Genomic DNA, 111,902 nt, shown 5'->3' with positions numbered 1-111,902 from the left:
CCCGCGCCGCATCGGCGAGCCCTTCATGGGCAACACCGCCCCCGCGCTGCGCGGCGAGACCTTCAGCGAGACCTACACCGGCACCCTCGGCCCCTCCATCCGCGTGGTCACCCCCCTGGAGGACGGCGAGCGGATCGTCGGCCTGGTCAGCGCGGGGATCACCGTCCGCGCCATCAGCGACCGGCTCGGCGCACAGCTCTCCGCCCTCGCATGGGTCGCGGGAGGCGCGCTCGCCCTCGGCGGGGCCGGCACGTACGTCGTCAACGCACGGCTGCGCCGCCACACTCATGGCATGAACGCGGCCGAGCTCAGCCGGATGTACGACTACCACCAGGCGGCCCTGCACGGGGTCCGCGAGGGGCTGCTCATGCTCGACGGGCAGCGCAGGATCACCCTGATCAACGACGCCGGGCGCGAGCTGCTCGGCCTGCCGGGCGAGATCACCGGCACCGGCGTCGCCGACCTCGGTCTGCCGGCCCCCCTCACCGGAGCACTGCTCGCCGACCGCCCCCGCGTGGACGAGGTACACCTGACCGCGGACCGGGTGCTGGTGGTCAACAGCTCACCGGTCGCGGGCGGCGGCCGCCGGGGCACCGTGGTCACCTTGCGCGACCACACCGAACTGCAGGCGCTGACCGGCGAGCTGGACCACGAGCGGGGCTTCACGCAGGCCCTGCGCTCCCAGGCCCACGAGGCGGCCAACCGGCTGCACACCGTGGTCTCGCTCATCGAACTCGGCCGGGCGGACGAGGCGGTGGACTTCGCCACCGCCGAGCTGGAACTCGCCCAGGCCCTCACCGACGAGGTGGTCACCGCCGTGGGAGAGCCGGTGCTGGTGGCGCTGCTGCTCGGCAAGGCCGCCCAGGCCCACGAGCGTGGCGTCGAACTGGTCGTCACCTCGGACAGCCGCAGTCTCGCCGACAGTCGCAGCCTCGCCGACGGGAGCGGGCTGCCGTCGGCCCGTGACCTGGTCACCGTGCTCGGCAACCTCATAGACAACGCGGTCGACGCGGTCACCGCCGTACCGGGGGCCCGGATCGCGGTGACGCTGCGGCCCGAGCGGGAGCAGCTGCTGCTGCGTGTCGCGGACAACGGGCCGGGACTGCCCGAGGGGGTGGACGTCTTCCGCCGCGGCTGGTCCGGCAAGGGGGAGGGCCGCGGCCTCGGCCTCGCACTGGTCCGGCAGGTGGTGCAGCGCTACGGTGGCGCGGTGGTCGCCGCGCAAGGTCCGGGCGGCGGAGCCGAGTTCACGGTCCGCCTGCCGATCGCACCCCTGCAGGACGCGGGCGCGGACCGGACGCCGGGGAGCCGGCGGTGAGCGGGGCGGACGTGCGCGTCCTGGTGGTCGAGGACGACCCGGTCGCCGCCGACGCACACGCGCTCTACGTCGGCCGGGTACCCGGCTTCACCGCCGTCGGCACTGTCCACTCGCTCGCCGAGGCCACCCGGGTGCTGGAGCGGACCCGCGTCGACCTGCTGCTGCTCGACCTCGGCCTGCCGGACGGGCACGGCCTGCGCTTCGCGCGCGGGCTGCGCGCCGCCGGACACCCCGTGGACGTGATCGTGGTGACCTCCGCACGGGACCTCGCCGTGGTCCGCGAGAGCGTCTCCCTCGGCGTGGTCCAGTACGTCCTGAAGCCCTTCGCCTTCCCGACCCTGCGCGAACGGCTCCTGCGCTACGCCGAGTTCCGCGCGACGGCGGGCGAGGCTGCGGGCCAGGACGACGTCGACCGGGCGATGGCGGCCCTGCGCGCGCCTCGCCCGGCCGAGCTGCCCAAGGGGCTGAGCGCGCCGACCCTGGACCGGGTCGCCGTGCTGCTGCGGGCGGCGACCGAGGGGCTGACCGCCGCGGGGGCGGCCGAGGCGGCCGGGATCTCCAGGATCACCGCGCGGCGCTACCTGGAGCACCTGGTGGACACCGGCCGCGCGGACCGCACCCCCCGGTACGGCCAGGTCGGCCGCCCCGAACTGCACTACCGCTGGCTGGCGGCGGCGGCCGGCTCGGTGTCGAAGGTGTAGAACTTGCGGTGGTCCAGCATGTCCGCCGGAGTCACGTCGTTCCACGGCCGCATCGTGTCGTTCAGGTCCGCGACGTTCGCCGTGCCCGCGCCCGGCAGGTACGTGGACTGCGGGTGCCGGGCCTGCCAGTCGGCCCACAGCTTGTCGATGAAGGCGTGGTGCATCCAGAACACCGGGTCGTTGGGGGAGACCCCGGTGGACATCTGCCCGCCCACCCACACGTGCACCCGGTTGTGCAGGTTGGCGCCTCGCCAGCCCTCCAGGTGGTTGCGGAAGCCGCTGGAGGAGCTGTTCCAGGGGGCCGCGTCGTAGACCGGCATGGCGAGTACGGACTCCACCTCGGCCTTGGTCGGCAGCTGGGCGACGGCCGAGCCGAGCGCGCGCCGCAGGTACGAGCGCCCGTCGACCCGTACGTCTATGTTCCACCTGCCCGTCGCGTACGCGAACGGACCGTCCATGACCTGCCCGTCGCGGGCCCGTCCGGTGCCGCCGAGGAAGTCGGGGGCCCAGAGGGAGGAGCGGGCGGTGCGGTCCGCGGTCCAGTCCCAGTAGGGCAGCGCGACGTTCGCGTCCACTTTCTGCAGCGCCTCCTCGAACTCCAGCAGGAAGCGCCGGTGCCAGGGGAGGAAGGAAGGGGAGCGGTGGCCGACCCGGTCGCCCGAGTCGGTGTCGCTCATGATGAACCCGTTGTGGGTGGTGACGAAGCGGTCGTAGCTGCCGGTGCGCTTGAGCTCCAGCAGGGCTGAGGTGAAGGCGCGCTTTTCCTCGGCGGTCAGCGTGGCCTGGTTCTTGCGGACGGTCATGCCGCACCTCCGAAGGGAACGAGGGCGGCACCCTGGAGATCGCGGACCGCGGCGCGGGCGAGCGACGTGGGGTCGGCGAACGTCTCGTAGTGGTTGATCACGCTGATCCAGCTGCCGTCCGCGTTGCGCATGACGTGCAGTTCTCTGCCGTCTATTCGGACGGTGGGCTGGCCGGGGGAGTGGTGGCCTCCGTGATGGCCGCCTCCGCCCGGGGTGATCTGGATACGACGGCCCTTGTAGACCTCGTCGACCGCGCCCGGGGTGGTGGACGCGGAGGGAGTCGCGGCGGCGCTTGTGGCGGCAGCGGCGAGGCCGAGGACGGTGAGTGCGCCGGCAGTCGTCCCCAAGGCCTGACGGCGGGTGATCTTGTTCATGGCCCGAAGAGGTATCAGGGCGGGGGAGGGGGTTGGCCATTATCCGGACATCATCGGATAAGTTTCCGGTAGAACAAGTTGGATGATCTTCCCGTCCGGACCGGCTCCTGGGGCCTGGACGGGAAGATCTGCGGCATTGAGTCTACTGGACGGTAATTTCTGCGGAATGCCGTGGGGCGTATGGGCGGCGTCACACTGCAGAGTCGGCTGGAAGCAGAGCGTGAATCGGGTCGCGTGGAGTCGGCAGCGCGTTCCGGGGCGACCGGGGTGTCGCTGCTGGCGGCTGCGGGGCCGGCGGTCGGCGCGGTGGTGGCGCTGCCGCTCGGCCCGTGGGTGGAGTTCCGCCGCAAGCGAGCCGGTGATGATCACGCCCGTGTCGCCCGCACCCTGTCGGCGTGGTCGGTCACCGGCAAAGCCACCATCGCCGCGCTGACCGCACTGTGGGGTCTGCTGGCCGGCATCACCGGCCTCCGGACCGCGATCGCGATCGCCGGTCTCCTCATGATGGCAACCCCCCTCCTGCTCCCGCGCCACGACCGCACGTCACAGCACGAGCCGGAGCCGGCCCCCGAGCACACCTGAGCCCCGGCTGATCCCCCCTTTGACCACTGGGTCCACCGGGAGCGCACGGGCTGGGGCGTCCCGGAGCGGACCCGGGCGATCGAACATACGATGGGCGGGAACCGGCGCAGGCCGCACTCGCCGGGGCGCTCGTCCACGTTGCTCGTGGGAGACGTATGGCACAGGTCGCCGACCCAGCGCGGACCGTCATCCTGACCGTGGACGACGATCCCGGAGTCTCCCGTGCTGTCGCACGCGACCTGCGGCGACGCTACGGCGCCGCGTACCGGATCGTGCGCGCCGAGTCCGGCGAGTCCGCGCTGGAGGCGCTGCGCGAGCTGAAGCTGCGGGGCGACCTGGTGGCCGTGATCCTGGCCGATTACCGCATGCCGCAGATGAACGGCATCGAGTTCCTGGAACAGGCCCTGCACGTGTACCCGGGCGCGCGGCGCGTCCTGCTCACCGCCTACGCCGACACCGGCGCGGCGATCGACGCGATCAACGTCGTCGACCTCGACCACTATCTGCTCAAGCCGTGGGACCCCCCGGAGGAGAAGCTCTACCCGGTCGTGGACGACCTGCTCGCGGCCTGGCGCGCCAGCGACTACCGGCCGGTACCCGCCACCAAGGTGGTGGGGCACCGCTGGTCGGCGCGCTCCTCGCAGGTGCGCGAGTTCCTGGCCCGCAACCAGGTGCCGTACCGCTGGTACTCCTCCGACGAGCCCGAGGGACGGAGGCTGCTGGAGGCGGCCGGGACCGACGGACAGCGGCTGCCCCTGGTGATCACTCCGCAGTGCACCGTGCTGATCGAGCCGGAGGCGGCCGACCTGGCCGCACACGTGGGGCTCGCGACGACGCCGGCCGCCGACTTCTACGACCTCGTCGTGATCGGCGGCGGCCCGGCCGGGCTCGGCGCGGCCGTGTACGGGGCCTCCGAGGGGCTGCGGACGGTACTGGTCGAGCGGTCGGCGACCGGCGGGCAGGCCGGACAGAGCTCACGCATCGAGAACTACCTCGGCTTCCCCGACGGCGTGTCCGGCGCCCAGCTCACGGAACGCGCCCGCCGCCAGGCCACCCGGTTCGGCGCCGAGATCCTCACCGCGCGTGAGGTCACGGGGCTGGAGGCGAACGGCCCGGCGCGCGTCGTCCGCTTCTCCGACGGCTCGTCGGTGGCCGCGCACAGCGTCATCCTGGCGACCGGTGTGTCGTACCGGCAGCTGCGGGCACCGGGCTGCGACGACCTCACCGGCCGCGGGGTGTACTACGGCTCCTCTCTCACGGAGGCGGCGTCCTGCCAGGGACAGGACGTGTACATCGTGGGCGGCGCCAACTCCGCCGGGCAGGCGGCGATGTACCTCGCGCGGGGCGCGAAGTCGGTGACGCTGCTGGTGCGCGGGGAGTCCCTGAGGGCGTCGATGTCGTACTACCTGGTCCAGCAGATCGAGGAGGCTTCGAACATCTCGGTGCGGGCCCGAACCGTCGTCGAGGCCGCCCACGGCCAGGAGCACCTGGAGCAGCTGGCCCTGCGGAACGTGGAGAGCGGCGCGACCGAACTCGTCGACGCGCAGTGGATGTTCGTCTTCATCGGCGCGGCGCCGCTGACCGACTGGCTGGACGGCACGGTGCTGCGCGACGAACTCGGCTTCATCCTGGCAGGGCCGGACCTCACGCCGGACGGGCGGCCGCCGGCCGAGTGGGCGCTGGACCGGCCTCCCTACCACCTGGAGACCAACATCCCCGGCGTGTTCGTGGCGGGCGACGCCCGAGCCCAGTCCGCGAAGCGCGTCGCGTCCGCCGTCGGAGAGGGAGCCATGGCCGTGATGCTCGTCCACCGCTACCTGGAGCAGTCATGAGCGGCCAGGTCATGCCCTGCAGCCCGCAGGAGATCGCCTCGCTGTTCCTTTTCGAGAAGCTCTCCCCGGAGCAGCTCGGGCGGTTGTGCGCCGAGGGGCGGGTGGAGCGGTTCGCAGCCGGTCCGGTGTACACCGAGGGTGACCCGGCGACCTGCTTCTACGTGATGATCGAGGGCACCGTCGTACTGTCCCGCCGGGTCGGCGGCGACGACGTGGAGGTGAGCCGGACCTCGCAGCGCGGGGTGTACGCGGGAGCCATGCAGGCCTACCTGGGCGACCGGGTGCCGCAGACGTACAACAACTCGATGCGGGTGACCGAACCGACGCGTTTCTTCGTGCTGCCCGCGCAGTCGTTCTCGGACTTCATGCAGGAATGGTTCCCGATGGCCGCGCACCTGCTGGAGGGGCTCTTCTTCGGGGCGAAGAACACCCAGCGGGCCATCGGCCAGCGTGAACGTCTGCTGGCCCTCGGCTCGTTGTCCGCCGGGCTGACCCACGAGCTGAACAATCCGGCCGCGGCGGCCGTCCGGGCGACCGCGACGCTGCGCGAACGCGTCGGCAGGATGCGGCACAAGCTGGCCGTCATCGCCCGGGGCGACTACTCCCGTGAGGCGATCGCCGGCCTCATCGAGATCCAGGAGCGCACCGTCGAACGCGTCGCGAAGGCGACGGCGTTGAGCCCCCTGGAGGCGTCCGACCGCGAGGACGAGCTCGCCGACTGGCTCGACGACCACGGCATCCCGGAGGGCTGGCGGGTCGCGCCGGCCTTCGTCCAGGCAGGCCTGGACGCGGACTGGCTGGAGCAGGTCGCGGCGACCGTGCCCGCGGACATCCTCCCGGCGGCCATCGGCTGGCTCAACTACACGGTCGAGACCGAGCTGCTGATGGACGAGATCGACGATGCCACCACCCGTATCTCCCACCTCGTGGACGCGGCCAAGCAGTACTCGCAGCTCGACCGCGCCCCCCACCGCGTCGTCGACGTCCACGATCTCCTCGACAGCACCCTGCTGATGCTGTCCGGCAAGATCGGTCCCCGGATCCAGGTGGTCAAGGACTACGACCGCTCCCTGCCGGAGGTGCCCGCCTACCCCGCGGAACTCAACCAGGTGTGGACCAACCTCATCGACAACGCCGTCTTCGCCATCGGGAGCACCGGCCGCGACGGCACGCTGACCGTCCGCACGGCGCGGGAGGGGGACCGGCTGCTGGTGGAGTTCCGCGACACCGGGCCCGGCATCCCGGCGGACATCCACAGCCGCATCTTCGACCCCTTCTTCACCACCAAGCCGGTCGGCGAGGGCACGGGGCTGGGCCTGGACATCTCCTGGCGGATCGTCGTCAACAAGCACCACGGCAGCCTCCACGTCGAGTCCGCCCCCGGTGACACCCGCTTCCAGGTGCTGCTGCCGCTGACCACCCCGGAACCCGGAAGCATGCCCGACACCACGCCCGGAAGCCTGCCCGACACCGCGCCCGACACCACGCCCGGAACCGAGACCGCCGAGGAGCCCGTATGACCGACATCGACATCAACGGCATCGACCCGAGCGTCCCGCCCACCGGCACCGGCTGCGCCGAGTGCGACGCGGCGGGCGGCTGGTGGTTCCACCTGCGGCGCTGCGCCCAGTGCGGCCACATCGGCTGCTGCGACTCGTCGCCCGCCCAGCACGCCACCGCACACTGGAAGTCCACCGGGCACCGCCTGGTACAGAGCTTCGAACCGGGAGAGGAGTGGTTCTGGGACTACGACAGCAACGAGTTGTACGAGTCCGGGCCCGCACTGACGCCGCCGGGCGACCACCCCGCGGATCAGCCGGCGCCGGGACCGGCCGACAGGGTCCCCCAGGACTGGACGCGCCGGCTGCACCGCTGAACGGGCCGTGTACATGGCCGGCCCCGCAGCTCCTCCGCGCTCGCCGGAAGGGCTCGCCCGTCGCAGGGGAGCCGGCGACCTCCGATCGGGCTGCAGCGCGACGGCCTCGGCTCTGGGCGGATGCGGAGGGCGCGGGTAGTCTCGCCGGGGTGATGGTGGGCAGCGAAGAGAGCCGGCTGGTCGTCCTGCGAGGGAACTCGGCCTCGGGGAAGTCGTCCGTCGCGGACGGCCTGCGCGCCCGGTTCGGGCGTGGCCTGGCCCTCGTCGGCCAGGACAACCTCCGCCGGGTCGTCCTGCGCGAACGCGACCGGCCGGGAGCGGCGAACATCGGCCTGATCGACGCCGTCGCCCGCTACGCCCTGGACGCGGGCTACCACGTGGTGGTGGAGGGCATCCTCTACGCCGACCACTACGGCGAGATGCTCGGCCGGTTGCGCGCGGACCACCGCGGCGCGACCCACACCTACTACCTGCACGTGCCGTTCGAGGAGACCGTCGCCCGCCACGCCACGAAGCCGCAGTCCGCCGCGTACGGGGAAGCCGAGATGCGCGCCTGGTACCGGGAACTGGACCTCCTGCCCGACGGCGACGAGACCGTCATCGGCGCCGACAGCACCCTCACGCACACCGTCGACCGCATCCTGCGCGAGACCGGCCTCGCCCCACTGTGCGTGCCGGAGAGCTGACGGCACGAGGCCCGGACCGAGCACCCCGGGTGCCCGGCGATGCACTGTGCCCCAGCGTCCGGTTCCGTGACCGGCCGGGCGCAGCGTGACGCCCGGGAGGTTCCAACTCCTGCAGACCGTGGCCGTCGACGAATCAGCGGGTCTCCGATGGGTCGGCCCGGCCGAGCAGCACCGCGAGCGGGATGCCGGTCCGGGCGGCGGCGATGCGGCGGGCGCGCAGCTGGGCGCGGGTGCGGGGGCGGAACTTCGGCTCCCGCCCGCAGCCGCACGGCGCGAAGCCCTCGTAGCGGAGCCCGGCGTCGAGGACGGCCGAGACCACCGACCACGCCTTGCGATTGCTGCGCCGGGGCGCCGCGAAGTCATGGCCGGCGCACAGCATCGGCCCGGCGCAGCGCGGGCACGCGTGTCCGGCGTCGCGCGGATGCCGTTTGAAGCTGATCCGGCATGACACGCACGCATAGTGCAGCTTGTAGTGGACGAAGGCGTAGGTGCACACGCGGCCGACCCTACTCGCGGCGAGCGGTCGCCGACCGGGGGGTGTCCGCGTCGGCGGCCCGCGCCCGCCGAGTGGAGCCGAAGCGAGCCCTGTTAACGGGGGATGTCCTTGACGAACACGATTCCGTCCGCTCCGTCCAAGTGGGACGGGTCGAACGGGGCGTAGCCGAAGTAGGGGGACACGCGGGTGGCGGGCCGGGTGGCGCCGAGGGCGGCGCTCAGTCGGGAGGCGTCGACGACGCAGCGGTCCTCCGGCAGCGCGTACAGCAGTCCTTCGAGAGTGTCCGCCGGGGGAGTGTCCACACCGTGGTGCCGGATCGTGCCGACGGCCGTCGCCAGGAAGGCGTACTCCTCACCCAGGCGGGCGCTCACGATCGCGCCGGCGCTCCACCACTCCAGCGGCGTCCCGCCCATCCGCATGCTGCTCTTCTCCCGCTGGAGATGGGAGTTGTGGGCGTGGACGAGTGAGGGGCCCCGGTCGGCGAGGGCGAGGAGGTTGTCGGCCATCATCCGGTCCCGCAGACCGACCAGCCGCGTCATGCGGCTCGGTGAGGTGTCGGCCATCCAGTAGTGATAACGCAGCAGGCCGGTGGCGGTGCGTCCGTACAGGCGCGCCCGGTCCCAGTCGTCCCGGGAGGTCACCGCGATCAGGTGCGGCGTCTGCTCGTCGAGCAGTGCCACCAGATCGTCGGCGAGCAGCCGCAGTTCCCCGGCCTCGGCCGACTGCCCCGTCGACCGGGACGGGTCCATCATCGCGGCGGGCTCGCTCCACCGGGCGTCGGGGCCGAGCAGGTGGTCGAGCGTCTCCGCGGTGCAGGGGAGCAGGCCCCCGTCCACGTGGGGCGCGAGGTAGCCGTGGAGCGCGGTGAGGGCCTGCCGGGGGCTCGCGGCGCCGGTGATCTCCAGCGGCCCGTCGACGCCGGCGAAGCGGAGCCGCTCGGGTGCGGGCCTGCCGTCGTTGTACTCCCGCATCCAGCGCACCAGTTCGCGGTTGGCCGCGGACGCGCCGAACCCGTGGCTGAACCCGCGCTCCATGGCCTCGTCGAGGGTGCCCGTGCCCGAAGCGACGTAGTCGTCCACGGCCAGACCCATCAGGCAGTCGCTCTCGATCGCGATCGTCCGGTAGCCCTCCTGCGCGACGAGCTGCCGGAAGAGCACATCGCGTACGTCGAGCAGGGTGTCCTCGCCGTGGGTGGGCTCGCCCAGGGCGAGCAGTCGCGGCCTCGCAGGAAGCAGCTTCATGACGGCGGAGGCCCCGAGGGCATGCGTGGTGTCCTTGATGTCCGTAGGCATGCCTTCAACGGTATCGTTGAACCCTCGGTTGAAACTTGGTCACGAAGACGCCGTGCGAGCTCCGCGATATCGTCGGAAGCGTGGGACGAAACCTTCAAAGCGGTGAGCGGCTGAGGCCGGTCGACCTGGCGCGCGGACACGGTCTGTCCACCCAGGCCGTCAGGAACTACGAGGAGGCCGGCATTCTTCCGGCCGCAGGTCGCACGGACCACGGCTACCGCACCTACACCCCGCTGCACGCGCGGGCCCTGGGCACGTTCCTGGCGCTCGTACCGGGCCACGGCCACCCGACGGCGACGTCGATCATGCGGGCCGTGAACCGGGGCGCGGTCGACGAGGCGTTCGGCCTCATCGACGAGAGCCATGGCCAGCTGCTCGACGACCGGCGGACGCTTCAGGCCGTGGAGCGCGCCCTCCGTGACCTGGCGCCCTCCGCGGCGGCCGCATCCGACGCGGCGGTGTCCGGCTCCGTGTCCGGCCCCGGCTCCGGGCCCGGCTCCAGCTCCGGCTCCGGATTTCGCTCCGGCTCTGGCTCCGGAACCGGCCGCTCCGGACCCCGCTCCGGCGCCGACACCGTCACCGGGCCCGGCTCCGGCGGCACGTTCATCGGGCCGCTGGCAGTGGCGCTCGGGATCCGGCCCGCGACGCTGCGCAAGTGGGAGCGTGCCGAGCTGGTGCGCCCGCGCCGCGACCCGTTGACCGGGTATCGCGTTTACGACGAGGCCGGCGTACGGGACGCCCGGCTGACCCACCAGCTCAGGCGGGGCGGCTACCTGCTGGAGCAGATCGCGCCGCTGCTCGAGCAGGTGCGGGCGGCCGGCGGGCCGGAGCCGCTGGAGGCCGCGCTGGGCGACTGGCGCGGCCGGCTCTCCGCCCGGGGGCGGGCCATGCTGGCCGGTGCCGCCGAGCTGGAGGCGTACCTCCGCGCGCGCGGATGAGACTTCGGGCCCACGCCGCGGAGGTGCCCGCCCGTCTCGACCCCCTCCGCGTCGACCACGCCCGCAGCGAGGATTGAAAGGTTTCGTCACCTATAGTCCCGATATGGCTCTGCATGAGACGAAGGATCCACGCGCCCAAGACGCCGATACGGACGTGTTCGCGTCCGCGCTGAGCAGTCAGGTCCTCCCCAAGTACCGGATGCCCGAGGACCACTCGCCCACCGAGGTCGTCTACGAACTGCTCCACAACGAGCTCCTTCTGGACGGCAACGCCGCCCAGAACCTGGCCACCTTCTGCACCACGTGGTCGGACGAGGGGGTGCACCGTCTGATGGAGGGCTGCCTCGACAAGAACATGATCGACAAGGACGAGTACCCGCAGACCGCAGAGATCGAGTCCCGCTGCGTCAACATCCTGGCCGACCTGTGGCACGGCCCCGCCGGCGCGACCGGGACCGGCTGTTCCACCACCGGCTCCAGCGAGGCCGCGATGCTCGGCGGCCTCGCGCTCAAATGGCGCTGGCGCGATCGCCGCCGGGCCGAAGGCCTCCCCACGGACCGCCCGAACCTGGTGTGCGGCCCGGTCCAGATCTGCTGGGACAAGTTCGCCCGCTACTTCGACGTCGAGCTGCGCCAGGTCCCCCTCGAACCCGGCGCCACCGGCCTGCAGCCCCATCAGCTCGCCGAGTACGTCGACGAGAACACCATCGGCGTCGTCGCGATCCTCGGTGTCACCTACACCTGCGACTACGAGCCGGTCGCCGAGATCGCCGCCGAGCTCGACCGGATCCAGGCCGAGCACGGCTGGGACGTCCCCATCCACGTGGACGGCGCGAGCGGCGGGTTCGTCGCGCCCTTCCTCCACCCCGACGTGGTGTGGGACTTCCGGCTGCCGCGCGTCGCCTCCATCAACACCTCCGGCCACAAATACGGGCTCGCGCCCCTCGGGGTCGGCTGGATCGTCTGGCGCACCGCCGAGCTGCTGCCCGCGGACCTCGTCTTCAACGTGGACTACCTGGGCGGCGACATGCCGACCTTCGCCCTCAACTTCTCCCGCCCCGGCGGCGAGATCATCGCCCAGTACTACCTCTTCCTGCGCCTGGGCCGGGGCGGCTACCGCCGCGTTCACCAGGCCTGTGCCGACACCGCCCAGTACCTGGCCGGGCAGATCGAGCAGATGGGCCCGTTCACCCTGCTCTACGACGGCCAGGGCGCCCTCCCCGCCGTGTCCTACAAGCTCACCGATCCGGCCTCGGCCGGATTCAGCCTCTACGACCTCTCCGACCGGCTGCGCATGCGCGGCTGGCAGGTGCCCTCGTACCCATTGCCCGCCAACCGCGACGACACGGTCATCCAGCGCGTCCTGATCCGCCACGGCGTGACCCGGGATCAGATCGCCCTGCTCGTCGGCGACCTGCGCCGTGCCGTGGAACACCTGACGGCGACGCCCCCGCCCGTACCGGCCACCGCGCCCCGGTCCGGCTTCCACCACTAGATCGTGGTCGCCCCCGCCGTGCGTGACCGCCTGCGCGGCGGACTCACAGGGCCTCTCCCCACCCGCCGGGACGGCTCGATCCCCCTCCTCGCCCGCGCGGTGTGACCGTCGACGTCATCACCTTCGAGGCCGCCGACGGCCGGATCACCGGGCCGCTGCCCGGCTGACTACCGCGCTCCGAAGTTCTGCGTCCACCAAGGGCCGCCCGATCCCTGGTGGATGCCCACGCCGATGTCCTTGAAGGAGCAGTTGAGGATGTTCGCGCGATGGCCCGGGCTCTTCATCCAGGAGTCCATGACCGATTGCGCGGTCTGCTGACCCCTTGCGATGTTCTCCCCGTACGTCGACCAGCGGTACCCGGCCGCGGTCGTGCGCTGCCCCGGGTCCGTTCCGTCGGGGCTGGTGTGCGAGAAGAAGTCCCGTGCGGCCATGTCGTCGGAGTGGCCCTGAGCGGCCGTGCGCAGCTGCGGGTCCTCCTTGAGGGGGCCGCAGCCGGCCGCCGCCCGCTCGGTGTTGACCAAGGCCACGACCTGGCCGGCGACGCCCGCAGGGGCGGGGGCCGGCTTGGGCGCCGAGGCGCGCGGGCTCGGAGGCGTGCTGCGGGTCTGCGTCGGACTCGGGCTCGGGCTCGCGGACGGGCTCGGCGAGGCGGAGGCCGAGGGGGAGGGCGAGGGGGACGCGGAAGGCGGGGGAGAGGCCGGCTCCGAGGGGACGCCGGGCGACTCGGTCGCCGACAGCGCGGCGAGGGGCGCGGCGGATGCGGCGCCTGCGTCCTTCGGTTCACCCGAACCGGGCAGTCCGCCGAGGTACACGAGCCCGCCGCCCGCGACGCAGGCGGCGACGACCGCGCCGCCGACCACCCGGCGGCGGCTCTGCCGGCGCCTGCGCAGCGCGCTGCGGCCACCGCTCGCACTGCCGACCGGGGTGAGCTGGGTCGCCGTGTCGGCGAAGCCCCCCTCCGCGCCTGCGGCGAAGGCGGCGCCCGCGGGGGCGACACCGGCCGTCCGTATCCCGGCCAGCAGGGCCGCCGACACGGGCACGAGCGCCAGACCGGCCAGCAGACCCTCCGCCGGAACCAGTCCGCTCCACAGGCCGGAGCAGCGTACGCATTCACGGGCGTGACGGGCTATTCGCTTGCGCCACAGCGCCGAGGGCTGACCGTCCCAGCCCCCCAATACGCTCCGCAGCTCCTCGCACGCCGGATGCGTGTCCAGCGCGCGCTCCACCACCCGCGCCGACTCCAGCTGAGCCTTCATACGCTGCACCCGGACCGCCGTGTGCTGCGGGGACAGCTCCAGCGCGGCGGCCACCTCCACCCGGGTCAGCTCCCCGGCGCACTCCAGCCACCACAGGGACAGCAGCGCCCGGTCCTCGGGCTCCAGCCAACGGGTGGCCCGCGCCGTCTCGCGCCGCTGGCCCGCGAGGTTGAGCCGTACGACGGTCAGGTCGACGAAGTCGGCACCCGGGTCGGCGACGTCCTCGGCCGCCTCCAGCGTGCTCTCGCCGAAGCCGCTCTGCCGGGACTGCCAGTGCGCCCGCACGCGGTTCATCGCGATCGCCACCAGCCAGGACCGGAAGCTCTCGTCCGTGCGCAGGCCGCCCAGCCCGTCGAGCGCACGCAGCATCGTGTCCTGCACCACGTCGTCCACGTCGCAGGACCCGTTGAGGGCCCGCCCGACGATGTTGTAGACGAGCGGGAGATGGGTGCCGACGAGCTCGTCCTGCGCGCGGGGATCGCCCGCGCGGGCCGCTGCCACGAGCGCTGCCGTGTGCTGAGTAGTCATGTGATGTTCCCTGTCCGTACCGGCGGTCGATGATGCCCGATACCTGGGAGACCGTCGACGGGGGCCTCGATAACAGTTATCCGGAAAACTTTCCGGAAGACGATTTCTCGCCCGGGGGCGGACGGCGGCGCAGTCCGCGCTCCGACCCTGCCGGCCCCACCCTCCCATGCGCACAGCGAGGCGCAACGTGCGGGGCCGGGGCCCGGAGTCTCCGGCTTCCCTGTGGTCACAGCAGCGGCGCCAGGGCCTCCGTGGCCGCGCGCAGGGCGGGCGCGTACGCCTCGATCTCCTCGCGGGAGACCAGAAGGGTGACGGTGGTGACGCTGATCCCGCCGACCGGTCGGCCCGCCGGGTCGAGGATCGCGGCGCCGATGCAGCGGATGGTGGGCTCGCTCTCCTCGTCGTCCAGTGCGAAGCCCTGGGCACGGACCTCCGCCAATTGGGTGTGCAGGGCCTCGGCGGTGGTGAGCGTGCGCGGTGTCCGGCGAGGCAGCCCGGTCGCGGCGATCAGGTCCCGCACCTCCTCGGCGGGCAGATGGGCCAGGATGCTCTTGCCGATGGCGGTCGTGTGCAGCGGCATGCGCATGCCGACGCGGGAGGCCGTCCGGAAGGGCTGGTCGCCCTCCAGTTTGCGGATGTAGGTGATGGACTCCCCGCTGTGCAGGGCGAGATGGACCGTCTGGCCGGTCTTCTGCCGGAGTTCGCCGAGGATGCGCCCGATGCCCGGCGGCTCCCCGCCGCCGACCAGGGCGGACAGCCGGTGCAGCCGCGGCCCCACCCCGTAGCGGCTCTCGGGCTCCTGGCGTACGAAGCCCTGGTCGACCAGCGAGGCCAGGATGCGGAAGGTACTCGACTTGGGTACCGCGGCCGCCGCCGTCACATCGGCCAGCCGGTGCGGGCCGCCGGGCTCCGCCACCGCCTCCAGGATGCGCAGGGACTTCTCCAGCGCGGAACCGGCCGTGGAGGTTCGGCCCGTGCGCACGGCCGCCGGGTCCTCGCCCGCAGGTGTTGACACGAGAACTCCCCGGGTGGGTAGGGTCCAGACCACATCGTTCCACTACACGATACGACGTTCCACTACGTGGAACGCACGGGAGGGTCCTGTGTCCAGCCGCCCGTCCGGCCGCCCGTGCAGCCAGTCGTCCAGCCCTCCGCCGGGCTCTTCGCCGAGGCGGCCGCGCTGTCACCCGTACGCCGTGCTGGCCGCCCAGCGCCTGCTGCCGGTGCTGCGCAACGCCGACGCCGACGAGGCCGTCCGCCAGACCACCGTCCTGCTCGCCGCCGGCTGCCGCGCGATCGAGATGACGACCTCCACCCCCGGCTGGGCCGAGGCCGTCACCCACACCGCCCCGCTGACCGACGTGCGCGGCCGCCCCGCCCTCATCGGCGTCGGCACGGTCACCACCACCGCGCAGGCGGAGACCGCCCTGGACGCGGGCGCCGCCTTCCTCGTCTCCCCGTACCCGGCGCCCGAGGTCCGCGCAGTGGCCGTGCGCCGCGAAGCAGTCTTCGTCGAGGGCGGATTCACACCCGGTGAGATCGCCTCCGCCGTCCGGGCGGCCGGAGCCGCCAAGGTCTTCCCGGCGCACGTGGGCGGCCCGGGGTTCGTCCGCTCGCTGCGGGCCGTGCTGCCCGAGGCGGTGCTCGTCCCGACCGGCGGCATCCTGCCCGCCGAGGTCCCCGACTGGCTCGCCGCAGGCGCGACGGCCGTCGGCATCGGCGGCGGGCTGCCGGGCGATCCCCGCGAACTGGCCGCCGTGTTCGCCGAGCTCGCCCGGCCGTGCTGCGCGCGCTGCGCCGCGGACGCGGAAGGCTGACCGTGCCCGGCCGACGGCCCGCCCTGGCCTACGACGTCCTCGTGCTCGGCGAGGTCCTGGTCGAGATCCACGCGGGCAGCGCCCTGAGCGAGGCCGCCGAGGGCACCCCGGCCCGCATCTCCTACTCCGGGGACGCCCTCAACGCCGCGGCAGCCGCGGCCGCGGCCGGGGCCCGGACCGCCCTGCTCGCCGTGGTCGGCGACGACGAACTCAGCGTTCCGCTGCTGCGGCGAGCCGCCGAACTCGGCGTGGACGTCTCCCACGTGCGCCGCGCCCCGCATCCCAACGGCGCCTACCTGCTCTGCGCCGACACCGACGGTGACCGCGCATTCGTCTACTGGCGCACCCGCAGCGCCGGTTCCACCCTCGCGCCCCGGCACGTCGAATCCTGGCGCGAGCAGCTGACCCGCTGCCGCGCGCTCATCACCAGCGGCATCACCGGCGCCCTGTCGCCGAGCAGCCGGGGCGCGGTACTGGCCGCCGCGCACCTCGTCCACGGGGCGGGCGGGCACCTGTCGTACGACCCCAACTTCCGCCCTCGGCTGACCGGCCGGGCCGAGGCCCGCGAACTGCTGGCCCGGATCGCCCCGCTGACCGGGCTGCTCAAGACCTCCTGCCCGGCCGACGCCCAGGCCCTCGTGGACACCCCCGACCCGCGCACCGCCGCCGCCCGGTTCCGCGAGCTCGGGGCCCGTACGGTCGCGGTCACTTCAGGCGCGGGCCGGATGCTGCTGGACGACGGCGCGAGGGCGGCGTACCACCCCGTGCCCGTCAACCCCGCGCCGGTGGACGCGACCGGTGCCGGAGACTGCTTCACCGGCACCACCACAGCTCGGCTCGCCCTCGGCGACCGCCTCGCAGACGCGGTGGCGTACGGAGCGGCGGCTGCCTCCCTCTCGGTCTCCGGCCGTGGCGGCACCGGCCGGGTGCCCGCCTTCACGGAGACGGCGGCGCTGGCCGCCGCCCACCGGGTGGCTACAGGGAGTTGAGGAGCGCCATCTCCTGGGAGGTGAGGCGCAGGGCTCCCGCGGCGACGTTCTCGACGAGGTGGTCCGGGTTCCCGGTGCCGGGGATCGCAAGGACGTGCGGACCGCGGTTCAGCGTCCACGCCAGACGCAGCTGGGCCGACGACACCCCGTGGGCCGCGGCGAGGGCGCGTACCTGCTCGGCGTCGTCCCCGGCTGCGCCCGACTCCTTGCCCGCGCCGGCGATGGCGAAGAAGGGGACGAAGGCGACACCCTGCTCTCCGCATGCGTCGACGAAGGCGTGGTCCTCGGCCGGGGAGCCGACCCCGTACGGGTTCTGCACGCACACCACCGGCGCGATGGCCCGGGCCTCGGCGAGGTGGCCGGGCCGGGCGTTGGAGATGCCCAGATGCCGGACGAGCCCGGCCGTGCGGAGCTCGGCGAGTGCGCCGAAGTGCTCGCCGATCGACTGGTCGGCCGCCGAGGCGGGAAGGCGGAGGTTGACCACGTCGAGGTGGTCCCGGCCCAGCTGGCGCAGATTCTCCTCCACCTGTCCACGGAGCCGGCCGGGCTCGGCCCACCAGAAGTTCCCGGAAGGGTCGCGCCCGGGCCCGACCTTGGTGGTGATGACGAGATCGTCGGCGTACGGGGCGAGCGCGCTGTTGATCAGCTCGTTGGCGGAGCGGAGCGGCGAGAAGTAGAAGGAGGCGGTGTCGATGTGGTTCACGCCGAGCTCGACGGCCCGGCGCAGCACGCTGATCGCGCGCCCGCGATCGCCGGCGACCGCGTCGGGCACGAGCGCCCGCCCCGTCTGCGTCAGCCGCATCGCGCCGAAGCCGATGCGGTTGACAGTGAGGTCGCCGAGCCGCCAGGTGCCTGCGGCGCTCGCAGTGATCGTTTCTGAGGTCATGAGCCGAACGTACCGGGCTCGGCGACCGGGGCCGCGGCCGGAATCAGCCAGGGCTTGCCCCGCTCGAGCCGAGGCCCTGCAACGCCTCGGTCAGGACTACGGCTGCGGTGACCCCGGTCGCCGGGCCAGATACGTCAGGAGAGTGCGTCGGAGTCATCGATGGTTGTCTTCGTGACCCTCGACTCCCGGCACTCGTACCAGACACCGCGCTTGATCTTGCACACATTGATCCACGCCTGCTCCGGGAAGCCCGCGGTGTCGGCGAATGTCACCCGGTTCATTCCGGTGCCCTTGCCCTCCATGGCCGTGTGCATGGTCCAGGAGCGCCTGCCGCCGTCCGTGTCGACGGTCACGAGCTGGATGCCCACGCCGTAGCCGTCCGCCTTGATGTCCTGCACCGACAGACCCACCGGGTCGAGCCGGTCGTCGCGCCAGCCCCAGTAGGCCACCGCCTTGGCGTACGACGTCGTCAGCTGCACTTCACTGGTGGCGGCGTGGGCGGGAGCCGCGAGGGCGGGGATGGTGAGGGTGGCAACGGCGGTGGCCAGTGCGAGGGAAACACGGCGAAAGTGGCGCATATCTCTCCATGTAGATGATCAAGGAATCAGGTCGCGTCATCCTAGATCACATTCCGTCAGCTCCCGCCTCCCCGCGGCAGTCCCCCGTCCACGGCCGGCCTGGGCCGGCCGCGATGAGGTGCTCGCCAAGCGGTTGTGCCGCACGCGTGCACGGCCGGACCGTCCGACCGACGGGGAAGCGGCCACGGCGGGAGCAGAGCGGGGCGAACGGGTCCGGGGGTGCCCCGCCAGGCACTGACGGACGTACCTCCTGGGGCGACAGGGAGTGACTCCCGTCACTTCCAGTGACGGATGGGACATGTCTTCCGTGGACCGGGGCACGCGGGCACGAGCAAGACCACTGCGGGTATGCCGCGGTGCCGACATCGGAGGTACAGCGCGTCGTGTCCGAGCAGACGACCATCCACATCGCAGGGACCTGGCGGTCCGCGGTATCAGGAGTCACCCGAGAGGTCCTCGACCCGGCTGACGCCTCGGTCCTCGCCGTCGTCGCCGAGGGCGGCATCGCGGACGCCGACGCGGCCGTCAGTGCCGCCCGCGCGGCCTTCGACGGAGGGGAATGGCCCGAGACCCCTGTCCTGGAGCGGGCCGCACTGCTGCGCCGCACCGCCGACCTGCTCCACCGCGACCGCGAACGCCTCGGGCTGCTGGAGAGCCGCGACGCGGGCAAGACCCTCGAAGAGGGCCGCATGGACGTGGACTGCGTCGCAGACGCCTTCCGCTACTTCGCCGGCCTCGTCGCCGGTGAGAGCGCGGGCCGCGTGGTCGACGCCGGGACCCCCGACGTCCACAGCGTCGTCGTCCACGAGCCCGTCGGGGTCTGCGCCCTGATCACCCCGTGGAACTACCCCCTCCTCCAGGCCTCCTGGAAGATCGCCCCTGCCCTCGCCGCGGGCAACACCTTCGTGCTCAAGCCCAGTGAGCTCACGCCCATGTCCACGGTGGCCCTGATCGGCCTGCTGGCGGAGGCCGGACTGCCGGCCGGCGTCGCGAACCTGGTCACGGGACCCGGCGACCCCGTCGGCGCGCGCCTCGCCGCCCACCCCGACGTCGACCTCGTCTCCTTCACCGGCGGTCTCGCCAGCGGCACGAAGGTGATGCGCGCGGCCGCCGACTCCGTCAAGAAGGTCGCCCTCGAACTCGGCGGCAAGAACCCCAACGTCGTCTTCGCCGACGCCTGCGCCACCGAGGAAGGCTTCGACACCGCCGTCGACCAGGCCCTCAACGCCGCCTTCATGCACAGCGGCCAGGTCTGCTCCGCCGGCTCCCGGCTCATCGTCGAGGAGAGCGTCTCCGAGCGCTTCGTCGCCGAACTCGCCCGCCGGGCCGACCGGATCCGCCTCGGCCGCGGCACCGACCCGGCCGTGGAGTGCGGACCGCTGGTGTCCGCCGCCCAGCGCGCACGCACCGAGGAGTACGTGGCCTCCGCCCTCGCCGAGGGAGCCGTGCTCCGCTCCGGCGGCGAACGCCCCGACGGGCCCGGCTACTTCTACCGGCCGACCGTGCTGGACCGCTGCCACCGCGGGATGCGCGTCGTACGCGAGGAGGTCTTCGGGCCGGTCCTGACCGTCGAGACCTTCCGCACCGAGGCGGAGGCCGTCGCGCTCGCCAACGACACCGAGTACGGCCTCGCCGGCGCGGTGTGGACCTCCGACCCGGGCCGCGGCCGCCGCGTGGCGGGCCGGCTGCGCCACGGCACCGTCTGGATCAACGACTTCCACCCCTACCTCCCGCAGGCCGAGTGGGGCGGTTTCGGCAAGTCCGGCACCGGGCGCGAACTGGGCCCGTCGGGCCTGGCCGAGTACCGCGAGACCAAGCACGTGTACCAGAACCTCGCTCCGCGCCCCGTGCGCTGGTTCGCGGGCTGAAGGAGGAGCAGGGCCATGACCACCCCCACGCACACCCCCGGGCAAAGCCCCACGCGCACCCCCGGGCAAAGCCCCACGCGCACTTCCACGAACATCCCCGGGCAAGGCCCCGGGCAAAGCCCCGCCCACACCCCCGCACCCGCGGAGCAGGAGTACGACTACGTCGTCGTCGGCGGCGGCACCGCCGGCTCGGTGATCGCCTCCCGCCTGACCGAGAACCCGGACGTCACCGTCGCGGTCATCGAGGGCGGCCCCAGCGACGTGGACCGCCCCGACGTGCTCACCCTGCGCCGCTGGATGGGCCTGCTCGGTGGCGAGCTCGACTACGACTACCCCACCACCGAGCAGCCCCGCGGCAACTCGCACATCCGCCACAGCCGCGCCCGCGTCCTCGGCGGCTGCTCCTCGCACAACACCCTGATCGCCTTCAAGCCGCTCCCCTCCGACTGGGACGAGTGGGAGCAGTCGGGAGCCGAGGGCTGGCATGCGGCCGCCATGGACCCGTACTTCGACAGGCTCCTCAACAACATCGTCCCGGTGGCCGAGAAGGACCGCAACGCCATCGCACGCGACTTCGTCGACGCCGCGCAGAGCGCCCTGGGAGTCCCGCACGTCGAGGGCTTCAACCGAAAGCCCTTCCACGAGGGCGCCGGCTTCTTCGACCTCGCCTACCACCCCGAGGACAACAAGCGCTCCTCCGCGTCGGTGGCCTACCTCCACCCCGTCATGGCCGACCGCCCCAATCTCCGGATCCTTCTGGAGACCTGGGCCCACCGCCTGGAACTCGACGGCACCCGCGCGCGCGGAGTCCACGTACGGGCCTCGGACGGCACGGCATCCCTGATCACCGCACGCCGCGAAGTGGTGGTGTGCGCCGGCGCCGTGGACACCCCGCGGCTGCTGCTGCACTCGGGCATCGGCCGGCGCGAGGACCTGGAAACCCTCGGCATCCCCACGGTGCACGACCTGCCCGGGGTCGGGGAGAATCTGCTCGACCACCCCGAATCGGTGATCGTCTGGGAGACCGACGGCCCGATACCGGACAACTCCGCGATGGACAGCGACGCGGGGCTGTTCGTCCGGCGCGACCCCGACTCAGCGGGGCCCGACCTGATGTTCCACTTCTACCAGATCCCCTTCACCGACAACCCCGAGCGCATCGGCTACGAGCGCCCCGCGCACGGAGTGTCGATGACCCCCAACATCCCCAAGCCGCGCAGCCGCGGCCGCCTCTACCTGACCAGCGCGGACCCCGAGGTGAAACCGGCCCTGGACTTCCGCTACTTCACGGACGAGGACGACTACGACGGCCGGACCCTGGTGGACGGCATCAAGCTGGCCCGCAAGATCGCCGCGACCCAGCCGCTCGCCGGCTGGCTGAGGCGCGAGGTGTGCCCCGGCCCCGAGATCGCCGACGACGAGGAGCTGAGCGCCTACGCCCGCTCCGTCGCGCACACCGTCTACCACCCGGCCGGCACCTGCCGGATGGGGGCCGCCGACGACCCCGGGGCCGTCGTGGGCCCGGACCTGAAGATCCGCGGGCTCGAGGGCATCCGCATCGCGGACGCCTCCGTCTTCCCGACGATGCCCGCGGTCAACCCGATGATCGGAGTGCTCATGGTCGGCGAAAAGGCAGCCGAACTGCTGTCCCGGGAAGGCGGCACCCGGTGAACGCCAGCTCCCCCGCCACACCTCTCGGCCCCGCCACACCTCTCGGCCTCGCCACGCCCGCCACGCCCCCCGGCCCCGCCGCGCCCCCCGTCTTCGCCGTGGACGGCCTGTGGAAGGTCTTCGGGCCATCGAAGGCCGCCGCAAAGGTGCCCGGCTCCGCCGACGCCCTCCTGACCGCCGCCGAACTGCGCGAGCGCACCGGTTGCACCGCGGCCGTCCGCGACGTCACCTTCGACGTCCGCAAGGGCGAGGTCTTCGTCGTGATGGGCCTGTCCGGCTCCGGCAAGTCCACCCTCGTACGCTGTCTCACCCGGCTCATCGAGCCCACCGCCGGAAGCGTGACCATCGACGGGGAGGACGTCCTGGCCATGGACGCCACCCGGCTGCGTGACCTGCGCCGCCACCGCGCCGCCATGGTCTTCCAGCACTTCGGCCTGCTCCCGCACCGCACCGTCCTCGACAACGTGGCCTACGGACTGGAGATCCAGGGCGTCGGACGCGGTGAGCGCCGGGACAAGGCCGTCGAGCTCGTCTCCAAGGTCGGACTCGGCGGACTGGAGGACCGGCGCCCCGACCAGCTCTCGGGCGGCCAGCAGCAGCGCGTCGGCCTGGCCCGCGCCCTCGCCGCCGACCCCGAAGTGCTTCTGTTCGACGAGCCGTTCAGCGCACTCGACCCGCTCATCCGGCGCGAGATGCAGGAGGAGGTCGCCCGGCTCCACCACGAAGAGGGCCGCACCATGGTCTTCATCACCCACGACCTCGCCGAGGCCCTGCGCCTGGGCGACCGGATCGCGCTGATGCGCGACGGCCGCATCGTGCAGCTCGGCACGCCCGAGGAGATCGTCGGCTCGCCCGCCGACGACTACGTACGGGACTTCGTTCGCGACGTCCCCCGCGAACAGGTGCTCACCGTCCGCACCGCGATGCGCCCCGCCGCTGTCGGCGAGGCCGGACACGGACCCGCACTCCACCCCGCCACCACCGTGGTCGAGGCCATCCAGGCCGTCGCCCGCACAGGCGGTCCGGCTCGCGTGGTCGACCGCGGCCGCTGCCTGGGCGTCGTGGACGACGCGGCGCTGCTCGCCGTGGTGGCCGGTCTCCCGGCCGTGACCGGACGGGGGGTGGCGCAATGACCTGCCCCGCTCTTCGCGGCCCTGACCGTACGCGGCGCGGCGCAACGACCCGCCCCGCGCATCCCGCGCCGCCCGTCTCCGACGCCCGGAGGTGGTGCGCGTGACCGCGATCCCGACCCACACCCCGCCCGACACCCGCACCGCAGCCCCTTCGAAAGTCCCGCAATCCTCCGAGCGGCCCACGGGCCCTCGTGCCTCCCGCACGGCGCCCACTCCGCAAGGCCGCTCCCTCAGAGCCCTGCCCGGCCTCGCCGCCCGCCGCGGACTCCTCCTCCCGATGGGCGTGGCCCTCGTCCTGCTGCTCCCGCTCGCCGTGGCCTTCCCCGGCGCCGGCAGCTGGCCCACGGCCCTGGCCGTCGACCTGTCCGGCCCGCTCGACCGCTCCGGCGACTGGATCATCGACCACCGCGACAGTCACCCGCTGTTCCTCTACTTCTTCGGCCACGTCAGCAATGCCGTCGTGGTGTCCGTCCGCGCCGTGTACGTGCTCCTCCTCGCCGCCGGCTGGACCGGCGTCACCGCCCTGGCCGCGTTGGTCGCCTGGCGCCTCGCCGGCATCCGGCTCGCCCTGACCTGCGCCGCCGCTTTCGCCGCCTGCGGACTGCTCGGCATGTGGGTGCCGACCATGCAGACCCTCGCGCTGATGGCCGTCGCCGTCGCCGCCGCCGTCGCACTCGGGGCCCTGCTGGGCCTCGCGGCGGGACTCTCCCCGCGCGCCGGCCGCGTCCTGCGCCCCGTACTCGACACCATGCAGATCCTGCCGGCCTTCGCGTACCTGCTGCCGATGGTGCTGGTCTTCGGCATCGGAGTGCCCGCCGCCGTCCTCGCCACCGTGGTCTACGCCGCCCCGCCCATGGCCCGCCTGACCGCCCTCGGCCTGCGCCAGGCCGACGCGGGCGTCATGGAAGCCGCCGCCTCGCTCGGTGCCACCGGCCGCCAGCGGCTGCTCACCGCCCGCCTTCCGCTCGCGCGCCGACAGCTGCTGCTGGGCGTCAACCAGGCCATCATGATGAGCCTGTCCATGGCCGTCATCGCCTCCGTGATCGGCGCGGGCGGTCTCGGCGACCGCGTCTACCAGGCTCTCGCCTCCGTGGACGTCGGCGCCGCCCTGGCCGCCGGCATCCCGATCGTGCTGCTCGCCGTGGTGCTGGACCGCACCGCCGACGCCGCGGGCCGCCGACTCGGCGCCGCCCCCGGGTCCGACGGCGAACAGCACCTGCTGCGCCGGGTGTTCTCGGGCTGGTACGGCCGCCTGCTCACCCTCCTCGCGGCGGTGGCCGTCGCCGTCGCCGGCCGCATCGCCGGCAGCTCCCTGTGGCCCGAGTCCTGGACCGTCTCCCTGGCCGGCCCGGTGAACTCGGCCGTCGCCTGGATGACCGACCACCTGTACACCGGCGTACCCGTCGTCGGCGGCACCGCCGACTGGGCCGCCCACTTCACCGGCTGGATCCTCGACCCGCTGCGCAGCGGGCTCCAGGCCGCTCCCTGGTGGCTGCTCCTGCTCGTGGCCTGCGCGCTCGCCCTGCTCGCGGGCACCTGGCGCACCGCACTCACGGCAGTCCTCGCCCTGGCCGCCATCGGAGTGCTCGGCGTATGGGAAGCCTCCCTGGACACGCTCTCCCAGGTCCTGGCAGCCGTGGCGGTCACGCTCGTACTGGGCTTCACGATCGCCGTGGGAGCCGCCCGCAGCGCCCGAGCCGAGCGGCTGCTGCGGCCCGTCCTCGACGTCTGCCAGACACTGCCGCAGTTCGTCTACCTCATCCCCGTCGTCGCGCTGTTCGGCGTCGGCCGCGCACCGGCCGCCGCGGCCGCGGTCGTGTACGCGCTCCCAGCCGTCGTCCGGATCACCGTCCAAGGCCTGCGCGAGGTGGACCCGACCGTCGTGGAGTCCGCCCGCTCGCTCGGCGCGACGCGCTCACAGCTGCTGCGACAAATCCAACTACCGCTGGCCCGGCCCGCGTTGCTGCTGGCTGTCAACCAGGCCGTGGTACTGGTTCTCGCCGTCGTCATCATCGGCGGCCTGGTCGGCGGCGGCGCGCTCGGCTACGACGTCGTCCTCGGCCTCGCCCAGGGCGACCTGGGCACCGGCCTGGTGGCCGGCGCCGCGATCGTCTGCCTCGGCCTGCTCCTCGACCGCCTCACCCAGCCCGCGAAGGAGGCCTGACATGCGCGACGCACACCACGGGCGCCCCGGCCTCGACCGCCGGCGCGGCGCGGCCGTCCTGGCCGCCGCCACCGGACTCGCCGTCCTCACCGGATGCGGGGCCGCCGACATGACCCGCCAGTCCTCCCCGTACGCCGCCGCACAGGGCGCGAAGACCGTCACCCTCTCCGTCCAGTCGTGGGTCGGCGCCCAGGCGAACACCGCCGTCGCCTCCTACCTCCTCGAACACGAGCTGGGCTACCGGGTGGACACCGTCCAGGTCGACGAGGTCCCGGCCTGGGACGCCCTCAGCCAGGGGCGCATCGACGCGATCCTGGAGGACTGGGGCCACCCGGAACAGGAGAAACGGTACGTCGAGGCCAAGAAGACCATCACCCCCGGCGGCGATCTGGGAGTGACCGGCCACATCGGCTGGTTCGTCCCCACGTACTTCGCCGAGTCCCATCCGGACGTCACCGACTGGAAGAACCTCGACAAGTACGCCGACCAGCTGCGCACACCCGAAAGCCGCGGCAAAGGCCAGCTGATGGACGGCTCACCGTCCTACGTCACGAACGACAAGGCACTGGTGAAGAACCTGGGCCTGGACTTCGAAGTGGTCTTCGCAGGCTCGGAGGCCGCCCAGATCACCCAGATCAAGCAGTTCGCGAAGGAGCACAAGCCCTTCCTGACGTACTGGTACGAGCCGCAGTGGCTCTTCGAGCGCGTCCCGATGACCGAGGTGAAGCTGCCCGAGTACACGGCGGGCTGCGCCGACGATCCACAGAAGGTGGCTTGCGCCTACCCGCACACGCCGCTCCAGAAGTACCTGAACACACGCTTCGCCGAGTCGGGCGGAAAGGCGGCCGACTTCCTGAAGAAGTTCCGGTGGACCAAGGAGCAGCAGAACGAGGTGTCCCTGATGATCGCCGAGGAGAAGCTTTCGCCACAGCAGGCGGCGAAGAAGTGGGTGGAGCGCAACGAGAACGTGTGGAAGCCCTGGGTGAATTGACCAGCTTCCCGCCCCCGGCCTCCGCGCCCATGCCTACGGCGAGCGTGCGGAGGCGGGGGAGGTCGTCCTCATGCGGCCCGGCGCAACAGTGGATGCTGGCGTGGCCCGCTTCGGCGAGCGGGCGGGCACGGGAGCGGTTCTGAGGGACCCGGCCGAAGCGGTGTGATGCAGATCGCACAGCTCTCTTCGCCTCCCCGGCAACCCCGTCGGGTGCGGCGGCAACTGAAGGCTGACAGAGCAGCACTCAGCTCCCTTTCCGCACAAGGAACTTCACCCGATGCCCCTTTCCTCTGACCGCCGCTTGCCCGCCCGCCGCCGTCTCGTCCTGGTCACCACGGGACTCGTCACTGCGGCGGCGCTCGGCGTCCTCCCGTTCGCCACGCGCGCCGACGCAGGTGCCGTCGATCTCGCACACGCCGTTCTGCCCTCCCAGGACGGCTGGGCGTCGAGCGGCTCCGGCACCACCGGCGGACAGGCCGCCGACGCCGCGCACGACGTCACCGTCACCACACGAGCCGAACTGGTCAAGGCGCTCCGCGCGGGCCCGTCAGGCGCCCCGAGGATCATCCGCGTAAAGGGTCGCATCGACGCCAACACGGACGACCAGGGTCGCCCTTTGACCTGTGCCGACTACGCCAAGGGCACCGGCTACACGCTCGCCGCCTACCTCAAGGCCTACGACCCGGCGGTGTGGGGACGGTCCAAGCTGCCGTCCGGCGCGCAGGAGTCCGCTCGGGCGGCGGCGCAGGCGAAGCAGGCGGAGCGGGTCGGCATCACCGTGCCGTCGAACACCACGGTCATCGGCGTGCCCGGCACCGACGCGGGCATCAACGGCGGCAGTCTGAAGGTGCAGAAGGCGGACAACGTCATCATCCGCAATCTGACCTTCGCCGACACCCGTGACTGCTTCCCCCAGTGGGACCCCACGGACGGCTCCGAGGGCAACTGGAACTCCGCGTACGACGCCGTGACCCTGCGGGGGGCGACCCATGTGTGGGCCGACCACAACACGTTCACCGACAGCCCGCACTTCGACGCCTCGAACCCGCGCCACTTCGGCCGCGAGTACCAGGTCCACGACGGAGCCCTCGACATCACCAACGCCTCGGATCTGGTCACCGTCTCGTACAACCGCTTCACCGACCACGACAAGACCATGCTGATCGGCAGCAGCGACAAGGACACCAAACTCCGTGTCACGTTGCACCACAACGTCTTCCAGGGCATCGTGCAGCGCGCGCCGCTGGCCCGGGTCGGACAGGTCCACCTCTACAACAACCACTTCGACACCACCCCGCGCAACGGCTACACCCACGGCTACAGCGTGAACGCGCGCGCCGGCGTCCAGATCGTGGCGCAGAACAACCACTGGACGCTCTCCTCCGACCGAAAGGCCTCCCAGCTCCTGTCGGGTGACGGCACGGGCGCCTTCGCCGGCAGCGGGAACATGGTCAACGGCTCGGTCACCGACCTCGTCGCCGCCCACAACGCCGCGAACAAGAAGAAGGTCAAGCCCGCGACGACGTGGAAGCCCACCCTCGTCAGGGGACTGGAGTCCTCTGCGGCGGGCCTGCCCGCCTCCCTCGCCCGCAGTGCGGGCGCAGGCGTCCTGAAGTGACCCAACGCCCCGGTGCCCGGGCGGGCGCGCCGGCCGCGCCCGGGCACCAGGGGCAGCCGTGCCGCCCGGCCGCCCGCTCCAGGATCCTCCCGGCCGGCCCGCGGGCCTGGGCGCTGCCGGGCGCGAGGCGCATCAAGCGGGGGAGGGCGGCGAACCCGGCCGGAAACACCAGGTCATGCTCAAGGACGAGCCGCCATCCCAGCTCCTTCCACGCCTCTGCGTCATCCTGGCATTCCACCCGCTCCAAGAGCTCCGGTACACGATCGACGTCGAACCAGCAGTCACGCATCTGCGCCCAGTCCACCACTCCCTCATTGAACCTTCCATCCAACGGTTGCGACTCGGCCGGGGTCCGGTGTATCGCGGACGTATCGAAAATCGCATACGCCCCCGCAACCGCCCTCCGTCTCCCATCAGTGCATGAACCCCAACGCATCCCCGTCAGCGCCGCCCCGCCGCACGCGCGCAATCGTGCTCCTCGGCCTGGCCGTCCTCGGCATGGCGAGCGCCGCGTTCGTTGTACGGCGGCCGCTCATGATGGCCGCGCCGGCGTGCATGGCCGGGCGGTGGCACGGCTGCTTCGATACGTTCAACGGTGTGGTGCTCGTCACGCTGGTCCTGCTGCCGCCGGCCGCGCTGATGGTGTGGGCGCTGGCGCGCCGTCGGCGTGCCCCCGGCGTCCCATCGGCGTGGCGGACGTCGCTGGCCGAGGTGGGCATGGTCCACGGGACGGTGCCGTTCCTGTGGCTGACCATGATGCCGGGCGCCTTGGCCGGCACCGTCCCCGGCCGGGTGAGCCTGGTACCGCTGCAGGACCTGCTCACGATGGGCCCGCTCGGGATCGTCGGCAACCTGCTGGTCTTCGCGGCGCTGGGGTTCTTCGCCCCGATGCGGTTCGCGGCGCTGGCGTCCGTGCCGCGGATCCTGGCCCTCGGGGTGGGCTGCTCGGTCCTGGTTGAAACCGCACAGTACGTCCTGCGGCTGGACCGGGTGTCCTCCGTGGACGACGTACTGGTCAACGCCATGGGCGCCGTGCTGGCCGCGCTGGCGTCGCGCCGCTGGTGGCGCACTGCGGCAAAAGCACCGTCGGACCAGCCCCGCCCCGCCCTGGCAGCGGCAGGCTGACTCGCGTGCCCGGTGACCACACGTCGTTGCATACGGCGGCGATATGGTGTGCTGCTTAGGCTTCGGACATGCGCGTACTGATCGTGGAGGACGAGCCCTACCTGGCCGAAGCCGTCCGTGACGGTCTGCGGCTGGAGGCGATCGCCGCCGACATCGCCGGCGACGGCGACTCCGCCCTGGAACTGCTCAGCGTCAACTCCTACGACCTCGCGGTCCTCGACCGCGACATTCCCGGCCCCTCCGGCGACGAGGTCGCCCGGCGCATCGTCGCCTCCGGCAGCGGCATCCCGATCCTCATGCTCACGGCTGCCGACCGGATCGACGACAAGGCCTCCGGGTTCGCGCTCGGCGCCGACGACTACCTCACCAAACCGTTCGAGCTGCGGGAGCTCGTCCTGCGGCTGAGGGCGCTCGACCGCAGACGCGCGTACGCCCGGCCGCCGGTCCGCGAGATCGCGGGCCTGCGGCTCGACCCCTTTCGGCGGGAGGTCTTCCGCGACGGACGCTACGTCGCGCTCACCCGCAAACAGTTCGCCGTGCTGGAAGTCCTCGTCGCCGCCGAGGGTGGCGTCGTCAGCGCCGAAGAGCTGCTGGAACGCGCCTGGGACGAGAACGCCGACCCCCTCACCAACGCCGTGCGCATCACCGTCTCCGCGCTGCGCAAACGGCTCGGTGAACCATGGGTCATCGCCACGGTGCCCGGCGTCGGCTACCGCATCGACACACCGACACAGACCGGACACGGGGGAGGAGAGCGTGGATAGAGCGCCTGGGATGAGCGTGCGCGCCAAGCTCGCCCTCAGCTACGCCGGTTTCCTCATGCTCGCCGGCGTCCTGCTGCTCGCGGCGGTGTGGGTGTTCCTCCTGCGCTACGTCCCCGAACGTGCGCTCCTCGTCTCCTCCGACACCCCCACGCATGGTGTCTTTCCCATCCGGTCCAACCTCCTGCGCGTTTTCGCACCGAGGGCAGCCGCAGTACTCGCGTTCCTGCTGGTGCTCGGCCTCATGGGAGGGTGGGTCCTCGCCGGCCGGATGCTCGCACCCCTCACACAGATCGCCGATGCGGCACGGACGGCCGGGAACCGGTCCCTGTCCCACCGGATCCGCATGAAGGGCAGGAAGGACGAATTCCGCGAACTCTCCGACGCTTTCGACTCGATGCTCGAACAACTCGAGTCCCACGTCGCCGAGCAGCAGCGGTTCGCCGCGAACGCCTCCCACGAACTGCGCACTCCGCTGGCCATCTCGCGGACGCTCCTCGACGTCGCCCGCAAGGACCCCTCACGGGACCGGGGCGAACTCATCGAACGCCTGCACGCGGTCAACAAGCGGGCGATCGACCTCACCGAGGCCCTCCTGCTGCTCAGCCGCGGCGACCGCGGAAACTTCACCCGTGAGCGTGTCGACCTCTCCCTCATCGCGGAAGAAGCCGCCGAAACGCTGCTTTCCCTCGCCGAACAGCGCCGGATCACGCTCGACGTCACCGGTGGGGTCGCCCAGACCAGCGGATCCGCCGAACTCCTGCTGCGGATGGTGACGAATCTCGTCCAGAACGCCATCGTCCACAACCTCCCCACCGACGGCACCGTGAAGATCCATACCGAGGCGCACGGCGACACGAGCGTGCTGCAGGTCGAGAACACGGGCCGCCGGCTCCCACCGGAACTGGTACCGACCCTCGCCGAACCCTTCCAGCGCGGAACGGAACGCGTCCGCACCGACGAGTACGCCGGCGCCGGCCTGGGCCTGGCCATCGTGCACAGCATCGTCCGCGCCCACGACGGGACCCTCGACCTCGTCCCGCGCCCCGCCGGCGGCCTCCTCGTCACGGTCCGGCTGCCCGGCACGCCGTAGGCACGTCATCCGGGCGGGGTCCACCAGATCGTCCGCCGGCCGGGCCTCCACACGCCGGTGCCCCGCAGGGGCGGCTCGCGGGCGGTCACCCTCAACCTGCCTGAGAGAAGCCCGACATCGTGACGCACGACGGGCGGGCGCCGACGACGACGAGGGGCCCGTCCGATCGCGCGATCGGACGGGCCCCCTGTCGTTTCGGCAGGTCCTCAAGACGTGAAGTAGCCGTTGGACTGAGGCGAAGCGGTGACTGCGGGCTCCTGCGCCGCGACACGGTCGGAGCCGAGGACGCCGGGTCAGCGTCAGGAATGTTCGTCGGCTCGGTCGGACTCACTGCGCAGAACGCAGAATTCGTTGCCTTCGGGATCAGCGAGGATGGCCCAGCCTGAACCATCAGGATTCCGGTGATCGGCGACAAAGGCGGCACCGAGGCCCAGCAGCCGGTCCACCTCCTGATCGCGCGAGGTCTCGGGGCGCAGACAGAGATGGATCCGATTCTTGATCGTCTTGGCCTCGGGCACCTCGTTGAAATACAGCACGGGGCCCTCCGCCAGCAGTACCAAAGTCTCCCGGTCACCCGGTTTGACATCCGCATGCATCGGACGGCCCGTCACGCTGCTCCAGAAACGGGCCAGCTCGTAGGCATCCGCACAGTCGATCGCCACGTTCTGCACTATTGAAACCATGCGCCCCAGCCTGCCCGACTTCCACTCCGGACACCACCGAGCTGCGCTCATCGTCAGCGCATACAGCTCAGGCTCCCGCCGGCACTCGGCGAGGGTCGCGGTGGCGATCCGCAACCTGCTCCCACGCGCCGAACCGGACGCTTCATCGGCGGAGTTGAGCCAGACCTGGCAGCTGGGACCGGTGTGCCTGGTGGGGGTGACGGCCACTATGTAATGTCACATCGCATGATGCTCTTACGTCGTGCGGCATCGGCCGCTGCCCTCCTCGTCACCGTCCTCCCCCTGGCAGTCGCTTCGCCCGCGCACGCGGCCGACGGCGCGACCGCCTGCCACCACCCGGCGGCGTCCGTACCGCTCGACGCCGAACAGGCACGGCTCGCGGACGCCCGCACCACCGCCCTGGTCGAGCGAGCCGGATTCGGGGACTTCGTACGGAGATTCCCCGCCGCCCTGTGCGCGACCCGCAACCCAGCCGAGGCCGAACGGCTCCTCCACTCCTGGGGCCAGGCCCTGTGGCAGACCTCCGTACGGCGGGCCCAGGGACAGCGGCAGGGCGGCGACCTCGCACCCGGGGACGACCGGCCGCTGTACTGGGCGCGGCTCGGCATGACCGCCGCACTCGCCCGCTGGCAGCCGGAGTTCACCGTCGATCGGGCGGCGCTCCGCACCCGCTTCGAAGACGCCTCCCGCGGCCTCACCGACAACGCCTTCCGCACGGCGCCCGGCGTACGCAAGGTCTTCATCAGCGGGTTCGACCCCTTCGGGCTCGACGCGGAGATCCGCCGCGCCAACCCGTCCGGCTCGGCTGCCCTGCAGCTCAACGGGCGGCGCGTGACCCTCGCCGACGGCAGCCCAGCCGAGATCCGCGCCGTCGTTCTGCCCGTGCGGTACGCCGACTTCGACGCCGGCATGGTGGAGCGGGCGTTCGCCCCGCGCCTGGCCGCCGGATCCGCCTCGGCCGACATCATCACCACCGTCAGCCAGGGCTACCCCGGCATCTTCACTCTGGAGGACTGGGCGGGGCGGGCACGGTCCGCCGACCCGTACCCCGACAACGCGCGCGCCCTCTCCGGTGGCACCCGCGAGCGTCCGGTGACGGCACCCGGCCTCGGCCCGGGCCCGGAATTCATTCGCACCACGCTGCCCGCCGACGCGGTGACCGCCGCCGTGCACACCCCGTACCCAGTCCTCCTCAACACCGAGGTGACCGAGATTCCGGCGGGCGGCACGGCTCCCGTCGACCGGACCGACGGCCCGACTCCGGGCTCGCGGGCCGTCGCGGGCGGCGGGGGCGGCTACCTGTCCAACGAGGTCGCCTACCGCTCCAACCGGCTGCGTACCGAACTCGCCCCGCACCTGCCCGGCGGCCACCTCCACACCCCGGTGCTCACCGGTCTGCCCGCCGACCCCCAGCTGCTGACCGGCCCCGAGTTCGAACACAACGAGAGCGCGATCACCGCTGAGGTCCGCGCGATCCTCGAACACGCCGCCGTGCGGCGGTAGCCGCAGGCCCGCTGGGGTGCGCCGCCCCGCCACGGGGCAGCGGTACGGGCGCTCAGTGAGTGGCGGATGCCCCCGGGAACAAGCCATCCCTGGAGGCCCTCAGGACCGGCGAAGGAGACGGTCACTCCGAGCCGGCCGGGGCCGGCTTCGCCACCGACAGCGGCTCGGCGATGTCCTCGAGCGAGCGGCGCTCGGCCTTGACCGCCAGGAAAGCCGCCACGAGGCCCGCCGCGCACATCAGTGCGGCGCCGATCCGGAAGGCGAATGCCGTGTCGCCGACCACGCCCGACTCGGTGAGGTCGGCGAAGATCAGCGGGCCGCTGATGCCGCCGGCCGCGGTGCCGAGGGCGTAGAAGAAGGCGATGGCCATGGCGCGGGTCTCCATGGGGAATACCTCCGAGACGGTCAGGTACGCACTGGAGGCACCCGCCGACGCGAAGAACAGCACCACGCACCAGCAGGCCGTCATGGTCGTCGCCGTGAGTGAACCCCGGTCGAACAGCCAGGCCGTGCCGAACAGCAGCACGCCCGAGAGCAGGTAGGTGGAGGAGATCATGATCCGGCGTCCGACTGTGTCGAACAGCTTGCCCAGCAGCAGGGGTCCGAGGAAGTTGCCCGCGGCGATGACGGCGAAGTAGTAACCGGTGTTGCCCGTCGGCACGTCGAAGAACGTCGTGAGGATGGTGCCGAAGCCGAAGGTGACGGCGTTGTAGAGGAACGCCTGGCCGATGAAGAGCGAAAGGCCGAGGAACGCGCGGCGCGGGTAGTGGCCGAAGACGGTCTTGGCGATCAGGCCGAAGCCGATGCTCTTGCGCTGGTGAATGGTGATCCCACCGGTCGGCGGGGGGAGGCGTTCGTCCTTCTCCTGCTCGATCCGGCGCTCCACGGACGACACCAGCGTCTCGGCGTCCTCGGCCTTGCCGTGGATGAACTGCCAGCGCGGACTCTCCGGAACGTGTTTGCGTACGAGGAGGATGGCCAGGCCGAGGACGACACCGAGGGCGAAACTGAGCCGCCAGCCGAGGTTCTCGGGGAAGATGTCGGTGTCCAGCATCACCACGGACAGCAGGGCGCCCCCGATCGCCCCGAGCCAGTAGCTGCCGTTGATGATGAGGTCGACCCGGCCCCGGTAGAGGGACGGAATCAGCTCGTCGATGGCCGAGTTGATGGCCGCGTACTCGCCGCCGATACCGAAACCGGTGAGGAAGCGGAAGAGGAAGAACCACCAGGACTCGAACGAAAGTGCGGTCATCGCGGTCGCGCCCAGGTAGACGGCCAGGGTCACCATGAAGAGCTTCTTGCGGCCGTAGCGGTCCGTCAGCCATCCGAAGAAGAGCGCCCCGGAGCAGGCACCTGCCACATAAAGGGCGGCGGCGACACCGGTGACCTGGGCGGCGGTGATGTCGAGGCCGCTGCCTTCCTCGGCGAGGCGGCCGGCGACGTTGCCGACGATGGTGACCTCGAGTCCGTCGAGGATCCAGACGGTGCCGAGGCCGATCACGATCATCCAGTGCCACCGGGACCACGGCAGGCGATCGAGGCGGGCCGGCACGGCTGTGGTGACGGTGCCCGTGGTGGCCGGCACGGACACCGGCGGCGAGTCGGATGCCATTGTTCCCTGTTCCCTCCTTCTCGATCCCCCTGCCCTGCCGAGTTCCCGAGAACCGGTCGGACATGCGGCCGCGGTCGCGTTCCACTGTCCGCGCGGTCCGGCGCGATCCGGCGCGATCCGGCGCGTCACGGCACATTGCCGTCGCGTGCCCGCGGCCTGCCCGATGGCGGACAGGTCCCAGCTTGCGCGCGGTCTTCGGACACACCCGCCGCGACACCCCTGCCGCAGCCCGTACGGTCTCGGCCGCCCCACGTCGGTGGCCGGGCCGCTTCTGCACGCAGTCGTGACGGTCGGTCATCAGCCCGGGTCAGAAGCGCCGTTGTCAGTGGTGGGGGTTACGTTCGGGGTGTTGCAAGGGCCGTTTCCGACAGGAGTGGACGATGACCGAGAGCACTGTGCCGCCCACGCTGAGGGTGGTGCTGACAGATGTGAACGAGCGCGTGGTGGAGGCGTGGCGGGCGGCGTTCGCGGACACCCCCGGCATCGAGATACGTCGAGGATCGATCCTCGACGAGGACGTCGATGCCTGGGTCACCCCGACCAACTCCCGGGGCCGGATGGACGGCGGGGTCGACGCCGCCATCAAACGTCACCTCGGGTCCGGTATCCAGCTCCGTGTACAGCGGGCGATCCGCGATCGGTTCGCCGGCGCCCTCCCGGTGGGCAGCGCGGTCTGCGTGCCGTCGGGGGCCACCACCCCCCGGTACCTGATATCCACGCCGACCATGGTGCAGTCCTCGCAGAATGTGAGTGCCACCCTGAACGTGGCGCTGGCATGCGCAGCGGCGTTCCAGGCCGTTCACCGGCAGAACCGGCAGACGCCCGGCAGCATCCGCTCCGTGGCGCTGGTCGGCATGGGTGCGCAGACCGGTCGGGTCCCGGCCAGGGTGTGCGCCAACCTGATGTGGACCGGCTACACGCTCTTCCACGACCACTGGTTCGAGGATGACGACCAGTTGCGCGCCACGATCATCACGCAGCTGAACGGCGTCGAGAACGCCCCCGTCGAGGAGCGGATACGCATCGTGCCACCGCAGGCCGTTGCGCCTGCCCCCGCCGGCCCCCCTGCCGGCCACATCGATCCCTCGCCCACGACGACCGGAAGTTCCTCCCTCATGACTGACGCGATCAACGGCGCGGCGGACCAGCCCGACGCGACGGACCCCCTGGCTCTCACCGAACTCTTCAACGGCGGTGGTGAGCCCTGGCTTCCGCTCCTGAAGCCGGTCATCGAGGAGCTGCCGGACGCCGCCCGGTTCATCGGGAAGGGCCGCAGCCCCGAGGTCGTCCCGGTTCGCGAGCTGACCTTCCAGGCTCTCAAGCCGCACCCGCCGCACAAATGGAAGGTCGTCGCCTTCGGCCAGAATCCCTACCCGCGGCCGGAGAGCGCCACCGGCATAGCCATGTTCGACAACACCTTCAGCGACTGGAAGGACAGCCAGTTCGGCAGGGTCGTCAGCATCCGCTGCATCATCAAGGCGGCGGCGATGTGGAAGTACGGCATAGCCAAGAAGACGCCCATCTCCGACGTGCGCGCGTTGTTGAAGGAGCGGGACACCGTCCAGCCGCCGGAGTGGTTCCAGGCGATGCTCACGCAGGGCGTGCTGTTGCTGAACGCCTCCCTCACCGCCAGCGGCGACGGGGCGATGGATGCCGCCCAGCACACGGGGTTCTGGCGGCCCGTCGCCGAACGGATCGTCGAGGAGATCCTCAAGGCCAAGCAGGACGCCGCCGAGGAGGACCGCGGGATCGTGTTCGCCTGGTGGGGGGCGCACGCCCGCAGCCTGAAGCGGGTCGTCCTGCGACTCCAGGAGAAGTACCCGGACGTCGAGGTCCGGCACATCGACCACGCGAACCCGGCGGCGCAGGGCGACATCTTCTGCGAGGGCGACCACTTCGCCATGGTGAACGAGGCTCTCACGTCGCTGGGTGCCGATGGGATCGACTGGCTGCCGAGCAAGGGGTGGAACGAGGGGGCGGCCGGTACGGACGGAGGTGTCGCGGCTCGCATGGGCGCCTTCATCGAGTCGACCATGAACCTGCACCAGCTGTACCTGGAGCGGCTCACCAGCGTCAAGGACGAGGGCCTGGCCCTCCCTGCGATCACCGGCGTGTTCGATACCCCGCTGATGGACTTCCTGGACGCCGTCGCACCGGTCGCCGAGACGCTGTCCGGGCTCGCCGGACACATCGACCGGTCACACACCTTCGGCAAGCGGCGGGCAGACGAGATGTCCGGCAGCCTGTCCGCCGACGCGATCGCCGCGCTCTACCTCTACACCTGCGAGTCCGCCTTCTACCGCGAGATCAACGCCGTCCTCCGCTCTCCGGACCGCACCAGGGTCACGCCGTACCTGCCGTACCTGCGGCTGCTCTTCTCCGCGGTCTCAGGGCTGCCCGCCCATACGCAGCCGCTGTGGCGCGGTGTGTCGCTGGACCTGCGGGCGCAGTACCCGGTGGGTCGGACGGTCACCTGGTGGGGCGTCTCCTCGTGCACCTCCGAGCTGAACGTGGCCCGGTCCTTCCTGGGCAGCCGCGGCAAGCGGACGCTCTTCGAGGTGACGCCCGCCCGCGCGGTCGGGATCAGGAGCTTCTCCGCTTTCACCGGGGAGGAGGAGTACATCCTCACACCGGGCACGCAGCTCAAGGTGACGGACGTGAAGAGCGAGCGCAGCGGGCTGTACACGGTCAAGCTGACCGAAGTGGACGCCGAGCCCGTCGTGTCCTGACCCACCTTCTCGGGGCGGCCACGGGCGCGGGCGTCTCAGTTCGCCGGTTCTGCCTGTGGACGTGGACGGGCCCCGACCCAGGGGGAGTAGGTCGGGGCCCGGCAGGGCGACGCGGCTGCCGCCGCGCGTGGTCAGTGGCGGAAGGTGTCCTTGACGTCTTCCTTGGCCTCCCGGGTCTTGCCCTTGGCCTGGTCGGCCTTGCCCTCGGCGGTCATGCGCTCGTTGCCGACGGCGCGGCCGACGGTCTCCTTGACCTTGCCCTTGGCCTGCTCGGCGTGTGCCTTGCTCTTCTCAGTGCCCGACATGGGGACCTCCTCGTGAAGTACCGGATTGGTCGTGACCGCTCTCCTGCTCCCAACCGTCCCCCGTAAACCCCCGGGATCTGTGCCGGTGTCCGGCAGGGACGGCCGGCGGTGCCTTGCGGGTGTTGTGTGCAGGTTCGTGATCATATGAGTGCAGCCGCTGGTGGCGACGAGGAGCGCATCCCCAAGGGAAGGACTTCCATGAGCCGGGAACACGTTCTGCGGGGCCGTACGGCTGTCGTCACCGGCGCGGCCCGCGGCCTGGGTGCCGGCCTGGCCCGCCAGTTGGGCGCCCGCGGGATGCGTGTCGTACTGCTGGGGCGTGAACGCGAGCGCCTGGAAGACGTCGCCCGCACCCTGCCGGTCGAAACCCGCTGTTTCGCCGTCGACGTCACCGACGACAAGGCGATGGAACGCACCGCGCGGGCGGTGACGGAGACGCTGGGTCCCCCCTCTGTCGTGATCGCGAATGCCGGGATCGCCGAGGGAGGTCCTTTCGCCACCTCGGACGCGGCCACATGGAGGCGGGTCATCGAGGTCAACCTGATCGGCAGCGCCATCACCGCCCGCGCCTTCCTGCCCGGCCTGCTCTCCACGCGCGGCTACTTCCTGCAGATCGCCTCCACCGCCGCGTTCGGCTCGGCCCCCCTGATGAGCGCCTACTGCGCTTCCAAGGCCGGCGTGGAGTCGTTCGCCCAGTCCCTGCGCGCCGAGTTCGCCCACCAGCGCGTCGCGGTCGGGATCGCCTACGTGCACTGGACGGACACGGACATGATCCGTGATGCCGACGAGCACACCGTGCTACGGGAGCTGCGCGCGCACATGCCTCCGGGTGCCCGCCGTACCTACCCGGTGGCCCGGGTGGCCGGCTGGGTCGTACGGGGCGTGGACCACCGGTCGGCGACCGTGTACGCGCCACCCCGGCTGCGCTGTGTCCAGCCGTTGCGGCCCTTTCTGCCCATGGTGGTCACCGCGGTCTCGCGCTGGGCGCTGCCGCGCCTGGCCGAGCGCGGCCCGGTGGAGCCCACCGGGCTGTTGGGTGCGGGAGGACAAGCCGGAAGGCACGCGACGAAGCCCGGGTCGCAACAGGACTGACAGTGCGTCGCTGCTCGTGTGGGGAGGCGGATGAAAGGGTTCAGTGCAGGCGGTTCACGACGTTCTTGACCGTGGTGTTCTTGAAGTAGTCGACCGGAGGGGCGCTCCAGTTGCTCTCCCACTCGATGAGGGTGACGGTGTCGCCGTCCCGGCCCACGCCGAACAGATGGTTGTGGTAGGCGTTGCCGAAGGTGTAAGTGACACGCATGCCCTGGACGGTGGCTCCCTCTTCCACGTCCACAGTCCCGTAGTCGTACCCCGCCTCGATGGTGTCGGGACTGTCGTCGTACGTGGCGGGGCATTCCGCGTAGGTCTGACGCGCCTGCGCCGCGAACGCGATCGCCTCCGCCTCCGTCTCGAAGATGAGGGTGTTCTGGAGACCGCTGGCCGTTTCGGACGTGTAGACCCCACGGCTCCAGACGTTGACCTCGGGCACATTCCACGAGCGGCCGCATGTGGGGTAGCGCCACCCCCGCGCGGCCGGCTGGCCGTACCAGGTCGTTCCGTCCTTCGGCATGTCGGAGAGGTAGACCATGCCCGGCCGGGGCCGCCATTCGGCGGCGACCGCCTCAGCCCCCGACGCCACCACCATCAGCGCGGTGGCCACGGCCGCCGTGGCCGGGCCGCGCAGTCGCTTCCGTACCGTCATGAGATCCCCCTGGCAGATGTCTGGTTCCGTCGGCCGTGGCCCCGCTCAGGGCGCACCCCGGGCCGTGGGTCCAGCGTGCCGCGCGATCCCTCAGTCCAAGGTGTCGCAAAAGGCGGATGGCGCGGTCTCCCCTTCAATCTGTCCGGTATGGCCCACCGAAGGGCTGCTACCGCTTCCCCCGGCGCTGACGCCGTCGTGCCCGGGCGAAGGGTGCCGAAGGGGTGCCCGTGGAGCCCGGCACGAAGGGCGCCCGTCGAGCCCCGTGGGGCGAACACCTGCGCCGCGTTCCCCTGACGGGCACACCGCGCCCTCGTCCACGCGGGCGTGATCAAGCCATCCTTCCGTCACCCGATCGGGCCAGCAGGACCTAGAGTGTGCGCGTGACCGAGCAGAATCCCGAACTCATCGCCGGCCGGTACCAGCTGGTCGAACGCATCGGCCAGGGCGGTATGGGCCGGGTCTGGCGTGGCCTTGACCATCAGCTCTTCGGACGCGAGGTCGCCGTCAAGGAGATCCTCTTCCCGCCGGGCATGGACGACGGCGACCGCGCCGCGCTGCTCCGGCGGTTCACCGGCGAGGCCCGCGCAGCGGTCACTCTCAGCCACCCCGGGATCATCACCATCCATGACGTCGTGGAGCATCACGGTGCCCCCGTCATCGTCATGGAGCTGATCCGCGGACAGTCCCTTGCCGAGGCCATCCGCAGCCGGGGCCGGCTGCCCGTGCAGCGAGTCGCCGAGATCGGCGCCGCCATGCTCGACGCTCTGGCCGAGGCGCACGGGGCGCGGATCGTCCACCGCGACATCAAGCCGGACAACGTGCTCCTGACCAAGGACCGCGTCGTCCTCACCGACTTCGGCATCGCCCACCTCGCGGATGCCACGACCAAGCTGAGTCACAGCGGGATCGTCATCGGCACGCCGCAGTACATGCCGCCGGAGCAGCTGGAGGGCAAGCGCCCGACCCCCGCCAACGACCTGTGGGCGCTCGGCGCCACCCTCTACCACGCCGTCGAAGGGCACCCGCCGTTCGTTGCGGAGGGGCTCCACGCCCTCGCCGTGGCCGTGTTCACCCGCCCGCACCGGCCGCCGGTCCACGCCGGCCCCTTGGTGCCCGTACTGGACGCACTCCTCACCAAGGACCCGGCGCAGCGTGTGGGCGCCGCGGACGCGGCCGAGATGCTGGCGTCGGTACTGCGGTCCTCCGCAGCCGGGGCCGGCACATCCGACGGGCACGGCCCGGGGCGCGTGCCCGCGCCAGAGCCCAAGCCCGAGCCCACACCCACACCTACGCCCGCACCCGCACCTACGCCCGCGCCCACACCCGCGCCCGTGCCCACACCCACACCCGCGCCCGCGCCCACAGCCACACCCACACCCGCGCCCACACCCGCGCCCGATCCGAGGGTGACCCCCGTACCGGCACCGGACGCGGCGGCGGAGCACACGTCCGCTCCGACGGCGCCGGAGCAGGCACCGTCGACGACGCCGTCACGTCAGACCCCCACGGTGCTGGACTCCGGCTCCGCCGCCGGCACCCCGCGGCGCCCCATGCCGGACCGGCCGACCCGTCCGCCCGTGCCCGTACCCCCGGCCGAGGACCCGGTCACGCTCCGGACCACGCCCAAGGCGGAGCACGGCGAGCGGGCGTCCGCCCGGCGGCGGGCCCTCACCCGGCGATCCGCGGTCCTGGGCGCGGCGCTGGCCACGCTCGCCACCGGCTCCGTCTTGACTTGGACTTTCACCCGTGACGATGACGCCCCCCGCGACGGCGGGGTGAGGGGCAACGGCGCGGGAGCCTCCGCCGTCACGGTGGTGATCGGGGTGGACGCACCGCTCAGCGGCGGACTGTCCTCGATGGGCGTCGGTGTGAGGAACTCAGCCGACCTGGCGGCCAGGACCGCCAACGAAACCCGGCACGTCCCCGGCGTGAACTTCGAGATCAAGGCCCTCGACGACGCGGCCGACCCCGCCAAGGGCGGGCCCAACGCCGCCCAATTCGTGTCCGACGAGAAGGTGCTGGGGGTCGTCGGACCCCTCAACTCCGGTGTCGCCCGGACCCTGGTGGCACCGCTCGCACGGGCGGACATGGTCAACGTGTCACCGGGCAACACCGATCCCGTGCTGACGATGGGCCCCGACTGGGCCGCGGGCACCAAGTCCCGTCCGTACTCCACCTACTTCCGCACCGTCGCCACGGACGTCGACCAGGGGCCGTTCGCCGCCCGGTACCTGCACCGCGAGGCGAAGAAGACCAAGCTCTACGTCGTCGACGACGCGAGTGCCCACGGCACCGGCCTCGCCTCCGGTTTCACAGCCGAGTTCACGAAGCTCGGCGGGACCGTCGTCGGTACGGAGCAGGTCGATCCCGCCGAACGCGCCTTCGCGGGCCTCGCCGAGAGGGTGCAGTCCTCGGGCGCCGACGCCGTCTACTTCGGCGGCTACTACGACACCGCCGCGCCGCTCTCCCAGCAGCTCAAGCAGGCGGGGGGGAACGTCCCCCTGATGGGCGGCGACGGCATGTTCGACCAGCAATACCTCACGGCGAACCCGAAGGCCGAGGGGGACCTCGCGACCCACATCGGCGTACCCGCCGAGGAGTCGGCGGCAGGGCAGGACTTCCTCGCCCGGTACCAGAAGGCGGGGTATCCGGAGGCGGCCGGCTGGTACGGCCCCTACGCCTACGACGCGACCTGGACCCTCATCGAGGCGGTGAAGGCCGTCGTGACGGCCAACGGCGGCACGCTTCCCCTCGACGCCCGGGCGAAACTGCCGCAGGCCGTAACGGGGCTGGGTTTCGACGGCGTCACGGGACGCGTCGCCTTCGACGGAAACGGCGACACGGTCAACCGCCGGCTGACGGTGTACACGGTGAACGACGGCAGCTGGGCGACCGTGACGAGCGGACCCGCCACCCGCTGAGCCCGCCGGGCCGACGCGGTCCGGAAGCCTGCTCTGTGTGGCGGGCCGGTCCCTCAAGGCGCTGCGGGAGGCGTCGGCGTCGCGGCACGCCGCCTGCGTGCAGCCCGACGCACACGAGAAGCCGGCCCGGGTGACCCCGGCCCCTCGGCTGCGCAGGCTGGTGCAGCGGCTGTGCGGCCTGCCGCCGCGGCTGCCGGGGCGTTTGCGGTGGGTGGCCCGGTCGGCGGGCTGCGGGTCAGGTCACCACCGATCGCCTCAGGCGGTGCGGCGCACCTCCCACCGGGAGACGCCGCCGCGCTCCTCGGCGACGTACAGCGTGCCGTCCGGGCCGAAGGCCAGGCCGTGGGGTTCGCGGTCGGGGGCCGCGAGCGGGTGCTCGGTGATCTTGCCGTCCGCGGTGACGGAGCCGATCCGGCCGCTGCCCCACTCGGTGAACCAGCAGGTCCCGTCCGGGGCGACCGTGACGGCGTGGGGGCGGCAGTCGGCCTCGGGCAGCGCGAACTCGACGATCTGCACGCCTGCTTCGCCGGCCGTGAGCCGCCCGATCCGCCCGGCGCCGATCTCGGCGAACCACAGGCTCCCGTCCGGGCCGGCCGCGAGTCCGACGGGGGCGGCTCCGGGGGTGGGCAGAGGGTGGAGCCGGACCTCGCCGGAGACGGTGATCCGGCCGATCGCGTTCGCCTGGTTAAGGGTGAACCACAGGGCTCCGCCGGGGCCCGCCGTGAGGAAGGACGGGAATCCCCCGTCGCACGGCAGCGGGAACTCGCAGACCTCGCCGTCCGTGCTGATCCGGCCGATGCGGTCGGCGTTCGTCAGGGTGAACCACAGGGCGCCGTCGGGCCCGGCCGCGATCCCGTAGGGTCCGCCCGCGCCGCAGGGAAGCGCGTACGAGCGGGCTTCGCCGTCCACCGTGATCCGGCCGATCCGGTGGTCGCCGTACCGGGTGAACCACAGCGCACCGTCCGGTCCGGCGGTGACCAGGGTGGGGCCGCAGCCGGGGGAGTCCAGGGCGAACTCCTCGACCCGCCCGGACGAGGAGGTGAGGCGGGCGATGCGTCCGGCGTGGACGAGGGTGCACCACAAGTGGCCGTCCGGCCCGACGGCGAGCGCGTACGGGCCGGAGCCGACGGTGGGGAGGACGAAGGTGCCGAGCGGGCTTACGGAGGTGGTCAAGCGAGGCGTCCTTTCGACGGGAGTGGGGAGTGGGGAGTGGGAGAGACGGGAGAGGGGAGAGGCGGAGCGGCTGATCGGTCGTCACGGGCAGGCGTCGGCTGCGGCGGGCGCCGGGGCGCGCAGCGCGAGCCGGTCGCCCGGCCAGCGGGTGCACAGCCGCCGGTCGTGGCTGACGACGACCACCGCGCCGGCGAACCGGGCCAGCGCTTCCTCCAGCTCCTCCGCCAGCGCGGGGGAGAGGTGATTGGTGGGCTCGTCCAGCAGCAGGACGTCGGCCGGTTCGGTGACCAGGCGGGCCAGGGCCAGCCGCTGCCGCTGCCCGACGGACAGGGAGGCGACCGGGGCGGACAGCCGTTCGTGGGCGAACAGGCCCAGCGACAGGAGCCGTTCGGCGTGCTCCTCGAGGGTTCCGGGGCGGCCTTCGGCGTAGGCCGCGAGCAGTGTCCTATGGCCTCCTCCGACGACGGTGTGCTGGGCCAGCAGCCCGATCCGGCCGTCTCGAACGACCTGGCCGAGGTCGGGGGCCAGGGCGCCGGCCAGAACGTCCAGCAGGGTGCTCTTGCCCGCCCCGTTCGGGCCCGTGACCAGCAGTCGGCCGCCCGCCGGCACGGTCACGTCCACCGGCGCGAGCCGCCCCTCGACCGCGACGCCCGCTGCGGCCAGCAGCACCCGTCGTGCTTCGCCGGACCGGGTCGGCCCGGCGGACGCCCCAGGTTCCGTGGCGGTGGAAGTGGAGGTGGAGGTGACGGCGGCAGTGGCAGTGGCGGTGTCAGTGGCGGTGGTGGTGGCGGTGCGCGGTACGGCGGTGAACCGCAGCGGGTCCGCGGGTGCGGGCACCGGCCGGGCGAGCAGCCGGGCGAGCCGCTCCTCGGCGTTGCGGACCCGGCTCGCGAGGGACTGCTGGACCCGGCCGGCGGCCCGGTCGTACGCCATCTTGTTGCCGTCCCTCATGGCCCGGCCGGGCGCCACCCGGCGGGCGGTGACGGCTGCGGCCTCGCGCAGCCGGGCCGCCTCGGCCCGCCAGGCGGTGTGGGCCTCGGCGCGGCGCCGCCGCTCGGCGGCGCGCTCCGCGAGGTAGCCGGCGTAACCGTTGCCGTACCGCACGGTCCGGTGCAAATCGCCGTCGACCTCCAGGAGGGAGGTGGCGACGCGTTCCAGGAAGACCCGGTCGTGGGAGACGGCGACCGTGATGCCGCGTCGGGCGCGCAGGTGGTCCTCCAGCCAGGTCAGGGCGGCGCCGTCCAGGTGGTTGGTGGGCTCGTCGAGGAGCAGTACCTCCGGGGCGGCGGCGAGCAGCACGGCGAGGCGCAGGCGTACGACCTCGCCGCCGGACAGGCCGCCGACGGTGCGCTCGCGGGGCAGGCCCGGCAGGCCGAGGCCGTGCAGGGAACGCTCCACGCGGGCGTCCGCCTCGTACCCGCCACGCAGTTCGAAGGCGGTGAGGGTGTCGGCGTACGCGGTGAGGGTCTCGGCAGTGGCGTCGCCGCCGGCCATGCGGGCCTCGAGCCGGCGCAGGAGCCGCTCCAGGGATCGCAGCTCGGCGAGGGCGCGGTCGACCACCTGCTGGACGGTCAGGTGCGGCGGGAGGACTTCCTCTTGCGCGAGGTAGCCGACGCCGCCTTCGGCGCGCAGGACGACCTCGCCGCGGTCGGGGCCCTCGACCCCCGCCAGCAGTCGGAGCAGGGTGGACTTGCCGGAGCCGTTCTCGCCGACGATGCCGAGGCGTTCGCCGACGGGGACGGAGCAGTCGACGGAGTCGAGGACCAGGCGGCCTTCGTAGGCCTTGGTGAGGTCAGACGCGGTGAGCTGTGCGGTCACAGGGCGGCTCCAGGAGTCCGGGGGCGAGGGTCGTCGTCGCGACGGTGGTGAGGTGGGGGGTGGGGGTGACGCGGTGGATGACCACGGGAGTTCTCCTTTAAGGCGACGAATGTTGCGTTAAGATGGTGGCATGGACGCCCCTACGCAGGCAAGCGAAGATCCCGGCCGCCAAGAACCGGCCACGAGGCAGCGCCGGACGGGCGGCCGGAGCGCCCGCGTCCGCACCCAGGTGCTGGAGTCGGTGGGCGCGCTGCTCCTGGAGGCCGGGTACGACGGGCTGACCGTCGACGCGGTCGCGGAACGCGCCGGCGTCCACCGCACGACCGTCTACCGGCGCTGGCGCGACGTCGGGCGCCTGCTGTCCGACGTACTCGACGCCGCGTCCGACGACATGTGGAGCCCGCCGGACACCGGGTCGCTGGAAGGGGACCTGACCGCCCTCAACCAAGAGGTGTACGAGGCACTCGCGGGCGGCGGGCCGAATCTGACCACGGCCCTGATCGCCGCCGGGTTCCGGTCTGCGGAGGCGGCTACGGCACTGTCGCGCTTCTGGGAAAACCGCTACGCGCGGTGCGCGGTGGTCGTCACTCGGGCGGCCGACCGCGGCGAGCTGCCCGGCCCCGCCGACGGCCGGGCGCTGCTCGTCGCCGCGACCGCCCCGCTCTACCACGAGCTGCTCCTGCTCCGGACGGTCCCCGACCCGACGCTGCCGCACCGCGCCGCACTGACCGCCACCGCGGCGGCCGCGGCCGGTGCCTTCGGCACGCCGCACTGACCGCGGACGGAGCGAGGGCCGCCTGCCCCGGGTCCGCCGCTTTCGGCGCAGCTTGTGGCGGAACGCCTGGGGCACGGTCGCCGCGGGTCGTTCGCCCGTACGTGCCCGTGTCCGGCCCGTCCGGCCGCCCGACCACGGGGCGGCAGCGGGCCGCAGGGGCGTGTCTCAGGCCGGCGGTACAGTCCTGGCATGACCACCGCGAATCCGGTGCGGGAACTCCCCGACGCCAACTTGCGTCTCGCCATCCTCAGCCAGCTCATGGAAGTGGGCGCGGTGCCGCTGTTCGAGGTCCCGGTACCGGACGACGCTCACCAGTGCGGCGACGACTGCGACGAGGACTGCACGGACTGGCTTGACCGCCCCTGGCAGTACGAGTACCGCGAAGAGGTGGCGCTCGACCTGCCCGTCACGAGGGAGCAGTGCGCCGCGCTTCGCGAAGTGAAGTGGCATACGTCGTCCACGGCCATTTTCATGATCTGGAGCGAATGGGGCGGCGAGTGCGACGAGTTCAACGTCCGGTCGCTGGACGGGATCGGTGTCGTCCTGCCCGCCCTGGAATCGCTGCACCTGGAACTGACCGCGGTCACCGACCTGACCCCGCTCACGCGGTGCGGTCGACTGCGCACGCTCACCCTGGCCGGGGGATACGACGATGAGACCGACCTCGAACCGCTCTCCCGGGTCGGCTCGCTGCGCACGCTGGTCCTCACGTCCAAGCTCGTTCGGGACCTGAGCCCTCTGGCCGTCCTGCCGCTCGAGCACCTCACCCTCGACGGCTGCCACGACGGTGGCCTCAACCATGTGATCGACCTTGCCCCGTTGGAGCGTATGCCGTCGCTGCGGACGGTCACCTACCGGCGATTCGCCCGCGTGGGGGGCGACGAGCACCCGGTGCTCGCCGCCTTCGACAATGCTCGCGTCATCGAGGCTCTCGGGAAGCGCGGCGTCACCCTCGCCTTCGACTGGTAGGGCAACGAGGTTTCCGCCGGGCCGGCGACGGGCGTACCGGCCGTCGTGGGCCGTTCTGCGGGGTCTGGCCGCCGGTTCCGTTTTCCGCCCCTCTCGCCGGGTGCACCGCGCCTCGCGGGGGCCGGGTGCCTGCGCCCCGTACCCCGTACCGCATTCGGTGGATCCCTGTGCGTGGGCGGGCCGGTCGGGGCAGCCTGGAGGTCGTGGACCGGCCGTCGGCCGGTCCGATCACGCGCCGCGGGGAGGGGTTGATCGTCGTGGACAGAGTGCTGAAGGCGTTGGGGGCCGCGCACGAGGGGTCGGTGGGGGTGCTGCTGGCCGACGGAAGCGAGCCGGGTCAGGTCTGCTTCGACGCGGGCAGCGGTCCGAACACGCCGTCGTCGACCGACTGGCACGCCTACGACGGCCGGTACGGGCGGCCCCGGGCCGCCATCCTGCGGGGCAGCTGTTCCTGCGGCTGGCGGGGGATGGCCGAGTACCCGCTCGACTGGGCCACGCTCACGAAGGGCAAGCCCCTGTGCGAGGCGGGCGTCGACCTGTCCGGGCCTGTCGCGGACATCGACGCACATCTGTCAGTGGTCCGGGATATGGCCGTCCCGTTGCCCGCGGGCCTCAGCTTGCTCCTCACCGAACTCGCCTGCCGGCTCGACGGCCTGGCCGCCGTGGAGCCGCTGGTCGCCTTGAAGGCCCTGGCCGACCTGCGGTACGTGCTCGCCCAGGTCGAACGGGACGCGGTGGGCGAAGTCGTCGCCGGGGAGGTAGCGATCGAGCAGGTGGCGACCGCGCTCGGTACAAGCGAGGCCGCGGCCCGCAGTCACCTCGAGAGCTACCTCCACCCCTGACCCCGCAGTGCAGCCCCGCCGGCCCGCCGGCCCGCCGCGCGGCGCCCTGCGCCAGGCCGTGCCCTCCGGCTGGGCACGTGGAGGGACGCCGCCGGGCCGGATCGATTTCCGCGGCCCGGCGGCGCCGGTCAGCAGCGCCGGTGGCGCCCGCTCAGGAGCCGGCCGGCCCCGGCGCGGGCGCCTGACGGCCCCGGCGCGGGCGCCTGACGGCCCCGGCGCGGGGTCCCGTCAGCGGCCGCGCAGGCCCCGGTCGACGGCCGTCATCAGCTCGCCGTCGGCGGTGTCCGCGTCGAGTGACCAGAACATCGCGCCGCCCAGGCCGTGTTCGCGGATGTATCCGGTCTTGGCGCGCAGCACCTGCGGGTCGTCGTACGTCCACAGAGTGGTGCCGTCGAACAGCCAGGCGTGGCCGCCGCGCCGGTCCCGGTGGAGCTGGTAGGTGCCCGAATCGGCCAGCTTCTTGAGCGCCTTGTAGTCCTCGTACCCGGCGGACCAGGTGGCCGGCGCCGGGCCCGTGGCGGGCTGCCCCATACCGTCCCCGCCGCCGCCGACACCGGTCCAGCCCTGCCCGTAGAACGGCATGCCCATCACCAGCTTGTGCGCGGGCGCACCGCGCCGCTGCCAGGCGTCCACCGTGCCGTCGACGCTGAAGTCACCTCGGGCGTAGAGCGCGGACTGCTGGGCGGTCACCGACTCGCCGGAGACGTGGAAGTCGTATCCCTGGAGGGTGACGAAGTCGAGGTCGCGCATGATCCGGCGGACGTCGAAGCCCGCGTCGATCTTGGCGGGGGCGGTCGGGACGAAGGCGGTCAGCTCGTACTTCGTCCCCTTCTTCCCGCTCCGCGCGTACGCGTCGAGCTGCGTGCGGAACTCCTTGACGAGCGCGGTGAAGTTGCGCTTGTCCTCGGGCCGGAACTTCGTGTCGGCGTCGCCCTCAGAACCGGGCCACTCCCAGTCGAGGTCGATCCCGTCGAACACGCCGGCCGCCGCTCCCGCGCCGCCGCGGGTGCCGTCCTGCGGGAGATCGCCCTTGATGTAGAGGTCGATGCAGGACTCCACGAAGGCCTTACGGGAGGCCGGGGTGAGCGCGGCGTCCGAGAAGTGGGTGGACCAGCTCCAACCGCCCAGCGAGATCAGTACCTTGAGCCCGGGATGCCTGGCTTTGAGCTCGCGCAGCTGGTTGAAGTTGCCGGCCAGCGGCTGCTCACTGGTGTCGGCCACCCCGTCCACGGAGTTCTCGGCGTCCAGCGGACGCACGTAGTCGGCCCAGGCGTCGGCCTCGCCGGGCACGTTCCCCGTGAAGCACTTGCCCTCCGGGCTGACGTTGCCGAAGGCGTAGTTGATGTGGGTGAGCTTGCCGGCTGAGCCGTTCGCCTCCAGGTCTTGGACCTGGAAGTCCCGTCCGTAGACGCCCCATTGGGTGAAGTAGCCGACCTTCTTGTACGGGCGGTCGTGGCCGCCGCCGGCCTGCGCCGCGGCGGGTGCGAAGGCGGTCAGAAGGGAAAGGGAGCAGGCGGCGACGGCCAGCCTGCCGAGCATGCTGCGGCGCATGGGCTTCCTTTGCGGAGGCGGGGAGTGGGGCGTGTGCGCGTGCGCTGTGCATGCCGGAAACTATTGGTCTGGACCAGAGCGGTCAAGGGGGTGGCCGAAACTCGCCCACTGGGGCGTCACAGGTTCTGTCCGGCGGATCAAGGGGACCACTAGGGTGCGCCGATGGAACGAGTGACCGACGTGCCCGTGCGCCCTGCCCCGCCTGCAGATCCGGCACGGGCGAATGACTACGACTGCTTCGCCGAGGCGTATTCGGCGCAGAACGAGAACAACCTGGTGAACGCGTACTACGCGCGGCCCGCGATACTGGCCCTCGCCGGAGACGTGGCCGGCCGCCGGATCCTGGACGCGGGCTGCGGGTCAGGTCCTCTGACCGCCGCACTGCGCGACCGTGGCGCGGTCGTCACCGGCATCGATGTCAGCGCCGGGATGCTGGCGCTGGCCAGGCGGCGGCTCGGTGACGACGTGGCCCTGCACGTGGTCGACCTGTGCGACCGCCTGCCGTTCGACGACGGTGCGTTCGACGACGTGGTCGCGTCGTTGGTGCTGCACTACCTGGAGGACTGGGGTCCGACGCTGGCCGAGATGCGGCGAGTGCTCAGGCCCGGCGGCCGGCTGATGGCATCGGTCGACCACCCTTTCGTGGCCTACGCGATTTCGGATCCGGTGCCGGACTACTTTGCGACCACCAGCTATACCTTCGACTGGACGTTCAACGGGCAGTCCGCCCCGATGAGGTTCTGGCGCAGGCCGCTGCACGCGATGATCGATGCCTTCACCACCGCCGGTTTCCGTCTTTCCGTCATCGGCGAGCCGCAGCCCGACCCGGCTGCGCGTGAGCTGTTCCCCGACGGCTTCCACGACATTTCGACCAAACCCAACTTCCTGTTCTTCGTCGTCGAGGTACCGCCGTCGGCTGGGGGATCGGACGGCTAGGTTCTGCCGCACCCCGTGCCCCCATCGCCCTGACCGCCCCCATCGCCCTGACCGCCTGACCGCCCCGTTGCAGGCTGTCGGCCCCGTCACAGGCCGTCGTCCCGTTGGTCGGTGCTGTTGCGCGACCCCGACCCCCGCTTCGGCGGATCGCCGCTCCCTCCTTCAGGGCAGGCTCCAGTGGCCGACATCGTCCGCGAGGCCGCCGTTGAGGGCGAACTGGACTGCGGCCGGATCGGGGCCGTTGGGCTCGGGGTCGGGGCCGGTGGGGCTTGCGGGATCGGTCACCTGGGTCAGTGTGACGTCGAGCCGCTGGCCGGGCTCGTTCCCGGCCAGCGAGATCGTCTCCCCGGAGCCGACGGGCGCCGCGCCGAGCAGAACGGGGACCAGGAGTGCGACCGCCACGAGGGAGCCCGGGAGGCGGCTGCACGGTCGCGTACAGCCCGCTTCACGGCCCCGTCGCGTACGGCCCGGTTCACGACCCAAGGCATGGCGGAACCTCCCGATCCACGGGTTCTCCCTGCTCGCGAGCTCCGGGCCCTCATGTCCTGGCACCCGCAGCAGCTGGCAGGATGCGACAGAGACAGGCCCCAAGCCGGCCGCCAGGCCCAGGGAAGGACGGTCCATGCAGTTCCTCGAATCCGGCGATCCGCTCGCCGTCGCCGTCACGGCCGCCATCCGGGGCGGCGATCTCTCGGGGCTGCGGGGCCTCCTGAACGCGCATCCCGGACTCCCATCCGCCCGCATCGTCGAGCGCGGGGCGGCCGCGGGCGGGCGCAGCCTGCTGCACATCGCGACCGATTGGCCGGGTCACCACCCCGACACCGCGGAGGTGATCCGCATCCTCGTCGCCGCCGGAGCCGACCCGGACGCCCGGTTCGTCGGGGCGCACGCGGAGACGCCGCTGCACTGGGCGGCGAGCAACGACGACGTGGCAGCCGTCGACGCCCTCGTCGCCGCCGGGGCGGATGTCGACGCCCCCGGCGCGGTCCTCGGCGGCGGGACCCCGCTCGCGGATGCCTGCGGTTTCGGCCAGTGGCAGGCAGCGCGCCGCCTGCTCGCCCTCGGGGCCCGCCCCGGCCTCCAGGCCGCCGCTGCCCTCGGCCTGCTCGACCGGGTCGAGGAGTTCCTCGCGGCCGGCGCCTCCGCCGAGGACGTCACCAGCGCCTTCTGGCAGGCATGCCACGGTGGCCAACTGCCCACTGCGCAAAATCTGCTGTCTCACGGGGCGGATATCGACGGGATCGGCCATGACGGGCTCACCCCGCTCGACATCGCCCTGACCGGCGAGAACGCCGACCTGATCGAATGGCTGAAGAACTCCGGCGCCCACACCGGTGAGCGACTCGCACCCAGTTGAGCAACGAAAACAGTGGATCTTCGGGCCTGACCGTGCCATGGTTGGTCTCGCCGAAGGGGTGTAGCTCAGCTGGTCAGAGCGCCGGTCTCCAAAACCGAAGGCCGCAGGTTCGAATCCTGCCGCCCCTGCCACGTGGAACAGCACGTTCACCAAGTACGCCCAGGTGAGAGCCTCGCTCTCGGCTGGGCGTACTCGTGTGTCCGGAAGCGTGCTTGCTCGCCGCCGAGCCCGAGCCCGAGCCGGGGCGCCCGTTCAGCCCGGACTGGCCTTGCACCAGGACGGATTGACCAGGGACGGGACGTCGAGCAGGGAGTCGATCGAGTAGTCGGCGACCCGCTGGACGGTTGCGTCGTCGGCCCACCAGTGGCCCCACGGCCCGCGGCGGAGGTGGGCGGTCAGCAGCCCGGCGGCGACCGCGGGGAAGACGTCGTTCTGCGGGTGGTCGCCGACGTACAGGGTTTCGTCGGCGCGCGCCTGGGCGGCGCCGATCACCTGGTGGAAGAAGTCAGGGCTGGGCTTCGCGACCCCCCACTCGGCCGAGGTGACGACGAGGTCCGCGGGCAATTTCAGCGCGCGCAGCAGGTCGCCCATCCTGGAGCTCTGGTTCCCGGCGATGACGACGCGGACGCGCATCTCCCGGAGGGCGGAGAGCGCGGGGCGGACGTCGTCGTACAGGTCGGACTCGTCGAGCCGCTCGCCGCGGCCGGCCGCCTCGCGGGCCTCGTACTCGGACGTGACGTCGATGCCGGGCTTCAGGAGCCGCAGGGCGTCGGAGTTGTCGCGGCCGTCGACGACGACGGAGCCGACGAGTGCGGACAGGGTGTGGCGCGGGACTCGGAGCCAGTCGGCCCAGGTGGCCCAGTAGCGGTCGTCCTTGGTGAGGGTCTCGCCGACGTCGAACACAACAGTCCGGATCATGCGGGCTACCTTAGGGCGCGACGCTCCACGCCGATGCCGTATGGGAGAGGAACGGGCTGAGGCGATACGGGCCGCTGCCCCACCAACACCCGAGGACTCCGGGGTATCGGGCATCGGGGCGACGCCTGCGGCCCGCCCGGACGCACCTCCGCCCCGCCGGGCGCTGTCCCCGTACGGGGTCCGGTGGGGCGGGATCGTGCAGCTGCAGCCCTGCAGCACCCCCCGCGGGTAGCGGGGATGATGCGTCCACGCTAGACCCACCCACTGACAATGGCCGGCGCTTGCCTGCCGCCGCGGCGGCCCCGACACTGCGCTCGGCGTGCCGGACCGGCCACGGCGTCGCAGTCCGGACGCATGGTCGGTCAGACGCAGGTCCCCCTCCACCTCGGCCCCCACCGGCGGCTGGCGAGTCGGGGCACACGTCCACGCACCGATCCCCGGCACCGGGCATCGGCACCGGGCATCGGCAACGCGGCCGGGGACTACTCGGCCCCGGGCTCCTGGTAGCCGTACGGGCGCGTGATGATCTCCATCCCGTGCCCCGACGGATCCGTGAAGTAGACCCCTCGGCCTCCGTCGTTGTGGTTGATCTCACCGGGGTGCTTGCCGTGCGGGTCGGCGAAGTACGGGGCGCCCGCCGCCCGGATCTTTTCGAACGCCACGTCGAACTCCTGCTCGGAGAGGAGGAACGCGTAGTGCTGCGGCGTGATGGATTCCGCCGGGACGGACGCGAAGTCCAGGGTGACGCCGTTACCGGTGTCGACGGGGATGAAGGGCCCCCACTCGGCCCCTACCTCGAGGTTGAGGATGTGCGCCAGGAAGGTGGCGGACTCCCGGTTGTCACGGGAGTGAATGATGGTGTGGTTCAGTTCGACAGACATGAGTGAATGCCTCCGAAAGGCACGTCACGGGCGCCTCCATGCCTCACCCAGCCGGTGACCGACACGCGATGCCGTGATCACGATCCTAAGCACCCCGTTCGGGCGAAGTCCAGCCCATCAGTGCGCCCCCGGCACTCCCACGCGTCACCCCTGCCGCACGATGCCCCTCACGAACCCCCCTACACCGCCTGGACGTTGTCCGTCCCCCGCTGCGACCGGCGGACCGGGGTCGCGGCGAACATTGCAGGAGGTTCTCCGTCCTCCGCGTGGTCAGCGCCCCGGTCCGCGCGTCCTGGCCGTGTTCACCATGCCCTTTGGTGACGGAGTGTCAGCCGGTGGAGCCACCTGGGATCGGCCTCGGCGCGCAAAGGTCGGCACGGGTGCTGCCCGAATTGCGCCCGGTACCCATCAGGCGTGCCGTTCGGCGGGCGCGCGGAGCACCCCCGCGCGGCGGGCGGCAATGGCGTGCACGGCCGAAACGGATCGCATCTCTCGGATCAATGCCGCGTCGGGGGAGCACCCGGAGGGTCCCAGTCATTCCTGCGGTGGTGCATGAAGACCGGCCGGATGCTCCGCCTCACGCTGCCGCCCGCAGTCATCACCCAGGTCCGGAACCGCTACACCCGCACCGCCTCCTCGCGATCCTCAGCCGGGCCCTCAACGACGACTTCTTGCCACTGCCGGCCTGGGTCGCCGCAGCGCTCGCGTTCTCCTCTACGCACTCCCCGCCAGCCGCGTCGTCCGCCTCGCCGCCGCCGTCACTGACAACGAGAACACCGTCACCGTCCAGCTGGGAGACCCGCCGTCCACGCTGCCGAAGCCCTTCGCCGACCTGATGCGGGCCTACCCGCAATCCCGTCAGCCTCACACGACCGATGCCCGGAAAGGATCAGTGGGAATGATCTCCGCCTCGTCGAAGAGTTGCCCCAATGCTTCGTGACCGGTGCCTGCGGAACTCGATTTCGGCGGCCGTCACAGGCAAGGTCCACAGGATGCGGGCGTGCCCCCCGGGCAGGGGACGGTGCTCAAGGTCAGGTTTGTGGAGATGGGGCGGGCTGATCAACAGGTGGTCCACGGCACCGTCACCGTGGCTGCGGTCCGACTGTGGCTCCGTTGATCGTCACCCCTGGAAGATCTGCCAGGCTGTTCCGGAAGTCTCATCGCGGGTCGCGAGGTGGCCCAGCGGCAGGGCCGGCAGGCTGGCCAATGACGGATCACGCTCCAGCAGGTGAGCTGCATGGATCAGCCTCGGACGTCCGAACCAGCGTGGCTCGGCGCCCGAGAACGCCTGCCAGTCACCGTCCTCATCGAGGTGCACACGCATGACCGGTTGCCCGCGATACACGCGTTTGGACACGAACACGTGATCATCAGGAGAGAGACCCCGCACGGGGCCGCAGCCCTCGTGCACGCCGCTGTTCATCTTCCCTCCCTGGTTGAAGGATCCACCTCAGCACACCTCTCGGACACGGCCGTATCGAGGCTGCTCGAAAGATGCCCCCGCTGGGTCCGCCGGAACAGGCCCTAGCCGGCACGCCGGCCGTCTACCCAACCGTCAGGGGGCACCGGGCCGGTCGATGTGGGGTCAGTAGACCATGGGCCCGGAGTCGGTGATGTGAACGGTCTGGTTGTAGCCGACCGCCTCCGGGCCCTGCGATGCCTTTCGCATTTGTACTCGGGCTTGCCCGAAGGGCCCCAGCCCTCCTTGGGCATGTCGTTCACAGTGCGTGGTCGAGCGTGGAATCGTTGCCGAACATGATGCGTGCCACGCCCTCGCGGGTCCCCAATCCCTGATGGGGAGCCCTTCGACAGCCCCGCACGCCCTGCACCGTCCGCAGCTGAGGAGCCGTGTCCAGGTGTTGTGGGTGTGCACGTGGCCGACGCGGGTGCGCCACAAGGGCGGCAGCAAGCTGGTCTGGAGGTCGACCGGCCCAGGCAATGGGCGGACGAGGGCGTAATTCTCGAGCCGTCTGATGTCGACCACTCCTCTGCCGGTGTGGGGTGCTGGGCCGGTGCTCTCCGCATGCGACTGCATCCTTTGGCCTACCGTGTTTTCCGCCCTGTGGTGGACGATCTTGCGGCACAGCCGCGCGAGGGTTGATCCGTGCGAACAACCATCGGATACACCGCCGAAAGCATTGGCTACGTCGTAGGAGCCCAGGGGCTTGTCAGCTTCGCTTCGCAGACCCTCTTCGGCACGGAGTGGGGCTGGATGCACAAGGTCGTCGACCTCCCGTCCACCGCTTACCTAGGCGTCGTCGCCGCAGGGCTGGCGCTCATCGTCGGCGGGGTGAAGACGAGGAAGACGCCTCAGCGCAAGAAGGTCGCCTGACCGGTGGCCGCTTCAGTCCGCGACTCCCATTTCCGTCTTGTAGCGGTCGCAGCCCGCTGCCGTGCAGAGAGATCGCATAATCCGCTCGTCCGCGGTCACGTGGTCGAGCGTCTGCTGGATCGCCGCGCTCGCGTCCTCCGCGACTGCCTTGCTGGTGCCGACCACGACCGAGCTGCCGCCGCGCTGGACGGGTGATCAATGCGTCTCCCTCTCGTCACCCGAAGCGGCCTGTGGTCCCAGAAAGCCGACCACTCGGCGGAACAAACAGTGCCCTCGTGTGCACACCGAAGTAATCACATACGGGATGCGCACCTCGGCCATGGTGGTCTTATCCCGGAGGAACCGTGCCCGGAACAGGGCGGTGCGGCGAGCTCGGTCAGGTAGTCGTCGACCGTCCAGCATGGCGAAACCGCTGCAGCGGCGGCGAGGCGACTCGTCGAAGGTCTGGTCCCACCTGATGAGGCCCACTGGCGCTCCGCCCGCCCCGGGATCGGTCGCCGTCGCCGTCGCCGTTCCGCCTGCTCCTGGCGACCGGGAGCCGCGGGCGGCGGGTTGCGGGTGGGTTCTACGTGTCCATGCAGGGGCCGCGGTCGGCGTTTCCCCCGGGATGACGACGAAGCCGGAGCCGCGTTTTCGCTACGTCCTCCCAGGGCAGGCGCCCCCTACAGGAAGGCGGTGGAACATGGGCGAGAAGCACCCGGACCCCCGCCCGGCGCTGCTCCCCGATGAGGGAGCCATGGTGGACGAACACGGCCGCCCGCCGGGAGCCGAGTCCAGGACCGGTCCGGGCGGTGGCCCGCCCGCCGACCCGGACCGGGTGGAGCGCGCCATGCGGCGAGGACGCGGGGAAAGGCCCGAAAGGGACGGGTAGGTCTGAGGCAGCCCGTCGGCAGCTTGGTCGCCCGGGCCGGGCGGTGAGTGCCTTCTACGGTCGGTGACGAGGTCGCGGGTCGGGTCGACAAGACTCGCCCCGGTGCGAGGACGTGAGCGTCGGCGGAGCTGGTCGGCGCGGAGAGTGAAAGCGGGTCGGAGCCATGAAAGCGGGTCGGAGCCATGGCTCAGGCCCGCTATCCCTGTCATCTCTGTCGCTCAGCTCTCCAAGCGTCTCGGCGGAGCAGAGTGCGCCGCCTCGTGGCTTGCCTGGCCGCGGCGGCCCGCGCGAGGCTACCGCCGACTGCAGCGGACTGTCAGCGGCCGACGTCGTGTCGTCGCCGCCCGGTACCGCCGTCGCCGGCCGCCCGGGGCACGCCGGCGAGGGCTGCCGCCCGGCCTGTGGGGTGCGGGGTGGGGCCGAGCCATTCACAGAACAGGACGGTGGCGTCGTCCTGGAGGTGGCCGTCGTGGTGCTCGAGGACGGCGTGGATGAGGCGGCGCAGGGTTTCGGGGACGGGCAGACCGTCGGCGTGGTGGCGGATGAGGAAGTCGATGAACCGCGCGAGTCCGAATTCCTCGTCTCCAGGACGGCGGGCCTCAGTGATGCCGTCGGTGTACAGGACGATCCGGTCGCCGGGTTCCAGCTGCTGGCGGCACAGACGGGCAGGCAGGCCGAGGGCGGTGCCCATGGGATGGCAGGGCGGGCAGTCCAGCAGGGTGCTCCACCGGCCGCCACGGATGATCACCGGCGGGTGATGGCCGCGGTTGACCCACCTCAGCGCCCCGGTACGGGCATCGAGGTCGGCGATGACACCGGTGACGTAGCGGTCCCGGCCGTACTGTTCGATCAACACCTCCTCGATCCGCTCACCTATCTCCACCAGCCCCGCGCCCTCACGGCGCGCGTTGCGGCAGGCACCCATCGCCAGACTGGCGGTCAGCCCGGCGGCGGTATCGTGTCCCATCGCGTCGAACAGCGACAGGTGAACCACATGTCCGGCGGTCGCGTAGTCGTAGGCATCCCCGCTGATCTTGTATGCCGGTTCCATCGCCGCCGAGATCATCACCCGCCCGTCCGCGTACGTGGGCGGGGACATCAGGTGCCACTGCATCTCCGCCGCGATGTTCAGCCGCCGCGTGCGTGTCAGCCGGGCATGGAGGTCGCTGCTGCGCCGCTTGCTCGCGATGATCAGAGCAACGAGGGCCGACAGCAGCTCCATGTCCTCTAGAGCGCGCGGGTCATCATGGGGCGTCGTGATCCGCAGGACGCCCAGACGCTCAGTGCCGTCGACCAGCGGCACCCACCAGCAGCCCCCACCCCCACCCCCACCCTTGTCCTGGTCCTTTTCCCTATCCGCGCCGGCACCGACGCCGGCGAGGATCCGCCCGTACTGGAACGCGCGCCCCGCCACGGTTCCCTCGACCTTCAGCTCGGTCTCCTCACCGACCGCACCGCCGGGGTCGGCGTCCTCGCCGGACAGCAGGCGCATGACGTCGCCCTGGAGATCCACCAGGTAGATCAGCACCTGGGTGAAGCCGACCTCCGCCGCATGCTCGCCCGTCTTGGCCGGCAAAAGTTCCAACGGCATAAGGTGGCTCGCCGACAACAGGCCGGCCAGCATGCGCCGCCCCTGCGTGTCGCGGTCCTGGTCGTTCACGGCATCACCTTTGCTTCCGGCCCAGCCTGCACGCTGTCGACCACCGACGCCGATCCCCGATGGACAGGCGCCCTCTCTTCATGCTCCTCCTCCAGGAACCCCACGGACAGACGAAACCAGGCGCCCTAACGGGGCGAAATCAGGTTTTTGCGGCCAGGAAAGGGCAGGCGGCATATAGGCCCACCAGGCGGAGGGAGGATCATGGCCGCACCTGTTCTCGATCAACATGTACCGCGTACCGGTCAGCCCACGGCGTCAGCACGCAATGCCACCCGCGCTTTCCTCCTCCACGCCGCGCGGGCGAGGCCTCCTACCCGGCCCGAAAACCCCGACGGCGTGCTCCTGGTCGTCGCAGAACTCGTCACGAACGCGCTCCGCCACACCGACGGCCCCTGCAGCCTTCATCTGGAATTGCGCCAGGACCACATCGAAATCCGCGTCACCGACACCAGCCCTCACCCACCCCAGCCCCGCCCGCCCCACACCGACGGAACCGGCGGCTGGGGATGGCACCTGATTCACCACCTCACCACCCACGTACACATCGCACCCACTCCCGACGGCGGCAAAACCATCTACGCCTACGCTCCCTGGTAGGGAATGGGGGAGTGGAGACCCGGCCAGCGCCCGGTCCGATGTACGAGCGCCCGGTCCGATGTGCGAGCGGTCTCTACCTGTGCCGGCGACACGGGCCGCCGAGCGTCTCCATGCCTACGCACCCCGCCACCAGCGGCCCATCAGCGCGCCACCGACGTCGCCGACCAGCTCCTGCGCCGCACCTCGCCCCTGAGACTGTCCTGTCCCAACGACTGATCTGACCCCCGCCGGTTTCGCTAGCGCGACCCTGTCACCCCGACGGCGTCGTCGGCCCTCCGGGCCGCTTCCGCGCCTGCGGCACGCTGGGACTCCGCGGCATCACGCAGAGCACGGCGCAGCGGTGCGGTGGGTTGCGGGCCGGATTTCCGAACAGGGACCACCGTGTCGATGAGGTCCAGGAGCCGCAGGGGCTGGGCCTGCCAGCCGTAGGCGAAGAAGGTTACGCCGGGACCGCGGAGGTTGCGGTCGAGGTCGAGGTCGAGGTCGAGGAGAGCGTGCAGGCCGGTGACATCCAGGAAAGTCAGGCGGCTCATGTCGAAGACCACCACGATCACGTTCTCGTCGAGCGCCGCCCGTACGTCCTGAAGCGCCGATCGGGTGTCCAGGTCGAGCTCACCGACCAGGGACACGTGCGCAGTCGGGCCGAAACGTCTCGTCACGATGCGGAAGTCGCGCTCCATCCGTCTCACCTCGCCAGGACCGGCCAGTCGTGCACCCCCACCCGATCGCAGGGCGGGAATGGTCCACATCGATCGTGCCCCAGCCTTGAAAGTGTCCGCAAGCCTGCCCCGCAGTGCTGACGCGGTGAGCCACGACCTGCCCGGCCGAGCACAGTGCTCGCAGGCCTCCGGGCCAGGTCCCAGGGCCTACGGGCCCTCTGTACGGGGTGCGGTCTCCGGTCAGGCGCCTTCGCCGAGGACGGTGCGGATCAGTGCCCGCTGGGCGTCGGACAGGCAGGGGTCCTGGAGGTCGAGCACCTCGTCGTCGACGGTGATCCGGTAGTGGTAGCCGTCGGCCACGGGGGCGACGGCCTGTTGCGCGAGTTCCTCCAGCTCCGCCGCGTCCGCGCGGTCCGAGGTGTCCAGTGCACGCAGCTTCTCGAAGCCGGCGAAGCCTCCGGAGCGGGTGACCGTGATCAGCATGGCTGTTCCTCCCTGTTCCCGGTGATGTCACACGGTCTGCACGTCGCAGCCACTGGCGCGAATGCCCCGAACGCCGACCCGCTGTCACGGATCCGGGTCCCGGCGGTGCGAACGTCCGGAAAGCGCCGCTGTGTGGCCGACCCGTCATCGGCGAGCCGTATGCACGGAAGCGGGAGGTGCGGGAGGTGCGGGAGGTGGGTGGGATGCGGGAGGTACGGGGAGGTACGGGAGGTGCGTGCGAGAGGCGTGGGTGGGGCGCGTCGGCTGTCGGGGCCGGGGGCTGTCAGCAGGGCGCCCTGCGACGGGTGCACGGCCCGCCGCCGCATCCCTCGAGGAGCGTCGCCGCGACTTGGGGTCCGGAAGCTCCCGCCGGTACTCAGCCGGCCGCCGCGGCCGGGCCCTGCCGGAAGCGGGGCACCTCCTCGACCGTGACGTCCAGGCGCAGTCGTTTGAAGCGCACCGGGTGCCGGTAGGTCCCGCCGTGATCGACGGCGGTGTCGGCACTGATCTCGGCGACCAGCTCGGGGCGGACCAGAGTCACGTGCAGGACGTCTCTGCTGCCCCAGGCCGATGTGAACCGCAGGCCCGTCCACGGGTGTCCTGGGTCGGCCTCGGTCACGTTCCCGCCGACCAGACGGGCCGCCTCGGGTCGCAGCGGGGCCGTGCGGCCTACGGGATGGAGGTGGCCGAGTGCGTCGTGGCGGCCCAGGAGGAGGAGCTGCGGGCGGACCATGGTGCCGGTGACGGCCCCGATGACCGCTTCGGTGGTGTCCCGGTGCCTCAGTTTGTACCAGCCTCTGTAGCCTGGCTGGTAGTGCTGGTGGATGGCTTTGACCACGATGCCTTCCACGCCGGACACATCTGTGCAGGACTCCAGCCATTCCTGGGCCTTGATCAGGTCCGTGGTCATCGGGCACAACGTCCAGGGGGACGAGAGCCTGTGCGAGGCGAACAGGGTCTCCAGCCGGGCGCGGCGCTGCAGGTACGGGGACTTGAGCAGCACGGTCCCCTCCTGCTGCAGGATGTCGAAGGCGATGAAGAACGCGGACAGGCTCGCGGCCAGCCTTCGCGCGCCACGGCCGCGCGCGGCGGCCCTGCGCTGTAGCGCCTCGAACGACAATCGGCCCGCCTCGGCGTCCCAGACCACGAGCTCCCCGTCCAGGACCAGACCGCCGGGCAGCTGCTCGGCGGCGGAAACGAGGTCGGGGAAACGGTCCTGGACCAGAGCCCCCCGCCGGGACTGCACCAGCAGTCGGTCTCCTGCGCCGGTGGGGGTGAACAGCAGCGTCCGGTGACCGTCGAATTTCTGCTCGAACGCCAGCGGGCCCAGCACACCGGGACCCGGCACCGACTCCACAGCCTGCGCCAGCATCGGCTCCACCGGCGGTCGCAGCGTCACCCGGAAACCTCCTCAGGGTCGCCCTCCCTTCCAGGGTCGCCCGTGGCGGAGTACCTGCTCGACTGGAGTGTCCCTGCGAAGGGCAAACCGCTGTTGCGACAAGGCGGACGTCGACCTGTCCGGGCCGGTCGCGGACGACGACGCGCACCTGTCGGCGATCCGGGAGGCGGCTGCCCCACACCCCGCGGAGCCCGCCTCGCTCGGCACCACATGCGCCCGCCGGTCTCGACGGCCAGGCCGCCGCGGAGCCGCTGATCGCGTTGAGGGGCCTGGCAGACCTGCCGCAAGTCAAAGCTCAGCTGGGCCATGACCCCTGGGCGCGGACAACACCAGGTGCCCGATACGGCAGGTTACGGCCGCGCTCGGCACGAGCCGGCCGTCGGAGCGCAACCGTCGGAGCGCAACCGTCGGAGCGCAACCGTCGGAGCGCAACCGTCGGAGCGCGGCCACGAGGCACGGTCGCTCTGCCCGTGTGCGGGGCAGGGCGGGCGCGTCTGCAGCGAGGTTGCCGGCCGCGTGCCGGCGGTCGACGTCCTCGAGGAGTCGGCACGGCTGCGAATCTCAGGCCCGCCCCGGTGGCCGGCTGTGCCAGCGACTGAGACCGCGCCGCGGCGCCGTCTCAGTCGCTGGAGAGCGCCTGGAGGAGGTCGCCGACCTGCGGGTCGGGCAGGGCGCGCGCGACGTCGGCCTGGGCGACGATGCCGACCAGGCGGTGCCCGTCGATGACGGGAAGGCGCCGTACCTTGTGCTCGGTCATGGTGCGCAGGATCTCGGCGGCGTCGTCGTCGGCGCCGATGGTGACCGCTTCGCCCTGGGCCAGCTCCCCGGCCTTCACCTGGCTCGGGTCCTTGCCCGCGCCGAGGACCTTCACGACGATGTCGCGGTCGGTGAGCATGCCCTTGAGCCTGTCGTCCGTACCGCAGATCGGCAGCGCTCCGACGCCCATCTGCGTCATCTTCTTCGCGGCCTCAAGGACCGTCTCCTCGGCGCCGATGCACTCGGCGCCCTCCGTCATGATCTCGCGAGCCGTGGTCATCCGGCCGCTCCTTTCTCAAGGGTGTCCTCGGACCCCGCTGACTCCGGCGGTAGGCCGGGCGCGGAAACGTGGGGCGTCCACTTGCCCCTGCCGGCGTGCATCAGGTGTGCAGGCGGCTGTTGATCCCGTCGTGACTGTCGGCTTGGTCCTCGTCGAGCCAGCAGTCGCCTGCGGCCAGATAGCGGAAGGAATGCACGCTCTTCTCGGGCAGGCTGACGGTGACCGCCCGCGAGCCGTCCTTGCGGGGCACCAGAGTGTGGATGCCGGGCTGCCAGTCGTTGAAATCACCCACCACGCTGACCGGGCCCGGAGGGGTGTCAGCGGGCAGGACGAACGTGACCTGGGTGCGGTCCTTGAGCTGCTTGCGTTCCAGCACGGAAGGAGACTCCTCGGCGGCAGGGACGGGTGGTCGCGGGCCATCCTCCAGCCATCACGGTCCGACCACCCCGGGACGCGGCCGTGTCAGGTATTCCTTCACCCGACCGGCAGCGGGCCGGAGCGCGGTGTGAACGACTGCGGCCCGCAACAGGAAGAGCCGCATGATCGCGGTGACCGTCCGCCCCACCACCGAGGGAGTCGGGACAGCCCTGCTCAGCAGCGGCTCAAGGCAGAAAGCGGGGCTCGGCGGCCCGCCGCCGAGGCATCAGGGGCGGCCGCCTGGGCACACGAGGTCCATGTCCGGAGACCACGCACGTCCCACGAGCGCCCTCTACCGTTCCGGCCCCCGCCCAAGCCCGGCCGCGCCATCGCACGGGGCGAGGCACGGGCGCCGCGAAGGGCTCGGCAGGCGGCTGCGCCGCAGGATCCTTGCTTACCGCGACGTCGAATTCCTCTCCACCCGCATCCCCGGCGACCCCACTCCCGCGCAGGAGTGCCTGCTCCTGGTCCACGTCCGCAAGGTCGTCGGCCAGATTCACTACCAGATCTGCACCTCCTGCGGTCAAGGTGTGATCACGGGTATCCACATCGACGAACACTTCCTCTCCAGCGGCCTCGGCAACCGCGCCCTGTCGCACCTGCGAGCCCGCCACCCGGGCGTCCGCTGGCACAGCAACCTCACCCTGCGCACTACATGCGACCTGCTGCGGTGCATGCGCATCCCCGCCGCCTCGGTCGACGTGGCGTGTACGCACGGGCTCGCGCAGCGGATCCGGTAGCGGCAGGAGGGAGGCAAGTCGTACGGGAGGGGGCCCTCCCCGAGTGCGGCACCGACCGCCCACGCATACGGATATTCGTCCACGCCCGGAGCGGGCGGCAGGGTGGTGGGTCCGCCCCGGCCCAGGCGACATGCTCCTGGTGACCGGCCGGCCTGACAGGGCACCGCCGCAGGCTCCACGGGGCAGGTCCGGATGTAGGGCGAGGCAACTTCGCCTGAGGAACTTACGCTGGAAACGGCGGCCGGTACGCTGAGCGGCCCCCGGCCGTCACCCCCGTGGGCACCTGCCCCTCCCCCTCAGCGCAGGTGCCCACTCGTCATGCAGCCCGCGGCTGGGCCAGCGCCCGCCCCGAACCGGGGCATGTCCGCCGCGCTCACGTCCAAGCCAGCCGCTCGAAACGCAGGGGAAGCCGGCGCTCCCGCCGTTCTCACCGGTCGGCGACTCGTGCTGCCGCGCAGGGAGCCCGGGCGGAGGCCGGTCGCTTGACGAGTCCGGCGTGCCGGGCGCGGTCTCGCTCAGGCCGGACCGGTGGCCGCACAGCGCCGCCATGACGGAGGCTGCCAGAGGCGTCGTAACGGGAAAGCCGTGGCGCCGGCAGCGGCCGTTGATGCCGTCCCCGCACCCTCCTCGGGCGCGGTCTGCCGAGGTGTTGCTGCGCGGCGGTTTTGCGGGAGAGGGCCAGGAGGGCTGGTGCCTGGCTGGTAGGCCAGGAGGGTTCAGGACGCCCGGTCAAGCACGTCACATCTCCCTATATCTCCGAAGTGTACATAATTAGTATGAATGTCCCATTCCTTACGTGATTCTTGACGGGCGTCGGGCCGGTGCCGACGATGCTGTGAGAAGCCCGAATCGCGGGAGAAGCAGAAGTCTGGAGGAGCAGAGGCACTCAGGCCGAGTGGGAGGAAGACATGACCCAGACCATGGAGCGCGACCGCGTCCCGGCCGCCGACGGCCTGCAGATCAGCGTGACCCCGGGGCCGTATGGGTCGGCCGATGTCGCCGTCAGTGGCGAGGTCGATCTCCACAACGCCGGATATGTCGGCGAGGCCCTCCTGACCGCCCTCACCACCTACCGGGGCGGCGTCACCCTCGACCTCGACCAGGTCACCTTCTGCGACTGCGCCGGCCTCAACGTTCTCCTGGCCGCCCGCAACACCGCCCAGCAAGCCCACCGAACGCTGCGGATCGCCACCGCCGGCCGCACCGTGGAACGGCTCCTCCAGCTCACCGGAACCCGTCCCTACCTCATGTGATCGGGACGCCTACCTCGAAGCCTGTGATCCCCATGACGTCTCCCCTCCCTCTCGCGGCTCGGTCAGAGGCGGCCCTCCCTACCCCCAACGCACCGGAGCCGCCCGAGCAGGTCGTCTCGTGGGCCGTGGGCACGCTGATGGCGAGGATCCCCGCACCGGCCCGTGTAGCCGAGCGGATCCTCTCCGCCGCTGCCGCTCACGCTCAACTTCCCGTGCCCGGGCTGGCCGCCGCGATGGCCGCCCAAGCGCGCGGCGCACCCCTGCCCGCCCACGTGGAACGGGCACTTCACCAGGCCGTCCAGGCGGCACAGTCCCCGGACAGCGCCCCCTCGACGCCCGGCCCGCACCTGATGCCGAACCTCGAGGACGCCGAACAGGCGCTCGGCCGGTTCTTCGACGCCCGGGTGCGCCTGGCCGCCGTACCCACCGACGATGCCGCACGCCGGGCCCTGGACGACTCCCTCTTCACCCTGTGCGTGCTCATGGCGCAGCCCTCCGCGCACGCGGCGGTGCACGAGGCGCTCCAGTACACGCAGGGCTGACCTCGCCCTCCCGGCCCAGCAGGGCGCCTGCTCTGGACGATGGGCGGACTTCTCTGCCTGCCGGCCGACTGCCCGCTTCGGGCCGAGCCGTGCCGGCTTGGACGCGGACGGTCGGCAGCGGCTGCTGGCCGAGCGGCTCGGGGCGGAGGGGTCAGCGAAGTCCGCCGGGCCGGGCATGGGCACTGTTCGACTGCAACACGGTCCAATTCATCACCCGCAGGATGATGGGACAGTTCGACGCCTGCCCACTCGACGATGCATCGCTCCGGAAGCAGACAGACACATTCCCGCGCCACTCCGTCACGAGCGCGGAGTCGGCCCGGAACTTCTCGGGGATATGTGGAGGAGGTTCAGCTTCTCGGTGAAGGCGGCCAGCGCGGCGTCGTACGCCTCGATCGCCCCGCGGTCCTGCGGCTCGACCCCGGGTTCTTCAACTGCCATCAACCCCCCTGCCTGCACGCAAAAGCCACGCCAGAGGGCGGTGAGGCCGTACGTATACGGATTGCGCCGAACGGTTGCGAACGCCCCGCCCCGTCCGGAACCAGCCCGAACCCGGCCGACCGAAACGGAGGGTCGTCCGGGGCCGGGCGGGCCCGTACGGATCACTCGGAACCCGGCGGCAGAGGCGCTCTCCTGGAGTCATGACCAACACCGGCACCACCCCGCAGACACCCGACCCCCACCGGTCTCCAGACCACGAACCGGACCCGGCAAGCAGGACGCACCGCATCCCCGACGCCGCGGTCCTGGTCGCGCTCCTCGCCACCTGCGCCGGCATCTACCTCACCGTCGGCGAAGCCGGATTCGCCGGCGTCATCAGCGCCGTCGCCGCCCTCTACGGCACCTGGCGCGCACGCCGATGAACCCCGCGACGAGCGGTCCCTCGCACAGCCCGATCTTCGATCGCCGTCCCGTTGGGGGCGTGCCTGCGTCAGATATCGAGCAGGCCCAGTTCGCTGTCGGGCCCCGGCACAGCGGGCACACCACCACGTCGGGGACCGTCAGCAGGATCTCCCGGACGCTCTGCCCAAGCTCTTGAGGTGGCATGTCCGGCCTGCGGCGCTGCGCCCGGGAGCCCGGTGCGGAATCGCCCTCGGACAGCCATCACCAAGCGATCACTGTCTGTGCTTGTCTGTAAAGGAGTCGCGGTGGGGCGCCACCCGTCGCGTGTGCCCAGATCCGCCAACTGCGGGCCCAGCCCAGACCGTCGGCCACCTGTACGTGCAGGTTCTTCTGGAGCGGCACGCAAAGGCCTGATAGGACGGTATGGCATCGGTATGGTGCTGATATGGCGAAGAAGAAGGTCACGGTCACGATCGACACCGACAAGGTGGCAGTGATCGAAAGCATCCTGCGCGCCAGCCCGGACGGCTCGGTCCCCGCGTGGATCGAAGACGCGGTGTCCGCCAAGCTCGACCAGGCCGAACGCGCGGACCGAGCCGTCCGATGGTTCGCCTACCGCGCGCGCGAAGAGAACCCTGGCGAGTGGGAGAAGGCCTTGGCCGCCGCCGAGGCAGCCGACCGCCGGCACGGCTTCATCGGCCGCCCTGACGAGGAGCAGAGCGCCGCGTGAACACCGGCTACATCCTCGACCACACCGCGATCGCGGCCCTCGCGCACGGCGATATGTACATGGCCGCACGCGTCTTCCGCTCCGTCCAGCAAGTCCAACCCCTGTACGTGCCGGCAATCGCTTTCGCTGCAGGGCTCACCTCCGTCGTGCAGGCGGAGGTAGCGCAGATGCTGCAGGACGCCATGTCGGCCCCGTGCTTCGTCTTCCGGGCCCTGGACGAAGCGGGCTGCTGGGCCGTCGCTCAGCTCACTCGCGAGCGAGCCGCCGATCTGCCCACAGCTCACTGCGCCCATCTCGCGCTCGGCTCCGGCCTGCCCGTCCTCACCCGCCAGGCCACTGCTTACAAGCAGATCGACAGCCGGATCGTCGCCGAACCGATCGGATAGAGGTCCCGACCCGCCGCCGCGCGCAGTCATGCGCGCCGCAATCAGGGCCCTTCAGCGGCTCGGCGGGGTGAACGCCGTCCGCAGCCGCTCTCGGCCACAGCGGGATGAGGACCGCTCCAATCAGAGTCGCAAGCGTCGACCAGGTCATCCCGGGGAGGTTCTCCCTGGCGCTCTGCGCGAAATCTCCACAAGCGAGGCCTCCCCCGCCGTCGTCGACGCCGTGTTCCGTGACGGCAGCACCATGGCTCTATACACGTCGATGGGCTCTGGCACGACTTCCGTGTAGCGGTCACGATGAGTGATCAGTGGGTGTTTCGAGTGCTGGGAGGATCTGTCGCATTTCCTGGCGCCACTGGTCGGCCTCGGCGCTGTCCATCCAGCCGGTTGCCATTTCTGATCCGTCCTGGAGAACCCGGTCCAGTGCGAGTCTCGCCGACGCGCGAAGGGAGGCTGGCAGTGTGAGCAGCGGTTCGCTGGGGCCGTCGTCCGGGTCAATCACGATGGGGCCGTCCGGGAGGGACCGCGCTGCTCGCCTCACTGGAGCGGGACTCGGGCGCGGTAGCGATCACGAAGTCCGGCTGATTCGCATGCCATAGGGTCATGCAGTGACCAGCTCCCTGCCTACTTCCGAATGCGTGTTTGCCGATGAGTTGCTGCTCGAGGGATATGGCGGCCCGAGCGCGCTTTATGTGCGCGACCAAGCACGCGGCGTCGTCAGGGCGGTGCACGCCGGAGCGGCGATCGCTCCGGATGACACCAACAAGCTGGTCGACCTGCTCGGCGATGCAGAGGCATTCATCAACGAGCCGACCGAGCCCGCTCATCTGCGTGAGGGAAACCGCCACGACATCACCAAGGCCTTGCTGATCCACGCGTGCCGCACCGGCGATCCGGACCTTGTACGACGCCTCCGGCAGGTGGCGCCGTCGGAGGTCCACCGCATCGATCTTCGCCTCTCACTGTCGGTGCCATGCCTCCTCGCGCTCTTCGACGGCCTCGGACAGGAAGAACTGGCCGTTCGTCACGCCGCCATGCACATGGTCCGCAACATCCACGGCCACACCGACATCACGCCGATCCTCGACACCGTCATCAGCGAGCTGGCCTCCCCTGAGCGCGGTCGCGGCCACCATCGGGTCGCCCCGGCCGACGGTGCACGCTGGGCGCTGCTCGCCTACAGCCGCGGGACCAACGATTTCGACAGCCTGCGCGAGTGGGTCGCGGCGGCGATCGATCCGTCTACGCCGACTCAGAGCGCGCTTCGCACGCTGGCCGCCCTGTACGCGGTTACCGAACAATTCGACCGGGCGATCAGCCTTGTTGGACGTGCAAGCACCCGGGTCGCTGTCATCGGGGGGATCCACGACGCCGTCTGCGAGATCGCTGGAAGCCTCGGGTTTACGAGACATCTGCCCAATGCCCGCTACCCCTTCGCAGAGGCGATCGCCGTCGCCGAGGGCCTGGCCACCAACGCCGGCCATCGCAAGCAGGTGGAGGACATCCGCAAGCGGCTCAACCATCTCCGACCCAGGAATTCCGCCGAACCTGGACCACGTCCTTCGGTTGCTCCGTGAAGGCGGCAAGCTGAAGGTCACACGGCTCGACCGGCTCTCCCGCTCGATGCTGCCCCTGGTGACCCTCGGCGCCGACCTGCGCGAGCGCGGCATTGGGCTGCATGTCATCGAGAAGGGCATCAACCACCGGCCGTGGGAGGAGCTCGGCTGGCCGCGCGTCGGCAGGTACGGCCTGACCGTGACACCAGGTGGCATCGCGGTGTGGGTGGACTCTCCCGCGATCACGGTGGGCGCCCGCTGATCTCGGAGACCGCAGAGCGCTTCCCCAGCGCTGCAGGCGACCGCACTCGGCATGAGCGACCTCGCCCTGAAGCCGAGGCGCGCAGCGGGCTGCCGCTGCCGCCCTGGTAGCCCGAGTCCGGCCTGCGCATGGCGTTCCGGCAGCAGGAGAGAGGGTGTCTATTGCGCCCATTCCACGCCGAGTTCGGCCAGAGCAGTGCGCTGCGCCTGGTGGACCACCTGCGCACCGTGACCAGCGGGGAATGCGCCGGCGCCTGCAGCACGGGCGGCCAAACTCACCGCGCTCTGTCAGTGCCACTGCCTAGGGTGGGGCGGATGAACGAGATAACGATCGCGGCCGACCAGGACGAGTGGCGAGGCGGGTTCGAAGAGCGGGTGCTGGCCGGGTACCGGGCCGCGGGCTGCTCGGGGCCGCTGGCCCAGGCCCTGCTGGAGCGGGCGGTCAAGGGAATCGACGACTGGACGGTGGCCACGGACGGCACCGGGTGGATCGCGGTCGAGGTGACAGAGGACAACGGGGCGACCGTCGGCCGGATCCATGACCTGACCGTGCCGCAGGGGCGCCCGTGGGCCGAGCGGTGGTGCGCCGAGCGCGGCGCGCGGCGGGTGGAGGTCCGGCTGACCGGGGGAGCGGGGGCGTTCACCGACTATCCGGTACGGGGACAGAACCGGCTACGTGCCGCAGCCGAGCAGCCCGAGCTGCCGCCGGGCCTGACGGCCCGCCACCTCACCGAGGAGGAGTACCCGGGCTGGTACGCCGCTGAGGAGGCCGGGTACATCGCGGACATCGTCCGGGCCGGGGCACTGACCCCGGAGCAGGCCAAAGAGAAGTCCGACCAGGACTTCGCCCTCTACCTCCCGGAGGGCTACCAGACGCCGGGGCAGGCCTTCTACGCACTGGAGGCCGAAGGCCAGGTGGTCGGCACCGGCTGGATGAACCATGGCTTTCTTCCGGGTGTGACCTTCGGTTTCTCACTGGAGGTCTACGAGGAACACCGCGGCAAGGGCTACGGCCGGGCCGCGATGGCCGTCGGTGAGTGGGCCACACGGCAGGGCGGCGACGAGGCGATGATGTTGAACGTCTTCGGCGGCAACGAGGTCGCGATGAGCCTGTACGACAGTACCGGCTTCGCCGTACTGGAGGAGTACCGCTCGATCGACCTCTAGTAGTGCTTTGTCAGTGGCGGTGCGGGCTCGGCTGGAGGAGTTTGCCTCTGAGGTGTTCGCGCCGCTGGTGGGGCGAGACCAGCGGGCCAAGGGCTCGCTGTATCTGCGCGGGCTGCTGCTGGACGGCCGCAGGAAGTCGATGCAGCCAATGGTTGACCGGCTCGGGGTCGATCACCAGCAGTTGCAGCAGTGCATGACGTCCTCGACCGGCCCGTCGACCAGGTGCGGGCACAGCCGGCATGGCGGGCGGTGGCTGCGGTGCGGCCGCAGGTATGGGTGGTGGACGACATGCGAACGCCACCCTCGCGAGCACTTGGCCTTCCTCGGCCTCGCCGCCGCCATCTGCTGCTACAAGCGACTCGTCCGCCTCACCACATAGGACACGCTCTTACTGCGCTCCTGGCTGAGTACAGGAGCGCGGCGCGGACCGCCTCCGGGTCAGCGGCCTCCACCACCGCACGCGACCACCGCCGCGGCCCGGCGTCCGCGGCCGGGACCAGACCTGAACCCGTCCGTCGCCCACCGCCACGCCGCCACCGGTCCCCGCAGCCGGCTCGCCGCCTGCCCCTTGTCGAATGCGCCCCCGCGCCAGTCCGTCCCGCGCCCGCGGTCCCCCAGAGGCATCCGGCGAGACTCAGCCCGCCCGGCGGGCCCCCGACCGCAGGGCCGGTAGCCCGATACGGCCGCGCCGTACGACCCCGCCCAGGCCGGCCGTGCGCCCCGCCGCCAAGCCCAAGCCCAGGAAAGTAAGCCGGCCGTACCGTACGCCTGCACAGCACGGGCCGGTGCAGTGCGCCCCAGGGGCGGGGCGGCGGATATGACGGAGCTGTGCCGGACCGCGCACGGTGTCACCAGCCCTCCCGTCGCCGCGCTCTGCCGCCAGACCTACGGCCACGGCCGATTGTGACTGAGCGCCCTACTCGGTTCTGACCGCGCTTCCGTGACGACTACGGCTGACGGTGGATGCGCGTCGAACCCTTACGGGCAGCCCAAAGTCGATGCCACCCAGCTTTTCGAGAGTGGTGCGTCCTGGGGTGTGTCGAATGCGGGCAACACCACGGACGAAATCAGCACGAAGCGTACCTGCTGGCCGTAAAGGAGGGCTGCCCTCCAGGAAGTGCCACCTCTGCCACCTCTGCCTATCGTGAGATAGGGGGCCCATCCCTCGGAGCGTGCCATGCGATGCGCAACACTGTTCTGCGCCGCAGCCCTGACCGCTGCGACCCTCGGCGCCACCACTCCGCCACCGGCCGCGGAAGGCCGCCGGCTCGCCGAGTTCTACCAGCAGAAGATCGGCTGGGGCCCGTGCCCCGCCTCCTACCCCGCGTCCATGCAGTGCGGGAAACTCAAGGTCCCCCTCGACTACGCGCAGCCCGCCCAGGACACCATCGAACTCGCCCTGGCCCGGATCCCGGCCACAGGGCCGGCCCGACAGGGCTCACTGGTGCTCAATTACGGCGGTCCAGGGCAAAGCGGTGCCCAGGGCACGGCCGACCGCTTCGACCGCTGGCGGGATCTCGCCGAGTCCTACGACATGGTCGGCTTCGACCCCCGGGGTATCGCCAAGAGTGCCCCGATCAGCTGCGGTGGCGCCCTGCCGCTCGTGGGCGCCGAGTACCTGGGCGCCACCGAACTGCTGCGCGTCACAGAGGAAGCGGCCCGCGCGTGCGAACGTCATAGCGGCTCGATCCTGCATCACGTCGGAACGGTCGACGTCACCCGTGACATGGACGTGCTGCGCGCGGCGCTGGGGGAGCCGAAACTCAACTACTGGGGCGGCTCCTACGGCACGCGGATCGGCGCCGTCTACGCCGCCCAATTCCCGCAGCACGTCGGGCGGATGGTCCTTGACGGAGTCGACACCCTCAGCAAACCCCTGGCCGAACAGGCCATGGACCAGGTGAAGGGCCAGCAGCTCGGCTTCGAAGGCTTCGTCGACTGGTGCACCAAGCAGCCGACCTGCGTGTACAAGGGCATGGACCCGCAGAAGGCGCAGGAGAAGGTCGAAGGGCTGGTCGCCCAGCTGGACAACGCTCCGCTTACCGCCAAGGACGGCAAGAGGTTCAACGGCCAGTCGCTGGCTTTCGCCATCGAGAACTCGCTGTACGGGACGCGTTCCTGGCCGGAGCTCGCGGACGGCCTGGGTCGCCTGGAGCGGGACAAGGACCTCAGCGTTCTGGCGGAACTCGCCGAGCCGGAAGAGGACAACGAAGGCTCGGCCCTGACGGTGGTGAGCTGCTCCGACTACACCGACCGCGGAGTCCGGGGCGATGCGAAGGCGCTCCAGCGGAAGCTCAACACCCTGCGGCCGGAGTTCCAGAAGGCGTCCCCGATCTTCGGACGGGGCGAGCTCTCGGAGATCGAGCTCTGCCACGGCCAGCCCCCGGCCGACGGGTTTGTCGCGAACATCGACCACCCGGGAGCTCCGCCCATGCTCCTGATCGGCGTCCGCAACGACCCCGCGACCCCGTATCGCTGGACCGAGGAGACGGCCGCCCGGCTCGACTCGCCCGTAATCATCGACTACCAGGGCCAGGGCCACACGGGCTACCGCCACTCCGCCTGCGTGAAGCAGCACGTCGACCGCTTCCTCGTGACGGGGCAGCTGCCGAACGGGAACACCGTCTGCCCCGCCGAGGAAGTCAACGCGAAGGGCGAGTAGGTCACGAGCTCCACCATGACGTGTGCATCATGGCTGTGGATGTGGACGGTCGGTTCCAGATCCGGATCCTCGTCGGGGACGAACGCCACCAAGAAGGCGGCTCCAGGCAGGTGCCTCTCGGCGCTGGGGTCCTCGGCCCACGCGGCTGGAGCCGGCACGGCCTCGCTCAGCTCCACAGCCCAGCATCATCAGGCAAGGCGTACTGACGTCCTGCATGTTCTCGTAGCTCGGCTGGCATGACGGCAGGCTGCCACAGGCCCACGGTCCGAGTCGCGGCGGCCCCACCGGCTTTGCGGGACAGCCCTCAGTTGATGTTCCTCTCCACGGTTTCGACCACGAAACCGCTGTTCTGGCCGTCGTAGATCGTGTTGGGGTGGAGGACGTTCTCCATCAGAGGCCCAAGTCCGAGCCGGCCGAAACCGTGGTGCTACTCCTCCGGGTACTCGCCGTCGTCGCTGCCGAGGCCGATCTGTTCGAGGCTGGTGACCTGGATGTTGTCCGCGCTGGTGTTGCCACCAGAGAGCACCGACACCGGGACGCGCTTGGCGCTGACCAGGTTGAGGATGTCGTCGGCGTACGCCGGCGCGGTGGCCGCCAGCAGGGCGCCGCTCAAGGCCGCCACGGCAAGGATGCGGGAGGTGATCTTCATGGCCTGCGTAACGACCAGACCGTATAACCGTCACCCGCAGTACCCACCGCACTCGCTGTGAAGCGCCTGGCACGCGGCGCCGCCGAGCTCCTGGCCATCGCCGAGGACCTGCGCCACCACGACATCCAGCTCGAACTCCTCACCGCCCCTGTCCAAGGGGTCTACGACTCCTCCGGGCACGGCGCCGCCCACCGCGGCGGCGCCGGTCTTCGCTGGCAGGGGCGGAGTCCGAACACGAGTACTTCCGGGAGGAGTCCTTGGAAGGCCAGGCGTCCGCCCGCGAGCGCGGCCGTCATGGCGGGCGCCCCAAGGTCGTCGACGACGACATGGCGACTACGCCCACAACCTGCGGGCCAACCGCGTACCCGTACCGCAGGTCGCGAGCAAGCTCGTCATCACGTCGGGCAAGAACAAGGGTCAGCATCCCTCGGTCGCCACCGTCTACCGCATCCTCGCCGAGGATGACCCGGCCGACGGTCCAAACCTGAACCGGCATCCCCTCACGGCTTCAAGATCGACTCATTGCCCCTTTGACCCGTATCTCGCCATACCCCTTGAACCGCCAGATCACGGCCTCGAACTGCTGCCGCAGCCGCGTGGGAGCCGGGCCGTGCCTGCCGATCGGCAGGCACGGTCCGATGAGTTCTCATTCTGCTTCCGCCAGTTGTGCTCGCGTCACGCAAGACGACCTATCGGATCAGGGCCGCGACGAGGGCTCATTGCACAGATCGGGACGAGTCAACGCACCCTGGTGCCTGGAGCTCGGCATGGACGGCACCAGCGCCAATGCGCCGCCGGCCAGAAACAGGAGCAGTCCGTCCGTACTGCGACCATAGATTTTGAACAGTACGCGGCCCCATCCCAGATCCGTGGAAGCCCTACCGGGTCTCTTCGGGTCGTAGGCGAGCGGAGGGTGCGGTCCGCGGAACTTGCTCCGGTGGTTGTGCTCGACGCCGTCCGCGTCGGTGTACTTGTACCAGGCGGCCCCGTCCGTGGTCCTGAAGTCGAGCCTGGCGACGACGGTGATCCCGCGCCTTCTCAGCGGGAGCTGTAGCCGCGCTTCCTCCGCCGCGAAGAGCAGCACGAGCAAGCCGCTGAAGAATGGGACTGCACCGCCGATCACGAACTTCAGTTCCGGCCCATGGGTGACGCCTGCCCAGATTGCGTACCCGAGATACGTGAGAACAAGGGTGCCGAGGATCGTCAGGGAAACGTAGTCCGTAAGCCTCGTCTCGTCCTGCTTCTCCTCGTTCGGCTGTTCCAGAGAGGTGACGGTGACCCGGGCACTTCCCCCCGGGTCCCGCTGCTCGGGCAGAGCGGCGATCAGTGCGGTGACGAATGCGGTGGCGGCGGCGGTCGCGTTGCCGCCGTCATCCGATGCACGGCCCCGTCGGTCAGCACGATCCCCACGTCCCGCGTCGCCGCCCACGCCCGTTCGCGTTCTGCACCCGGAGAAGGCGACGCCGTTGCCACAGTGCATGGCACGATCCCAACCATGAGTCCGAGTCCGACACCAGAGCTGACCCAGAAGACGCTGACAGAACGCGGCTTCCGTGGATTTGTGCCGTTTCGTGAGCTGGGTGACAGTGGAGTTCCCGCAGAGCCCGGAATCTACGTGGTAGTTCGCACGAGCACGGAGCCCCCGTCGTTCCTCTCCCGCAGCCCTGCCGGACACCTCAAAGGCCGTGACCCGTCGGTGACGACGGGCGAGCTTGGTGGTGCCTGGGTGGATGGGGCCACGATCATCTACATCGGTAAGGCGTCGGCAGGCAGCGACGGCCGGAGGGGTCTGCGTAAGCGGCTTGACGAATATCGCCGCCATGGTGCCGGCGGGATGGCCGGCCACTGGGGAGGGCGATACATCTGGCAGTTGGCCGATTCGGACGCTCTGCTCGTTGCGTGGATGCCGATACCTGAGCGGGATCCGGGTGCGGCTGAGGCGGAGCTGATCGCGGAGTTCATGGACCTCCATGGAGCGCGGCCTTACGCCAACCGGAACAAGGGCGTGGCATCCTCCTCAGAGGTTCCCGGCTGTGCGGACTGAACCGCACTGGTCAACGTCGGTACCGGCGCCCGCTGCGCTGGTCAGGATGTGAGGGATGGACGTTGGAGAGAGCGACGGGATCAGGCATCTTAGGTAGGTGCGTTCGAACCAGGTGATGAACTGGTGGACCGTGCCGATCTCGGCGGCGCGGTTACGGACGCCTCGGAACTCACGGTGGTCCCAGGCGACGGCGTGACCGAGCAGGCCGAGCCGCACACGGGCGGCCGATCGGGCCTCTGCGGCCGCCGGTGAGCGGCCGGGGCAGACGTGTGGGCCGAGCCGGCTGCCGTCCGCGCGGGGTGCCGGCGTGCGGGGTGCCGGCGTGCGGCTGTCGTTGTTGCTGTCGGCGTGCGCGTTCCCGTTGCACCACATCCGGTGTGTACCGGGGCAGCCCCGGAGCTTCGGGGGTGACCTGGCCGGATTCGCGGTGGAGTCCCGGGACGGCTCGGTGGGTCACAGGGTGCGGGTGTCCGTGGTGATGGCGACGTCTTCCCCTTCAGGGGCGCCGAAGGGAGTGACCTTCGAGGTGGGGCCGGTGCCGGTGATCTCCAGGGCGACGTGCCCGCCCATGAAGCGGAGGTCGACCCGGGTGGTGTCACCGGCGGGCATCTGGTGGACGCGGCCCCCCGGATAGTCCAGCTCGATGAGGGCCGGGCGCAGGGCCTCGGCATCGGCCGGGGCGGCCGCGCGAGGGCCTCGGTGACGCGGCGGGCGTGGTTTGCGCGCGTCGGGGCAGAGGTTCACACCTGTGGACCGGCCCATGGCAATGCTTCTTGCCGAAGGCTTGACTCAGCCCTGCGACGTGATGTGGTCGATGACCGCGGTGAAGTCATCTGTCGGTGAGAAGTCCACGTATTCGCAGTCCTCCAGCGCCACGGGGGCGTGTCCGGGCGGCCAGTAGAACGCCTGCCCCGCCTCGTAGACCTCCTCACCGTCCTTCGTCACCATCTTCAGCCGGCCTTTGAGCATGTACCCCCAGTGAGGGCACTGACAGAGATCATCGGTCAGGCCCTTCAGCGCCGGCCGCAGGTCCGTCCCCTGAGGCAGCTGCACGAAGGCCACGGACAGGTCTCCGCCGACCGCTCGCGTACGGAGTTCGACGCCTCCTCCCTCGATTACGACTGGTGTGTCCTGTCGGGTTGTCGCTGTCATGACTGCCTCGCTTCGTTCGTGGTGCGGCAGTGTGCCTCGCTTCAGGCTGGCCCCGGCGGTCGGGTCTCGCCAGGCGGGCCCACGGCCTGCCGGCCCGCCGCCCGCCCCTTCCCGCGCCGCGATCCAGCTCTGGCTGCGCTGACGCCAAGAGTCAGTCCGAGCACGGAGTCAGGACCGCATGGCTCGCACCGGGGCGGCTGGCGTGCGTCAGGCGGAGAAGATCACCGAGCGGACTTTGACGTCGTCGCAGTCGAAGTCGGCGAAGACCGTGGCGGTGGCGTTGGTCAGGTCCTGCGGGGCGAAGGCCGGTGAGGCATCGTTGACGCGGCCCCTGGCGCGGAAGGCGTAGGTCAGGAGCCGGCGCCGCTGACGCCAGGGGCGACGAAGCGCCGATGCAGGGGGTGGAACTTCGGCTCGGGATCGCTCTGCACGCCCAGTTCACCCTTGAGGACGGGGGCGACCCTGGCCTCGATGAACCGGTTGAAGTGGTCTTCCGACTCCCAGATGTCCATCACGTTGAGGCCGCCGTCGATGAACCAGGCGGCGTGCAGCACGCACCCGTCCGGTGCGTCCACTTCCCAGCGCACCTTCTGGCGCACCGCGTCGTACACGTCGGGTGTGATCTCGGGCCAGGAAAAGGTCATCACGACTGCCATGGGAGTGTCCTCTCGACCGCCTGGACGCGCCGCGGCCGGACGGCACACGGGATCGCACTGCGAAGCTAATCCGCCGACATCGCCGGTGCACTCCGGGGCGTCCATCCGAGAAGGGCCGAGTATCCGCGGGCAGAACGGGATACCTTCTCGGCCGAGCAGGTCGGCTGGCTTCTCTTGGCGCGGCAGCGGGACGCGCCCCGGTGAGCGGGAACTGCAGCTGCCCCTCAATGCAAGACGTCCGTACCGCGTCCGCCGGCCGGCTGTGCGTCGAGGCTGTGGGATGACCGCACGGATGCCACTCATCGAAGGTCACCGTGTGGTCCTGCCAAAGGACGAGCACATTCACGGGTATGGGGGCGCTCCCTATTCGAAGCCGGGCGGGCGCCTCCGTGACGCCCTCGCCGTTGGCGGTGGCCGATCTGGTCGGACGGCGGATGACCGCGCGGATTCCCTGGCGCTCTAGTGGCCGGTGAACTTGGGGATGATGCGGCGCAGGTACTCCTCGCGGTCCGCCAGCGGCGGAACCTGGGCAAGGATATTCCCGCGTCCAACTGCTCTACTGGCCACCTGGACGGAGCCCCGCGTCGGCGGCTCGGGGACGCCCTCGCCTGATGGTGCCAGGCACGAAGGTGGTTCTGCCGGCACGCCAGCGGCTCCGTTCTGCTCCTCTCAGTGGCCGCACGACATACCCAGCGTGACCCATCGGGCTCGTCGAATTCGCTGGTCGACAGGGCCGAGACACTCGCGCTGACGACCGGCCCTTCCCGCCATGGTGCAGTGGCGGACCCCGCCGGAAAGCTATCGCGCGCGACGTGCCTGCTTGCCGCTGGCGAGTGCACCGTGCTGGGCGTGGATGGGCATCGCGCGGCGTACGGGCGAGGCGGAGACACGGTGGACGGTGCCGTCGCCCTTGACCGGGTAGCGCAGCGGCCGTCCGTGCTTGTCGCGTCTGAGCTTGCCGTCGCTGTCTTCGCGGAAGCAGCACTCGGCGGCGTGTACGACGCCGCCCTGGAGCTTTAGGGACTGGACGGTTTCGATCAGCATTCTCGGTAGCGTGGCCATCCGCCGCATGGGTGTTCATGTGTCCCCCTGGTCCATGCGGGGGAATTCGACGGAGAGTGATGAGGCTGCAATGAGTGAACTGACGAAGCCCGAGGTCGATGTTCCGAAGGGTGACGCTCCTACCGAGCTGACCATCCGGGACCTGGTGATCGGGGACGGGGCCGAGGTGAAGCCGGGCATGGTGGTCAGGGTCCACTATGTCGGCGTGACCTTCGAGTCCGGGAAGGAGTTCGATGCCTCCTGGGACCGGGGCCAGCCGTACAAGTTCGCCCTGGGCAGTGGCAAGGTCATCAAAGGCTGGGACCGGGGGGTGAGGGGGATGAAGGTCGGCGGTCGACGCGAGATCATCGTTCCCCCTCGTCTCGGCTACGGCAATCAGTCACCCTCGCCGTTGATCCCGGCAGGCTCGACCCTGGTTTTCGTCGTGGACCTGATTGACTCGTATTCCAGCACAGCCGGGTGGAGCAACGCCTAAAGGGTGTTGCAGAAGGCCTGAATGGGGGGCATCTTGCTTGTATGGGTGGGGTGTTACGCGCTGAGCCGGTGTGGGTGGAGATGTTCTCAGGCTTGCGGATCGATCGGTTCGCGAAGCTGGTGAAGGTGGTCCGTGAACCGGGTGGGAATGGTCCGGGCGGGGGTCGGCCGTGGTGCCTGCCACTGCCCGACCGGGTGCTGCTGGTGGCCGTGTACTACCGCACGACCCTCACGATGCGACAGCTCGCCCCTCTCTTCGGGATCTCCCCGGCCACCGGTGGCGGCGCTGCGCGCCGACGGGTGTGCTGGAGCGGATCACCGCCCGGGCGGGCCGGGAGGCCGCCGGCGTGCTGCGCGACGACGGTATGTCCGCCGAAGCGGTGGCCACCGCCAGGTTTTGCTCACGGGGTGGCCCATGGCCCGCCCAGCGCGGCGAGTACGGCGAGCTGCCGCCTGGTCGGTTCTTACCGGCACCCCAGCCACATCCCGGGCCGCCCCGCCGGAGGGGCCATGGGTTCGGCGTGGCGGGGTCGGGGCGCTTGGAGGCTGGGTCATCATCGGCTGTGTGAAGACTTCCGGACGTCTGACCGCCTTCGCGGTCGCGGGCCTGCTCGCCGCACTCCCCGCGTGCTCGGAGTCCGACAGCCGTGGCGGCGGTGGGGCGGGGGTGGGTATGGGTGCAGACGCGAGGGCGGGCGCTCGTACCGGCGTGGACACTGCTCGGACGGCGGCACCTCGCACGGAGTTCCGGGGCGGGCACGCCGCTGCCTCAGGCGCCGGGGACCCGTACTTCCCGGGCCTCGGCAACGCCGGCTACGACGTCACCCATTACGCCCTGACCCTGGCCTACGACCCCGGCAGCGGCCGCCTCGAGGGCACTGCGGAGATCACCGCGAAGGCCACTGCGGACCTCAGCGCCTTCAATCTCGACCTCCTCGGCATGGAGGTGCTGAGCGCCACCGTCGACGGCCGCAAGGCGCGGGTTCGGCAGGACGGGCAGGAGCTGACCCTGCAGCCGCGCGATCACCTCAGGAAGGGCGCCGCCTTCCGCAGCGTCGTGCACTACGGGGGCATGCCGGAGTCGATCACCCATGACGACGGGTGGCGCGAAGGCTGGTTGAAGACGGACAACGGAGCAGTCGCCTTCGGTGAGCCGACCGGCTCGATGTCCTGGTTCCCGGGCAACCATCACCCCTCGGACAAGGCCTCGTACGACATCACCGTCACGGTCCCCAAGGGGGTGCAGGCGATCTCCAACGGGCGGCTGCGCGCACAACGCACCAGGGGCGACCGCGCCACCTTCCACTGGCACCAGGCCGAGCCCATGGCCAGCTATGTGGCGACCGTGGCCATCGGCAGCTACGACATCAAGACCTCCCAGACCCGATCGGGCGTCCCGGTCGTGTCGGCGATGGACACGACCGCGAGCGTGGACGAGGCCGGAGAGGTCCTCGACAGGTTCCCCGAGATCATGGAATGGGCCGAGGGAAGGTTCGGTCCCTACCCCTTCTCCGCCGCCGGGGTGATCGTCGATCAGGCGGCCGATGTGCCCTACGCCCTGGAGACCCAGACGAGGCCGACCATTCCGGCCGACATCTTCCACACCACCAACGTGGTGCACGAACTGGCCCACCAGTGGTTCGGCAACTCCGTCACCCCGCGGACGTGGCGGGACATGTGGCTGAACGAGGGCTTCGCGACCTATGCGGAGTGGCTGTGGACCGAGGACCACGGCGGGGCCAGTGCCCAGGAGCACTTCGACCGCAATCACGCCAAGGCCGCGGACGACGACGAGTGGGACTTCCCGCCCGCCGAACCGCCGAGTGCCTCGGACATCTCCGGCCAGCCGGTGTACGTGCGCGGCGCGATGGTGATCCACAGGATCCGCCAGACCGTAGGCGACAAGGCCTTCCGTACCCTGGTGCGGGGCTGGACCCTGCGCCACCGCCACGGCCACGCCTCCACGGACGACTTCACTGCGTACGCCGAGGCCAAGGCCGGCCGGGACCTCGACTCGATCTGGGACTCGTGGCTCTACGGCGACGGCAAGCCCGCGTGACGGGGTCGACGCGGTGTCAGGTCTTGATGCGGCGGTGGGCGATCTCGACAAGCTTCATGTACTCGTCCCAGTTCCACACGGGCCCTGGGTCCTCGTGGGTGGACAGCGGGATTTCGATGTGGCCCAGGATGTGGTCCCGGTCGACCGGCACGTCGTACTTCGCGCAGATCGTGGCCGTGAGCACGGCGGATGCCTCGTACATCCCGTCGGTGTACACAGGCTGGTCGATCCAGCCTTCGTGCTCGATACCGATGCTCCGGTAGTTGTGCCACACATTGCCGGAGTGCCAGGCAACGTCGCGCTCGCGCACGCACTGAGCGATCCGCGTGCCGGTTGCGCTGACCATGTAGTGCGCGGACACCCTCTCGGCGGGGTCCTGGAACTTGGAGAGCATGATCGGCAAGGGGTCCGTTGTCAGATGAATGACGACGTATTCGATGGGATAGTCCTCGGGACGGTCGCAGGACGTGTAGTTGGACTCGCAGGCCTCGACCCAGACGGCGGGAGCGTAGTCCACCAGAGCGTCCCGACGCCGGGTCGCAGGCGGCCCGGCTGCGGCGACCGGGGCCTTGCGCACAGGGCTCGGCAGCGCAACCTCCACCCTCGCCTCGGACCCCATCAGCCGGGGCAGCAGCTCCACAGCGGCCAGAGCCGTACCCGCTGCGCCGGCAGCACCCCACAACAGACGTCGACGGCTGAGCGGGCTGTCTTCCATGGCCACTCCTCATGAGGTCGAGCAGGCAGGCAGAGGACGACACGCCGCGAATCACGGCATCACGCTACATAAGCGGCACATCCCGTAACCTGATCCTCAACCAGTGCCCGCACCCCGGCAAGCCGATCCTCCACCACTCGGCGCACACCCCACCCCTGACCAGGCCCGTCCCCGTCGGCAGGCGTCACCCCGTTTCACCGCCATACGGTCCGCCATGCCGACTCCGGACTGGCGGCAGCACGGCCGCCCCTGGGGAACGGTGCCGGTCGAGAGCGCGGCCGCCGGCTCGGGCATGGGGGAGAGGGGGAGCGCCGTCCCCGTGTCCGGTCGGTCGTGCGGGCCGGGGGCCCGCGGGGTGCTTGTCGTCGTGGGCCCCTGGGCCGTGGGGCCGTGGGCGGCGGGACGTGGGCGGTGGGCGACGCCACACGGGTGGGTCGGCGCGGTCCGCCGCAGGCTCGCTGCTGTCTCCGCTCGCGGGAGCCGTCGAATCGCGGTTTCGTGGTTTCAGAGGTGCGTGCCCGGGCGACGGGCCTCGGCGCCGCGGCGGGCCCAATGGCGGAGGAGGTCGGACCATGTCCGGACCCGGACCGACAGTCGGTGGCCGCTACCGCGCGGCCGCCGCGGCCGTCGTGGCGGCGATCTGCGCGACGATGCTCATCGCGCCGGGACCCGCTGCCGCTGTGGGGCCGCCGTCCCCCTCGGCAACCGTTCCCCAGCTGGACTGGACCGCCTGCAAAGCCGGCAGTCCGTACGACTGCGCCGTCGCCCGAGTACCGCTGGACCACGCCGACCCCGCCGGCCGCACCATCGACCTGGCGGTCGTGCGGCGGAAGGCGACCGACGCCGCCCACCGCACCGGCACCCTCTTCGTGAACCCCGGCGGGCCTGGCGGCCCCGGAACGGTGCAGGTGCCGCAGAACTACGACGCCTTTCCCAAGGAACTGCGCGAACGGTTCGACATCGTCAGCTGGGACCCTCGGGGGATCGGCAACAGCACAGCCGTGAACTGCTTCGACAGCACCGACGAGGCCGAAGCCTGGGGCAAGGCCAAACCCGGTGGCTTCCCCGTCGGCGCGAAGGAGCGGACGCTCTGGATCGACGCCTACGAGGACCTCGGCCGGCGCTGCGAGAAGCACGACGCAGACCTGCTGCGCCACGTGTCGACCGCCGACACCGCCCGTGACCTCGACCTGCTCCGCCAGGCTGTGGGCGAACCACAGCTCAACTACCTGGGCGTCTCCTACGGAACCATCCTGGGAGCCACCTACGCCAACCTGTTCCCCGGCAAGGTCCGCGCCATGGTCCTGGACAGCAACATCGCCCCCGACGCCTGGACGAACGACGCCCGGCCGGACGCCCGGACCACGACGCTCCTGCGCATGGGCTCCGACCGCACCGCCGCAGCCACCCTGGATCGCTTCCTCGACCTGTGCGGATCCGCCGCCACCGCCCGCTGCGCCTTCTCGGCCGGCAGCCCGCAGGCGACCCGAGAGAAGTTCGACCAGCTGATGCAGCGCCTCCGTGCCCAACCGGTGGGCTCGTGGACGTATGCCAAAACGGTCGCCGACGCCGTGAGCGGCCTCTACATCGTCGAGCCCGGCTGGACGGATCTCGCCGGGCGGCTCCAAGAGCTGTGGCTGGGCCGGGCCCCGAAGCCGCCCGTGTACCCGCCCCCGCCCCCGGTAGCGCAGCCCGCCCCCTACCTCGGCGAGGAACAGGCAATGGCCGTATGGTGCGGCGACAGCCCCAACCCGCGCGACCCAGCCGTGTACCACGGTCTGGAAGAGGACAGCGCGGAAAGGGCGGGCGATGCCGGCCGCTACTGGACCTGGTCCGGAGAGCCGTGCGCCACCTGGCCGGCCCAGTCAGCCCACCGGTACGTCGGCCCGTGGAACAAGCCCACCGCGCACCCCGTCCTGGTGATCGGCACCAGGTACGACCCCTCCACGTCCTACACGGACGCCGAGGCCATGGCGACACAACTGGCCGACGCCCGCTTGCTCACCCACGACGGGTACGGCCACACCGCCCTGTTCAACAACGCCAGCAGCTGCGTCAACACGTACGAGAGCCGCTACTTCGTCGACGGTGCCCTCCCGCCCCCGGGGACGACCTGCCGACCGGACAAGCAACCCTTCTCCTGACGCCGGGAGCGTCATCTGGGGCGCGTCACCAGGGGCCTCGTCAGCAGCGGGTGGAGAGTCGGCTGCCGGTCCGCGAGGCGGCGGCTGGTCAGCCGATCGGTTGCCGGGACTCGGTGCGTACCGTGAGGGTGGTCTCGGCGACCTTGGCGAGGTCGACGGCCCCGGGCTTCTGCTGCGCGGTCTCCGGGGTGAGGACGGCGACGGAGGCGGCCGTGTTGTCGTCCGCCCAGGCGCACATCGGCAGGGAGCTCTCGACGCCGCCGTTTCGCATGGTCAGCACCTGGCAGGACAGGGTGACGTCGGAACCGGTTGGCGTGATGTCCCTGGCGGGTACCGCCAGGGACGCTCCTTGGGCGTCCTGCGCGCCGCTCAGCATCTTCTTGCGTGCGCCCTCGGGGTCCTTGAACTGGCCGTACATCCCGGAGATGACCAGGGCGCTCCCCCCGCTCGCGACGTCGGAGGTGTACTGGGCGACCACCGGCTTCGGATTGCGGATATTCGAGTCGTAGCTGCCCTTGAGGGCCTTCTTGCCCTCGGTGTCCGACAGGTCTTGGGCCAGCTGGTACTTGCCGGTCATCAGGGTCTGGGGAACGGTCAGCCGGTAGCGTGCCTCGGGAAAGCCGGCTCCGCTCGTCACGGATCCGGCGTCGGTCAACAGGTTCACGCCGAAGCCGAGCGCGCCGAGTGCCACCAGCGAGCCCGCCACGATCCCGATGACCATGCCCGTCCGCTTCTTGCGCGGCGGACCCATCGGGGGTTGGCCCCATGCTCCTTGACCCGGGTACGGCTGCGGAGGGTAGGGCTGTCCCGGATACGGCTGAGGTGAGGACTGCGGCGCGTAATGCTGCCCACCGTACTGCTGCCCGCCGTAATGCTGCGGAGACTGCGGGGACTGCGCGGACTGCGGGGGACCGTACGGGCCGGGGGGCTGCTGGGGCGGTGGGGGCATGCTCATGCCCGAACGCTACTTCAGCTCTGCGGGCCGGAACCGACGAGACCACGGTCGTCGTCACCGCCGTGCGCACGCCGGAGACCGTCCGCGAGATGCCGGCGGCCACGTCCAGCACAACGTCTACTTCGTTGCTTTCCCGGCCAACGTGCCGGACATGTTCGACTTCCGGGATGCGGTGCATCGCCGAGCCGCTTGCCGACGACGCGTCGCGCGGGCGCGTGCCGGCCGTGCCGAACGGCACTCCGGCGTCGTCGTCTTCCGGCCCCGCCTCCCCAACAGGTTGTGATACTGGCCGTCATGACCAGTGCTTTCGCCACACCCGAAGCCCCGTTCTCACGCATCAAGGTCCGCACCGGGGCCGTGGTGTTCTGCGGCGACGAGGTCGCCCTCATCCGCCGCGATCGCGCCGACTCCACCCATTACACCCCGCCCGGGGGCAACGTCGAGGACGGGGAAGACCTCGTCGCCGCCTTGAGCCGGGAACTCTCCGAGGAACTCGGCCTGGACGTCGGCCAGGCCGAGGGCGGTGACCTGCTGTGGGTCATCGACCAGCGCGTCACCCGGCCCGGCCCCACACCGCCCCCGCGTAAACTGCACCTGATCTACCGTCTCCACATCAGCCCTGAACTCCGCGGCACGCTCGCCGAGCAGGAGCTGGACGAACTGCCCGACGGCAGTTACGAAGCCGGGGTGATCGAGTGGATCGACTATCGCAGGACCGCCGCACTCCCGATCTTCCCGCCCATCGGCCCCGCCCTCGCCGCGCTCGCGGACCCCCGCGCGGCCGTTGCCGACGCCGCGCTGAACGCCGTCACCGACGAGAACTACACCTGGGTTTGACGGCCTGCGGCTGCTGCCTTCACGCTCCGTCCAGGCGAGGAGCATGGACAACGTCGACCTCCGCGACCAAGCCGTCGCCCGGCTCTCCCCCTTCGTGCGGCACCACGTCAACCTGCTCGGCCGGTCTCCTTCCTGCGCCCGGCGGACGTACCCGACATGCCCGGGGGATTGAGGCCCCCTGCGTAACCCGGATGCCGCGAACGAGGTGTGACGCCGTGCGCCCGGCGGCGGTTCGATAATCCGTTTGGTAAGCCGTCGGCCGGGTGCTAGGAACACAGAGTGACTGTATTCGTGTGCTCGGCCTGCGGGCTTGCCATCACCGGACCGCTGACTGAGCTGCCCGAGGTGCCCGCCCGTCCAGGGGACCAGGGCCACCCCAAAGCCGACGGATCACGTCGTGCCACCGCGACCATGCCTCTCGGCTTCTTCTCTCTGGAACCCGAGCCGTGGGGTGCACCGCTCGTGCCCTGTGCCGAGCCCCGCCCGGTCTTCGCCGGCGGCCCCTGTCTCGGAGACCCGGACGATGTCGACGGGTACTTGGTGTCCGCCGGCACTCGCAACACGGTGGTCCTCCACCCCGACGACGCCCGCGGCCTTCGGGAAGACACCGACTATCTGAGGCATTGCAGCGGATGCTGTGGTCTTCACGGCCGGGCAGGCATGAACCGCCGGTGCCCCTGTGGCGCGCACGTGGGCACACTCGTCAACGACTGCAACACCGCGTATGAGCTGCACCTGGAACCCAGCCAGGTGCGCTTGACCACGGATTGACTCTTCGGCTCGCAACGTCCCACCCCGGCGACCCGGCGCGGTACGACGTCGTGCGCGGCGCCAGTGTCAGGAACGAGGAGAGCTTCTTCGAACTGCCTGCGGAGCGCGCCCGTCTGTGCTCGGCGATGGGCTGGAAGACATAACCCTCACCGATGGCGGCGCCGATCGACCATCGCAGGCGGCCCGCCCGATCTGGGGACATCCCCGGGCTGCACTGCGCGATCGCCGAGGCCTTGCTCGGACCTGGCCGCTACTTCGGCGTCGAGGAGTGGAACGCCTTCAAGGACTGCCTGTGCGGTGGATTCGCAGTGGCCCCGTCCTTCACCTTGACCTGGCATGACGGCGAAATCGCGGGTGACGAATACCGGCCCACGGGTGCGGTCCTCGAGTAACCGGGGCAGCAGCCGGGCGGTATCAGCGTCCCAGTACACCGTCTCCCGCACGTAGCCCTCGCGGGCACCGCCGCGGCGGCGGACCTTCGGCTGGGCACCCTTCGCCTTCACCGGGCAGCGCCGGCCGGCCAAATCAAGGTCCTCGATGTTGACGTCCAAGACCCCCTCCGAGCGGGCGCACGCCTCGTAGAGCATCGCACCCGGCGACCTGAACGGTCACGGACACCGCGGCCTGTGGCCCGTCGCCTCGGCGGGCCGGCTGCAGGCCCTCGCCGACGGTGACTGGACGGGTGACGGCTACAACGACCTGGTGGTGCTGGCCTACAACGACGCCACGCGGACCAAGCCGCTGTGGCGTACGAGAACGGCGGGCCGAGCAAGGTCCCCGAGGCCGTCCGGTACCGCCGACGGCATCGACACCACGCCGGTGGTCCTCGGCTGATCCAGCGGGCTCCGCGACAGACAGGTGGGCAAAGGCCCCCGGCCGCCTCTGCGGCGGGGGGTCACGCGTTTTCTTGACCTGAAGCATGATTGAGGTCTTAGCGTGTGACCTACTTGATCATCTGACGACGGGAAACACGCCCATGATCCTCGTGACCGGAGCCACCGGAAACATAGGCAGCGCCCTGCTGAAGGAGCTGCACGCACGCGGTGTCGGGCCGTTGAGAGGGCTCACCCGTGATGCCGCACGGGCCGGCTTCCCCGAAGGGGTCGAGGCCGTGGAGGGCGACCTCGCGGAGCCGACGTCGTTGGAGCCCGCGCTGGAACGGGTGCGCTCGCTGTTCCTCGTGTCGCGCCTGGGCTCGGACGCCGACATCCTCGAAGCCGCCCGGCAGGCGGGTGTGGAGCACGTCGTGCTGGTGTCGTCCATCACCGTCCAGACCCACCCGCACCTCGGCCCCGCCGGCGAGAACCAGGCGGTGGAGGAACTCCTCAAGGCGAGCGGCATGGCCTGGACGATCCTGCGGCCGACGCAGTTCGCCTCGAACGCGCTGATGTGGGCGGCTTCCATTCGTGGCCACGAGGCCGTCCGCGCGCCGTACGCCGAGGCCGCGCTGCCGACCATCCACCCTGCGGACATCGCGTCGGTGGCACGGGTGGCACTGACCGAGCCCGGCCACCGGGGGCGCACGTATGCCTTGACCGGTCCGGCGCCGGTGACCGCCCGGCGGCAGGTCGAGGCCATCGCGGCGGCACTGGGCCGGGAGATCGCCTTCGCCGAGATCAGCCGTCGGCAGGCCCGCACACAGATGGCCGCGGTCTTCGGGGCCGATGCCGCTGACGCGGTGCTCGACGTCATGGGTGGCGACGTGAACGACGAGCTGCTGAGGGTGCGTGACACGGTTGCGCAGGTCACCGGAAGGGCCGCCCGCCCGTTCGAGCAGTGGGCGTCAGAGAACGCCCACGCTTTCCGTTGAATCGAATGAATCGAAGCGGTCGACTCAGTGTCCTGCCGGCCCCGCCCATCAGCCGGTCCAGCAGCAGGTCCGCCGCCCGCGCCCCCACTCCGTGCTGGGCCGGTGCCACCGCCGACAGCGGGACGTCGGCCATCCCCGCCACCTCGTCGTCGTACGTGATCACGGCCAGTCCGCGGGTACCCGCACGCCCCGCGTCTGCAACCGCGGGTTCAGCCTGCTGACAGCCCCTCATGTCCGCCGTACCGCAGCCGAACGGGTCGGCCTAGACTGAGACTGTTTGATCATGTACTCGTCGAGTCGGAGGAACGAACACGCATGCGCTATCTCCCTTTGGGCAGTTCCGGTCTGCAGGTCTCCGCGGTCGGCCTCGGCTGCAACAACTTCGGCGGCCGACTCGACGCCCAGGCCACCCGCGCCGTCGTCGACGCCGCCCTGGACGCGGGCATCACCCTCCTCGACACCGCCGACATCTACGGCGGCGCCGGCGGCTCCGAGATCCACCTCGGGCAGGCCCTCAAGGGCCGCCGCGACCAGGTCGTCCTGGCCACGAAGTTCGGTTACGACGGCGTGGACATGAACTACGGGCCGGCCGCCGGATCCCGTGGCGGCCGCGCCTACATCCGGCGGGCCGTGGAGGAATCCCTGCGCCGCCTCGACACCGACCACATCGACCTCCTCCAGCTGCACAGCCCCGACCCGGCCACCCCGATCGCCGAGACCCTGGCCGCGCTCACCGAGCTCGTCGCCGAGGGCAAGGTCCGCTACATCGGGCACTCCAACCTCACCGGCTGGCAGCTCGCCGAAGCCGCCCACGTCGCCCGCGAGACGGGCTCGGCCCCCTTCGTCTCGGCGCAGAACGAGTGGTCGCTGCTGGAGCGGTCGGCCGAGCGCGAGCTGGTCCCGGCGGCCCTGCACTACGGCGTCGGTGTGCTCCCGTACTACCCGCTCGCCAACGGCCTGCTGACCGGCAAGATCCGCCGGGGCGCGCCCGTTCCGGCCGGCTCCCGCCTCGAAGGCCGCGACGCGTACCTCACCGACGAGCGCCTCGACGTGGTCGAGGCGCTGGCCGCGCTCGGCGAGAAGTACGACCGCAGCGTCCTCGAACTCGCCATCGGCTGGCTCTCCGCCCAGCCCGGCTGCGCCTCCGTCATCGCGGGGGCCACCTCCGCCGAGCAGGTACGTGCCAACGCGGCCGTCGCCGACCGCCCGCTGGAGACCGAGCTGCTCGCCGAGATCGACGCGATCGCGCCGCGCGTCGCCGTGTGACGGACGGCGGGCGGCGGGCGGCCACTGCGCTGCACCCTCCTCGGCGGCTTCCAGGGCGTCGGGACCAGTGCGGCGGACTGGTGGCCGCTCGCCGGCGCCGCGTCGAGGTGGTGAGCTTCCTACGCCGCCCACGACAGCGAAGCCGTCGAGGACATCCGGCCGTTCCTCGCCGGCTCACCTGTGCGCGTACGGAGGTGAGCGCGGCCGTGCCGGCCGTGTTCAGCCGCTCAGGCCGACGTGTCCTCGTCGTTCCAGTCGGGGGCCGTCGCCGTACCGGCGAGCCAGTCCCGGCGGAGGATCGCGTATCCGACCGCGTCATGGACCGTTCCGTCGGTCCCAGGCCATCCGTCCCGGTAGTGCGCCTCCTTGACGTACCCGCACCGCTGAAAGGTGCGGCGCATCGCCACGTTGTCCTGGCGCGTGGTGCCCTCGATCCGCCGGATCAGCGGGAACTCGGTGAACAGGTACCTCGTCAGCCAGGTCAGGGCCCGGGCGCCGACGCCCCGGCCCCGGTACCGGGAACCGATCCGCAGGTCGAACACGGGTGTCTCGTCACCCACGTCCATCAGGCGGATCAGCCCGAGCGTGTCGTCACCCGTGGTGATCCAGAACGCCCTGTTCCCGTCGCCGGAGTAGCGGCCGTCCGCAACCCACCGCTGCGCCTGATCCGGGTCGACGACGGCCGCGCCGTGGAACGGCCACCTGTCTCCGGTCAGGAAGTCGACGAGGGCATCGGCCTCGGAAGGGATGAAACGCCGGTAAGTGATCTCCACGCCCGGACTCTAGGGATTGAGGAGACCGACCCCAAACGATTTACCCGACTTCCGACTTCCGACTTCCGACTTTCGACTTCCGACTCCCGGCCCCGCTGCCCCGGCCCACCGGCCCCTCCGCCGTCCGATGCCGGATCTCAGCGTCGGACGGCGAACGGCGAACGGCGATCGCCGGGCGGTGGGCTCAGGACGTGATGTCCTTGCGGGAGAAGCCCCGGAAGGCGAGGGCGAACAGCACCAGCGCGTACGACACCGACACCACCGCTCCCTTGATCATTCCGCCCCACTCCAGCTGTGGCTGCAGGGCGTCCGCCCAGGCGAACTGCCAGTGCGCCGGCAGGAACTCGCGCCACGATCCGAGCGCCGTCACCGCGTCCAGCACATTGCCGACGATCGTCAGGCCGACCGCTCCGCCCACCGCACCCAGCGGCGCATCCGTCCGCGTGGACAGCCAGAACGCCAGGCCCGCCGTCACCAGCTGCGACACGAAGATGAAGGTCACCGCCAGCGCGAGCCGCGGCACGGTGTCCCCGGCCGCCAGGGCCCCGCCCGCCGGGAGCTTCAGCGGCCCCCACCCGTACGCGGCCGTGCCCGCCGCCAGCGCCACCACCGGCAACAGCACCATCGCCGCCAGACTGAAGCCCAGCGCCACGACCAGCTTGCTCCACAGGAGCCGCGCCCGCGGCACCGGCGAGGCCAGGAGATAGCGCAGCGAGGACCAGCTCGCCTCCGAGGCCACGGTGTCACCGCAGAACAGTGCCACCGGTACCACCAGCAGGAAGCCGGCCGACACGAACAGACAGGTCGCGGCGAAGTTCGCGCCGGAGGCCGTGGCCGTGTCGATCAGCGTGATGCGGTTGTTTCCGCCGCCCCGGCTGTCCGGTCCGCCACCCACCGCGAACGCGATGATCATGATGAAGGGCAGCGCGGCCAGCACACCGCCCATCACCAGGGTCCTCCGCCGGCGCCACTGCCGCAGCGCCTCCACGCGCAGCGGCAGCGTACGGCTCGCCCGGTAGCCCGGAGCCACCTCTCGTACCGTCTCGCGCACCGTCGTCGCCGTACTCACGCCGAACCTCCGATCAGGGTGAGGAACGCGTCCTCCAGTCGCCGGTGCGGCCCCACTCCGGTCACCGGCACCTCCAGCCGTACGAGTTCGGCGATCAGCCCCGCGGCCGTCGCGCCTTCGAGCCGTACGAGCAGCCCGTCGTCCGCGGCCACCACGGAACCCACGCCCTCCAGCGCCGCCACCTTCTCGACGCGCACCTCGTCCATCGGTTCCGCCAGCGTCACCAGCAGGGTGTCGCCGCCGCCGGTGATCTCGGCGACCTCGCCCGCCGCCACCCGCTGCCCGCGGTCCATGACCACCAGGTGCGTGCACGACTGCTCCACCTCCGACAGCAGGTGGCTGGAGACGATGACCGTCCGCCCGCCCGCGGCGTAGCGGATCATCACGTCCCGCATCTCTCGGATCTGCGGCGGGTCCAGACCGTTCGTCGGCTCGTCGAGGATCAGCAGGTCCGGCATCCCGAGCATGGCCTGCGCAATCGCGAGGCGCTGGCGCATGCCCTGCGAGTACGTGCGCACCGCGCGCTCCAGCGCGTCGCCGAGCCCCGCGATCTCCAGGGCCTCCGCCATGTGGGAGTCCTCGGCCGGCCGACCGGTGGCCTGCCAGTACAGCTCCAGATTGGCGCGGCCGGTCAGGTGCGGCAGGAATCCCGCGCCCTCCACGAAGGCCCCGACCCGCGAGAGCACCGGCGCCCCGGCCCGCACCGCGTGACCGAACACCCGGATCTCCCCGGCGTCCGGCGAGATCAGCCCCATCAGCATCCGCAGGGTGGTGGTCTTCCCGGCTCCGTTGGGCCCGAGCAGTCCCAGCACCTGTCCCTTCTCCACACGGAAGGACAGGCCCCGTACCGCGTACCGGTCCTGCGCCTTCGCATACCGCTTCGTCAGCCCCGTGATCTCCAGCAGTACGTCGGCCGACGCGGGGTCCGGCTGCGCCGCGCCCGCCCGGCCCCCAGAGGTCCCCCGGCCGGGCCGCCGGATTCCGAGCAGCGCCGCTGCCAGCGCCGCGGCGCCGAGCGGCAGCCCCCACGTCCAGGCGGGCAGCCCGACCGCGGCGGTCCGCACCTCAGCCGCGACGGGAACGGCCAGGGGGCCCTCCACCGCGACCGTGTAGGTGGCCGGCGCGGCCGGGGTCGCGTAGCCGAGATCGGTGGCCGCGACCACCAGCCGCAGCCGGTGACCGGCGGCGACGGAGTGGTCGATGGCCGGCAGCCTCAGCGGCACACTCACACCCTGCTGTGCGTTCTCCACGCGCACCGGGGCGACCAGCTGGCCGGGCAGCACCTGCTGCCGGCCGTCGGGCCCCACGTCGTACACCTTGCCGAACAGTACGGCCGAACCGTCCGCAGCCGTCGACCTCAACTTCAGGGTGACGGTCGGGGTCCCGGTGATCTGTACGTCCTCGGCGAGCGGCGCCGACTCGAAGCGGGCGTTCTGCCCGGGGAAGTCCAGCGAGAGCCCGGCTCCGAAGGCGGCGAGCTGCCCGCCGACGCCGGGCAGCGAGGACAGGGCGGGCGGCGCGCCGCCCGCCGGGTTGGCGAAGCTCTGCTCCCGCCCGGTCAGGGCGAATTCCCGCGGGCCGGACGTCAGCCCGGGGTAGTGGTCGCCGCTCGCGCCGCGCAGGGTGACCTGGCCGTCGGTGGAGTCGATGCCGCCGGAGCGCGAGACCCGGAAAGCGGGTCCGGCGCCCGCGCCCGCGTCCCCCTTCAGGTGGCGGTCGAACCAGGCGGCCACCCGGGCCTCGACCCGCTCCGCCTCGCGCATGCCGCCGTCGTGCCCGCCGGCCGCCCAGTCCACGGAGACGGGTGCGCCGTTCGCCGCGAGGGTCCGGGCCATGGCGTCGGCCTGGTCCAGCGGGAAGAGCGAGTCGTCCTGACCCTGCACGATGAGGGTCGGCACCTTGATCTTGTCGCCGACCGCGGAGGGGCTGCGCTGCTCCAGCAGGGCGCGGGCCTCCGGATCGGGCTTCCCGGCCACCGCGACGCGTTCGTACATCGCGCAGAGCTCGGGCTCGAACCGGCCGCAGCCGGGGGCGGCCGACGGGTCCTGGCCCTGCCCCGGCCGGGCCTGCTGCATGCCGCCGGACGAGCCGGTGGTGAAGAAGATGCCGGACCACAGCTTCTTGAAGACGCCGTTCGGGAAGAGGGCGTCCGCGAGGTTCCAGTAGGCGATCTGCGGAGCGATCGCGTCCACCCGCCGGTCGTGACCGGCGGCGAGCAGCGAGACCGCCCCGCCGTACGAGGCCCCCGACATGCCGACGCGCGGATCGCCGTCGCCGTCCAGCTGCACCTCCGGCCGGGCCGCGAGCCAGTCGATGAGCCGGGAGACGTCCTTGACCTCGTGCTCGGGGTCGTTCAGACCGATCCGTCCGCCGGAGCGGCCGAAGCCGCGCGCCGACCAGGTCAGGACCGCGTACCCGTCGCGGGCCAGCTGCTCGGCCTGCGCGCGGACATCGTCCTTGCTGCCGCCGAAACCGTGCCCGAGGAGCACGGCGGGGCGTTTCTCCGCGCCGTTCCCCCCGCCGCCCGCGGTGAAGTAGGAGGTGTCGATCCCGGCGCCGGGCATGTTCACGACCTGGTCCTGGCGGTGCACGGCAGGGGCGTCGCCGGCCGCGGACGCGGCCGTCCACGTACCGGCCCCCGCCACGACGGCGAGCGCGGCGGCGCCCGCGAACAGGCGGTCTCGGCGGCGCCGGGGCATTCGCAGCTTCATACGGGAACCCTAAAGGCACGGTCCCCGGCCTCCGAGCACCCACAGGCGTAACCCCTGACCTTCTCAAGGACCATGCCGCGGCCCGCGTGTACCGCACCTGCGGTACACGCGCCCGACCTGCGGGGGACGACGCACGGCGGGAGGATGGCCGCATGCTGCTGGCCGAGGTCGCACGTGTATCCCGGGAGGTCGCCGACACCTCCGCCCGGTCCCGCAAGACCGCCCTGCTCGCGGAGCTCTTCGCCGCCGCCCCGCCCGAGGAGGCCGGCCTGGTCATCTCCTACCTCGCGGGACGCCTTCCGCAGGGCCGTCCGGGCATCGGCTGGCGCATCCTCGGCCAGGAGACCGAACCGGCGCAGGTGCCCACCCTGACCGTCCGGGACGTCGACGCGGCGGTCGGCGAACTCGCCGCCGTCGCGGGCACCGGATCCGGGGCCCGCCGCAGCCGGATCATCGCCGCCCTGCTCGGCGCGGCCACCGAGGCCGAACAGGCGTTCCTGCGCAGCCTGCTGTCCGGCGAGGTGCGCCAGGGCGCGCTCGACGCGGTGGCCCTGGAGGGCGTGGCCGCGGCCGCCGGAGTACCGGCCGCCGACCTGCGCCGGGCGGTGATGCTGGACGGTTCGCTGCCCCGGGTGGCGGCGGCCGTACTGGCCGAAGGCGCAGCGGCGTTGCGCGACGTCGCCCTGCGCGTCGGACAGCCCGTGCAGCCGATGCTGGCGGGCACCGCCAAGTCGGTCGCCGAGGCGCTGGCCGCGCTCGGGCCGTGCGCGGTGGAGGAGAAGCTCGACGGCATCCGCGTGCAGGTCCACCGCGCGGGCGACGACGTACGGGTGTACACACGCTCCCTGGACGAGATCACCGGGCGGCTGCCGGAGGTTGCGGACGTGGCCCGGTCGCTGCCGGGGGAGCGGTTCATCCTCGACGGGGAGGTCATCGGCCGGTCGGCGGACGGCCGCCCGGTCCCCTTCCAGGAGATCGCGAGCCGGGTCGGCTCCCGTATCGACGTCGCGGCCGCCCGGAGGACACTCCCGGTGGTCCCCTGCTTCTTCGACGTCCTGGCCGTCGGCGACGACGTGCTGCTCGACCTCCCGGTCCGCGAGCGGTACGAGGTCCTGGCCGCCCTCGTGCCGGAGAGCGCCCGGGTCCGCCGCCTCGTCGTGCAGGACCCGCAGGCGCAGGCGGCCGAGGCCGAGGAGTTCTGGGCCGAGACACTGCGCCGCGGCCACGAAGGAGTCGTGGTCAAGGGCCTGGACTCGGCCTATGCGGCCGGCCGGCGCGGCAGGCACTGGCTCAAGGTGAAGCCGGTCCACACCCTGGACCTGGTGGTCCTCGCCGCCGAATGGGGGCACGGGCGGCGTACCGGACTGCTCTCGAACCTGCACCTCGGCGCGCGTGCCGCCGACGGCACGTACGCCATGCTCGGCAAGACCTTCAAGGGCCTCACGGACGAGATGCTGCGCTGGCAGACGGGGGCGCTGCGGGCTCTGGCGACGTCGGACGACGGCTTCACCGTGCGGGTGCGGCCCGAGCTGGTGGTGGAGATCGCCTACGACGGCCTGCAGCGCTCCCCGCGCTATCCCGCCGGGGTGGCCCTGCGCTTCGCGCGGGTGCTCAGGTACCGCCCGGACAAGGACGTGGATGAGGCCGACACGGTCGAAACGGTGCTGGGGGGCGCGATGCCGGGCGGCGCGGGCCCCGCTTGATCGGGGAGAGGGGCGCGGGCCCCGCGGGCCCCACGTGATCTGGGAGACGGGAGACGGGAGACCGGGCCTCAGGCCGCGAGTCGGTCCAGGAGCTGTGAGTGGTGCAGTCCGGCTATCGGCGCCAGCAGGTCCGGGTGGCGGAGCAGCGTGGCCGCCCGCCGGTCGTCGGGTGCGGGCTCGGTCAGCCGGCGGAAGGAGACGGGCAGGGCGCCGACATGGTCCGTGCCGCTCACGGCACACGCCGCGGCCGTGGCCAGGGCCGGCACGCTCAGCAGACACGCGGCCCAGCTGGCGACCACCTCGTCCACCCAGCTGCGCCACGCGTGGTCCTGCTCGTCCCCGGACGGGGTGTCGGCGGCGTCCGATCCGGTGATCCAGTCGAGCCTGCCGGAGCCGCCGGGGCCGGTCAGCGCCACCAGCTGGACATCGAGTTCCGTCGGATAGCGGAGCCATGCCGCGAGGGTGACGGCCTGGCGCGACTGGGCCTCGGCGAGGCTGCGCTCGAGGGCGCCCTGCCCGGAGGGGTACGCGCGGGTGAGCCAGTGCGCCGTCGCCGCTATGAGCGGTGACAACGAGAGGTCGGTGGGCACGTCAGACCTCCAGGGCGGTGCGGGAAGGAAGCATCACCTTAACGGCGGTATCCACCCGAAAGGAACGGATATGGATCGGTTCCCCGCGTGGCGTGGGCCACAGGTGGCCGACCGGGTCCTACGGGGGCCGGCGGGGCAGATCGGGGCCGGCGGGGCCGACACGCTGGCCGACGTCAATCCCGGGCGTGTCCTCCGTCATGGATTTCAGTGGTCTGCGTGGCCGAGCAGAGCCAGGCCGAACACTGATCGAGGAGAACGCGATGGGACATGGCGGCGACGTCATCGCAGAGCTGACCACCGACCACCGGGAGGTGGAGGAGATCTTCGGAAAGATCGAGGCGCTGCCCTCCGGGGACGCCCGCAGGAAGCACCACGCCGACCAGGTGATCATGGAGCTGGTCCGGCACTCCGTCGCGGAGGAGTCCTATCTGTACCCCGCCGTACGGAAGCAGCTGCCCAACGGCGACGCGCTGGCCGACAGGGAGCTCGAGGACCACGCGACGGCCGAGCGCACCATGAAGGACCTGGAGGGCTGTGACGCCGACGACCCCCGGTTCGACACGCTGATGATGAGGCTGATGGCCGAGATCCGCGAACACGTCGCCGACGAGGAGGAGAACCTCTTCCCGCAACTGCGGACCGCGTGCACCCCGGAGATGCTCGGCGAGCTGGGCGACAAGGTCAGGACCGCCAAGAAGACGGCCCCGACCCGCCCCCACCCCTCCGCCCCGGACACGCCGCCCGCCAACAAGCTCCTCGCTCCGGGCGTGGGCCTCGTCGACCGCCTGCGCGACATGATGAGCGGCCGCGGCAAGGAGTCCTGACACCAGCGGTACGGGGTTGCCCGGTACGGGGCGGTCCACGGCCACGATCTGCCCGCCGCCATCCGTGTGCGACGGGACGCCGTGTCCCCGGGCCCCCCGTGCCGCTCCTTGGGCCGGTGGGCTGACGTTCCGGATTCCGTACCGTTCTCGCAGGCAGTGCCTCGTGCCGCGGCTACTTCCGCCGCGGCGGAGCCACCAGAAACTCCGCGATGCGATCACCCCAGGTACGGATGTCCGCGCGCGTCTGCGAAACGTGCAGGTCCGCCCCGGGCAGGGACTCGGCAAGGGTGTGCGCCGTGGACAGAGGGTGCCCGGGGTCGTCCGCCCAGGTCAGGATCAGGGTGGGCAGGCGCAGTCCGGCGATCCGGGCGGGTGGCGGCAGGTCGGACCGGGCCAGGCCGCGCAGGACGGACGGCAGGACCCCCTCGGGGGGCGTCGGGGGGAACTCGGGAACGTCCGACACCACTGCGGGCGGCTGCTGCCGCCTCTTGGCGAGCCAGGCGTCCAGCCCCTCCCGCGCGACCGTCTCGGCCGACCTCCGGTTGGCGTGGGCGTGCGCCGCCCGCGTCGTCCACGCCGTCGGGGGGATGAGCAGGACCAGCCGGGAGAACCGCTCGGGCGCCCGCACCGCCGCGTGCAGCAGAGTGCCGCACCCCATCGAGGCGCCCATGCCGTCAACGGCCTCGGCGGCGCCCAGATGATCCAGCAGCGCCAGCAGGTCGTCGGCCAGGGAAGAGTAGGTGTAGTCGGCGTCCGAGGGGCCGCCCGTGGACCTTCCGTGGGCTCGCGCGTCGTAGCGGACCAGGCGGCGCCCCGCGTTCAGGACGGGTGTCCAGTCGAAGAGGCCCATCCGGTCCTCGACGGACTGGCTGACGAAGCCGCCGTGCGCGTAGACGGCCAGCGGCCCTGCACCCGCATCGTCGAAGACCAGTCGCGCCCCGCGATGGACGAAGTGGCCTTCCCTGACGACATGCAGTCCCTCTGGGCCCATGGTGTGCGTCCCTCCGGCGCCCCCTGGGTCGATCGTACGACGGCCCCGCCCTGCGGACAGCTCCTGGCCGGTGGGCCGGTTTGCCTCAGAGGCAAGCTGGATTGCCAGAAAGGCAAGATTCTGACTCAATCGGGGGCATGAAACCCGGTCCTGCCCCCGGCCCCGAAAACGCGGCCGGCGAGCTGCCCGCCGTGGCGCCGCAACTGCGCGAACTGCGCCGCCGCGCCGGGCTCACCCTGGAGGCCGCCGCCGCACGGGCCCGGCTCTCGCCCGCCCACCTGTCCCGCCTGGAGACCGGCCGGCGCCAGCCCTCGCTGCCGCTTCTGCTCGGGCTCGCCCGCACCTACGGTACGACGGTCTCCGAGCTGCTCGGCGAGACCCCCGCCGTCGCCGATCCCATCGTACGGGCCGGCGGTCCGGGGGCTCGCGAGGCCGACGGATGGACGTACTGGCGGGCGGGCGGCCCGGGGCGCGGGATGCAGGCACTTCGCGTGCACGTGCCCCACGGGCGCAGCCAGGGCGATCTGGTCCGCGTACATCCCGGGGAGGAGTGGCTGTACGTCCTCGACGGACGGCTGCGGCTGCACCTGGGGGAGGCGGAGCACCTGCTGGAGCCTGGGGACAGCGCCCACTTCGACTCGCTCACGCCCCACCGGATCGGCGCGTCCTCCTCGGGCGGGGCCGACCTGCTCTTCGTCCACACCCTGCTGCAGAGCAGCCTTGCCGGGCTGTGCCTCGGCGGCGCCACCACGACCACGCACGACCGATAGCGGAGGAGCCGTACCCATGTCCCAAGGAGAGAACCCCGTGACCATACGGGCGCGCTTCGAGTCCAAGTTCCCGCGCGGCCTCGTGATCCGGCTGATCGCCTACTTGTTCGTCGGTCACCTCTTCGCCTTCTTCGTCTACCTCCTCTTCGTCCTCGGAGGCCGCAACCAATAACCCTCCACGCCGCACGACTCTGGAAACGTGCAGGCCCTGTGGCTACCCTCCGCGCATGATTTCCACGGTTGTCTGGGGTACCGGCAACGTCGGCCGTCTGGCCATTCGCGCCGTCGCAGCCCATCCCGCGCTCGAACTCAGCGCAGTCATCGTCCACGATCCAGCCAAGGCCGGCCGCGACGCGGGCGAACTCGGCGCACTCGACCACCTGCTGGGGGTCGCGGCCACCGACGACATCGAGGCCGTACTGGCCGCCCGGCCCCGGGCCGTGGTGTACGCCGCGTCCGGGGACACCCGCCCCGACGACGCCCTCGCCGACATCACCCGGGCGATCCGCTCCGGCGCGGTCGTCGTCAGCCCCGCCCTGTACCCGCTCTACGACCACCGCAGCGCCCCGCCGGAGTTCCGCGCCCCGGTGCTCGCCGCCATCGAGCAGGGCGGCGGCTCGCTCTTCGCCTCCGGCGTCGACCCCGGCTGGGGCAACGACGTACTCCCGCTCCTGCTCAGCGGACTCGGCACGACCATCGACGTCATCCGCTGCCAGGAGATCTTCGACTACTCCACCTACGAGCAGCCGGACTCGGTCCGTTACCTCGTGGGCATGGGCCAGCCCATGGACTACGAGCCGATGATGCTCATGCCCTCGATCCCGACCATGGTGTGGGGCGGGCAGATACGGATGATGGCCCGGGCACTCGGCGTCGAACTCGACGAGATCCGCGAGACGTCGCAGCGGCGCGCGCTCGACACCACCGTGACCACCCGGACCATGGGCGATTTCGAGGCCGGCACCCAGGGCGCGATCCGCTTCGAGGTGCAGGGCATCGTCGGGGGCGAGCCCCGCATCGTCATCGAGCACGTCACCCGCATCCACGCCTCGTGCGCACCGGACTGGCCGTCGCCGCCCGGCGGCGGCGACGGCGCCCACCGGGTCGTCATCGAGGGCAGCCCCCGTATCGAGGTCACCATCGAGGCCACCGACGAGGGCGAGAACCGCTCGGCCGGCGGCAACGCCACCGCCGTCGGCCGTCTGGTCGGTGCCATCGACTGGCTCACCGAGGCGAAGCCCGGACTCTACGACGCCCTGGACGTCCCGCTGCGCCCCGCCATCGGCAGACTCGGAAGGAAGCAGTCATGAGGATCGACATCCCCGAAGGCCAACACCCGATCGAATACGTGTGGGGCGACATGGTCCCCGGCATCGGCATGGCCGCCGCGAACTTCTCGCTGTCGGTGTACGCCCACACCACCCTGGGCCTGCGCGAGTTCGAGGCGGCCCGGCTGCGCGTCGCACAGATCAACGGGTGCGTCTTCTGCCTCGACTGGCGCACGGAACGGGAGGGGGAGAAGGTCGAGGAGGAGTTCTCCGAGGCGGTCACCGAGTGGCGGTCCACCGACGCCTTCGACGAGCGCACGCGGCTGGCGGCGGAGTACGCCGAGCGCTACACGCTCGACCACCACGGGCTCGACGAGGAGTTCTGGGACCGGATGACCGCGCACTACAGCCAGCTCGAGATCGTGGAGCTGACGATGAGCCTCGGGTCCTGGCTGGCCTTCGGCCGGCTCAACCACGTGCTCGGGCTCGACAGCGTCTGCATGCTGCCCGGGCACTGAGCGGAGGGGAACAGACGGCGAAAAAGGGGCCGTTCGGTGCGTCCGAACGGCCCCGGCCGCTGGGGGGAGGGTGCGGCCCTACGGGAGGTCGGTGGCGATGATCTTCTCGATGTTGCGCTCGGCGAGCGCCGTGATGGTGACGAACGGGTTGACGCTGGCGTTTCCGGGGATCAGCGCGCCGTCGATCACGTAAAGGCCGTTGTAGCCGTGCAGGCGGCCGTAGTTGTCGGTGGCCATGTTCAGGACCGCGCCGCCGAGTGGGTGGTAGGTGAGGGTGTCGTGCCAGATCTTGTTGCCGCCGAACAGGTCGTACCGGTAGATCGTCCCCTCCTTCGAGTTGATCTTGTCGAAGATCGTCTTGGCCATGCCGATGGACGACTGCTTCCAGGCGGTCTGCCAGCTCAGGTCGGCCGTGCCCGTCGCGGCGTTCCAAGTGAACTCGGCCCGGTTCGGGTTCTTCGTGATGGACAGGTAGAAGGAGGCGTACGTCTCGATTCCGGTGGGCAGCGGCGCGACCTCGGCGAACGCGCCGCCGGCGTCCCAGTTGTCGATGCCGGAGCAGGGAATGGTCGACTGGAGCTTGCCGGTCGGGTCCCACATGTGGTTGGCGCGGCCGCACATGACGTTGCCGTTCTCGCCCCAGCCCTTGCCGACCTCGCCGTTGAGGTTCGCCAGCGCTCCGGTGGCCTTCAGCTTGACCAGGAGCTTGCTGGTGCCGACGCTGCCGGCCGCGAAGAACACCCGGTCCGCGGTCACGGTCTTGGTGGCCACGGTGTCGCCGGTGGTGTTGATCTGGTCGATGGTGACCGTGTAGCCGCCGGTGGCGGCGGGGGACACCGAGGTGACTTTGTGCAGCGGCGAGATGGCGACCCGGCCCGTGGCCCTGGCCTGGGCGAGGTAGGTCTGCACCAGCGACTTCTTGCCGTGGTTGTTGCCGTAGAGGATCTCACCGCCCAGGGCCGACTTGGTGGCGGTGCCGGCCGCCTCCCGCTTCATGTAGTCCCAGTCGTACACGTCGGGTACGAAGGTCCAGGCGAAGCCGGAACGCTGGGCGTGCTTGCGGCCGACCCGGGAGAACTGGTAGCAGTCGGCGGTGTCGAACCAGGCCGGGTCGATCATCCCGACCCCGAGCCCGGCGTTGGCCCGCGGGTAGTAGGTGTCGTACATCTCGTCGGCGTTCACCGACGGGAGGACGGTGGCGAAGTTCGCACGCTTCGGCGTGACCGCCATGCCGCCGTTGACCAGCGAACCGCCGCCGACGCCGCGGCCCTGGTAGACCGTGATGCCGGCGAAGTCCTCGGCGTCCAGGATCCCCGTGTACTTGGGGACGTCCTTGTCGATCGGGAAGCCGAGGAAGTTGCTGAGGGGCGCCTTGGTCCTGGTGCGGAGCCAGAACGACCGGTAGTCCGGGCTGGTCACCTTCGGGAAGATCTTGCCGTCGGAGCCCGGGGTGTCCCAGGACATGCCCATCTCGATCATCTGGACGTCCACGCCCGCCTGCGCGAGCCGCAGGGCCGCGACGGAGCCGCCGTATCCGGTGCCGATGACCAGGGCCGGAACGCGGGTGCCGTCGGCGATCGAGCCGGGCGGGGCGGCAGCCTGAGCCGGAGTGATGTGGCCGGCCAGCGCCACGGCTCCAATTATAGAACCTGTTCTACCCAGGAACCCGCGACGTGATATCCCGTTGAAGCCTTTGCCGGGCAGGGATCTGTCACTCATGTGACGTTCCTCACTCTTGGGGGAATGGGAACGAGTTCTACTGCTGCCCGCGTGTGAAGTCACTACATACGTCTAGGTAACTTTCGGTCGATTGCCCGTTGGGGTCCTGCCAGCTGGTGCGCGCCCAGCAGCAACGGCAGGGAGGCGGTGAACAGATCGCGGGCCCGCCGCACGCGCGCCACACACACGAGTCCGACGGCGGCGACGGCCGTGCCCGCCGCCAGATCCGCCGTCGCGCTCCAGCACACGGGGATCAGCCCTGGCTCGTCTCCCGCGGAGGTTCGAGTGGCGGCGAGGTCACCGCGCAGTGCGTGTGGCACTGCGGGTGGCAGGCACCGGGGGCGGGAGAGCGTACGGTCGCCCAGGCCACGACGGCCCCGGCCACGAGCGCCCCGGCGCACCAGGGCATGGCCCGCCCGAATGCGGCGTCGAACTGGGTGGCGGAGAGGTACGACTCCGGCCCCATCCCGGCCAGCAGCGGCAGCGCCGCCACGGCGAGCAGCCCGGCGGCACGCGCCGCCGCGTTGTTGATCCCGCTGGCCAGGCCCGCCCGGCCCGGGTCCACCGAAGCCAGCACGGTCGCCGTCAGCGGGGCCACCAGGATCACCAGGCCCATGCCCATGACCAGCATCGCGGGCAGGACGTCCCGCACGTATGAGGCGGCCGGACCCACCCGCAGCATCAGCAGCGTCCCGGCCGCGCACAGCAGCGGTCCCACGGTGAGCGGGATGCGCGGCCCGATCCGCTCCCCGAGCTCGCCCGAGCGGGCCGACAGGAGCAGCATCAGTACGGTCGTCGGCAGCACCGCGGCCCCGGCGGCCATCGCGGAGTACCCGGACACCACCTGGAGCTGGAGCACGACGAGGAAGAAGAACCCGCCGAGGGCCGCGTACACGCACAGGGTGACGAGGTTGACGGCGGTGAACTGCCGCGACGCGAAGATGTCAGGCGGCACCATCGGGTCGGGCCGCCGCCGTTCAACGAAGACGAAGGCGACGCCCAGCAGGACTCCGCCCACCGCCGTGACGGTGACCGCCGCCGATCCGGTCGGGGCCTCGATCAGTGCGTAGGTGATCAATCCCAGGGAGCCCGCGCCCAGTATCGCGCCGGCCACGTCGAACCGCCCGTGCGCCTGCGGGTCCCGTGATTCCGGTACGTGCCGCAGCGCCACCGGCACGCACACCGCGGCCACCGGAACGTTCAGCAGGAACACCCATCGCCAGCCCGGGCCGTCCACCAGCCAGCCGCCGAGGAACGGGCCCACGGCCGCGCCCACCCCGCCGAACCCCGACCACAGGCCCACCGCCCGGCCCCGGTCCTCGGCCCGGATCGAGCCCTGGATCAGGGCGAGCGACCCGGGGGTCAGCAGCGCCCCGCCGACACCCTGCAGGGCACGGGCGGCGATCAGCACCCCGGCGTTCGGCGCGATGCCGCACAGCAGCGACCCCACCGCGAACCACACCACGCCGAGCACGAAGATCCGGCGCCTCCCGAAACGGTCGCTGAGCGCCCCGCCGACCAGGATCAGCCCGGCCAGGGTCAGCAGATACGCGTTCACCGTCCACTGGAGAACCGCCAGATCGGCGTGGAGATCCTGCCCGATGCGCGGGAGCGCCACGTTCACCACGGTCGAGTCGAGCATGGCCATCGTCGAGCCGAGCACGGTGGTCAGCAGGATCCAGCGGCCCCGCGCGGACGCCAGGTGGACGGCGGGGACGGGCGGCTCGGGGAGCGCGGTCATGACTTCAGGCTGGCCCGCGCGGCCGGGAAGGGCCACCGGACGGGCGGATGGCCGGGAAGGGGGGCACCGGCCGGGAAGGGGGGCACCGGCCGGGCCGGATGCGGCTCATTTGGCCCTCTTGTAATGAGCATGACCTCTCCTTCACCATGACCCGCGCACGTCACGCGCACCCTTCCCGCACAACCCGCACACGGCGTACGAGGAGACAACACGTGGCCCAACGCGACAACCGGTCCTCACGAGCCTTACGGCCCACAAGGCCATCAAGGCCATCAAGGCCCGCACGGTCCTTACGCGCGGCGCTCGCCGCACTCACCTCGGTCCTGCTCCTCCCGCTCGGCGCGGGCGTCGCCACGGCCGCGCAGGACCCCGGCCCCACCGCCCCGAGCGCGGCCGAGCGCAAGATCGAACCCAAGCTCCGCGCCCAGCTCGACGACTCCGCCAAGGCCGTCTTCTGGGTGTACCTCGACAGCGCCGCCGACCTCACCGCCGCGGGGAGGCAGCAGACCCGCGCCGCCAAGGCCGAGACGGTCCTGCGGACCAAGAAGGACCACGCCGCGCGCAGCCAGGCCGGGGTCGTCAAGGCCGTGGAGGGAGCCGGGGCCGAGTACACCTCGTACTGGATCGTGAACGCCGTACGCGTCGTCGGCAGCCAGAAGCTCGCCGGGGCCCTCGCGCAGCGTCCCGAGGTCGCCCGAATCGACGCCGACGACAAGGTCGACCTCCCCAAGCCCGTCGAGGGCAAGCAGGAGAAGGCCCTCGCCGACGCCGTCGAGTGGAACATCGACCGGATCAAGGCCCCGCAGGTATGGGACCAGCTGGGCGTGCGCGGTGAGGGCATCGTCGTCGCGAACATCGACAGCGGCGTCGACTACACGCACCCGGCCGTGAACGGCCGGTACCGCGGCAAGAAGGCGGACGGTACGTACGACCACGCCTACAACTGGTTCGACCCGGCGGGCGTCTGCGCCGGTGCGGCCCCGTGCGACAACAACGACCACGGCACCCACACCATGGGCACGATGGTCGGCGACGACGGCGGCGCCAACAAGATCGGCGTGGCCCCCGGTGCCACCTGGATCGCCGCCAAGGGCTGTGAGTCCAACTCCTGCTCCGAGGCCTCCCTGCTCGCCTCCGGTCAGTGGATCGTCGCGCCGACCGACGCGAGCGGCCAGAACCCGCGTCCCGACCTCGCCCCGCACATCGTCAACAACTCCTGGGGCGGTCCCGGCGGCGACACCTGGTACCAGCAGATCGTCGACACCTGGCGGGCCGCCGGCATCTTCCCGGCCTTCTCCAACGGGAACGCCGGCCCGAGCTGCTCGACCAGTGGCTCACCCGGCGACTACGCGAGCTCCTACAGCTCCGGCGCCTTCGACATCAACAACACGATCGCGTCGTTCTCCTCGCGCGGTGCGGGCCCCGGCGGCATCATCAAGCCGAACATCGCCGCGCCGGGCGTGAACGTGCGTTCCTCCGTTCCCGGCGGCGCGTACGAGGCCTTCTCCGGCACCTCCATGGCCTCGCCGCACACCGCCGCCGCCGTGGCCCTGCTCTGGTCCGCCGCACCCGCCCTCGAAGGTGACGTCGCCCAGACCGAGTCGCTGCTGGACGGCACCGCCCAGGACACCGACAACAGCCAGTGCGGCGGCACGCCCGCCGACAACAACGTCTTCGGCGAGGGCAAGCTCGACGTGCTCGCCGCCGTGAACGCCGCCCCGCGCGGCGCGATCGGCGCACTCGGCGGCACGGTCCGCTCCGGCGGCCAGCCGCTCGCGGGTGTGAAGATCACCGCCGACGGCGCGATCGACCGCACGACCACGACGGCGCCGGACGGCAGCTACTCCTTCCCCTCCCTCTCGGTGGGCGACTACTCGCTGACCGCCGTCAAGTTCGGCTACGGACAGCAGACCGCGACGGCCACGGTGACCGAGAACGCCACCGCGACCGGCGACTTCAGCCTGACCCAGGCGGCCTCCGGCAAGCTCACCGGCACGGTCTCCTCGGCCGCCGGGCCCGCCGCGGGCGCCTCCGTCACCATTGCGGACACCCCGGTGACCGCGACCGCCGACGCACAGGGCCGCTTCGAGGTCACCCTCCCGCACGGGACGTACGACGTCAGCGCCACGCACGCCTCCCGCTGCCTCACGGGTGGCACGGCCAAGGTCACCGTCGCCGGCGACGCCACGGTCGCGGTGAATCTGCCCGAGCGCACCGACGGCTACGGCTACGCCTGCGCCACCGCCGGCGACCGCCCGTACGCCGCGGGGAGCCGACAGCTGGCGCTCACCGGTGACAACACCACCGAGCGCGTCGACCTCCCGTTCCCGCTGCCGCTGTACGGGAAGACGTACGGCCAGGCCTGGATCGGTACGAACGGCACCGTCAACTTCGGCGGCAACCACACCGGCGACGTCAACGGGGACCTCCCGAGCGCGGCCACGCCCAACGCGGCCCTGTACCCGTTCTGGGACGACCTGGTCGTCGGCGCGGCGGGCAGCGGCTCCGGCGTCTTCACCGCCGTCACCGGTACCGCCCCGCACCGGAGTTACGTGATCGAGTGGCGCCAGGTGTCCCACTGGTCCGCGCAGGCCGACACGTTCTCCTTCTCGGCGGCGATCGGCGAGGACGGCACCGTCTCGTACTCCTACAAGGGGACCGGCGGCACCGGAATCAAGGGCGGCTCCACGGCCACGGTCGGCGTGGAGAACGCGGCCGGGACCGACGCCTTCAAGTACTCCTTCAACACCGCGGCCATCACCGACGGCCTGTCCATCGGCTTCCGCACCACCAAGAGCGGTGTGGTGGCGGGACGGGTGCTCGACGCCAACGACGGCAACGGCGTCGCGGGCGCCACGGTGACCGTCGGCACCGGCGACTCGGCGGTGTCGGCGACCACGGCGGCGGACGGCGGCTACGTCGTCCAGAGCCCGTCGGGCTCGCGGGCCGTCTCCCTGGCGGCGCCGCAGTACGAGCCCGCCGCGGCGACGGTGGACGTGAAGGCCGCCGACGTCACGACGGTCACGCAGTCCCTGCGCACCGGCAGGGTGACGCCGTCCACGCCGTCCGTGGAGGTCGTCCTCCCGGCGAACCAGCAGCGGACGCGGAGCCTGGACCTGACCAACCCGGGCCTCGGCACGGCGTTCACGGTGTCCGAGGAAGCGGCCTGGCTGACCGCCACGCCCGCGGGCGGGGACCTCCCGACGGGTGCGAAGATCCCGGTCACGCTGTCGGTGGACACCACGGGGCTGACCCCGGGGGCGGTCCTTACGGCGAACCTGAAGATCACCTCGGCGAGCGGCCGCACGCCGGTCCTCACCGTCCCGGTCAAGGTCGTCGTCCCGCGCTACCAGGTCGCCCTGGACGCGGGCTCCGGCTACACGAGCACGGACAGCCTGGGTGACGCCTGGTCCCCGGACCGCAGGTACAGCGCCGGCTCCTACGGCTACCAGGGCGACGGCACCGTCCAGTCCACCGGCCGCACGATCGCCGGCACGGACGACCAGAGGCTGTTCCGCAACGCCCGCGAGGGCATGTACGAGTACCGCTTCGACAACGTCCCGAACGGCACCTACACGGTGGAGCTGGGCTTCGCGGAGCTCTCCTCGACCAAGCCGAACAAGCGCGTCTTCGACGTCCTGGCCGAGGGAACGCAGGTCCTGCCCTCCCTGGACATCTCCCTGGAGGCGGGTACCTACAAGGCCCTGACCCGTACGTACACGGTCACGGTCACCGACGGAGTGCTCAACGTCCGCTTCATCACGCACAAGGGATTCGGCAAGCCCCTGCTGAACACCCTGCGGGTGACCGACCGGCCTGACAAGAGCTGACCCAGCGGGTCGGACACAAGGGGGGCGGGGTGCCCGCGGGCGCCCCGCCCCTCCCGTACGGCTCCGGCCCCTGGTGCCCCGGCATTCGGGTGGCGGGGCCCGTGACTTCGCCGCGACGCGCCGGTGGCCCGGCGCCGCGCTCGTTAACGTGAGGAACCATGACGCTCCTGAGCGACCAGGCCGACGCCGTCCGGGCTCTCGTGGAATCCGCCGACCCCGGGGCGGTGTGGGCCGTCGGCGGACCCGACGGCCTCCAGGCGGGGTCGGACAGCGCAGACGCCCCGGCCGCGGTTTTCGACGTCGGCGGCCTGACCGCCGTCCTCGCGCTGTGGCCGGTCGTCGGAAGCCTCGTCGACGAAGGCGCGCTGCGGCTGCACACCCCGCTCGCCGCCTACGGTGACGAGGCCGCCGCAGGCACCCCCGCCGGGACCACCGCACACCAGCTCCTGACGCACCCCGCCGGGACAGCCGCCCTCACCCGCCTTGCCGAGCACCTCTCCGGCAGCCCGCTGGCCGACCTCGCGGCCACCCGCGTGTGGCGCCCCCTCGGCATGGCCGGGACCCGGTTCGCCGACGGCACCCTCCGTGCGCCGCTCGCCGACCTCGTCCGCTTCCTGCGCCACCTCCTCGTCCCGGAGGGCCCGGCTGACCCGCAGGGTCCGGCTGATGCGAAGGGCCCGGCTGCTCCGCACGGTCCGGCTGACGCGGAGGGCCCGGCTGCTCCGCACGGTCCGGCTGACCCGGACGGCTCGACCGACCAAGGCGGCTCGGCCGCCCCGGGCGGTTCGACCGCCATCACCCGGGCCTGGACCGCCGAGTCCCTCCGCATCCGCACCGGCGAGCTCACCCCCGCCCGGGGCCTGCTCTGGCACCCAGCCCCCCACGGAGTCTGGACCCACCACGCCCCGACGGACCCCGGCCCGGCCCTCTGGATCTCCCCGCGGCACCATCGCTGGGCGATCCTCCTGCCGACCGCCACCCGCAACTCGCTCCGTACCACGTTCAGGGATGCCGTCTTCGCTCCAACTCCCTCCAAGCAAAGTGATGTCGTGTGAGATTCCGGCTGTCGTCATCCGGAGAGGTCACGGCTGTATGAGGAAGACCCGCCCACGCGACCGCGAGGTGCCCGGGCCGCCACCCACCGCCTGGAACGAGATCACACCCGGCCTGTGGATGGGCGGCCACTACCGGACCGACCCGGCCGGAGGCCTGCGGCCCGCCGTCGTGGCGGACGAGTTCGACCTCGTCATCAGCCTCTTCACCCGGACCGGTCACGGCCCCGGCCCGCGCGCCGAGCACGTCGTGGCGCACATGCCGGACGCCGCCCTCACCGCCGCCCAGCTCCGCACCGTCCGGCGCCTCGCCCGTACGGCCGGACTCGCCCTCGACACCGGCCTCACCACGCTCGTCCGCTGCCACTCGGGCTACAACAGGTCCGGCCTCGTCGTCGCCCAGTGCCTCGTCGACCGGGGCCTGACGCCCGCCGAGGCCATCGCCCTCGTGCGCCGCCGGCGCTCTCCGTGGGCCCTGCACAACGCCACCTTCACCTCCTACCTCGCCACCGGACTCGACGTCGTGGCCCAGTTGGTCGAGCTGGACCCCCTGGCGTAGTCCTCGGGGCGCGCGGTCCGGAGGCGGGACGTACGGTGATGCCGATGTCACCGACCGGTGTTGTTCCCGCTGCGGAGGTACACGGATGCGTACGGTCCAAGGGGTCGCCCTCGACGGGCTCAGGGCCCGGGTACGGGCCCTGGCCGAGCGGACCCGGCGGCCCGTGCGGCCGTCCGGTCCGCCGGTGCGGTCCGCGTCCGGCGACGCCCGGGTGACCGGTGCGCCCGCCACCCGGCCTCGCACGGAGCGCGCCGGCCGCTCGCCCCGTCGTGAAGCGCCGCCCGCGGACCGCGGGCCGGCCGTGCGGGGGTCCGGCGCGGGGGCCCCCGACCGGCGGGCGTCCGTGAAGGAATCGTTCCGGCAGGCGGCCGCCGCCCCCCGAGCCGCCGCCCTGGCCGCCCTCGGCTCCGTCCTGCGCGGCTTCGTCCGCCCGGGCTCCCGCCGCCCCGGCGCCGTGCGCGCGTCCGCCGCCGCGCTGCGCGCCCTGCGCGCCCGCCACGGGGACGCTCCCGCCCTCGTACGCACCCGGTCGGGGCGGACGGTCCTGGTCCTCCTCGACCCGGAGGACCTGCGCCGGTTCTACGCCGAACCCGTCAGCGTCCTCGCGGTCGACCAGCCGGAGAAGTGCCGCGGCCCGATCGAGCCGGAACCGGCCGGGGCGGGCTGCTCCCGCGGCGAACTGCGCTCCGAACGGCGGCAGATCAGCGCCGAGGTACTGGGCGCGGGCCTGCCCGTGCACCCCTCGTACGGGCCGTACCTCGCTGCCGTCACGGAGGAGGCCGGGGAGCTGACCGCCACCCGCACCCTGGAACTCGCCCGCGCCCGGCGCGCCGTGAACCGGGTCGCGCGGCGGATCGTGCTCGGTGACGCCGCCGCCGCGGACGAGGAGCTCACCGGATGGCTCACCCAGCTGCGCGCCGAGGGCCGGAACCCGCGCAGCGGCAGGGTGCGCGCCGCCCGATCCGTGGACGACAAGGCCCGCGCCCGCATCGAGGAGTACGCCCGCCGTGCCGACGGCGACACCCTCGTCGCACGGGCCGCCCGTCACGACGACCCCACCGGCAGCCTCGACCCCGTCGCGCAGGCCCAGCACTGGCTGCTGGCCATGGACGCGGTACCGGACACGCTGCTGCGCACCCTGCTGCTGCTCGCCGCGCACCCCGCCGAACAGGCCACGGCCGCGGCCGAAGCGGCGGCCGAAGCCGCCGCCGGGCCGGACCGGGGCCAACTGCCGAGGCTGCGGGCCTGCGTCCGGGAGACCCTGCGCCTGTACCCGGTGGTGCCCGACCTGATGCGCGTCACCCGCACCGAGACGCAATGGCGGGGCGTCCGCTACCCGGCAGGCACCTCGGTGCTGCTGCCCGCCGCGTTCCACCAGCGCGACCCCGAACGGGTACCGGCCGCGCACGTGTTCGTACCGGGCCGCTGGAAGAACCCGAGCGCGGACCAGGACATCCGGATGGCGCCCTTCAGTCACGGCGGCGGGCGCTGCCCGGGCGACCAGCTCGGGTTGATGATCACCGCCGCGCTCTGTGCCGAGGTGCTGTGGAGCCATCGGGTGGCAGGCGCCCGGCCGGCCTTGGACCCGGTGGGACCGCTGCCCGCGACGCTCGACCCGCACGGCATCCGGCTCACCCTCACCCGCCGCTGACGGCGCCTGAAACCCCAGCCCCAGACCCCACCCCAGACCCCTGGCGAACCCCCCGAGGATGCCATGCCCGACGCCGCGACCTCTGCGTCCACCGCCCCGGACGTCGACCAGCTCGACGCCCCGTGCCGCGCTCTTGCCGAGGCCGCCGACGCGGTCGGCGAGGCCGCCCGCTACGCCTCCGGCCTGGCCCTCGGCGCCCGCCTGCCCGCAGCCGCCCTCGCCCGGGGAGGCCGCACCAGGCGCGGCTGGCGCACCCTGATGCGTACCCTCACCGACCCGGCGGGCCTCGGCTGGGCCCCGCGCGGCCGGGGCGTGGCCCGGGCCGGGGGGCGGGCCGGGCGCGGCGCCGGGCCCGGGGGGGCC

General features: G+C 71.5%; 105 protein-coding genes, 1 tRNA gene and 5 pseudogenes (1 of these 111 running past the window's edge). 66 read left to right on the top strand and 45 right to left on the bottom strand.

Going from position 1 to position 111,902, the window contains the following annotated elements:
• Positions 1–1,318, top strand: partial view of a sensor histidine kinase gene (locus ACWGIF_RS04910; protein ID WP_453491156.1) — the 3' portion only. 329 nt of this gene lie to the left of the window's left edge; only the last 1,318 of its 1,647 coding nucleotides appear in the window; its start codon lies off the left edge, out of view; it ends in the stop codon at positions 1,316–1,318.
• Positions 1,315–2,019 (top strand): response regulator, encoded by a 705-nt coding sequence (locus ACWGIF_RS04905; RefSeq protein WP_453491153.1) that lies wholly within the window; start codon positions 1,315–1,317, stop codon positions 2,017–2,019. Before ACWGIF_RS04910 ends, ACWGIF_RS04905 begins: the two co-directional genes overlap by 4 nt.
• Here the strand turns inward: ACWGIF_RS04905 and melC2 are convergent.
• Together melC2 and melC1 are read right to left on the bottom strand one after the other, a co-directional pair.
• Positions 1,974–2,822, bottom strand: coding sequence for a tyrosinase MelC2 (gene melC2 / locus ACWGIF_RS04900; RefSeq protein WP_453491150.1), 849 nt, complete (start codon positions 2,820–2,822; stop codon positions 1,974–1,976). The two genes, ACWGIF_RS04905 and melC2, sit on opposite strands and share 46 nt — an antisense overlap.
• The gene (gene melC1 / locus ACWGIF_RS04895; protein WP_385147509.1) at positions 2,819–3,196 is read right to left on the bottom strand and encodes an apotyrosinase chaperone MelC1; all 378 of its coding nucleotides are present in this window, start codon (positions 3,194–3,196) and stop codon (positions 2,819–2,821) included. Before melC1 ends, melC2 begins: the two co-directional genes overlap by 4 nt.
• A 234-nt stretch (positions 3,197–3,430) precedes the next feature.
• On the opposite strand from melC1, the gene ACWGIF_RS04890 reads away from it, so the two are divergent.
• From ACWGIF_RS04890 to ACWGIF_RS04870, 5 genes are all read left to right on the top strand, one after another.
• Positions 3,431–3,778 carry a hypothetical protein gene (locus ACWGIF_RS04890; RefSeq protein ID WP_453491146.1) on the top strand — a complete coding sequence of 116 codons (348 nt, stop codon included), beginning with the start codon at positions 3,431–3,433 and terminating at the stop codon, positions 3,776–3,778.
• A gap of 155 nt (positions 3,779–3,933) precedes the next feature.
• Positions 3,934–5,610 carry an FAD-dependent oxidoreductase gene (locus tag ACWGIF_RS04885; RefSeq protein ID WP_453491143.1) on the top strand — a complete coding sequence of 559 codons (1,677 nt, stop codon included), beginning with the start codon at positions 3,934–3,936 and terminating at the stop codon, positions 5,608–5,610.
• On the top strand, positions 5,607–7,130 hold the full coding sequence (locus tag ACWGIF_RS04880) for an ATP-binding protein (protein WP_453491140.1): 1,524 nt from the start codon (positions 5,607–5,609) through the stop codon (positions 7,128–7,130). Before ACWGIF_RS04885 ends, ACWGIF_RS04880 begins: the two co-directional genes overlap by 4 nt.
• On the top strand, positions 7,127–7,486 hold the full coding sequence (locus ACWGIF_RS04875) for a UBP-type zinc finger domain-containing protein (protein ID WP_453491137.1): 360 nt from the start codon (positions 7,127–7,129) through the stop codon (positions 7,484–7,486). The genes ACWGIF_RS04880 and ACWGIF_RS04875 overlap by 4 nt, the downstream gene beginning before the upstream one ends.
• Before the next feature lie 152 nt (positions 7,487–7,638).
• Positions 7,639–8,172, top strand: a complete 534-nt coding sequence (locus ACWGIF_RS04870) for an AAA family ATPase (protein ID WP_453491134.1) — start codon at positions 7,639–7,641, stop codon at positions 8,170–8,172.
• Positions 8,173–8,305: 133 nt separating this feature from the next.
• Here ACWGIF_RS04870 and ACWGIF_RS04865 read toward each other — a convergent pair whose 3' ends face one another.
• Complete coding sequence (locus ACWGIF_RS04865; protein ID WP_453491131.1) at positions 8,306–8,668, bottom strand: hypothetical protein; 363 nt, start codon at positions 8,666–8,668, stop codon at positions 8,306–8,308.
• 92 nt (positions 8,669–8,760) lie between these two features.
• Entirely contained in the window at positions 8,761–9,960 is a 1,200-nt protein-coding gene (locus ACWGIF_RS04860) for an erythromycin esterase family protein (RefSeq protein ID WP_453491128.1), read from the bottom strand.
• An 80-nt stretch (positions 9,961–10,040) separates the two neighbouring features.
• Here ACWGIF_RS04860 and ACWGIF_RS04855 point away from each other — a divergent pair, with 80 nt between their 5' ends.
• Together ACWGIF_RS04855 and ACWGIF_RS04850 are read left to right on the top strand one after the other, a co-directional pair.
• Entirely contained in the window at positions 10,041–10,898 is an 858-nt protein-coding gene (locus ACWGIF_RS04855; RefSeq protein ID WP_453491125.1) for a TioE family transcriptional regulator, read from the top strand.
• Between the two features lie 103 nt (positions 10,899–11,001).
• A complete protein-coding gene (locus ACWGIF_RS04850) occupies positions 11,002–12,393 on the top strand; it encodes a glutamate decarboxylase (RefSeq protein ID WP_453491122.1) in 1,392 nt (463 codons plus the stop codon).
• A 167-nt stretch (positions 12,394–12,560) separates the two neighbouring features.
• On the opposite strand, the gene ACWGIF_RS04845 is transcribed toward ACWGIF_RS04850, so the two are convergent.
• Positions 12,561–14,177 carry a sigma-70 family RNA polymerase sigma factor gene (locus tag ACWGIF_RS04845; protein WP_453491119.1) on the bottom strand — a complete coding sequence of 539 codons (1,617 nt, stop codon included), beginning with the start codon at positions 14,175–14,177 and terminating at the stop codon, positions 12,561–12,563.
• Between the two features lie 226 nt (positions 14,178–14,403).
• On the bottom strand, positions 14,404–15,192 hold the full coding sequence (locus ACWGIF_RS04840; RefSeq protein WP_453491116.1) for an IclR family transcriptional regulator: 789 nt from the start codon (positions 15,190–15,192) through the stop codon (positions 14,404–14,406).
• A 181-nt stretch (positions 15,193–15,373) separates the two neighbouring features.
• Between ACWGIF_RS04840 and ACWGIF_RS04835 the strand changes: the two genes are divergently transcribed.
• Positions 15,374–15,994 carry a bifunctional 4-hydroxy-2-oxoglutarate aldolase/2-dehydro-3-deoxy-phosphogluconate aldolase gene (locus ACWGIF_RS04835; protein ID WP_453491114.1) on the top strand — a complete coding sequence of 207 codons (621 nt, stop codon included), beginning with the start codon at positions 15,374–15,376 and terminating at the stop codon, positions 15,992–15,994.
• 2 nt (positions 15,995–15,996) lie between these two features.
• Complete coding sequence (locus ACWGIF_RS04830) at positions 15,997–16,983, top strand: carbohydrate kinase family protein (protein WP_453491111.1); 987 nt, start codon at positions 15,997–15,999, stop codon at positions 16,981–16,983.
• Here ACWGIF_RS04830 and ACWGIF_RS04825 read toward each other — a convergent pair.
• Positions 16,970–17,869: an aldo/keto reductase gene (locus ACWGIF_RS04825; protein ID WP_453491108.1), complete on the bottom strand. Its 900-nt coding sequence runs from the start codon at positions 17,867–17,869 to the stop codon at positions 16,970–16,972. The two genes, ACWGIF_RS04830 and ACWGIF_RS04825, sit on opposite strands and share 14 nt — an antisense overlap.
• Before the next feature lie 134 nt (positions 17,870–18,003).
• Positions 18,004–18,447: a hypothetical protein gene (locus tag ACWGIF_RS04820; protein WP_453491105.1), complete on the bottom strand. Its 444-nt coding sequence runs from the start codon at positions 18,445–18,447 to the stop codon at positions 18,004–18,006.
• Positions 18,448–18,830: 383 nt separating this feature from the next.
• On the opposite strand from ACWGIF_RS04820, the gene ACWGIF_RS04815 reads away from it, so the two are divergent.
• The 9 genes from ACWGIF_RS04815 (at position 18,831) to ACWGIF_RS04775 (ending at position 30,871) form a co-directional block, all read left to right on the top strand.
• Positions 18,831–20,315, top strand: coding sequence for an aldehyde dehydrogenase family protein (locus ACWGIF_RS04815; protein ID WP_453491102.1), 1,485 nt, complete (start codon positions 18,831–18,833; stop codon positions 20,313–20,315).
• 15 nt (positions 20,316–20,330) lie between these two features.
• Positions 20,331–21,986 carry a GMC family oxidoreductase gene (locus ACWGIF_RS04810; protein WP_453491099.1) on the top strand — a complete coding sequence of 552 codons (1,656 nt, stop codon included), beginning with the start codon at positions 20,331–20,333 and terminating at the stop codon, positions 21,984–21,986.
• Positions 21,983–23,119 (top strand): quaternary amine ABC transporter ATP-binding protein, encoded by a 1,137-nt coding sequence (locus tag ACWGIF_RS04805; RefSeq protein WP_453491096.1) that lies wholly within the window; start codon positions 21,983–21,985, stop codon positions 23,117–23,119. Before ACWGIF_RS04810 ends, ACWGIF_RS04805 begins: the two co-directional genes overlap by 4 nt.
• Before the next feature lie 277 nt (positions 23,120–23,396).
• The gene (locus ACWGIF_RS04800; protein ID WP_453491227.1) at positions 23,397–25,283 is read left to right on the top strand and encodes an ABC transporter permease subunit; all 1,887 of its coding nucleotides are present in this window, start codon (positions 23,397–23,399) and stop codon (positions 25,281–25,283) included.
• A gap of 1 nt (position 25,284) precedes the next feature.
• Positions 25,285–26,274, top strand: a complete 990-nt coding sequence (locus ACWGIF_RS04795) for an ABC transporter substrate-binding protein (protein WP_453491093.1) — start codon at positions 25,285–25,287, stop codon at positions 26,272–26,274.
• 277 nt (positions 26,275–26,551) lie between these two features.
• Positions 26,552–27,892 (top strand): pectate lyase family protein, encoded by a 1,341-nt coding sequence (locus ACWGIF_RS04790; RefSeq protein WP_453491090.1) that lies wholly within the window; start codon positions 26,552–26,554, stop codon positions 27,890–27,892.
• Between the two features lie 420 nt (positions 27,893–28,312).
• On the top strand, positions 28,313–29,017 hold the full coding sequence (locus tag ACWGIF_RS04785; RefSeq protein WP_453491087.1) for a VanZ family protein: 705 nt from the start codon (positions 28,313–28,315) through the stop codon (positions 29,015–29,017).
• Positions 29,018–29,085: 68 nt separating this feature from the next.
• Positions 29,086–29,781: a response regulator transcription factor gene (locus tag ACWGIF_RS04780; RefSeq protein ID WP_453491084.1), complete on the top strand. Its 696-nt coding sequence runs from the start codon at positions 29,086–29,088 to the stop codon at positions 29,779–29,781.
• A gap of 10 nt (positions 29,782–29,791) precedes the next feature.
• Entirely contained in the window at positions 29,792–30,871 is a 1,080-nt protein-coding gene (locus ACWGIF_RS04775) for a sensor histidine kinase (protein ID WP_453491081.1), read from the top strand.
• Between the two features lie 299 nt (positions 30,872–31,170).
• Here the strand turns inward: ACWGIF_RS04775 and ACWGIF_RS04770 are convergent, their stop codons facing one another.
• The gene (locus ACWGIF_RS04770; protein ID WP_453491078.1) at positions 31,171–31,554 is read right to left on the bottom strand and encodes a VOC family protein; all 384 of its coding nucleotides are present in this window, start codon (positions 31,552–31,554) and stop codon (positions 31,171–31,173) included.
• A gap of 225 nt (positions 31,555–31,779) precedes the next feature.
• On the opposite strand from ACWGIF_RS04770, the gene ACWGIF_RS04765 reads away from it, so the two are divergent.
• A complete protein-coding gene (locus ACWGIF_RS04765) occupies positions 31,780–33,057 on the top strand; it encodes a pyroglutamyl peptidase (protein WP_453491075.1) in 1,278 nt (425 codons plus the stop codon).
• A 121-nt stretch (positions 33,058–33,178) separates the two neighbouring features.
• On the opposite strand, the gene ACWGIF_RS04760 is transcribed toward ACWGIF_RS04765, so the two are convergent.
• Entirely contained in the window at positions 33,179–34,669 is a 1,491-nt protein-coding gene (locus ACWGIF_RS04760) for an MFS transporter (RefSeq protein WP_453491072.1), read from the bottom strand.
• A 380-nt stretch (positions 34,670–35,049) separates the two neighbouring features.
• Here ACWGIF_RS04760 and ACWGIF_RS04755 point away from each other — a divergent pair, with 380 nt between their 5' ends.
• Positions 35,050–37,398, top strand: a complete 2,349-nt coding sequence (locus ACWGIF_RS04755) for a macro domain-containing protein (RefSeq protein ID WP_453491069.1) — start codon at positions 35,050–35,052, stop codon at positions 37,396–37,398.
• Between the two features lie 131 nt (positions 37,399–37,529).
• On the opposite strand, the gene ACWGIF_RS04750 is transcribed toward ACWGIF_RS04755, so the two are convergent.
• The gene (locus ACWGIF_RS04750) at positions 37,530–37,703 is read right to left on the bottom strand and encodes a CsbD family protein (protein ID WP_453491066.1); all 174 of its coding nucleotides are present in this window, start codon (positions 37,701–37,703) and stop codon (positions 37,530–37,532) included.
• Between the two features lie 198 nt (positions 37,704–37,901).
• Between ACWGIF_RS04750 and ACWGIF_RS04745 the strand changes: the two genes are divergently transcribed.
• A complete protein-coding gene (locus ACWGIF_RS04745) occupies positions 37,902–38,795 on the top strand; it encodes an SDR family oxidoreductase (protein WP_453491063.1) in 894 nt (297 codons plus the stop codon).
• Positions 38,796–38,835: 40 nt separating this feature from the next.
• Here the strand turns inward: ACWGIF_RS04745 and ACWGIF_RS04740 are convergent, their stop codons facing one another.
• Complete coding sequence (locus ACWGIF_RS04740; RefSeq protein WP_453491060.1) at positions 38,836–39,444, bottom strand: hypothetical protein; 609 nt, start codon at positions 39,442–39,444, stop codon at positions 38,836–38,838.
• Between the two features lie 380 nt (positions 39,445–39,824).
• Between ACWGIF_RS04740 and ACWGIF_RS04735 the strand changes: the two genes are divergently transcribed.
• Entirely contained in the window at positions 39,825–42,365 is a 2,541-nt protein-coding gene (locus ACWGIF_RS04735) for a bifunctional serine/threonine-protein kinase/ABC transporter substrate-binding protein (RefSeq protein ID WP_453491057.1), read from the top strand.
• Between the two features lie 255 nt (positions 42,366–42,620).
• Here the strand turns inward: ACWGIF_RS04735 and ACWGIF_RS04730 are convergent, their stop codons facing one another.
• Together ACWGIF_RS04730 and ACWGIF_RS04725 are read right to left on the bottom strand one after the other, a co-directional pair.
• Positions 42,621–43,538, bottom strand: a complete 918-nt coding sequence (locus tag ACWGIF_RS04730) for a virginiamycin B lyase family protein (protein ID WP_453491055.1) — start codon at positions 43,536–43,538, stop codon at positions 42,621–42,623.
• Between the two features lie 81 nt (positions 43,539–43,619).
• A complete protein-coding gene (locus tag ACWGIF_RS04725; RefSeq protein ID WP_453491052.1) occupies positions 43,620–45,356 on the bottom strand; it encodes an ABC-F family ATP-binding cassette domain-containing protein in 1,737 nt (578 codons plus the stop codon).
• Positions 45,357–45,486: 130 nt separating this feature from the next.
• Here ACWGIF_RS04725 and ACWGIF_RS04720 point away from each other — a divergent pair, with 130 nt between their 5' ends.
• The 3 genes from ACWGIF_RS04720 to ACWGIF_RS04710 all read left to right on the top strand — a co-directional run bounded on the left by ACWGIF_RS04720 (position 45,487) and on the right by ACWGIF_RS04710 (position 47,942).
• On the top strand, positions 45,487–46,131 hold the full coding sequence (locus ACWGIF_RS04720) for a TetR/AcrR family transcriptional regulator (protein WP_453491049.1): 645 nt from the start codon (positions 45,487–45,489) through the stop codon (positions 46,129–46,131).
• A gap of 189 nt (positions 46,132–46,320) precedes the next feature.
• Complete coding sequence (locus ACWGIF_RS04715) at positions 46,321–47,100, top strand: DUF6892 domain-containing protein (RefSeq protein WP_453491046.1); 780 nt, start codon at positions 46,321–46,323, stop codon at positions 47,098–47,100.
• A gap of 257 nt (positions 47,101–47,357) precedes the next feature.
• A complete protein-coding gene (locus tag ACWGIF_RS04710) occupies positions 47,358–47,942 on the top strand; it encodes a hypothetical protein (RefSeq protein WP_453491043.1) in 585 nt (194 codons plus the stop codon).
• Positions 47,943–48,170: 228 nt separating this feature from the next.
• Here ACWGIF_RS04710 and ACWGIF_RS04705 read toward each other — a convergent pair whose 3' ends face one another.
• Entirely contained in the window at positions 48,171–49,493 is a 1,323-nt protein-coding gene (locus ACWGIF_RS04705) for a glycoside hydrolase family 18 protein (protein WP_453491040.1), read from the bottom strand.
• A 162-nt stretch (positions 49,494–49,655) separates the two neighbouring features.
• Between ACWGIF_RS04705 and ACWGIF_RS04700 the strand changes: the two genes are divergently transcribed.
• Positions 49,656–50,429: a class I SAM-dependent methyltransferase gene (locus ACWGIF_RS04700; RefSeq protein ID WP_453491037.1), complete on the top strand. Its 774-nt coding sequence runs from the start codon at positions 49,656–49,658 to the stop codon at positions 50,427–50,429.
• 162 nt (positions 50,430–50,591) lie between these two features.
• On the opposite strand, the gene ACWGIF_RS04695 is transcribed toward ACWGIF_RS04700, so the two are convergent.
• Positions 50,592–50,831, bottom strand: a complete 240-nt coding sequence (locus ACWGIF_RS04695; RefSeq protein WP_453491034.1) for a hypothetical protein — start codon at positions 50,829–50,831, stop codon at positions 50,592–50,594.
• A gap of 220 nt (positions 50,832–51,051) precedes the next feature.
• Between ACWGIF_RS04695 and ACWGIF_RS04690 the strand changes: the two genes are divergently transcribed.
• Both ACWGIF_RS04690 and ACWGIF_RS04685 read left to right on the top strand, forming a co-directional pair.
• The gene (locus ACWGIF_RS04690; RefSeq protein ID WP_453491031.1) at positions 51,052–51,786 is read left to right on the top strand and encodes an ankyrin repeat domain-containing protein; all 735 of its coding nucleotides are present in this window, start codon (positions 51,052–51,054) and stop codon (positions 51,784–51,786) included.
• Positions 51,787–51,840: 54 nt separating this feature from the next.
• Positions 51,841–51,917: transfer RNA gene (locus ACWGIF_RS04685), tRNA-Trp, on the top strand.
• Between the two features lie 121 nt (positions 51,918–52,038).
• Here the strand turns inward: ACWGIF_RS04685 and ACWGIF_RS04680 are convergent.
• The 3 genes from ACWGIF_RS04680 to ACWGIF_RS04670 form a co-directional block, all read right to left on the bottom strand.
• On the bottom strand, positions 52,039–52,704 hold the full coding sequence (locus ACWGIF_RS04680; RefSeq protein ID WP_453491028.1) for an HAD family hydrolase: 666 nt from the start codon (positions 52,702–52,704) through the stop codon (positions 52,039–52,041).
• 482 nt (positions 52,705–53,186) lie between these two features.
• Positions 53,187–53,585 carry a VOC family protein gene (locus ACWGIF_RS04675; RefSeq protein ID WP_453491025.1) on the bottom strand — a complete coding sequence of 133 codons (399 nt, stop codon included), beginning with the start codon at positions 53,583–53,585 and terminating at the stop codon, positions 53,187–53,189.
• A gap of 1,120 nt (positions 53,586–54,705) precedes the next feature.
• Positions 54,706–55,008: a hypothetical protein gene (locus tag ACWGIF_RS04670; protein WP_453491022.1), complete on the bottom strand. Its 303-nt coding sequence runs from the start codon at positions 55,006–55,008 to the stop codon at positions 54,706–54,708.
• A 681-nt stretch (positions 55,009–55,689) separates the two neighbouring features.
• Here ACWGIF_RS04670 and ACWGIF_RS04665 point away from each other — a divergent pair.
• Positions 55,690–55,917: a hypothetical protein gene (locus tag ACWGIF_RS04665; RefSeq protein WP_453491019.1), complete on the top strand. Its 228-nt coding sequence runs from the start codon at positions 55,690–55,692 to the stop codon at positions 55,915–55,917.
• 682 nt (positions 55,918–56,599) lie between these two features.
• Positions 56,600–56,788: a hypothetical protein gene (locus ACWGIF_RS04660; protein WP_453491017.1), complete on the top strand. Its 189-nt coding sequence runs from the start codon at positions 56,600–56,602 to the stop codon at positions 56,786–56,788.
• Positions 56,789–57,104: 316 nt separating this feature from the next.
• Here the strand turns inward: ACWGIF_RS04660 and ACWGIF_RS04655 are convergent, their stop codons facing one another.
• Entirely contained in the window at positions 57,105–58,412 is a 1,308-nt protein-coding gene (locus ACWGIF_RS04655; RefSeq protein WP_453491224.1) for a PP2C family protein-serine/threonine phosphatase, read from the bottom strand.
• Positions 58,413–58,649: 237 nt separating this feature from the next.
• Between ACWGIF_RS04655 and ACWGIF_RS04650 the strand changes: the two genes are divergently transcribed.
• Entirely contained in the window at positions 58,650–59,045 is a 396-nt protein-coding gene (locus tag ACWGIF_RS04650) for an ATP-binding protein (RefSeq protein WP_453491014.1), read from the top strand.
• Positions 59,046–59,281: 236 nt separating this feature from the next.
• On the opposite strand, the gene ACWGIF_RS04645 is transcribed toward ACWGIF_RS04650, so the two are convergent.
• From ACWGIF_RS04645 to ACWGIF_RS04625, 5 genes are all read right to left on the bottom strand, one after another.
• A complete protein-coding gene (locus tag ACWGIF_RS04645) occupies positions 59,282–59,725 on the bottom strand; it encodes an STAS domain-containing protein (protein WP_453491012.1) in 444 nt (147 codons plus the stop codon).
• Positions 59,726–59,944: 219 nt separating this feature from the next.
• Positions 59,945–60,187, bottom strand: coding sequence for a protealysin inhibitor emfourin (locus tag ACWGIF_RS04640; protein ID WP_453491009.1), 243 nt, complete (start codon positions 60,185–60,187; stop codon positions 59,945–59,947).
• 376 nt (positions 60,188–60,563) lie between these two features.
• Positions 60,564–61,586: an ATP-dependent DNA ligase gene (locus ACWGIF_RS04635; RefSeq protein WP_453491006.1), complete on the bottom strand. Its 1,023-nt coding sequence runs from the start codon at positions 61,584–61,586 to the stop codon at positions 60,564–60,566.
• Positions 61,587–62,205: 619 nt separating this feature from the next.
• Positions 62,206–62,622: a CBS domain-containing protein gene (locus ACWGIF_RS04630; protein WP_453491003.1), complete on the bottom strand. Its 417-nt coding sequence runs from the start codon at positions 62,620–62,622 to the stop codon at positions 62,206–62,208.
• 100 nt (positions 62,623–62,722) lie between these two features.
• A complete protein-coding gene (locus ACWGIF_RS04625) occupies positions 62,723–62,998 on the bottom strand; it encodes an isoamylase early set domain-containing protein (RefSeq protein WP_453491000.1) in 276 nt (91 codons plus the stop codon).
• Positions 62,999–63,296: 298 nt separating this feature from the next.
• Here ACWGIF_RS04625 and ACWGIF_RS04620 point away from each other — a divergent pair, with 298 nt between their 5' ends.
• The 3 genes from ACWGIF_RS04620 (at position 63,297) to ACWGIF_RS04610 (ending at position 65,574) form a co-directional block, all read left to right on the top strand.
• Positions 63,297–63,779: a hypothetical protein gene (locus tag ACWGIF_RS04620; protein WP_453490997.1), complete on the top strand. Its 483-nt coding sequence runs from the start codon at positions 63,297–63,299 to the stop codon at positions 63,777–63,779.
• Positions 63,780–64,687: 908 nt separating this feature from the next.
• Positions 64,688–65,032 carry an STAS domain-containing protein gene (locus tag ACWGIF_RS04615; RefSeq protein WP_453490994.1) on the top strand — a complete coding sequence of 115 codons (345 nt, stop codon included), beginning with the start codon at positions 64,688–64,690 and terminating at the stop codon, positions 65,030–65,032.
• Positions 65,033–65,157: 125 nt separating this feature from the next.
• Positions 65,158–65,574 (top strand): DUF5133 domain-containing protein, encoded by a 417-nt coding sequence (locus tag ACWGIF_RS04610; RefSeq protein WP_453490991.1) that lies wholly within the window; start codon positions 65,158–65,160, stop codon positions 65,572–65,574.
• A gap of 300 nt (positions 65,575–65,874) precedes the next feature.
• Here ACWGIF_RS04610 and ACWGIF_RS04605 read toward each other — a convergent pair whose 3' ends face one another.
• Positions 65,875–66,015 (bottom strand): hypothetical protein, encoded by a 141-nt coding sequence (locus tag ACWGIF_RS04605; protein ID WP_453490988.1) that lies wholly within the window; start codon positions 66,013–66,015, stop codon positions 65,875–65,877.
• A gap of 200 nt (positions 66,016–66,215) precedes the next feature.
• Between ACWGIF_RS04605 and ACWGIF_RS04600 the strand changes: the two genes are divergently transcribed.
• The 3 genes from ACWGIF_RS04600 to ACWGIF_RS04590 all read left to right on the top strand — a co-directional run bounded on the left by ACWGIF_RS04600 (position 66,216) and on the right by ACWGIF_RS04590 (position 67,533).
• Positions 66,216–66,437, top strand: a complete 222-nt coding sequence (locus ACWGIF_RS04600; protein WP_453490985.1) for a hypothetical protein — start codon at positions 66,216–66,218, stop codon at positions 66,435–66,437.
• 425 nt (positions 66,438–66,862) lie between these two features.
• Complete coding sequence (locus ACWGIF_RS04595) at positions 66,863–67,147, top strand: hypothetical protein (RefSeq protein ID WP_453490982.1); 285 nt, start codon at positions 66,863–66,865, stop codon at positions 67,145–67,147.
• Positions 67,144–67,533, top strand: a complete 390-nt coding sequence (locus ACWGIF_RS04590) for a hypothetical protein (RefSeq protein WP_453490979.1) — start codon at positions 67,144–67,146, stop codon at positions 67,531–67,533. Before ACWGIF_RS04595 ends, ACWGIF_RS04590 begins: the two co-directional genes overlap by 4 nt.
• A gap of 289 nt (positions 67,534–67,822) precedes the next feature.
• On the opposite strand, the gene ACWGIF_RS04585 is transcribed toward ACWGIF_RS04590, so the two are convergent.
• Complete coding sequence (locus ACWGIF_RS04585) at positions 67,823–68,032, bottom strand: DUF4259 domain-containing protein (RefSeq protein WP_453490976.1); 210 nt, start codon at positions 68,030–68,032, stop codon at positions 67,823–67,825.
• A 106-nt stretch (positions 68,033–68,138) separates the two neighbouring features.
• On the opposite strand from ACWGIF_RS04585, the gene ACWGIF_RS04580 reads away from it, so the two are divergent.
• From ACWGIF_RS04580 to ACWGIF_RS04555, 6 genes and pseudogenes are all read left to right on the top strand, one after another.
• On the top strand, positions 68,139–69,107 hold the full coding sequence (locus ACWGIF_RS04580) for a hypothetical protein (RefSeq protein WP_453490973.1): 969 nt from the start codon (positions 68,139–68,141) through the stop codon (positions 69,105–69,107).
• Entirely contained in the window at positions 69,097–69,348 is a 252-nt protein-coding gene (locus ACWGIF_RS04575; protein ID WP_453490970.1) for a recombinase family protein, read from the top strand. The genes ACWGIF_RS04580 and ACWGIF_RS04575 overlap by 11 nt, the downstream gene beginning before the upstream one ends.
• 314 nt (positions 69,349–69,662) lie before the next feature.
• Entirely contained in the window at positions 69,663–70,514 is an 852-nt protein-coding gene (locus ACWGIF_RS04570; RefSeq protein WP_453490967.1) for a GNAT family N-acetyltransferase, read from the top strand.
• Between the two features lie 7 nt (positions 70,515–70,521).
• Positions 70,522–70,814: pseudogene (locus tag ACWGIF_RS04565) on the top strand (transposase); the annotation flags it as partial.
• Positions 70,807–70,893, top strand: a pseudogene (locus tag ACWGIF_RS04560) (IS5/IS1182 family transposase); the annotation flags it as partial. The pseudogenes ACWGIF_RS04565 and ACWGIF_RS04560, both read left to right, overlap by 8 nt.
• Positions 70,894–71,691: 798 nt before the next feature.
• Complete coding sequence (locus ACWGIF_RS04555; protein WP_453490964.1) at positions 71,692–73,176, top strand: alpha/beta hydrolase; 1,485 nt, start codon at positions 71,692–71,694, stop codon at positions 73,174–73,176.
• A gap of 427 nt (positions 73,177–73,603) precedes the next feature.
• On the opposite strand, the gene ACWGIF_RS04550 is transcribed toward ACWGIF_RS04555, so the two are convergent.
• From ACWGIF_RS04550 to ACWGIF_RS04540, 3 genes are all read right to left on the bottom strand, one after another.
• Positions 73,604–73,825, bottom strand: coding sequence for a hypothetical protein (locus ACWGIF_RS04550; protein WP_453490962.1), 222 nt, complete (start codon positions 73,823–73,825; stop codon positions 73,604–73,606).
• A gap of 30 nt (positions 73,826–73,855) precedes the next feature.
• Entirely contained in the window at positions 73,856–73,981 is a 126-nt protein-coding gene (locus ACWGIF_RS04545; RefSeq protein ID WP_453490959.1) for a hypothetical protein, read from the bottom strand.
• Positions 73,982–74,522: 541 nt separating this feature from the next.
• Positions 74,523–75,254: a hypothetical protein gene (locus ACWGIF_RS04540; RefSeq protein WP_453490956.1), complete on the bottom strand. Its 732-nt coding sequence runs from the start codon at positions 75,252–75,254 to the stop codon at positions 74,523–74,525.
• Positions 75,255–75,320: 66 nt separating this feature from the next.
• Between ACWGIF_RS04540 and ACWGIF_RS04535 the strand changes: the two genes are divergently transcribed.
• Positions 75,321–75,869 carry a hypothetical protein gene (locus ACWGIF_RS04535; RefSeq protein ID WP_453490953.1) on the top strand — a complete coding sequence of 183 codons (549 nt, stop codon included), beginning with the start codon at positions 75,321–75,323 and terminating at the stop codon, positions 75,867–75,869.
• 453 nt (positions 75,870–76,322) lie between these two features.
• On the opposite strand, the gene ACWGIF_RS04530 is transcribed toward ACWGIF_RS04535, so the two are convergent.
• From ACWGIF_RS04530 to ACWGIF_RS04515, 4 genes are all read right to left on the bottom strand, one after another.
• Entirely contained in the window at positions 76,323–76,631 is a 309-nt protein-coding gene (locus tag ACWGIF_RS04530; RefSeq protein ID WP_453490951.1) for a hypothetical protein, read from the bottom strand.
• Between the two features lie 27 nt (positions 76,632–76,658).
• Positions 76,659–76,931 (bottom strand): cupin domain-containing protein, encoded by a 273-nt coding sequence (locus tag ACWGIF_RS04525; RefSeq protein ID WP_389874634.1) that lies wholly within the window; start codon positions 76,929–76,931, stop codon positions 76,659–76,661.
• 440 nt (positions 76,932–77,371) lie between these two features.
• Positions 77,372–77,677: a hypothetical protein gene (locus ACWGIF_RS04520; protein WP_453490948.1), complete on the bottom strand. Its 306-nt coding sequence runs from the start codon at positions 77,675–77,677 to the stop codon at positions 77,372–77,374.
• 798 nt (positions 77,678–78,475) lie between these two features.
• Complete coding sequence (locus tag ACWGIF_RS04515) at positions 78,476–78,721, bottom strand: hypothetical protein (RefSeq protein WP_453490945.1); 246 nt, start codon at positions 78,719–78,721, stop codon at positions 78,476–78,478.
• 88 nt (positions 78,722–78,809) lie between these two features.
• Between ACWGIF_RS04515 and ACWGIF_RS04510 the strand changes: the two genes are divergently transcribed.
• The 3 genes and pseudogenes from ACWGIF_RS04510 to ACWGIF_RS04500 all read left to right on the top strand — a co-directional run bounded on the left by ACWGIF_RS04510 (position 78,810) and on the right by ACWGIF_RS04500 (position 81,272).
• Positions 78,810–79,214 carry an FKBP-type peptidyl-prolyl cis-trans isomerase gene (locus tag ACWGIF_RS04510; protein ID WP_453490942.1) on the top strand — a complete coding sequence of 135 codons (405 nt, stop codon included), beginning with the start codon at positions 78,810–78,812 and terminating at the stop codon, positions 79,212–79,214.
• A 41-nt stretch (positions 79,215–79,255) separates the two neighbouring features.
• Positions 79,256–79,489: pseudogene (locus tag ACWGIF_RS04505) on the top strand (helix-turn-helix domain-containing protein); the annotation flags it as partial.
• 289 nt (positions 79,490–79,778) lie between these two features.
• Positions 79,779–81,272 (top strand): M1 family metallopeptidase, encoded by a 1,494-nt coding sequence (locus ACWGIF_RS04500; RefSeq protein ID WP_453490939.1) that lies wholly within the window; start codon positions 79,779–79,781, stop codon positions 81,270–81,272.
• A 16-nt stretch (positions 81,273–81,288) separates the two neighbouring features.
• On the opposite strand, the gene ACWGIF_RS04495 is transcribed toward ACWGIF_RS04500, so the two are convergent.
• Positions 81,289–81,993, bottom strand: coding sequence for an N-acetylmuramoyl-L-alanine amidase (locus tag ACWGIF_RS04495; RefSeq protein WP_453490937.1), 705 nt, complete (start codon positions 81,991–81,993; stop codon positions 81,289–81,291).
• Positions 81,994–82,559: 566 nt separating this feature from the next.
• Here ACWGIF_RS04495 and ACWGIF_RS04490 point away from each other — a divergent pair.
• The gene (locus tag ACWGIF_RS04490; RefSeq protein ID WP_453490933.1) at positions 82,560–84,131 is read left to right on the top strand and encodes an alpha/beta hydrolase; all 1,572 of its coding nucleotides are present in this window, start codon (positions 82,560–82,562) and stop codon (positions 84,129–84,131) included.
• Between the two features lie 88 nt (positions 84,132–84,219).
• Here the strand turns inward: ACWGIF_RS04490 and ACWGIF_RS04485 are convergent, their stop codons facing one another.
• Positions 84,220–84,882, bottom strand: a complete 663-nt coding sequence (locus tag ACWGIF_RS04485) for a hypothetical protein (RefSeq protein WP_453490930.1) — start codon at positions 84,880–84,882, stop codon at positions 84,220–84,222.
• Between the two features lie 498 nt (positions 84,883–85,380).
• Here ACWGIF_RS04485 and ACWGIF_RS04480 point away from each other — a divergent pair, with 498 nt between their 5' ends.
• The 4 genes from ACWGIF_RS04480 to ACWGIF_RS04465 all read left to right on the top strand — a co-directional run bounded on the left by ACWGIF_RS04480 (position 85,381) and on the right by ACWGIF_RS04465 (position 88,504).
• A complete protein-coding gene (locus ACWGIF_RS04480) occupies positions 85,381–85,923 on the top strand; it encodes an NUDIX domain-containing protein (RefSeq protein WP_453490927.1) in 543 nt (180 codons plus the stop codon).
• A 923-nt stretch (positions 85,924–86,846) separates the two neighbouring features.
• Positions 86,847–87,086, top strand: a complete 240-nt coding sequence (locus ACWGIF_RS04475) for a barstar family protein (RefSeq protein WP_453490925.1) — start codon at positions 86,847–86,849, stop codon at positions 87,084–87,086.
• Positions 87,087–87,396: 310 nt separating this feature from the next.
• A complete protein-coding gene (locus tag ACWGIF_RS04470) occupies positions 87,397–87,528 on the top strand; it encodes a hypothetical protein (protein WP_453490922.1) in 132 nt (43 codons plus the stop codon).
• A gap of 142 nt (positions 87,529–87,670) precedes the next feature.
• The gene (locus ACWGIF_RS04465; protein WP_453490919.1) at positions 87,671–88,504 is read left to right on the top strand and encodes an NAD(P)H-binding protein; all 834 of its coding nucleotides are present in this window, start codon (positions 87,671–87,673) and stop codon (positions 88,502–88,504) included.
• A gap of 28 nt (positions 88,505–88,532) precedes the next feature.
• Here the strand turns inward: ACWGIF_RS04465 and ACWGIF_RS04460 are convergent.
• Positions 88,533–88,717, bottom strand: a pseudogene (locus ACWGIF_RS04460) (substrate-binding domain-containing protein); the annotation flags it as partial.
• 102 nt (positions 88,718–88,819) lie between these two features.
• On the opposite strand from ACWGIF_RS04460, the gene ACWGIF_RS04455 reads away from it, so the two are divergent.
• Positions 88,820–89,770, top strand: coding sequence for an aldo/keto reductase (locus ACWGIF_RS04455; RefSeq protein WP_453490916.1), 951 nt, complete (start codon positions 88,820–88,822; stop codon positions 89,768–89,770).
• A 227-nt stretch (positions 89,771–89,997) separates the two neighbouring features.
• Here the strand turns inward: ACWGIF_RS04455 and ACWGIF_RS04450 are convergent, their stop codons facing one another.
• From ACWGIF_RS04450 to ACWGIF_RS04440, 3 genes are all read right to left on the bottom strand, one after another.
• On the bottom strand, positions 89,998–90,543 hold the full coding sequence (locus ACWGIF_RS04450; RefSeq protein WP_453490913.1) for a GNAT family N-acetyltransferase: 546 nt from the start codon (positions 90,541–90,543) through the stop codon (positions 89,998–90,000).
• A gap of 184 nt (positions 90,544–90,727) precedes the next feature.
• Complete coding sequence (locus ACWGIF_RS04445; RefSeq protein WP_453490910.1) at positions 90,728–91,612, bottom strand: ABC transporter permease; 885 nt, start codon at positions 91,610–91,612, stop codon at positions 90,728–90,730.
• Positions 91,609–94,323 carry an alpha/beta fold hydrolase gene (locus ACWGIF_RS04440; RefSeq protein ID WP_453490907.1) on the bottom strand — a complete coding sequence of 905 codons (2,715 nt, stop codon included), beginning with the start codon at positions 94,321–94,323 and terminating at the stop codon, positions 91,609–91,611. The genes ACWGIF_RS04445 and ACWGIF_RS04440 overlap by 4 nt, the downstream gene beginning before the upstream one ends.
• Positions 94,324–94,475: 152 nt before the next feature.
• Here ACWGIF_RS04440 and ACWGIF_RS04435 point away from each other — a divergent pair, with 152 nt between their 5' ends.
• Positions 94,476–96,026: an ATP-dependent DNA ligase gene (locus tag ACWGIF_RS04435; RefSeq protein ID WP_453490904.1), complete on the top strand. Its 1,551-nt coding sequence runs from the start codon at positions 94,476–94,478 to the stop codon at positions 96,024–96,026.
• Between the two features lie 68 nt (positions 96,027–96,094).
• Here ACWGIF_RS04435 and ACWGIF_RS04430 read toward each other — a convergent pair whose 3' ends face one another.
• Positions 96,095–96,616 carry a hypothetical protein gene (locus tag ACWGIF_RS04430; protein WP_453490901.1) on the bottom strand — a complete coding sequence of 174 codons (522 nt, stop codon included), beginning with the start codon at positions 96,614–96,616 and terminating at the stop codon, positions 96,095–96,097.
• 260 nt (positions 96,617–96,876) lie between these two features.
• Between ACWGIF_RS04430 and ACWGIF_RS04425 the strand changes: the two genes are divergently transcribed.
• Positions 96,877–97,440: a hemerythrin domain-containing protein gene (locus tag ACWGIF_RS04425; protein WP_453490898.1), complete on the top strand. Its 564-nt coding sequence runs from the start codon at positions 96,877–96,879 to the stop codon at positions 97,438–97,440.
• 172 nt (positions 97,441–97,612) lie between these two features.
• Here ACWGIF_RS04425 and ACWGIF_RS04420 read toward each other — a convergent pair whose 3' ends face one another.
• Complete coding sequence (locus ACWGIF_RS04420; protein ID WP_453490895.1) at positions 97,613–98,431, bottom strand: alpha/beta fold hydrolase; 819 nt, start codon at positions 98,429–98,431, stop codon at positions 97,613–97,615.
• A gap of 137 nt (positions 98,432–98,568) precedes the next feature.
• On the opposite strand from ACWGIF_RS04420, the gene ACWGIF_RS04415 reads away from it, so the two are divergent.
• The 4 genes from ACWGIF_RS04415 to ACWGIF_RS04400 are packed head-to-tail and all read left to right on the top strand — an operon-like array spanning position 98,569 to position 100,987.
• Positions 98,569–99,201 carry a helix-turn-helix domain-containing protein gene (locus ACWGIF_RS04415; RefSeq protein ID WP_453490892.1) on the top strand — a complete coding sequence of 211 codons (633 nt, stop codon included), beginning with the start codon at positions 98,569–98,571 and terminating at the stop codon, positions 99,199–99,201.
• Positions 99,202–99,217: 16 nt separating this feature from the next.
• Positions 99,218–99,373, top strand: coding sequence for a DUF6126 family protein (locus tag ACWGIF_RS04410; protein ID WP_453490889.1), 156 nt, complete (start codon positions 99,218–99,220; stop codon positions 99,371–99,373).
• 55 nt (positions 99,374–99,428) lie between these two features.
• Complete coding sequence (locus ACWGIF_RS04405) at positions 99,429–100,511, top strand: NAD(P)H-dependent amine dehydrogenase family protein (protein ID WP_453490886.1); 1,083 nt, start codon at positions 99,429–99,431, stop codon at positions 100,509–100,511.
• A complete protein-coding gene (locus ACWGIF_RS04400; RefSeq protein ID WP_453490883.1) occupies positions 100,508–100,987 on the top strand; it encodes a carboxymuconolactone decarboxylase family protein in 480 nt (159 codons plus the stop codon). Before ACWGIF_RS04405 ends, ACWGIF_RS04400 begins: the two co-directional genes overlap by 4 nt.
• Positions 100,988–101,065: 78 nt before the next feature.
• Here ACWGIF_RS04400 and ACWGIF_RS04395 read toward each other — a convergent pair whose 3' ends face one another.
• The 3 genes from ACWGIF_RS04395 to ACWGIF_RS04385 form a co-directional block, all read right to left on the bottom strand.
• A complete protein-coding gene (locus tag ACWGIF_RS04395; RefSeq protein ID WP_453490880.1) occupies positions 101,066–102,706 on the bottom strand; it encodes a GMC oxidoreductase in 1,641 nt (546 codons plus the stop codon).
• Between the two features lie 62 nt (positions 102,707–102,768).
• The gene (locus ACWGIF_RS04390) at positions 102,769–102,954 is read right to left on the bottom strand and encodes a DUF6629 family protein (RefSeq protein WP_453490877.1); all 186 of its coding nucleotides are present in this window, start codon (positions 102,952–102,954) and stop codon (positions 102,769–102,771) included.
• Positions 102,955–102,959: 5 nt separating this feature from the next.
• A complete protein-coding gene (locus ACWGIF_RS04385; protein WP_453490875.1) occupies positions 102,960–104,447 on the bottom strand; it encodes an MFS transporter in 1,488 nt (495 codons plus the stop codon).
• A 212-nt stretch (positions 104,448–104,659) separates the two neighbouring features.
• On the opposite strand from ACWGIF_RS04385, the gene ACWGIF_RS04380 reads away from it, so the two are divergent.
• The 5 genes and pseudogenes from ACWGIF_RS04380 to ACWGIF_RS04360 form a co-directional block, all read left to right on the top strand.
• A complete protein-coding gene (locus ACWGIF_RS04380; RefSeq protein ID WP_453490872.1) occupies positions 104,660–108,277 on the top strand; it encodes a S8 family serine peptidase in 3,618 nt (1,205 codons plus the stop codon).
• A gap of 158 nt (positions 108,278–108,435) precedes the next feature.
• Positions 108,436–109,332 carry a hypothetical protein gene (locus ACWGIF_RS04375; protein ID WP_453490869.1) on the top strand — a complete coding sequence of 299 codons (897 nt, stop codon included), beginning with the start codon at positions 108,436–108,438 and terminating at the stop codon, positions 109,330–109,332.
• A gap of 37 nt (positions 109,333–109,369) precedes the next feature.
• On the top strand, positions 109,370–109,888 hold the full coding sequence (locus ACWGIF_RS04370) for a protein-tyrosine phosphatase family protein (protein WP_453490866.1): 519 nt from the start codon (positions 109,370–109,372) through the stop codon (positions 109,886–109,888).
• Positions 109,889–109,973: 85 nt separating this feature from the next.
• Positions 109,974–111,539 (top strand): cytochrome P450, encoded by a 1,566-nt coding sequence (locus ACWGIF_RS04365; RefSeq protein WP_453490863.1) that lies wholly within the window; start codon positions 109,974–109,976, stop codon positions 111,537–111,539.
• Positions 111,540–111,602: 63 nt separating this feature from the next.
• A pseudogene (locus ACWGIF_RS04360) lies at positions 111,603–111,902 on the top strand (hypothetical protein); the annotation flags it as partial.

The organism is Streptomyces sp. NPDC054849 (genome assembly GCF_053610945.1).
Note: the sequence above shows the minus strand (reverse complement) of the source record. Positions and strands in the feature narration are given on the sequence as shown.

Coding starts and splice junctions, on each gene's coding strand:
- melC2 (WP_453491150.1), bottom strand. CDS start 2,822: ATGACCGTCCGCAAGAACCAGGCCACGCTGACCGCCGAGGAAAAGCGC.
- melC1 (WP_385147509.1), bottom strand. CDS start 3,196: ATGAACAAGATCACCCGCCGTCAGGCCTTGGGGACGACTGCCGGCGCA.
- ACWGIF_RS04885 (WP_453491143.1), top strand. CDS start 3,934: ATGGCACAGGTCGCCGACCCAGCGCGGACCGTCATCCTGACCGTGGAC.
- ACWGIF_RS04880 (WP_453491140.1), top strand. CDS start 5,607: ATGAGCGGCCAGGTCATGCCCTGCAGCCCGCAGGAGATCGCCTCGCTG.
- ACWGIF_RS04875 (WP_453491137.1), top strand. CDS start 7,127: ATGACCGACATCGACATCAACGGCATCGACCCGAGCGTCCCGCCCACC.
- ACWGIF_RS04870 (WP_453491134.1), top strand. CDS start 7,639: ATGGTGGGCAGCGAAGAGAGCCGGCTGGTCGTCCTGCGAGGGAACTCG.
- ACWGIF_RS04860 (WP_453491128.1), bottom strand. CDS start 9,960: ATGCCTACGGACATCAAGGACACCACGCATGCCCTCGGGGCCTCCGCC.
- ACWGIF_RS04850 (WP_453491122.1), top strand. CDS start 11,002: ATGGCTCTGCATGAGACGAAGGATCCACGCGCCCAAGACGCCGATACG.
- ACWGIF_RS04845 (WP_453491119.1), bottom strand. CDS start 14,177: ATGACTACTCAGCACACGGCAGCGCTCGTGGCAGCGGCCCGCGCGGGC.
- ACWGIF_RS04825 (WP_453491108.1), bottom strand. CDS start 17,869: ATGACCTCAGAAACGATCACTGCGAGCGCCGCAGGCACCTGGCGGCTC.
- ACWGIF_RS04820 (WP_453491105.1), bottom strand. CDS start 18,447: ATGCGCCACTTTCGCCGTGTTTCCCTCGCACTGGCCACCGCCGTTGCC.
- ACWGIF_RS04810 (WP_453491099.1), top strand. CDS start 20,331: ATGACCACCCCCACGCACACCCCCGGGCAAAGCCCCACGCGCACCCCC.
- ACWGIF_RS04800 (WP_453491227.1), top strand. CDS start 23,397: ATGGGCGTGGCCCTCGTCCTGCTGCTCCCGCTCGCCGTGGCCTTCCCC.
- ACWGIF_RS04795 (WP_453491093.1), top strand. CDS start 25,285: ATGCGCGACGCACACCACGGGCGCCCCGGCCTCGACCGCCGGCGCGGC.
- ACWGIF_RS04790 (WP_453491090.1), top strand. CDS start 26,552: ATGCCCCTTTCCTCTGACCGCCGCTTGCCCGCCCGCCGCCGTCTCGTC.
- ACWGIF_RS04785 (WP_453491087.1), top strand. CDS start 28,313: ATGAACCCCAACGCATCCCCGTCAGCGCCGCCCCGCCGCACGCGCGCA.
- ACWGIF_RS04780 (WP_453491084.1), top strand. CDS start 29,086: ATGCGCGTACTGATCGTGGAGGACGAGCCCTACCTGGCCGAAGCCGTC.
- ACWGIF_RS04775 (WP_453491081.1), top strand. CDS start 29,792: ATGAGCGTGCGCGCCAAGCTCGCCCTCAGCTACGCCGGTTTCCTCATG.
- ACWGIF_RS04770 (WP_453491078.1), bottom strand. CDS start 31,554: ATGGTTTCAATAGTGCAGAACGTGGCGATCGACTGTGCGGATGCCTAC.
- ACWGIF_RS04765 (WP_453491075.1), top strand. CDS start 31,780: ATGATGCTCTTACGTCGTGCGGCATCGGCCGCTGCCCTCCTCGTCACC.
- ACWGIF_RS04760 (WP_453491072.1), bottom strand. CDS start 34,669: ATGGCATCCGACTCGCCGCCGGTGTCCGTGCCGGCCACCACGGGCACC.
- ACWGIF_RS04755 (WP_453491069.1), top strand. CDS start 35,050: ATGACCGAGAGCACTGTGCCGCCCACGCTGAGGGTGGTGCTGACAGAT.
- ACWGIF_RS04750 (WP_453491066.1), bottom strand. CDS start 37,703: ATGTCGGGCACTGAGAAGAGCAAGGCACACGCCGAGCAGGCCAAGGGC.
- ACWGIF_RS04745 (WP_453491063.1), top strand. CDS start 37,902: ATGAGCCGGGAACACGTTCTGCGGGGCCGTACGGCTGTCGTCACCGGC.
- ACWGIF_RS04740 (WP_453491060.1), bottom strand. CDS start 39,444: ATGACGGTACGGAAGCGACTGCGCGGCCCGGCCACGGCGGCCGTGGCC.
- ACWGIF_RS04720 (WP_453491049.1), top strand. CDS start 45,487: ATGGACGCCCCTACGCAGGCAAGCGAAGATCCCGGCCGCCAAGAACCG.
- ACWGIF_RS04715 (WP_453491046.1), top strand. CDS start 46,321: ATGACCACCGCGAATCCGGTGCGGGAACTCCCCGACGCCAACTTGCGT.
- ACWGIF_RS04705 (WP_453491040.1), bottom strand. CDS start 49,493: ATGCGCCGCAGCATGCTCGGCAGGCTGGCCGTCGCCGCCTGCTCCCTT.
- ACWGIF_RS04700 (WP_453491037.1), top strand. CDS start 49,656: ATGGAACGAGTGACCGACGTGCCCGTGCGCCCTGCCCCGCCTGCAGAT.
- ACWGIF_RS04690 (WP_453491031.1), top strand. CDS start 51,052: ATGCAGTTCCTCGAATCCGGCGATCCGCTCGCCGTCGCCGTCACGGCC.
- ACWGIF_RS04680 (WP_453491028.1), bottom strand. CDS start 52,704: ATGATCCGGACTGTTGTGTTCGACGTCGGCGAGACCCTCACCAAGGAC.
- ACWGIF_RS04675 (WP_453491025.1), bottom strand. CDS start 53,585: ATGTCTGTCGAACTGAACCACACCATCATTCACTCCCGTGACAACCGG.
- ACWGIF_RS04670 (WP_453491022.1), bottom strand. CDS start 55,008: ATGAACAGCGGCGTGCACGAGGGCTGCGGCCCCGTGCGGGGTCTCTCT.
- ACWGIF_RS04660 (WP_453491017.1), top strand. CDS start 56,600: ATGGGCGAGAAGCACCCGGACCCCCGCCCGGCGCTGCTCCCCGATGAG.
- ACWGIF_RS04655 (WP_453491224.1), bottom strand. CDS start 58,412: ATGCTGGCCGGCCTGTTGTCGGCGAGCCACCTTATGCCGTTGGAACTT.
- ACWGIF_RS04650 (WP_453491014.1), top strand. CDS start 58,650: ATGGCCGCACCTGTTCTCGATCAACATGTACCGCGTACCGGTCAGCCC.
- ACWGIF_RS04645 (WP_453491012.1), bottom strand. CDS start 59,725: ATGGAGCGCGACTTCCGCATCGTGACGAGACGTTTCGGCCCGACTGCG.
- ACWGIF_RS04640 (WP_453491009.1), bottom strand. CDS start 60,187: ATGCTGATCACGGTCACCCGCTCCGGAGGCTTCGCCGGCTTCGAGAAG.
- ACWGIF_RS04630 (WP_453491003.1), bottom strand. CDS start 62,622: ATGACCACGGCTCGCGAGATCATGACGGAGGGCGCCGAGTGCATCGGC.
- ACWGIF_RS04620 (WP_453490997.1), top strand. CDS start 63,297: ATGTCCGGAGACCACGCACGTCCCACGAGCGCCCTCTACCGTTCCGGC.
- ACWGIF_RS04615 (WP_453490994.1), top strand. CDS start 64,688: ATGACCCAGACCATGGAGCGCGACCGCGTCCCGGCCGCCGACGGCCTG.
- ACWGIF_RS04605 (WP_453490988.1), bottom strand. CDS start 66,015: ATGGCAGTTGAAGAACCCGGGGTCGAGCCGCAGGACCGCGGGGCGATC.
- ACWGIF_RS04600 (WP_453490985.1), top strand. CDS start 66,216: ATGACCAACACCGGCACCACCCCGCAGACACCCGACCCCCACCGGTCT.
- ACWGIF_RS04595 (WP_453490982.1), top strand. CDS start 66,863: ATGGCGAAGAAGAAGGTCACGGTCACGATCGACACCGACAAGGTGGCA.
- ACWGIF_RS04570 (WP_453490967.1), top strand. CDS start 69,663: ATGAACGAGATAACGATCGCGGCCGACCAGGACGAGTGGCGAGGCGGG.
- ACWGIF_RS04555 (WP_453490964.1), top strand. CDS start 71,692: ATGCGATGCGCAACACTGTTCTGCGCCGCAGCCCTGACCGCTGCGACC.
- ACWGIF_RS04550 (WP_453490962.1), bottom strand. CDS start 73,825: ATGAAGATCACCTCCCGCATCCTTGCCGTGGCGGCCTTGAGCGGCGCC.
- ACWGIF_RS04535 (WP_453490953.1), top strand. CDS start 75,321: ATGAGTCCGAGTCCGACACCAGAGCTGACCCAGAAGACGCTGACAGAA.
- ACWGIF_RS04530 (WP_453490951.1), bottom strand. CDS start 76,631: ATGGGCCGGTCCACAGGTGTGAACCTCTGCCCCGACGCGCGCAAACCA.
- ACWGIF_RS04520 (WP_453490948.1), bottom strand. CDS start 77,677: ATGGCAGTCGTGATGACCTTTTCCTGGCCCGAGATCACACCCGACGTG.
- ACWGIF_RS04515 (WP_453490945.1), bottom strand. CDS start 78,721: ATGCTGATCGAAACCGTCCAGTCCCTAAAGCTCCAGGGCGGCGTCGTA.
- ACWGIF_RS04510 (WP_453490942.1), top strand. CDS start 78,810: ATGAGTGAACTGACGAAGCCCGAGGTCGATGTTCCGAAGGGTGACGCT.
- ACWGIF_RS04490 (WP_453490933.1), top strand. CDS start 82,560: ATGTCCGGACCCGGACCGACAGTCGGTGGCCGCTACCGCGCGGCCGCC.
- ACWGIF_RS04485 (WP_453490930.1), bottom strand. CDS start 84,882: ATGGGTCCGCCGCGCAAGAAGCGGACGGGCATGGTCATCGGGATCGTG.
- ACWGIF_RS04480 (WP_453490927.1), top strand. CDS start 85,381: ATGACCAGTGCTTTCGCCACACCCGAAGCCCCGTTCTCACGCATCAAG.
- ACWGIF_RS04475 (WP_453490925.1), top strand. CDS start 86,847: ATGGCGGCGCCGATCGACCATCGCAGGCGGCCCGCCCGATCTGGGGAC.
- ACWGIF_RS04465 (WP_453490919.1), top strand. CDS start 87,671: ATGATCCTCGTGACCGGAGCCACCGGAAACATAGGCAGCGCCCTGCTG.
- ACWGIF_RS04455 (WP_453490916.1), top strand. CDS start 88,820: ATGCGCTATCTCCCTTTGGGCAGTTCCGGTCTGCAGGTCTCCGCGGTC.
- ACWGIF_RS04440 (WP_453490907.1), bottom strand. CDS start 94,323: ATGAAGCTGCGAATGCCCCGGCGCCGCCGAGACCGCCTGTTCGCGGGC.
- ACWGIF_RS04435 (WP_453490904.1), top strand. CDS start 94,476: ATGCTGCTGGCCGAGGTCGCACGTGTATCCCGGGAGGTCGCCGACACC.
- ACWGIF_RS04425 (WP_453490898.1), top strand. CDS start 96,877: ATGGGACATGGCGGCGACGTCATCGCAGAGCTGACCACCGACCACCGG.
- ACWGIF_RS04420 (WP_453490895.1), bottom strand. CDS start 98,431: ATGGGCCCAGAGGGACTGCATGTCGTCAGGGAAGGCCACTTCGTCCAT.
- ACWGIF_RS04415 (WP_453490892.1), top strand. CDS start 98,569: ATGAAACCCGGTCCTGCCCCCGGCCCCGAAAACGCGGCCGGCGAGCTG.
- ACWGIF_RS04410 (WP_453490889.1), top strand. CDS start 99,218: ATGTCCCAAGGAGAGAACCCCGTGACCATACGGGCGCGCTTCGAGTCC.
- ACWGIF_RS04405 (WP_453490886.1), top strand. CDS start 99,429: ATGATTTCCACGGTTGTCTGGGGTACCGGCAACGTCGGCCGTCTGGCC.
- ACWGIF_RS04400 (WP_453490883.1), top strand. CDS start 100,508: ATGAGGATCGACATCCCCGAAGGCCAACACCCGATCGAATACGTGTGG.
- ACWGIF_RS04395 (WP_453490880.1), bottom strand. CDS start 102,706: ATGAGTGACAGATCCCTGCCCGGCAAAGGCTTCAACGGGATATCACGT.
- ACWGIF_RS04385 (WP_453490875.1), bottom strand. CDS start 104,447: ATGACCGCGCTCCCCGAGCCGCCCGTCCCCGCCGTCCACCTGGCGTCC.
- ACWGIF_RS04375 (WP_453490869.1), top strand. CDS start 108,436: ATGACGCTCCTGAGCGACCAGGCCGACGCCGTCCGGGCTCTCGTGGAA.
- ACWGIF_RS04370 (WP_453490866.1), top strand. CDS start 109,370: ATGAGGAAGACCCGCCCACGCGACCGCGAGGTGCCCGGGCCGCCACCC.
- ACWGIF_RS04365 (WP_453490863.1), top strand. CDS start 109,974: ATGCGTACGGTCCAAGGGGTCGCCCTCGACGGGCTCAGGGCCCGGGTA.